Below are 111635 nucleotides of genomic sequence, written 5' to 3' on the forward strand. Positions count from 1 at the left end.
CGTGACCGTCGACCGGCCGTTGACCTGCGCCGCCCGGCCGCCCGGGCACATCCGCGTGTTCGACGCCTTGGAAGTGCTCACAGCGGAGGGCCGGGCTCTCCGGTGAGGGCCCGGTACACCGGCCGGAGCAGCTCGGCCACGTCTTGGCCGCCCGCGGTGATCGTGAAGGGCGGGGCCTGGTTCAGCAGCGCGTCGGACGACGTTTGCGGGCCCTGCAACGGGGTCGTGCCGGCCAGGCCCGGGGCCTGACCGCTGTCGAAGAACGTGTCCATCACTTCGGTCAGCGGCGGAGAACCGTCGTCGGGGTCGAGCGGCTCGGCGGAGATGAGCCGGTTCTTCAGCTCCTCCACCAGGTTCTCGCGATTCCGGCCCCGCAAAGCGAGAACGGTGAACGGGTCCTCGGCGACCCGTGCCACCAGCGCCGAGAACACGGCGTTCAGGTGGCCGCACGGAACTTCGGCGGCCGGGCACGTGCAGTCCAGGGACACCTCCCGCGCCGAGGACGGGAACAACGGCAGCCGGAGCGCTTTGCAGATCTGCTCGACGTCGCGGGGCAGCTCGCCGCTGAGGAGCTGGACCGTGGTCGACGCCTTCGCCGCCAGGGCGTGCGTGATCGCCGCCCAGTCCGATTTTCCGAACGCCGTCAGGCTGATCCGCACCTGGTGAGCACCGCTGTCTTCGACCTCGGCGTCGACTCGCCCGGCGCCGACCGACAAGGACACGACGCGACCCTGGCCGGGTGCGGGCATGAGGACGCCGATCGCTGTCAGCGCCCGGATGAAGCGGGTCGGCCACCACGGGAGCGGGTCAGTCATCCATCGCCTCCTCCCCCAGCGTGAGCACCCCGCGCAGCGCGTCGGTGGACAGCTCGGTGAGCCAGCTTTCGCCTTCGCCCACCACCATTCCCGCGAGCGCGCGCTTCCTCGTGATCAAGATGTCGATGCGGTCCTCGATGGTGCCCGGGCAGACGAACTTCCGGACCTGGACGTTGCGTCCCTGCCCGATCCGGAACGCCCGGTCGGTGGCCTGGTTCTCCACCGCCGGGTTCCACCAGCGGTCCAGGTGCAGGACCTGGCTGGCGGCGGTCAGCGTGAGCCCCGAACCACCCGCTTTGAGCGACAGCAGCAAAATCCGCGGGCCGTCGTCGGACTGGAAGCGGTCGACGATCGCGTCTCGCGCCCCCTTGGCCAGGCAACCGTGCAGGAACTCGACTTCGGTGCCGAGCCGGTCCGACAGGTGGGGCACGAGCAGGTGGCCGAATTCGGTGTACTGCGTGAAGCACAGCGCCCGGTCGCCCGACGCCAGGATTTCGCCCAGGATCTCTTCGAGGCGGCTGACCTTGCCGGAGCGGTGGCCGATCGGGGAACCGTCGTGCAGCAGGTGCGCGGGGTGGTTGCAGACCTGCTTGAGCTTCGTGATCGCGGCGAGGATGTTGCCGCGGCGCTTGATGCCCTGGCTGTTCGCGATCTTCGTCATCATCTCGTCGACGATCGCGCGGTACAGCGTGCCCTGTTCGCGGGTGAGCCGGTATTCCTGCCGGATTTCGAGCTTTTCCGGGAGTTCGGGGACGATCGCGGGGTCCGTCTTCACCCGGCGCAGCAGGTACGGCTGCGTGAGCCGGCGCAGTTCGGCGGCCACGGCGGTGTCCCCGCCGCGCTCGATCGGGGCCGCGAACCGACGGCGGAACTCGAACCTGGTGCCGAGCAGCCCGGGGTTGAGCAGGTCCAGCACCGACCACAGGTCCGCCAGCCGGTTCTCGACCGGGGTGCCGGTCAGCGCGAGCCGGTGCTCCGCGGTGAACCGCCGCACCGCCTTGGCCGTCGCGGTGTCGGCGTTCTTGATGGCGTGCGCTTCGTCGAGCACCAGCCGCCGCCAGGCGAACTGCTCGAGCTCGCCGGCGTCACGGGCGGCCGTTGCGTAGGTCGTGACGACGAGGTCGGCCGCGGCGACCCGCCCGGCGAGGTCGTCCCCGTGCGCGCGGGCGCTGCCGTGGTGGGCGAGGACGCGCAGGCCGGGGGCGAAGTTCTCCGCCTCCCGCTGCCACATGCCGACCAGCGACATCGGGCACAGCACCAGCGTCGGACGGCGCTCGCCGTCCGCCCGCTCGACGGCTTCCAGTGCCAGCGTCTGGACGGTCTTGCCCAGGCCCATGTCGTCGGCCAGGCACGCACCGAGCCCCAGCGCCGCCATGAACGCCAGCCAGGCGACGCCCCGCTGCTGGTAGGGGCGCAGGGTGGCGCGGAACGACGGCGGCAGCCCGACCGGCCGCAGGCGCTGGTCGACCCGCTCGGCCAGGACGTCCCCGACCCAGCCGTCGGCGCTGACGCCGGTGACCGGGAGCGGCGTCTCGGTCCCGAGGTGGACGAGTTCGAGCAGCTCGGCCGCGGTGGGGCGCGCGGCGAGGCGGTGCGGGTCGCGGCGCAGGAACTCGAGCCCGGCGCGGAGCCGGTCGGCGTCGACGCTGATCCACCGGCCCCGCAGCCGCACCAGCTGCGTCTTCGCCGCGACCAGCCGGGCCAGCTCTTCCTCGCCGATTTCGTCGTCGCCCACCGCGATCGTCCAGCGGAACGCGGCCAGCTCGTCGCGGCCCACCCGGCTGCGCGTGACGACCTGCTCGGACGGCGTGCTGCGGACCGACAGCCGCAGCCCGAGCCGGCGCCGTCCGTCCCAGGTGGCCGGGAGCTGCACTTCGAAGCCGGCCTCGATCAGCCGGTTCGCGCCCGAGGTGAGGAACCGCTCGGCTTCCTCGAAGGTCAGGTCGTACTCGGCCGGGCGGGTCCGGCGCAACGCCGGCGCCAGCATCGGTTCCACCAGCGCGGCCCGGCCCAGCTCGGCGGTGAACAGCCCCTTCGGGTCCCGGACCAGCCCGTGCGCCTCGCCCGACCAGATCTGCCCCGCCGACAGCAGCAGGCTCGGATCGGCCATCGCCCGCAGGAGGAACTGCAGCTGCCACTTGGTGCTGTCGCCGGTCTGGTCGTCGGGATCGTCCTCGGCCGGCCGCCGCAGGGTGCCGACTTCGGCCAGCCGGAAGCACGCGCGGCCGTCGACGACGTCGGTGTCGGCGACCTGGTCCCACTTCGCGACGGCGTCGGCCAGGACCCCCAGTTCGCCCAGCGGCAGCTCGACGCGGGCGGCGCCGCCCTGCAGGGCGGCCAGCCACACCCCGGCCGCGTCCCGGCCCCCGCGCAGGTCGACGGGCGGCTCCGCCCGCGCGAGCCGGTCCCGGACCGCCGTGTCGACCAGGGTGTGGAGGGCGTCGGTGACGAGCGCGCGGGGCGAGGCCCCGGTGAGCGGCGCGATCTCCTCGGCGCGCCCGACCGGCGGCATGGCCGCGACGAGCGCGTCGAACGCGACGGAGTCCACGCCCTGGAGCACCGGGCGCCACCGGGCCTCCGCCGCGTCGCCCTGGCGGACCAGCGTCGGCAGCACGCGCCCGCGCCCCACCAGGTCCGCGGCCAGGCGAGCGACCGCTCGCAGGTAGGTGACCGACGTGCCGTACGAGGCCGCGTCGTCGAGGTCGTCCAGCTCGGCGGGGTCCACGACCAGCGCGGGCACCGACCAGGGCCGCAACGAGGGTGCCCGCCGGGGAACCGCTTCGGAGGAGGCCAGGGGCCGGTTCGCCCGCGACGGCAGCAGCAGCGTCACCGAGGTGGGCTTGCCGGGGTGCAGCGCGGTGAGGTTCGCGCTGGAGACGGCGAAGGGGTGGGCCAGGGCGATCCGCGCCGACCGGCTCGACGTGCCGGCGGGGACCCGGTCCCGCTCCGCCCAGAGCAGCAGGCCGCGGCCCGGCGACCACAGAGCGTGCACCGAGGGCAAGGTCAGGGGCTCCTTCGTCCGGTCCGGGTTCCCCGCAGATCCTCGCACGGCGGGCTTGACAACCCTCCCACCAGCCTATAAAAACCATCTGGTTACAAAACCGGAAGGTTATGGAATGCCCCCCAGCGACACGCTCGACCGAACGTTCGCGGCCCTCGCGGACCCGACCCGGCGGGCCATCCTCGCCCGGCTCGCGGCCGGGGACGCCACCGTCACCGAGCTGGCCGTGCCCTTCGCGATGTCGCAGCCCGCCGTGTCGAAACACCTGCGGGTGCTCGAGCGGGCCGGGCTGGTCACGCGGGGCCGCGACGCGCAGCGCCGGCCGTGCCACCTGCTGGCCGCTCCCCTCAAGACGGCCACGGACTGGCTCGCCGCCTACCGGGACCACTGGGAAGCGAGCTACCGGCAGCTCGACGACCTGCTGACCGACCTGCAGCAGCGGGAACCGTGACGTCCCCCGGCTTGGCGGTCGCCCGGTCCGGTGCGACCGGCCTCGTCCTGACCCGGACCTTCGCCGCTCCCCCGGCCCTGGTCTTCGCCGCCCTCACCCGGCCCGACCTGCTGCGCCGCTGGCACGGCGCCCACGGCTGGCGGCTGACCGAGTGCGAAGTGGACCTGCGGGCCGGCGGAACGTGGCGGTTCGTCTCCCTCGGCCCGGACGGCGCGGAGATGGCGATGTCCGGTGTGTTCCGCGAAGTCGTGCCGCCCATGCGCATCGTGCAGACCGAAATCCACCGCGGCTGGACCGACGGTGCCGCGCTCGTCACCACCGAGCTGGCGGAGACCGGCGGCCGCACCGCCATGACCGTCACCGTGGAGTACTCCTCACCGGAAGTCCGCGAGCAGGCCCTGCGCAGCCCGATGCGGCGCGGCGCCGGTGAAGCGTACGACCGCCTCGAAACCCTGCTCGCCCAAGAGAAATGAGAACCCCGATGAACGACCCGGTCAACGAAGTCCCCGCCGACCCGGCCGCGCTCACCCCGGCCGCGTCGAACCCGCCCGTGCCGCCCGGTGCGTTCCTGCTCGAACTCGTCCCGGTACCGGTCCGCGACACCGACCGCGCCATCGCCTTCTACCGCGACCAGCTCGGCTTCACCCTCGACGTCGACGTCCGCCCGGCCGACGGCGTCCGCATCGTCCAGCTCACCCCGCCCGGCTCGGCGTGCTCGATCTCCCTCACCGAAGGCGTGGCGGCCCTCGCCATGGACCCCGGCGCACTGCGCGGGCTGCACCTCGTGGTCGCCGACATCGAGCAGGCCCGTTCCGAGCTCCTCGGGCGGGGGGTCGAGATCGGCCCGGTCGAGGACATGGGCGGCGTTTTCTACGCCTACTTCGCCGACCCGGACGGCAACAGCTGGTGCCTGCAGCACATGCCCTGGCGCTGAGCGGGGCTCAACTGGTCGCCGCCGTCAGCAGGGTCAGGGCGGCCTGGGAGGGCGAGCCCGGCTCGGCGGTGACCACGACGAGGGTTTGTTCGGGGGCGTGGGCGAGCGCGAGGGTCTGCTGGTGCACCGTCAGGTCGCCGACGAGGGGGTGGCGCATCGCGTACTTCGTCGCGGCGCAGGAGACGACCCGGTGGTCGGCCCACATCGAGGCGAAGCCGGCGCTGCCCGTGACCAGCTCGCCGATCAGGGTGCTCAGCAGGCGGTCGTCGGGGTGCCGTCCCGCGGTCAGGCGCAGGTTGCCGACCACCGCGCGGGCCTTGTCGGTCCATTGTGGATAGAGGTCGCGGGTGTGCGCGTCGAGGAAGACCAGGCGGGCCATGTTCGGGCGGTCGGCGGGGCGGCCGGGGGCCGTGAAGTCGAGGTGGCCCGCGAAGAAAGCGTGCCCGAGCCGGTTCCAGGCCAGCACGTCGGTGCGGCGGCCCAGCAGGATCGCCGGCACGTCGCCCAGCCCGGCCAGCAGCTGCGTGGTCACCTCGTCGACGCGTTCGGCCGGCGGCCGCTTCGCCGCACGGCGCCTCGGCGGCCGGGCCAGGACGCGCAGGTGCTCGTGCTCGTCGGTGTCCAGCCGCAGCGCCCGGGCGATCGCGTCGACCACCTCGTCGGACGCGTTCACCGACTGGCCCTGCTCGAGCCGCACGTAGTACGACGCGCTCACCCCGGCGAGGCTCGCGACCTCTTCGCGGCGCAGGCCGGGCACCCGGCGCCGCTCGCCGTAGGTGCGCAGGCCGACGTCCGCCGGGTGCAGCCGCGCCCGGCACGCCTGCAGGTATTCGGCGAGCTGCCCCTGATCGACCATGACCCCGAGTATGCCCGGGGCGGCCGCGTCCCAGCCTGACCCTGCCGGGGGTAGGAAACGGCCGGGCTGGCCGCGGTGGCGCGGCCCGGGACAACCTGGCGCCAAGCTCACCGAGTCCAGGAGGACCCCGCCCATGACCACCGACACCGTTCCCGCCCTCGACCCGGCGACGTTCACCTTCACCAGACGGGCCTGGGTCCCCGCCCCGCCGCCGGTCGTCTACGACCTGGTCAGCGACGTCGCCAAGATCGAGCTGTGGAGCCCGACCGCGTCCCGGGTCCGCTACGACGACGGCGCCGGCCCGGTCCCGGGCGCGTGGTTCGGCGGCCACAACCGCCGCGGCGAGCGCGAATGGGACACCCGCTCCCAGGTCCGCACGGCCGACGCACCGGCCGAGTTCGCGTTCGTCGTGGGCGGCCTCGACGACGGCATCGTCCGCTGGCGCTGGCTCATCGCCGCCGACGGCCCCGGTTCGATCGTGACCCAGGAGTGGCAGCTGCTGCGCCTGGACCCCGTACTCGGCTCGACCGCGGGCGAGCTGGCCGCACTCCGGGACGACATGGCGGCCAGCGCGGAAACCACCCTGATCGCACTCGGCCGCTGGCTGCACGAGCGCGCTACGAAACCCTGACCACGACGCTCAGCTCCCAGGGGCGGGGCGCCCGGGCTGCGAGATGACGTGGTGACGAGCGCACAAGCCACCCTGATCGCACTCACCCGCTGGCTGCACGAGCACGCCACGAAACCCTCACCACGACACTCAACCCCCGAAGCCCGCCACACCCGGCCGGCACCGAGGGCGGGGCGCCCGGGCTGCGAGATGACATGGCGGCCAGCGCGGAAACCACCCTGATCGCACTCACCCGCCGGCTGCACGAGCGCGCCACGAAACCCTGACCTCGACGCTCAGCTCCCAGGGGCGCCCGGGCTGCGAGACGACACGGCGGCCAGCGCACAAGCCACCCTGATCGCGCCCATCCGCTGCCCCACCCTCAGCCCCCGAAAACCTCCACCGCCGGCCGCTCCGGGGTGCGAGGTGCCCAGCCCGGATCCCCGCTGGTGGCGAAGCCGACCCAAGCGGCGTGCATGCGCGTCGCGAGGGCCGGCGGGGCCGGGTCCGGGCCCAGCAGGCCGGTTTCCCCGTGCAGCCACGGTTCGCCGGCCAGGTCGAACACGAACGGCAGCTCCACCGTGTGCGCCGCGCCGAGCCGCCCGTCCAGTGCCGTCGAGCGGTGGGCGAACGAGTACACGTGGGTCCGCCCGGTGCGTGCCGCGATCAGCCGGGCCGAACCCGCGCCGAACAGCGCGTCGCCGAGCAGTGCCGAGCGCAGCTCGCCCGGGCTCGCGTCCGGCCGGGACGCCCGGAGCGCGGCGACCGCGGCCTCGGGATCGGCCCGGGTCGCCGCCGCGACGGCGAGCACGTCGGCGTCCGTGGAGTTCTCGAACTTCCCTTGCGGCACCAGGTAAAGGTTCCCTTCCTCGGTGGTGGTGCCGATGAGCAGATCGACGTCCCCGCCGAGCGGCGCGTCGGCCGGTTGCACCGGCAGCACCAGGCTGAACGGGCTCAGCCCGGCGAGCGGGTCGGTCGCGGTGGCGGTCCGGAGGTCCACACCGGACAGTGCGGGCATCGCCGCCACCAAGCGGGCGTCCGGGATTTCCGCGAACGCCGCTGCCGTCGGCTCGGTCCCGAGCGCGGCGGCCGCCGCCGACGTGACTCGCCGCGCCTGCTCCGGGGTGAACGCGCCCGTCCCGCTGCCGCTCTGCATGATCGCCCGCCGGAACAGCCCCTTCGCGGCCGGTGCTGCCAGCAGCCCCGCGGTGAGCGTCGCCCCCGCCGACTGCCCGAACACCGTGACGTTGCCGGGATCGCCCCCGAACGACCCGATGGCGTCGCGCACCCACCGCAGCGCGGCGAGGACGTCCAGCAGGCCGCGGTTGTCCGGGGCGCCGTCCAGGACGAGGAAGCCGGGGATCCCGAGGCGGTAGTTGACCGTCACCAGGACGACGCCGTCCCGCGCGAACGCCCGGCCGTCGTAGAGCGCCGCCGCCGTGGAGCCGGTGACGAACCCGCCGCCGTGTACGAAGACCATCACCGGCCGCTTGCCGTCGTCGGCGGCCGGGGTGCGGACGTCCACGGTGAGGTACTCGTCGCCGCGCACCCAGCCAGGGCCGAAGTACGGGCTCAGGTCGAGGCGGCCGAAGTCCCGCACCGGCTGGGGCGCGGTCGGCGACGGCCGCGTGCCGTCCCGGACGCCGGACCAGCCCGGGTGCGGCACGGGTTCGGCGAAGCGGAGCCCGCCGGCGGGAGCGGCCGCGTACGGAATGGCCCGGTAGCGCTCGCCGAACCGGTCGCGGGTCCCCCGCACCGCGCCCGGAGGCGGGTGCGCGATCGGGTGCCGGGTGCCGCTCACGCGAAGCCGGCCCAGTCCGTGATGGCGAACCGGGAGCCGTCCCGGCGGACCTGCACGCCGCCGGGCCCGGGCAGGTGCGCCGGGAACACGAGCGCGCCGGTTTCGGCCGCCGAGCCGAGCAGCTGGTGCCGCGTGGCGCGCGCCTGGGCCTCGTCCTCGCAGAAGCACGAGTTGACGTCGGGCGCCACGATCTGCTGCGGGGTGTGCACCAGATCGCCGACGAACAACGCCCGGTCGCTCCCGGATTCCAGGCGCAGCACCGACGATCCCGGCGTGTGGCCGGGCGCGAGCTCGAGCCGGAGGTTGCCGTCGATCCGGTACGAGCCGTCCCACAAATCCACGAGCCCGGCCTCGTGCACCGGCGCGACGCTGTCCTCGAAGACGTTCTGGTTCCCCCGCCCGAACACGGACTCGTTCCCGTTGAGCGGGTTCCAGAACTCGAAGTCGCGCCGGGGCAGGAGGTAGCGGGCGCGGGGGAACGTCGGCACCCAGGCACGGTCCTCGAGCCGGGTGTTCCAGCCGACGTGGTCGGTGTGCAGGTGGGTGTTGACCACGAGGTCGACGTCCTCCGGGCGCACCCCGGCGGCCGCGAGCGTGTCGAGGAAGGGCGTGTCGCGGTGTCCCCAGAACGCGGCGTAGGGCCGTTCCTTGTGGTTGCCGACGCCGGTGTCGACGAGGATGGTTCGGCCTTCGCTGCGCAGCAGCCACGTCTGGACCGCCGCGACGACCTGGCCGGTCCCGGGGTCCCAGAAACCGGGGGCCAGCCAGGACCGGTTCTCGTCCCAGTCCGTTTCGTTGCTGTGCGGGAAGAACTCGGCCGGCGTCAGGCCGACCGGGCCGGAGAACTCGACGACGCGGGTGACGGTGACGTCCCCCAGCGTGATCTCTTCGGGAATCGCGTTCATGACCCCAGGCTGGCGCCCGGCCGCACCGGCGAACCAGCCCCGGCGGTGCCTACCCTTCGCCGGGGGTGGCCGGGCTCCGGCGTCACGACCGTCTCGGGATCCACCGCCACAACGCCGCGGCCGCCGCGAAGCCGACCAGGCCGCTGGTCGCGATGCCCGCGCCGAGGCCGGCCAGTGCGGTGGCCGCCGACAGGAGCAGGGGGCCGACGCCGGTGCCGATGTCGGCCAGTTCGTTCCAGATGCCCAGGTGCGTCGGGCGCCCCACCGGCGGGGAGACGTCGGCGCCGAGGGTCATCACGATGCCCGAGCCGATCCCGTTGCCGAAGCCCATCACCATCGCCGCCACCGTCAGCAGGGCCGCGCCGTCGGTCAGGGGCACCAGGAGGAAGGAGGTGCCGAGCACGAGGGTCGCCGGCACCGCCACCCAGCGGCGGCCGTGGCGGTCCATCACCTTGCCCGCCGGGTAGAACGTCAGCGCGTCGACCGCGCCGGCGATGCCGTAGATGATCGAACCGGTCGTCGGCGACAGGCCGATGTGGGCCGCCCACAGCGGGACGACCGTCTGGCGGGTCTGGCGGATCGCCGACAGCAGCAGGATTCCCGTGCCCAGGGTCGCGTACACCCGCCACCGCTGCTTCAGCATCCCGCGCGTGGTGACCTCGGCCGCCTGGTCGCGGCCGGTGACCGGCAGGTCGGGCACCCGCAGCACCAGCGCGGCCGCCGCGGCGATCGCGGCCAGGCTCACGTAGTACGCGCCCGGCAGGCCGGCGAACCGCATCGCCGCGGCCCCGGCGAACGGCCCGAGGAACACGCCGATCCGCATGCTCCCGCCCAGCGTCGACAACGCCCTGGCCCGCAGGTGCGGCGGCACGACCTCGGTTAGGTACGACTGCCGGGCCAGGCCGTAGACCGCGGCGGCCGCCCCGATCAGCACGACGCCGGCGCCGTAGACCAGCAGCGACCACGGCCCGCGGCCCAGGTCGACCAGGCAGATCAGGACCCCGGCGACCAGCACGGCCGCGGCCAGGAGCATCGACCGGCGCTCACCGACCCGCGTCGCCAGCACCCCGGCGGGGATGTTCGCGACCAGCGACCCGACCCCGAGCATCGCGGCGATCAACGCGGCCGTCGGGGTGCTGGCACCGCGCTCGATGGCGCTCAGCGCGATGACCGGCAGCAACGCGCCTTCGGACAGCCCGAACAGGGCCGCGGGCCCGTACGCCGCCGCGGCGACCGAGCGCAGGCGGAAGTTCTCGACCATGTCCGGTCATCATGCGCGACCGGCGACCGCCGCGGGATCCGGAGTGATCATCGTCGCGCCCGGTTTCGTCCTCAATGGACAGATCCGGCCGGTTCCCGCCGAGCGGTGCCGATCGACGCGCAGGCGTTCCGGTTCCGCATGGTCTCCCCCGTCGGTCGTCCGGTCAGGCTGCTCCGAAAGTAGCCAGCCTCCACCCGCCGGGGCGAGGCACGGACTGCACAGTGAACGGCCCCCACGGTTTCGCGATGACCAGTGACTACCGCTCACAGTGAGCCGAGGGCGCGCAGCGCCAGCCACAGCTCGTGCTTCGCGCTGGGTGCGTGCAGCAGGGAACGGCCGAGGGCCCGTTCGATCCTGGCCAGCCGCTTGCGCGTGGCCGGTGCCGAGATGCCGAGGGCCGACGCGGTCGCGGGCAGCCGGGCATCGGCGCGCAGCCACGCGCGCAGCGTCTCGACGCCGGCCGGGGGTCCGGCGTCGAGGGGCAGCAGCCGGGAGCGGGCCCAGACGACGGCGGCCGGGGTCGCCAGCAGGCTGTCGAGCGGGCCGGCCGGCGAGTCCGGCGACGCCCCGGCGTGCAAGCGCAGGGCGAGCCACGCGGCCGACTGGTCGGCGAGCCGGGTGAGGTCCAGGCCGAGCAGGTCGCCGAGCAGGCGCAGGCGCGCGGCCAGCGTGTTGCGGTGGATCTTGAGGTGGCGGCCGGCGCCGCCGTCGAAGGTGAGCCAGGAGTTCAACGTGGCCAGCAGTTCCTCGGCGCCGGGGTCGGCCCGCCGCGCCGGGACGTAGGTCAGGCACGGCCGCAGGAACCCGGCCGCCCACGCGGGTCCGCGGCCGCCGAGGAACGGCGTCAGGTCGGTGTGCCGGTCGAACCGGGCGTACCGGCCGGGTACGCCGCGGGCCACCGCCAGCGCGTGGAACGCCTGTTCGTAGCCGAGCGCGGTCTCGCGCAGCGGCACCTCCTGGCTCGCGCCGACCCGCGCTTCCGGGACGCCCTCGGCGATCAGCAGGTCCAGGCGGTGCTCCCGCTCCGGCGGGACGAGCGCGATCAGGTGGTGGGGCCGGACGGGACAGGGCACGATCCACGCCCGTCCCCGCGCGAAGCGTTCGATCTGGTCGCCGATCTGGTGGCGCCGCCCGGCCGGGCATTCGACGACGAACACGCGCGCCACACCCGGCAGCCGGGGGCCCAGGGTCGCGGCGATCCGCTGCGCGGCGGCCAGGCTGCCGATCATCAGCAGGTGCAACACGGCTTCGCGGCTCTGCGACATCGCCGACGCCACGCGGTCGCTGGTCCGTTCGGCTTCCGCCACCCGCCAGCACAGGCCGAGGATGCGGGCGGCGTCGGCGAGCACCACGCCGGGCCGGCGCTCCGGCCGGTTCGCGACAACCAGGTACGGCACGCGCGCGGCGGCGTCGCCGGCGCGGACGACGTCGATCGTGTCCGGTTCGCCGTCGAGGACCGCCGACGACGTGCCGCGGCGGTGCAGGCGGGCCACCTCGGTGGCGGCCGCGGCCAGGACCGTCGGCGCGGGAGCGGAGTGCTTCGACGGCGCCGCAAGGGTTTTGCCGTCGACGTCGACCAGGGCCGCCGTTCCGCCCGTGCGCGTCGCCAGCCAGTCGAGGATCGCGCCGACCGCGCCGGAACCGGTGGACAGCCGGGTCAAGGCGACGAGGTCGCCGGCCCGGCCGGCGGGGCCGAGAGCCGCGCTCGTTCCGACGTCGACCACCCCCCGCACCGGCGCGATCCACTTTAGCGCGTCCGGCGTCGGACATCGCCGTACGCGCGGGACTTCGGCGTTATACGGTCCCCGCATGTACGTGACGCCACCGCCGCCGCCTGTCACCCGCCCGATCGCCGAGCCCGCCTGGTGGCAGGTGTGCGGCCCCGCGCTCACCGCGCTGATCGGGTTGTTCATGCTGACCGCGATCTACCGGTTCGACGGCAGGTCGGAGGTCCAGGTCGCCCTCGACCTGTCCGACTCGAGCCTGCTCCTGATCGGGCTGGTCGCCTACCTGGCCGGGGCGGCGCTCGCGGCGGTCGCCGGCCTCCTGCTCGGCGCCCGCTTCCCCATCGCCGTCGCCGTTCCCGCGACCTGCTTCCTGCTCCTCGGCGTCCTGTGCGCCGCCTTCGCCGACGGCTCCGGGCTCCTGGCGGCCGGCCGCGCTCTTTCGGGACTCGGCACCGGCGCGGCCGTCGGCGCGACGGTCGCGCTGATCCTGAAGCTGCGCGAACGGCGCGGGGCTCTCGCCGGGGTGACCGGCGCGCTCGCCGTGCTCGCCCTGGTGCTCGGGCCGGTCATCGGGCGGTTGCTCACCGAATCGCTGGGGTTCCGCGTGGTCCAGCTGACCGCCGTTCCGTTCCTGCTCGTGGCGCTCGTCGTCAACGCGGTTCTCGGCATCGTCCGGCTCACCGCCGCCAAGCGCGCGGCCGCGCCCGCCTCGTACGGCACGCCGTGGCAGCCGGCCAGCAGACAGTGAAAGCGTCTTCTTGCACACTTTGGTGCGAAACTTTCTGAAATCAGTTCCAGTCTTGCCACTTACCGTCCGCGCGCCTACAGTCCGGGCACCGGCAGGTGTACTCGAGCAGCGTGGCGAGAGGAACTGGCATGGCGATCTCGCGCAGGACTTTCCTCGGTTCGGCCGCGGCCGCTTGGGGTGCGCTGTCCCTCGCCGGCGCACCCGGGGCCGCCGCGGCCAGTGCGCCCGGTGACGTCGTCGGCAAGATCACCGTCGGGTACCAGGGCTGGTTCGCCTGCGCCGGCGACGGCGCCCCGATCGGCGGCTGGTGGCACTGGAGCCAGAACTGGGGACAGCCGCCGTCGCCGGGCAACAATGTAATCAAGGCCTGGCCGGACGTGCGCGAGTACACGCGCACGTACCCGACCGCGTACGGCAACCTCGGCAACGGCGCGTCGGCCACGCTCTTCTCGTCCTACGACCAGCAGACCGTCGACACGCACTTCCTCTGGATGCAGCAGAACGGCTGCGACACCGCCGCGTTGCAGCGCTTCAACCCCAACAGCAGCGAAGGCGCCACACGCGACGCGATGGCCGCGAAAGTCCGCGCCGCCGCCGAGGCGCACGGCCGGAAGTTCTACGTCATGTACGACGCCACCGGCTGGGCGAACATGCAGCCGGAGCTGAAAACCGACTGGACCGCCAAGATGTCCGCGCACACGGCGTCACCCGCCTACGCGCGCCAGAACGGGAAGCCGGTCGTCTGCGTCTGGGGTTTCGGCTACGACGACGCCAACCACCCGTGGGACGCGAGCACGTGCCTCGACGTCGTGCGCTGGTTCAAGGCGCAGGGGTGTTACGTCATCGGCGGCGTGCCGCGGGAGTGGCGGACGAGCGACGGCGGGTCGCGGCCCGGCTTCGGCGACGTCTACCGCGCGTTCGACATGCTCTCGCCGTGGATGGTCGGCGCGATCGGCGACGCGGCGGGCTCGGACCGGGCGTATGAGAACCTGACCGTCCCCGACCTGGCCGACTGCGCCGCCCACGGCATCGACTACCAGCCGTGCGTGCTGCCCGGCGACGTTTCGGGGCGGCAGCGCGCCCACGGCGACTTCATGTGGCGCCAGTTCTACAACGTGGTGCGCGCCGGCGCGCAAGGCGTCTACATCTCGATGTTCGACGAGTACGGCGAAGGCAACCAGATCGCGAAGACCGCCGAAAACGCGTCGATGTCCCCCGCCGGCCTGCTCGCCCTGGACGAAGACGGGACGGCGTGCTCGTCGGACTACTACTTGCGGCTGACCGCCGACGGCGGCCGCATGCTCAAGGGCCAGCTCCCGCTCAGCGCCGTCCGCCCGACCCGGCCCACGCTCACCACCGGCGGCCCGGGCGACCTCGCCCGCGGCCGCGCCACGAGCGAAAGCAGCCACACCCAGAGCTACGGCTCGGGCAACGCCGTCGACGGGAACCCGGACAGCTACTGGGAAAGCGCGAACAACGCGTTCCCCCAGTGGCTCCAGGCCGACCTCGGCCCGGCGGTGGCGGTCACGCGGATCGTACTGGCGGTCCCGCCGTCGAGCGCGTGGGGCACGCGGACGCAGACGCTGACCGTGTCCGGCTCCGGCGACGGCACCGCGTTCGAGACGCTCGTCCCCGCGACGGCGTACGTGTTCGACCCGGCGCGGGGCAACAGCGTCACGATCACCGTTCCCGGCGGCGCCCGCCGCTTCCTGCGCGTGACCTGCACCGGCAACACCGGGTGGCCGGCCGCCCAGCTCGCCCGCTTCGAGGCCTACGGCTGAGGATCAGCGGCGGCCGGCGACCAGGATGACGAGGTACTGGCCGCCGCCCGGCTGGACGTCGGCGGTCACCGGCAGCCCGGGCACCAGGCGGGAGAACCGGTCCACCAGCCAGCCGGCCGCCTCCCGGGCGTCCTGCTCGGTCGGGCACCGGGCCACCATCTCGCGGCCGCCCTTGCGTTCCAGCCGCCCGGCCACGGTGATCAGCGGCGCGGGTTCGGCCACGTGCAGGCGATCCGGCCAGGCGATGACCACCTTGACCGCACCCTTGCGCGTGTTGCACCCCCGGTGCGCGAGCCGCTCGGGCACCTTGGCCTTCCGGTCGGCGGTCCGGCTGTCGACGCTGGGCCCCCGCGGATCGTTCACCGACATGCCGGGATCGACCGGCTCGTCGCACACCCAGCAGCGCCAGCCGTCGCGCTCGGCGACGTCATCGAGGAGACTCACCCGAGCAAACTAGCCTGCCGGGCCCCGCCGGGTTCAGGCAGTGCCGCGCGGCGCTAGTTCTTCGGCGCGCGACCCAGCCGCAGGGCGGAGACGAGGAAGAAGACGCCGCCCAGCGTCGCGTAGCCGGCCAGCGTCGTCAGCGAGGCACCGTCCTTTGTGGCCTGCAGGATGAACGAAGTCCCGGCCAGGACGGAGATCCCGCCGCTGAGGATCATCGGCCACTGCCCGCCCAGCGCACGGCGGGCGATGCCGACGGCGAGCTGGACGGCGCCGGCCACGATCGCCCAGCTGCCCCACACGCGCAGGACGCCCGGGATGCCGGACGAGACGGCGAACGCCAGCCCGGCGGCGGCCAGCAGGCTGATCGCGACGTTGACGTACAGCGCCGGCACCGGTTGGCCCGCCCCCGACGTGCGGGCGTCGACCACGGCGGCGACGACGTCGAACAGCGGGTACAGCACCAGCAGCGCGACGCTGACCGGGCCGAGGCTCGACACCGTCGCGAACAGCAGGCCGGCCCAGACGAGGGCGAACGCGAACCGGGCGAAGTAGAGCCGTCGCAGGGACGGCGCGATGCCGGCGGCCGGAACGGTGCGAGTGGTCATGCGGAGCTCCCGAAGTCAGGTAGACAGATCGTTCTATCTCATGACTATGGCAGCAGCTCGCCGCCTCCGTCAAGACCGACCGTTCTATCTGCTAATCTGGGTGCAGTACCCGCGAGGCAGGAGGTCCCGTTGTCCGAAGCCCGAGCCAGGCTGCTTTCCTCGGCGAGCCGGCTGTTCTACACCGAGGGCCTCCACTCGGTCGGCATCGACCGGGTGATCGCCGACGCGGGCGTCACGCGCGCCACGCTGTACCGGCACTTCCCCAGCAAGGACGACCTGCTGGTCGCCTACCTGACCGAGGCCGACCAGGCCATCCGCGCCCAGGTGGCGGCCGCCCGTGAAGCGGGCGGCCCTCCGGCGGCCATCGTCCGCGCGGTGGCGACGTCGATCGCGGACGGCATCCGCTCCCCCGGCTTCCGCGGCTGCGCGTTCCTCAACGCGGCGGCGGAGTACCCCGACCCGGCCCACCCGGTCCACCAGGCGGTCCTGACCCACCGCGAGTGGTTCCTGGAGACGGTGACGGAGTTGCTGGCGGCCACGGGCGAGACGGCCCCGGAGCCGGCGGCCCGCCATTTCGTGCTGCTCCGCGACGGCGCGATGGCGGCCGGCTGCCTGACCGACCCGGCCCCGATCTGCGAGACCTTCCTGCGCGGGGTCGACGGGATCCTGGAGTACCGGACCGCGGGAAAGAACTGACGCTCAGGAACCGGCGATCGAAGCGAGTTCGGCGACGATCGCATCGAGGATGGCGCCGTCGGCTCGGACCAGCTCGTCGGCGCATTTGTACCAGCGGGTGATCTGGAGAGCACGAGCCAGCGCCTGATTTCGCCACGGATGCCGCTCGCACCGCGCGATCGCCAGCAGCACGACGATGAGCTGCGTGCTGTACTCCATGTCGGCCGCGATGGCGACGGCCCGCGGGTGGTCACTCACGAGCAGTGCGGTGTTGAGGACGTCCACCAGCGCCCAGTCCCGCCGAACGACCGGCCTGAGCGCGCGAGCGGCTCGTTCGGCGTCATCGAGCAGGTGTCGAGAACGAGCTGTCAGCCCGATTTCATGAGCGGCCTGAGCGATCGCAGCGAGCATGACGATCTGCGGCCGGTCACCGTCGCGGCGAGCAGCATTCGATTCGGCCTCGTCGAGCAAGTCGTCCACTCGCACGGGCTGATCGGCGCGGTGGGCGAGCCGGGCGAGTGCGAGCAATGCCGACGTCCGGCCCGCGGGCGAGTCGTTTTCCGCCGCTTGCTCTGTTTTTAAGATCAACTGCGCGGCCACGTGGTTCCGCCCGGTGTCGGCGGCAGCCTCCGCGACCGCGGCCAGCACCACGGAGCGACCGTAGCTCCGGGCGAGGCCGGTCGCCTCCCGCGCGGCGACCAGAAGGTGGCGGTCCACCTCCGGTTCGGACTTCCGGCGCATCGCGGCGCGAGCCAGCTCGATGTTGGCTTTGACGGACGTGAGCGAGGCCGGAAGAGCCTCGGTGAGCGAAGCCAACTCGGCGAACACACGGGAGACCGCCCTGCCTTCGTCTCGGTCGAGAGCCGCTCTGAGAACGGCCACGTAGGCGAAGACGGCTTTTCGGTCCCGTGGCAGCCGCCCCGCGACTTCGGCGGCCGCGCCGGTGTCACGAGCATCGACGAGGCCCAAGACCATCGCTCGCACGAAGTCCGGCAAGCGACAGCGAACGCCACCGATCTTCTCGGCGCGGCTGACGGGGGCGACGGCCACAACCACGCGGACCAACGACGTCATGGCCCAGTCCTCGGTGACCTTGGCCGCCATATCCTCTGCGTCGGCCAGCAGCTCGCGTGCGACCTCTGTCCGGCCGATCCGGACAGCGGCCTGCGCCAGTTCAGTGACGACGCGAAGCCGCAGAGTCGGATCGATGATGCTGCGGCTGATCGCTTCGACTTCCGCGAACAGGGACGCGGCTCGGTCGCTCGCCCCGGTTTCCAACCGGGCCTGGGCGGCGGCGACCAGTTCCCGCACGCGCAGCCCCGGGTCGAGCTCTCGATCGGCTTCTTCGATCTTTGCGAGCAGCGACTCGGCTCGTTCCCTCCGGCCGAAATCCACCAGGGCCCGGGCGAAAGCGGTGACCCTCGAGGTCCACAGTGACCAGTCGGAGACTGTGTGCAGTGCTTCTTCGGCTTCGGAGAGCAGCGACCAAACGCGATCTTCGGCACCGAGGGCGAACCAGGCGCGCGCGAGTGCGATCTGTTCCAGAGCCTGCCCCCGCCGGACCAGCGATTCGGCATCGACCAGGAGTGCACCGGCTCGTCGCGGATCACTTCGGCCACATCGGATCACCGCCTTGGTCACCGTCTCGATCGTGCTGAGCACGGTGCGGTTCGCAGAGATCCTCCCCAGACTGATCTCCGGCAACGGGACAGCACCCTCGTAGCCACCGAGCCTCTCACGGACGAGCGGGTCCACCTTCGCGATGTGCGCGAGCGCACCGAGTACAGCACGTTTCTCGCCGACGTCCGTCAGGTTGTCCACAAGTGCATGAACCCGGGTGAAGCTGTGGTCCACAGCAAGGGCGCAGGCGAGGTGGATGACTGCTGTCGCCCAATCCGAGGTCGTGGACGGCAGATGGATCAGCGGTTCAGGAGCCGCGGGCCGGCGGGTCGCGGCCAAAGCCGCTGCGCGCCGCTCCGGGTGCAGGATGTTCACCGCCACTGCCTCCGCGGCGGCGAAGATCTCCGCGGCCCGCATCGTCTCGCCGCGAGCTTCCGCTGTCCGGGCGACGGCGGCCAGGGCGAAAACCCGGTCGGCCGGCTCGACGATCGAAGACGCGATGGACTCCGCTCGGTTGATCTGACCGAGCCTGGCCCACAACTCCGGCAACTTCGGGGGTATGTGGCTGTTGCGATCCGCCAAGTGGTCCCGGTGGATGGCCAGCCGCGTCATGGCCACCAAGTCAGGTGTGGCCTGCGCGACGATGACGTTCTGCGTCGTCGTGATCTCCGCCAGGGCGAGGGCGTCGCCGCCGGATACGTCCAGCATTCGGTCGTGGCGGGCCAGGTCGGTGGCGCACGCGACCATGCGCGGGAGCTCGGCGGCGGCGGTGAGCATGGTGAAGTAGCCGCGCAGCAGGTAGCGCGGGGTCGTTTCCGGCCAGCCGAGCGCCCGGTGCTCGTCCGCCCAGGAGTGCAGGGTGTCCCGGTGGCGGTCGAGCCGGGCCGGGCCCAGCATCATGATCGCCGCCAGCTGCAGCTCCTCGTGCCCCAGGAGGTAGACCGGGGCTTCGGTCCCCTCCCGCTTGGTGAAGCTGCGCCCGGCCACGGTCGCGAGGTGGTCTTCGATCTCCCACTCGGACTCGCCGGTCAGTGCAGCGAGGTCGGCTGCCGTCAGGCCACCGCCGGCCGCGGTGACGAGCCCGAGGAGGCCCTGCTCGACCGGCGTGCCGCGCAACAGCCGCTTCAACTCCCGCTGCATTTCGGCTCGTGCGGAGAGAGCGTGGGGCGAGGGCTCCAACGTCCGCACGATCGCCGGATCGCGCAGCGGGTGGTGCGCGGGTACGTCGGAGGGCACGGGCGGGTTGGGTCGACCGGCGACGATGACCCGCATGCCCGCCGGCGGCTGCGCCGGGAGCAGCGCGGCGATACTGTGCGCATCCGGATCGATCCCGGCGCCGCGGTCCTCGTCCAGCCCGTCGATCAGGAGCACGAACGTGTCACCGCGCCGCCGGCACGCGTCCGCCGCGTCCTGCAACAACCCCAGCAAGTGGGCTTCACGCGTCGTGTCGGTCAAGAACGCCGGCAGGTCTTCGCCGAGCAAAGCCAGCAATTGCTCCATGACGTTGTCGATGAACGCCGACCGGTCGTTCTGACCGGCGAGCCGCGCGGTCACGAAGAACGACACGAGCTCCACGCCGTCCGGTGGGTTCAACGCGAACCACGACATGAGCGCGGACTTGCCGGACCACGCACCCGCTCGCCACCACCGGTACGCGCCCACCGATTCCGGCGACGTGCAGAATTCGGCCAGCTCGGCCAATTCGGTTTCCCGCTCCAGCAACCGGGGCGGGGCGATGCGTTGCAACACCTGCTGGCGGTACCGGGTGCGGACCTGTTTTCCGGCATTCACGTGCAGGTCACCGTGAACGACCCCGACCTGGACCACCGGCCCGCCGACATCCCCGTCCACCTGATTCGCCACCGGGGGCGTTTCCGCACCCTCGGGCGGGTGGTCGGGCGGCGGCGAATCCATGGGTAAACCATCTCACAACCGCACAGCCGACCTCGGTCACGAGCGGCCACCCGTGGAAAACCACCCGCCCGGGAGCCGCGCGCTCCCGGGCGGGTGGTGGTCAGCCCACCTGCAGGTCGATGCAGGAGTAGAACGCGTTCGACGTGTCCGCGATGTTCCACACCGCCAGCACCGTCTGGCGTCCGGTGTGGCCGGACAGGTTCACCTGGTGCGAAAGGGTTGCCGGCGGCTGCTGGTTGTTGCCGCTGATGTCCGCGACCTTTTGCCCGCCGATGTAGTACTCGTAGTTCGTCGTGCGGTGGCGGGCGGTGAACGTCCACGTGAACGTCGCCGTCGTGCCGACCGGGGACGCGCGCCAGCCCTTGCTGTTGTCGTTGAGCTCGGCGAACTGCGCGTTGCCGCCGTTGCAGGACCGCAGGCCCTTCGGGCCCTCCACGCTCTGGGGCTCGTACTTGATTTCGCCGCACGACACCGTGCCCTGGGCGCACTGTGCCTGCCGGCTCGCCGGGGAGTTCACGTAGCCGTGCGCGCTCGCGATGCCGGCGGGGCTCACCACCACCAGGACCGGCGCCAGGAGTGCTCCCGCCGCGGCCGCGGTCAGTTTGCGGTTCATACCAGCTCCTTCGGGGACAGGCTCGCCTCCCGGCCGCCGCGTACGGCGAAGTCGCGGTCCGGGTCCCGTGGGGAACCCGCCCGCGCCGGGAAGGGTTACGAGCGAAGGAAATTGTGGTCTAGACCATACGTCGGTTCGATGCGCGGGTCAACAGATGACAAAGTCCCGGTTAATGTTGGTAAGGCGCCAACTGTCACCCGTTGTTCCGGTCAGCGGGACCCGCCGGGGCGGACCGGTCGGTGACGGAGGGACGCGAACCTCTAGGATCACGCCCGTGACCACCTACGACGACACCTTCGAGCACCTCGACGCCTCGGCCCTGCCGGAACGGCAGCAGAAGATCCTCGTGGCGATCCGGGACTGGGTGGTCCGGTACGGCTACTCCCCCAGCACCCGCGAGATCGGCGAGGCCGTCGGCCTGCTCTCGACGTCGTCGGTGTCGAAGCACCTGGCGAGCCTGGAGGACAAGGGTTTCCTGCGCCGCGGCGCAGGCGTGTCACGCCCGATGGACGTGCGCGCGTTCCTGCAGGGCGGCGAAGCGCGCGAGGACAGCGACTCGGTCCCCGTGCCCGTCGTCGGCGACATCGCCGCCGGTACGCCGATCTCCGCGGTCGAGCACGTCGACGACGTCCTCAAGCTGCCGCGCGACCTCACCGGGCGGGGCACCGTCTTCGGCCTGCGCGTCCGGGGCGACTCGATGATCGACGCCGCCATCTGCGACGGCGACATCGTCGTGGTCAAGCAGCAGAACGAGGCCCACTCGGGGCAGATCGTCGCCGCGATGATCGACGAGGAGGCGACGGTCAAGGTCTACCGCCGCCGCAACGGGCACGTCTTCCTCGAGCCCCGCAACCCCGCCTACGACGTCATCGACGGCGACCGGGCGGCGATCCTGGGCGTGGTCGTGTCGGTGCTGCGGAGCGTCTGACGCGCTTCACCAGGTGACCGGCAGCTCGTACACGCCGTACACGGATCCGTCGTGCTTGAACGGGATCCGCTCGACGCCGGTCGCCAGCGCGAGCGTCGGGATCCGCCGGTACAGCGTGCGGTAGACGACCTGGAGCTCGAGCCGGGCCAGCGGCTGGCCGAGGCACTGGTGCACGCCGAAGCCGAACGCGACGTGCCGGTGCGAGTCGCGGCTCAGGTCGAGACGATCGCCGTCCGGGAACACCGCCGGGTCGCGGTTGGCGATGTCGTTGGCCATGATCAGGCCCTCGCCCGCGCGGACGGTCACCCCGGCGATCTCGATGTCCTCGAGCGCGACGCGGCGGCGGCCGTTGTGCGTGATGTTCAGGTACCGCAACAGTTCTTGGACCGCCGACGCCACCAGCGCCGGGTCGTCACTCTCGCGCAGCAGCGCCAGCTGGTCCGGGTGCTCCAGCAGGGCGAGCGTGCCGAGCGCGATCATGTTCGCCGTCGTCTCGTGGCCGGCGATCAGCAGCAGCACGCCCATCTGCGCCGCTTCGACGCGGGACAGCTCGCCGGCGTGCACGCGGCCCGCGAGCCCGGAGAGCAGGTCGCCGGCGGGCCGTTCGAGCTTCTCCCCCATCAGCCGGTCGAGGTAGCCCACCAGCGCCTGGTGCCCGGCCGCCCGCTCCTCCGGCTCGGCGTCGCGCCGGATGATGACCTTGCTGTTGTCCTGGAAGAAGTCGTGGTCGGCGTAGGGGACGCCGAGCAGCTCGCAGATCACCAGTGACGGCACCGGCAGCGCGAACGCCTCGACGAGGTCGACCGGCTTCGGCCCGGCCAGCAGGGCGTCGATCCGGTCGTCGACGATCTTCTGCACCGCCGGGCGCATGGCGGCGGTGCGGCGGATCGTGAACGGCGCGGTCACCATCTTGCGCAGCCGCGCGTGCTCGGGGTTGTCCATCAGGATGAAGCTGATGCCGGTGCCGCCCTTCGGCAGCGGTGCCGGGCTCGGGTAGCTGGGCCGCGTGACGTCGGCGCTGACGCGGGGATCCGCCAGCAGTGCGCGCTGTTCGGCGTAACGGGTCACCAGCCACGGCGTGCTGCCGTCCCACAGCCGGACGCGCGCGAGCGCCGCTTCCGCCTGCAGCTCCCGGGCCGCCGGCGGCGGGTCGAAGGGGCAGCCCGGGGCGCGGGTCATCGGGAACCCGGGGATTTCGGCGGTGCTCGTCATCGTTCCTCCGCGGTCGCCGTCAGTTCGTGATCAGTCAACCGAAGACTGCTACGCTAAGTCAAGCGACTGATTTAATTCGGACATCCCGACGGAGGACCCGTGCCCGACCCATCCACCCCTGTCGCCGAGGCGCCGTCACGCGCGAACCTCGTCGTCGGGGTCCTCGCCTTCGCGGGCATCGTCGTCTCGCTGATGCAGACGCTGGTCATCCCGCTGATCCCGGCGCTGCCCGGGCTGCTGCACGCGTCCGCCGCCGACGCCACCTGGGCGATCACCGCCACGCTGCTCGCGGGCGCGGTGGCGACGCCGACGGTCGGCAGGCTCGGCGACATGTACGGCAAGCGGCGGATGCTGCTGCTCAGCCTCGGCGCGCTCGTGGCCGGCTCCACGATCGGCGCGCTGTCCGACAGCCTCGCGCCGATGGTCGCCGGGCGGGCGCTGCAGGGCCTCGCGGCCGGCGTGATCCCGCTCGGGATCAGCATCATGCGCGACGAACTGCCCGCCGAGCGGCTCGGCTCCGCCACGGCGCTGATGAGCGCGTCGCTCGGCGTCGGCGGCGCGCTCGGCCTGCCCGCCGCGGCACTGCTGGCCGAAAACGCCGACTGGCACGTGCTGTTCTGGACCTCGGCCGGGCTCGGTCTCGTGGTGGTCGGCCTGGTCGTCGCGCTGGTGCCCGAGTCCCCGGTCCGCACCGGCGGCCGCTTCGACGTGCCGGGCGCGGCCGGGCTCTCGATCGCGCTCATCTCCCTGCTGCTGGCGATTTCGAAGGGCGCCGACTGGGGCTGGGGCAGCCCGGCGACGCTGGGCCTGCTCGCGGTGGCGGTCGTCGTCCTGCTGCTGTGGGGCCGCTGGGAACTGCGGACCGCGCAGCCGCTGGTCGATCTGCGCACGACCGCGCGGCGCCAGGTGCTGCTGACCAACATCGCCTCGGCGGTGTTCGGCTTCGCGATGTTCGCGATGTCCCTGGTCCTGCCCCAGCTGCTGCAGCTGCCCGCGGCGACCGGCTACGGGCTCGGCAAGTCGATGCTGGTGGTGGGCCTGGTGATGGCGCCGTCGGGGCTGGTGATGATGGCGCTGGCTCCGGTGTCGGCGCGCATTTCCCGCACGCGCGGCCCGAAGACGACGCTGATGCTCGGCGCCGTGGTCGTCGCGGCCGGGTACGCGCTGGGCATCGGGCTGATGAGCACGACCTGGCAGCTCGTGGTCGTGTCGAGCACCATCGGCGCGGGCATCGGGCTGGCCTACGGCGCCATGCCGGCGCTGGTGATGGGCGCGGTGCCGGTTTCGGAGACCGCGGCGGCGAACAGCCTCAACACGCTGATGCGCTCGATCGGGACGTCGGTGTCGAGCGCGACGGCCGGGCTGGTGCTCGCGCGGCTGACGATCGACTTCGGGCCGGTGAGCCTGCCGTCGCAGAACGGGTTCCGGCTGGTGCTGGCGATGGGCTCGGCCGCGGCGCTGATCGCGCTGGCCGTCGCCGCGTTCCTGCCCAAGCGCTCCCCCGCCGCCACGGCCCCGGCGAGCCCCGAACCCGCCGCCGCGGTGAGCCGCTGACCGGCCGCCCGCCGTCCGGTTCGCGCGCGGTGCGCGTCCGGTCAGCGGCGGGCGCGAACCTGCCGGTCAGCACCGGGTCACCCACGGCCCGGACCGACCGGAGGAGCCGGACATGACGAAGAACGCTTTGGTGACCGGGGCTTCGCGCGGGATCGGCCGCGCGATCGCCCGGCGGCTGGCCGCGGACGGGGCCGTCGTCGCCGTGCACCACGGCGGCAACGAGGTCGCGGCCGAGGAGACCGTCGCGCTGATCGAGGAGGCCGGCGGCCGCGCCTTCCCCGTGTTCGCCCGGTTCGGCGAGGACGGCGCCGTGGACCGGCTGGCGGACGCGGTCGCCGAGGCGTTCGGCGGGCTGGACATCCTGGTGAACAACGCCGGCATCGGCTCGCACAGCACGCTCGGGGAGCTGACCGAGGCGGAGCTGGACCGGCTCCTCGCGGTCAACGTCAAGACGCCGATGCTGCTGATCCGGCGGCTGCTGCCGCTGCTCAACGACGGCGGGCGGGTCGTCACCGTCGGCTCGATGGCGTCGCGGATCGCGGTGCGGAGCCAGATCGCCTACACCGTCACGAAAGCCGCCGTCGAGGCGCTCGCCCCGACGCTGGCGAACGAGCTCGGCCACCGCGGGATCACGGTCAACACGGTCGCGCCCGGGCCGATCCGGACCGACCTGACCGAGCCGCTGCTGGCGATCCCGGAGGCGGCGGCCGATCTCACCGCGATGACCGCGCTCGGCCGGATCGGCGAGCCCGAAGACGTCGCCGGCGTGGTCGGGTTCCTGACCGGGCCGGACGGCCGCTGGGTCACCGGCCGCACAGTCGACGTCTCCGGCGGCACCTACCTCGGCCCGATCGGGTGAACGGCGGCGGCCGCCCGGGGATCACGCCCGGGCGGCCAAGCCGTCGAGGTGGAGCACGCCGTCGGTGTGGTGCGCGGCCACGAACTCCGGCCCCTTGGTGACGAGCCGGGCGATCGCCGTCGCGTGGCCGTGGCCCAGGCCGTGGTCCGCCTTCAGCCAGGCGATGACTTCGGCGTGCTTCGTGAGGTTCTTGGCCGCCGCCAGGCCGAGGAAGGCGCGCGGGCTGATGCCGGTCTGCTTCTCGGCGTTGTCGAGGTAGGCCTGGAAGGACATGGGGACTCCGTGGGTCGGTGGCGGGTCGTCGTGCTCTCCACCAAGTTCTCACCGACAACTTTTTTTGTCACGGCTTCGCCGCGAACACCGCCAGCGTCGTGTACGGCAGCACGAAGGGGCGGTCGATGGCTGCGCCGACGATGCCCAGCACCTCCGCGAGCGCGGCCGGCTCCAGCCGCGTCAGGCCACCGGTCGTCGGGAGGAAATCGAGCCATTCCTCGCGCGTGTAGCGCTTTTCCCAGGTGAACCGCCGAAGCTCCGGAGCATCGAACGCACCCAAGGCGCGGATGCCGTCGGCGAACCCGGCGAACATGACTTCGTACAGCTGCGCGGCGCTGCGCGACTCCCCCGCGAACGGCGCGTCCGGCAGCACCCGCCGGTACGCCTCGGCGAGCGCGTCCGCGACCGCGGCGGGCGGCTGGAAGACGTGGGCGAACACGGCGAGCAGCCCGCCGGGACGCAGCACGCGCGCCGCCTTGGCCGGGCCGGTAACCGGGTCGACCCAGTGCCAGGCCTGTCCCGCGACGACGGCGTCGAAGGTGCGGCCGGCCGGGTCCCAGTCCTCGAATGTCGCGACTTCGACGTCGGTCCCCTTGCTTCGCGCGAAGGCGGCCATCCGGGCGTCGGGGTCGACGCCGAGCACCCGGCACCCGGCGGCGGCGAACTGCCGGGCCTCGATGCCGGTGCCGCAGCCGACGTCGAGGAGGTCCGGCCCCGGACCGGCGGCACGGACCGCCGTCACGAGTTCTTCGGGGTAGGGCGGGCGGGCGCGGTCGTAGCGTTCGGCGTCGGTCCCGAAGGACTCGGCCATCCGGCGTTCGCGATGGGGTTGAGTGGGCATGCGCCCACTCTAATGGGCGACCGCCCACTCGCGCCACGAGCGTTCGCCGGCGGCGTACCGGAGAATGGGGTCATGCCGACCGGGGTCCACCTGCGCGACGTTCGACAGCAGCTGTTCGCCGCCGCCGAACGGGTGCTGCTGCGCGCCGGCGCGAACGCGCTGACCAGCCGCGCGGTGACGGCCGAGGCCGATGTCGCCAAAGGGGTGCTGCACCGCTACTTCGCCGATTTCGACGACTTCCTGGCGGAGCTGGTGCGCGAACGCATCGCCCGGCTCCGGGACCAGGCGGTGCTGCTGCGCGCCGCCGCGGGGACGCGGACGGTCGCGGAAAACGTCGCGGCCGCGCTGACGGAACTGTTCGACCCGGTTTCGGTGGCGCTCGTCAGCCTGGTCTTCTTCCGTGACGAGCTGCGGGCGCGGTTACGCCGTCCGGGTGACGGCCTGCCGATCCTGGCGGAGGCGCGCACGATGCTCGCGGACTACCTGACCGGCGAGCGCGAACTGGGCCGCGTCGCGGCGAACGCCGACGTGGATTCGCTGTCGTTGTCGTTGATCGGCGGCAGTCACCTGCTGTTCGCGGGCCGCCGCGGAGTGCTGTCCGACGAGCACGAACTGGCGAAGATGGCCGAGACGGTGCTCGCGGACGTGCTGCAGCGCAAGCTGTTGTGACCGTCCGAAATGGACAGCGCACCAACCTCGCCGTCGACCTCGCCAACTCGACCACACGGGGGTCCGGGGGCCCGCCCCCGGCGGGGGCGTGGGGGCTCGGCCCCCACAGGACACAGAACGAGAAAGCCCCCGTTCGCGCATTCCGCGAACAGGGGCTCCCGCTTTCGAGTGGGCGATACTGGGATCGAACCAGTGACCTCTTCGGTGTGAACGAAGCGCTCTCCCCCTGAGCTAATCGCCCGGTGGTACCAACTTCCACGAGTTCCGGGGGACGGACTCGTGGTGCGCGATACTGGGATTGAACCAGTGACCTCTTCCGTGTCAGGGAAGCGCTCTCCCGCTGAGCTAATCGCGCGCTGGCGGAACTTGGTACTGACGGAAGCATATCGGATGCCCTCGAGTGCCTTCGCGGGGGCCTCCTCCATCGTGCGGTGTGACCCGCTGCACTGCGCAAATCGCCGTGACACGGGGGTGCCGAAACGGGCAGACTGCACTGGACAGCCCGCCTTCGCACCCGACCGTCGCCGGCCTCGAAGGCAAGACGTTCCGCCGGCCCGGCCGACCCAGGAGAGCTCCCACCCCGATGACCGACACCGATTCCCGTCCGCCCGCCGACCTGAACCGCGCTCCGGCGCGGGCGGGGCTCCTCATCGGGGTCCTCGTGCTGTCCGCGTTCGTGATGATCCTCAACGAGACGATCCTGAGCGTCGCGCTGCGCGACCTGACCGTCGACCTCCGTGTCCCGACGACGACGGTGCAGTGGCTGACCAGCGGGTTCCTGCTGACGATGGCCGTCGTCATCCCCACGACCGGGTTCCTGCTGGAGCGCTTTTCGCCGCGGCAGGTCTTCCTCTTCTCGCTTTCCGCGTTCAGCCTCGGCACGCTGCTGTGCGCGCTCGCGTCCGGCTTCGCGATGCTGATGGCCGGGCGCGTGGTGCAGGCGTGCGGCACGGCGGTGATGCTGCCGCTGCTGATGACGTCGGTGATGCGGCTCGTGCCGCCGGAGCGCCGCGGCGCGACGATGGGCACCATCACGATCGTCATCGCGGTCGCGCCCGCGATCGGCCCGACCATCGGCGGCGCGGTGCTGTCGTCGCTGGGCTGGCGCTGGATGTTCTGGATCGTGCTGCCGCTGTCGATCGCCGCACTGGTGGCGGGGGCGCTGCAGCTGAAGCTGGACAGCGAACGCCGCCGCGTGCCGCTGGACGTGCCGTCGGTGCTGCTGTCGGCGATCGGCTTCGGCGGCGTGCTGTACGGCCTGTCCGCCGGTGGCGAACAGGCCGGGGTCGAGCCGCTGGTGCCGGCCTGGGTGCCGATCGTCGTCGGCGTCGTCTCGCTGGTCGTGTTCACCTGGCGCCAGCTGCGGCTGCAACGCCGCGACCGGGCGCTGCTCGACCTGCGGCCGTTCACGCACCGCAGCTTCGTCGTCTCGCTGGTGCTGACCGCGCTGCTGTTCGTCTGCCTGATCGGCGCGGCGGCGATCATGCTGCCGCTCTACCTGCAGACGGTGCTGCACACGACGACGTTCGTCAGCGGCCTGGCGGTCCTGCCCGGCGGCCTGGTGCTGGGCCTGCTCGGCCGCCCGGTCGGCGCCCTGTACGACAAGGTCGGCCCGCGCCCGCTGGTCATCCCGGGCGCCGGGGCGATGGCGGTGTCGCTGTGGCTGTTCACGATCCTGGGCCCGACCTCGCCGCTGATCGCGGTGATCGGCATCCACGTGCTGCTGATGGCCGGGCTCGGCCTGATGATGACACCGCTGTTCACCGAATCGCTCGGCGTGTTGCCCGAAAACCTGTATTCCCACGGCAGCGCGATCCTTTCGACGCTGCAGCAGGTGGCGGGCGCGCTGGGCACCGCGGTGTTCGTCAGCGTGGCGACGCTGGGCAGCGACGACAAGACGGCGGGCAGCCCGGACGCATCGGGTTTGCACGCGGCGTTCGTGGTGGCGGGGTGCGTCGGGCTGGTCGCCTTCGCGGGGACCTGGCTGATCCGCCGCTCGACGCCGGGTACGACTCCGGCGGCGGGCGCGCACCACTGAGGTTTCGTGGGCCGGCTCCGGACGCCGGCGCGGACACTGACGTCATGAACGACCTTTTCACCGCGCCGGACGTGGTGAAAAGGTCGTTCATGACATCCGGCGGCGGGCACGAACCGGCGGGGGCGAGTCCACTTCGGGCAAAAGAAAGTCCCGCTCCCGCTCGGCGAAGGCTGGGGGGAACCTGCGAGCGGAAGCGGGAGTTCGAGGCCGGTACGGGGGTCGCCTCGCGGCGAAAGGCACGACACGGCTCCAGCCGGACTGGTGTTCCGTGAAGGCAAGGGGTGAGGCCCGGGGACCCCTCCGTACCGACACCCGTTACAACGCCTCGCGCGCCGGGGTGTTCCCCGACGTGACCTGGCTCATTCCTTCACCTTCGGGGTCGCCCGGACGCCGCTGTGCAGGTACCGCTCGCCCGTCGGCAGCGTGTAGAACGTCACCGAAACCCAGCCCCTCATCCCCGCCGGGCTGTGGGCGAAGTGGCCCGGGCCGATCGGGACCAGGTCGTCCTCCGTCGTCGGGTCCGGTACCAGCGAGGCCAGCGAGCCCGTCACCGTCTGGCGGATCCGGAGCCGGCCCTCCTCGGTGAGGATCTCGATGCGCATCGACTCGCGCTCGTACACGCCCAGGAACTCCGAGACGTCCACCGCGGGCGGCTCGGCGGCCGGCTCTAGCGGGCGCGGCATCGAGACGCCCGCCAGCTCCGCGAAGATCTCCGCGTACAGCTCCTCGTACAGGTCGTGGGCGCTTCCGCCGTTCGTCAGCAGCGTGACCGCCAGGTCGTGGTCCGGCAGCACCCGCAGGAACGCCGACTGGCCGATCGTGTTGCCGTCGTGGCCGATCAGGCGGTGGCCGTCCCAGCCGAAGCGGATCCAGCCGAGGCCCCACGAGTCGCCGAGGGTGTGCTTGTCCGGCATCTCGAACTGCGCTTCGGTCATCGCCGCGGCCGACTCCGCCGACAGCACCCGGGAGCCGTCCGGGGCGAGGCCGCCCGCCAGGTGCATGCGGGCGAACGCCAGGACGTCCGACGCCGATGCCGTGATCAGGCCGGCCGGGCCCGCCGAGCGCGGGAGGCCCCACACCGGGGCCGGCTGCGGGTCGCCGTCGCCGCTGGCCACGTGGCCCGTCGCCGCGCGGAACAGCAGTGCTTCCTCCGGCAGGGTGCCCGTGCGGGTCAGGCCCAGCGGCGTGAACAGCCGCTCGCGCAGAGCCGCGTCCCACGTCTTGCCGGTGAGCTTCTCGATCACGCGCCCGATGAGGATGAACCCCGAGTTGCAGTAGGACAGCGTCGCCCCGAGCGGGTGGGTCTGCGCGGCCTGGTCCAGCACCTCGACGTACTTCTCGACGCAGTCGTCGCCGCGGCCGGTGTCGGTGAAGACGTCGCCGTCGATGCCGCTGGTGTGCGTCAGCAGGTGCCGCAGCGTCACCTTCTTCGTGACGTCGGGGTCGGCCAGCCGCAGCTCCGGCAGCACGTCGGCGATCGGGGCGTCGAGGCTCAGCAGGCCCTCGTCGACCAGCTGCATGGCCACGGTGGCCGTCCACACCTTGCTGATCGAGCCGATCTGGAACACCGAGTCGTCGGTGACCTCGACGCCGGTGGTCTTGTTGAGCACCCCGAAGCCCGCGACGACCTCGTCGTCGCCGCGCAGGATGCCGAGCGTCGCCCCGGGCACGCGGTGCTTGCGGGCGAGCTCGGCCAGGCGCCGCCGCCAGTGGGCGGTGTCGAGCGGGACGCGCGCCGGCTTGCCCGGCTCCCCCGCGTGCTGCTCCACCCAGTCCACGATCCGCCGGTTGAAGTCCACGCGGTGCGACGGCCGGCCGTCGAGGATGAACAGGTGGGACGAGCCCGGGTAGAGCACCAGCCGGGCCGGCACGCCCTGCTCGCGCAGCGCGGTGAACCACTGCTCGGCCTGCCCGGCCGGGCACCGGTCGTCGTCCGCGCCGTGCACGACCAGCGTCGGCGTGCGCACCTTTTCCACCTGCGCCAGCGGGGAAAGCGCCGCGTAGTGCGCCCGGTTCTCCGAGGGGAGCGCGCCGAGTTCGGCGACGCCGAGGAAGTGCCCGGCGTCGGAAGTGCCCGCCATGCTCACCGGGTCGCTGACGACGCCGCCCGCGACCGCCGCGGCGAACCGGTCGTCGCGGCTGGTCAGGTAGCAGGTCATGTAGCCGCCGTAGCTGTAGCCGGACACGGCGAGCCGCCGCCCGTCCGCCACCCCCTCGGCGACCAGGTCGTCCAGCGGCTCGAGGAAGTCCTTGGCGTCGGCCAGGCCCCACGCGCCGACCGCGCCGGTGAAGAACGCTTCGCCGTAGCCGTCGCTGCCGCGCGGGTTCAGCAGCAGCACCGCCCAGCCACGGGCGGCGAGCTGCTGGTGGTAGACGTGCACGGCGTCGGCGGTGCCGTTCCACGCGTTGTGCGGGCCGCCGTGGATGTCCAGCAGCAGCGGCAGCGGGCCGGTGCGGGCCGGGTCGCGCAGCAGCCAGCCGTGCACGACCGTGCCGTCGGAGATGGTGAACTCCCGCTCCTCGTGGGTGAACAGCTCGAGTTCGCCGTCACCGTGCGAAGTGCCAACCGCCACCGCTCCCCCGCCGACGCCGACGGTCGCGATCTCGCCGTACGACGTCGTCGTGGTCAGCACGACCGCCGCGGTGTCCCCGGCGACGCTGAGACCCGCCACGGCGTTCCCGGCTTCGCCCAGGACCAGCCGCGGTTCGCCGCCGGTGACGTCGACGGCGTAGAGGTGCGTGTACCCGCGGTCGCGGACGCAGAACAGGACCTCGGAACCGGCGAGCTGCGGCAGCGCGCCCGGGTAGCCGGCGCCGCCCGGCATGACGTTGCGGTCGAGCGACGCGGCGAGGTCGACGGTTTCGCCGCCGTCGAGGGGAACCCGCAGCAGCCCGGCGTGGCCCGTCGCGGTGTCGCGGCGGCCGACGACGAGCAGCGCGCCGCCGTCGGCGGTCCAGGTGACCGTCCCGCACATGCCCTCGCCCGAGCCCACCAGCTCCGGTTCGGCCGAGCGGTCGCCGGCGTCGAGGACGTAGGCGCCCGACCGGAAGGTCAGGTCGCCGTCGGCGTCCCGGCCCGCGGGGAAGGCCAGCTTCGCGCCGTCCGGCGACCAGGCCGGGTCGCCCGCGTGCCAGTCACCCGACGTCACCCGGCGGACCTCGCCGGTGGCGACGTCGAGGACGTGGACGTGCTTGCGCAAGGAGCGCAGGAGCCCGGCGCCGTCGGCCTTGAAGTCGATGCGGTCGGCGACCACCGGGGCGTGCGCGCGCCGGCCTTGGGCGCCCGGGTCCTCACCCTCTTCGGCGTGGAGGTCGATCGGGGCGCTGAAGGCGATCTCGGCGCCGTCGGGGCGCCACACCGGCGTGCCCGCGCCGAGCGGGAGCGTGGTGACCTGCTCGGGTTCGCCGCCGCCGGCGGGCAGCAGCCACAGCTGCGCCGGGCCGTCCTGGGCGCGCAGGAACGCGAGCCGAGTGCCGTCCGGGGAGAACGCCGGGGCGACGTCGGCCTTGCCGCGGGTGAGCCGCCGGGCCGGGCCGCCGCCGGTGGCGACCTGCCACAGCGAGCGGGTGTCTTCGTCGGAGTCGCGGTCGGCGGTGCGCACCACGTACGCGATCCGGCCGCCGTCGGGCGAAATCGCCGGCTGCTCGGGGAACTCGAGGGCGTACAGGTCGTCGGTGCCCAGACGTCGGGTCATGCGGGATCTCCTTGGGGGAAACGGGTTCACGCGGCGAAGTGGCAGGCCGCCCGGTGCGGGCGGTCCTCGGTGCCCGCGGCCGGGTCGGTGCGGACGCAGACGGTGCGGTCGGTGTGCACGAGCGGGCCGACCGGGCACCGCGGGTGGTAGCGGCAGCCGGGCGGCGGGTGGTGCGGGTCGGCGGGTTCGGTGTCGGCGAGGGCGTCGTCGCCGTCGAGCAGGTTCCGGTGCGCGGACGGCGCCGCGGCCAGCAGCTCCTTCGTGTACGGGTGCCGCGGGTCGGTGAGCACCTGCTCGGCCGGCCCGGCTTCGACGATCCGGCCGAGGTACATCACGGCGACGACGTCGCTGACGTACCGCACCACGGCGAGGTTGTGGGAGATGAACAGCATCGACAGGGAAAGCCGCCGCTGCACGTCCCGGACGAGGTTGAGCACCGCGCCCTGCACCGAGACGTCGAGCGCGGAGGTGATCTCGTCGGCGATCAGGACTTCCGGCTGCCCGGCCAGCGCCCGGGCGAGCGCGACACGTTGCCGCTGCCCGCCGGACAGCTGACCGGGCAGCATCCCCGCCCGATCGGGGTCCAGGTGCACCAGTTCGAGCAGCCGGGCCACTTCGGCCTTCCGCCCGGGGCCGCGGGGCATCGCCTCGGCGATCGACTCGCCGATCGCCATCCGCGGGTCCAGCGACGAATACGGGTCCTGGAACACCATCTGCAGCGGGCGCCGCCGGGGCAGCCGCCGCACGTCGGTGCCGTCGAGCCGGACCCGGCCCGCGCTGACCGGGGCGAGCCCGGCCGCCGCCCTGGCGAGGGTCGACTTGCCCGAGCCGGACTCGCCGACCAGGCCGACGACCTGTCCGGAAGGGACGGTCAGGGTGACGCCGTCGACCGCGGTCAGCTTGCCGTAGCGGACACTCACCGCGTCGAACTCCAAAGTGCTCACGCCGCACCCTCCTCATGGGACTGTCCGGAAAGGACACCGGCCGGCGGGTGCCAGCACGCGACGCGGTGCCCGGCCGCGGCCGGTTCGAGCACCGGGTCCTCGGTCCGGCAGCGCTGGGAGACCAGCGGGCACCGGTCGGCGAACGCGCAGCCGGCCGGCACCTGGTCCGGGGCCGGCGGGCGGCCGGGGATCACGGCCAGCGGCTCGTCGCGGTCGGTGTCGAGGTCCACCGTCGTGGCCAGCAGCGCCCGCGTGTACGGGTGCCGGGCCTCGCCGCCGGCCGGCAGGTCCTCGACCACGCGCCCGGCGTACATCACCAGCATCCGTTCGCACGTCTGGGAAACGACGGCGATGTCGTGGCTGATGAGCAGGATCGCCGCGCCCTCGGCTTCACGCGTGCGGGCGAGCAGGCGCAGCACCTGCCGCTGCACGGTGACGTCGAGCGCGGTCGTCGGCTCGTCGGCGATGATCAGCCGGGGCTCGCCCATCAGGCCCATGCCGATCATCGCGCGCTGCCGCATGCCGCCGGAGAACTCGTGCGGGTACTGCCGCGCCCGCCGGGCCGCGGCCGGGACGCGCACCGCGGTCAGCTTTCCGACCGCGCGGGCGAACGCCTCGCGCCGCGACAGGCCGTGGTGCTGCTCGGACACCTCGGCGAGCTGGCCGCCGACCCGGCGGGCCGGGTTGAACGACGTCATGGGGTCCTGGAACACCATGGCCAGCGACGTGCCGAGCTCGCGGTCCGAGGCCGACGCCAGGGGCTTCCCGGCGAACTCGAGCCGGTCGGCGGTGACCACGCCGGGTGCTTCGATCAGCCGGGACACGGCCAGCGCGGTCAGGCTCTTGCCCGAACCGGACTCGCCGACGACGCCGATCGCTTCGCCCGCGCGGACGGTGAAGCTGACCCCGCGCACCGGGACGGTCCAGCCGTCCGGTCCGGGGAACGCCACCTGGAGGTTTTCCACGACGAGCACCGCGTCGCCGCCGGCTTCGGCGGCGGGCGCGGGCCGGGCCGCCGGGAGCGGGCCCGCCGCGCGCCGGGCCGGGCGCGTCCGGACCCCGACCACCGCGGCGACCGTCTCCCCGACCAGGTTGAACGCCAGCCCGGCGAGCACCACCGCCGCGGCGGGCGCGAGTGCGGCCACCGGGCTGACGTAGATGCCGTCCAGGCCTTCGCGCAGCAGCCGGCCCCAGTCGTAGTCCGGCGCCTGCACGCCGATCCCGAGGAACGACAGCCCGGCGAAGGCGAGCAGCGACGAACCGGCCCCGATGGTCGCGTTGACGACGAGGGGTTCCCCGATGTTGGGCAGCACGTGCCGGGCCAGCAGCCGGATCCGGCCGACGCCGGCGAGCCGGGCCGCGTCGATGAAGTCGCGCCCGCTCACCGACGCCGAGAGCGTCTGCACGAGCCGGGCGAACGCCGGCGCCATCGCGAACGCGATCGCCAGCACCGCGCCCTGCGTGCCGACGCCGAAGATCACCGCGAAGAACAGCGCCAGCAGCAGGCCGGGGAACGCCACCGCGATGTCGACGGCCGCGACGAGCAGCCGCCCCGCCCACCGCGGCAGCACCGACGGCAGCGTCCCGAGCACGACCCCGGTGCCGACGCCGATCGCGGTCGCGAGGACCGCGAGCCCGATCGAAAGCCGGGTCGCCACCAGGGTGCGGAGCAGCAGGTCCCGGCCGAGGGAGTCGGTGCCGAACGGGTGCGCACCCGAGGGGCCCTGGCCGATCGCGTCGGTGTCGATCGCCGCGGCGCCGTCGCCCCACACGAGCGGGGCCACCAGCGCCAGCACGATCACCACCGCCAGCAGCACCGCCGAACACGCGCCCACCGGGGTGCGCACGGCCGCGACCCACACCGAACCACGTCGTCGCACCATCTCAGGCCTCCCGAATCGCCGAGCGGGGGTCGAGCACCCCGAGCACGACGTCGACCAGCAGGTTGACCAGCAGCACGCCGACGCCGTAGACCAGCACGATCCCCTGCACCAGCGGGTAGTCCTTCGTCACGATCGACTGCACGATCGTCGAGCCGAGGCCGGGCCAGGCGAACACGTTCTCCACCAGGACCGTGCCCGCCACCATCGAGGTCAGCATCAGCCCGCCGAGGGTGAGCGTCGCGGTCAGCGCGTTCGGCAGCGCGTGCCGGACGTAGACCAGCCGCGCGGGCAGCCGCTTCGCCCGCGCGGTGCGAACGAAGTCGGCGCCCAGCACGGAAAGCAGCTCGACCCGGATGATCCGCGCCAGCACCGCCGCCGGTCCGATCGCCAGTGCCGCCACCGGCAGCACGTACCCGCTCACGTCGTCGGCGCCCGCGACGGGGAACCAGCCGAGGCCGACGGCGAGCAGCGCCACCAGCCCGACCCCGATCAGGAATTCGGGGATGGCGGCGACGAGCACGCTCACCGACGTGAAGCCCAGTTCCGCGCCCCGGCGGCGGCCGCCGCGCGTGAGCACCGCGAAGCCGACGCCCGCCGGGACCGCGACGGCGACCACGACCGCGAAGGCCAGCACGGCCAGCTGCAGCGTCGACGGCAGCCGGTCGCCGATCACCTGCGCCACCGGCTGCCCGCTCGCCATCGACGTCCCGAAGTCCCCGGACAGCAGGTTGCGCACGTAGTGCCCGTACTGCACCCACAGCGGGTCGTCCAGGCCGAGCTCGGCCCGTTTCGCCGCCACCAGCGCGGCGGGCGCGGTCATCCCGAGCGACGCGCGCACCGGGTCGCCGGGGACCAGGTGGATCATCAGGAACGCCGCGGTGAGCAGCGCCCACAGCGAGACGGCGAAGCGGGCCAGCCGCCGCGCGGCGAACGCCGGCCACGGGCCGCCGCGCAGCCGGGGTGGTGCCGCCGCCGTGGTCACTTCGCCAGCATCCGGATCGACGACGGCGTCAGGCTGCCCTGGCTGAAGGCGAACTTCGCGCCGCTGCCGTAGGTCGGCACCACGGAGTCGAAGTAGGGCACCGCGTCGACCCGCTTGATCAGCGCGGTCTCCGCCGCGTTCCAGTCCGCGCAGCTCGCGTCGCCGGGCTTGCCGGCCGCCTGCTGCGCACCCTGGTCGTACCCGGGGTTGGCGATGTGGGCGAAGTTCGTCCCGTCGGGCGCGGCCGGGCCGGAGACGAACGGCACCAGCTGGCTCGGCAGCGAGAACCCGACCGGGCCGAGGGAGACCTCCCACTCTCCGGTGCCGAACAGCACCTGGCTGAGCCCGGGGCTGTCGACCGCCTTGAGCGTCACGTCGGCGCCGAGCGACTTCCACGTCTGCTGGACCAGCTCCGCGGTCGGTGCCATCGTCGGGCCGAGCTGGGTGCCGTAGAGGACGGTGAGCGAAAGCTTCTTGCCGTCCTTCGCGCGCACGCCGTCCGCGCCCTTCTTCCAGCCCGCGGCGTCCAGCGCGGACGCCGCCGCGGCCGGGTCGTGGGCCGGCAGGTTGCCGGTGACGGTGTCGCCCGGGCACACCTCCGGCTCGTTCGTGATCATGCCCTGCGACGGCCGGCCGGCGCCGCTGGTCAGCACCTTGCCGAGCTGGGGCAGGTCGAGCGCCTGGGTCAGCGCCCGGCGGACGGCTTCGTCCTGCCCGGGCCGCCCGGCCGCCTGGTTGTAGAACACCTCGCCCATCGGGGCCGTGAAGTCGGCGTGGAAGAGCTTGCGCCCCTCCAGCCGCTGCCGGTCCGGCCCGTTGATCTGGGCCGCGTTCAGCTCGCCGGAGAGCAGCAGGTTGGTGGCGGTCGTGGTGTTCGGGATGACCCGCACGACGACCTTGTCCGGCAGGCCCGGCTCCGCCTTCCAGTCGCCGGGGCCCCACGCGTAGTCCTTGCGGCGGGTGAACGTGTAGTGGTCGTTGGGCACGGACTCGGCGACGGTGAACATCCCGGTGCCGGCCTCGCCCTTGGCGAGCAGCTTCCGGTCCGCGAGGCCCTTGGCGCAGGCGATCGGCACCCCGCCGACGTTGCGGGCCAGGAAGGCGTCCGGCTTGCCGCTGGTGACGGAGATCGTGCGGGCCGCCTCGTCCGCGGCCGCCTTGGTCCCCGGCGCGATGTAGAGGCCGGCGATGGGCGACTTGTTCGCCGGGTCGCCGATGAAGTTGATGTTGGCCGCGACGTCGGCGGCGGTCAGCGGGGTGCCGTCCGCGCACGTGAGGCCCTGGCGGAGGGTGAAGGACGCGGTCGTCGTCGACGCTTCCCACTTCGCGGCCAGCCCGGCGACCGGCTTGCCGGCGTCGTCGAGGTTCAGGAGCGTGTCGTAGAGGAACCGGTTGACCTGGAGGGCCACCGACAGCACGGTCATGTGCGGGTCGAGGCTGCCGGGGTCGGAGCCGACGCCGAGGCTGAAGGTCTTGCCGTCGACCGGCGTCCCGTCCCCGCTGCCGGCGCTGCCCGATCCCCCGCAGGCGGTCGCGGTGAGCGCGAGCACCCCGAGCACGACCCCCGCCGTCCGAGTCCTGGTCATGGTGTGTCCTTCCGGAGGTGGTCCACGGCGAGGCGGGCGGCCTTGCCGATGGCGGCGTCGACGGCGGGCTGCCGCTCGGCCAGGGAGTCCGCGCGGGTGAAGACCGCGACGGCGAACCGGCGGCCGTCCGGGAAGGACACGACGCCGGCTTCGTTGCGGACGGCGGGCAGGGTGCCGGTCTTGGCCGCGACCGCGACGTCCGAGCCGAACCCGGAGGAGATCCGGTGCGGCCAGATCTGCTGCGCCATGATCGTGCGCACCCGCTCGCACGCGGCCGGTTCGGCGGCCCGGCCGGTCCAGATCGCTTCGAGCAGCGTCGTGGTCTCCCGGGGCGTCGACGACGACGTCCGCTCGGGGTCGAGCGCCGCGAGCTTCCAGATCTGTTCGGGGCTCGCGCCGGCGAACACCGCTTCGAGGTCGGAGTCGTCGGACGCGCCCAGGTCCGCGAGCACCGAGGCGAAGAGGTCTTCGCAGCAGCCGATCAGGCGGGTGCGCTCCAGGCCGAGGCCGGCGAGGACGCGGTCGACGGCGGCCTGGCCGACGCGGTGGAAGATGACGTCGGTGGCCGCGTTGTCGCTCATGGTCAGCATGAACAGCGCGAGGTCGCGCCAGCTCAGCTCGACGTCGTCGGCGCAGCCGGCGGTGCCGATCCCGCCGATGCGGTACCGCTTCCCGACGCGGGTCCGCTCGGTTTCGTCCAGCCGCCCGGCCACGACCTCCCGCGCGTAGGCGACGGCGACCGGGATCTTGAACACCGACGCGAGCACCACCGGGTCGTCCGCGCCGACGGCCACCTCGGCCTCGCCGCCGAGCTCCCGCGCGTGCACGAACCCGCGGGCGCCGGCCGCGGTGAAGACGTCCGCGATCTTCGCTTCGACCGGGCTCACGCGCGCACCCGCCGATCGGCGCGGCCGGTGTGCAGGTACAGCGCGCGCCCGGTGCCGTCGTCGCCGACGAACGCGTGCGGCAGGTACATGCCCTGCATCGGCTCGGCCAGGATCAGCGTGTCGCCGTTCATCGCGACCAGCTCGGTCTTCTCCGGCTTGGCCAGCTCCGCGAAGATCCCCTTCGGAACGCGCTCGACCCAGATGCGGCCGTCGTCGTCCTGGCTGACCACGATGTCCGCGACCGAGGACGAGTACTCGCCGACGTACCGCGCGGCGTCGATGCGCGGCGCCTCCGGGTTCGGCACCGGCGGTACCGCGAGCTCGATGCCGGTCAGTTCCTTGAGCAGGTGGCCGACGATCTCGGTGTAGAGGGCGATCGGGTTGCCGCCGTTGGTCAGCAGCGCCACCGCGACGCCGTGCTCCGGGGCCAGGCGCAGGAAGGACGACTGGCCGATCGTGCCGCCGTCGTGGCCGACGACCGCGCCGCCGTCCCAGTCGAACAGCGACCAGCCGAGGCCCCACGCGTCGCCCATCAGGCCGAGGTCGGGCAGTTCTACGGTGCGTTCCCGCATCGCGCGGGCGCTTTCCGCGCTGAGCACCTGGGTGCCGTCGGCGCCTTCGCCGTCACGCAGGTGCATCGCGGCGAACGTCACCAGGTCCCGCGGGCGCATGGCGAGCATCGCGCCGGCCGGGGCGTTGGACGGCGCCAGCGCCCAGACGCCGGCGGGTTCCGGGTCGGCGCCGGGCTCCGGCGTCAGGTGCCCGAGCGCGGCCCGGAACCGGATGGCCTCGTAGGGGCTCGCGGCGGCGTGCGTCAGTCCCAAGGGGACGAACAGGTGCTCGGCCAGGCAGTCGTTGTAGGACTTGCCCCGCAGCACTTCCACGACCCGGCCGAGGACGCAGAACGCGGCGTTGTTGTAGGAGAACATCTCGCCGGGCGGGAACAGCTGCGGGACGTCGTGCAGGGTGGCCAGGTACTTCTCGACGCAGTCGTCGCCGCGGCCGGTGTCGGTGAAGATGTCGCCTTCGAAGCCGGAGGTGTGGCACATGAGCTGCCGGACGGTGATCCGCGCGGCTGCGTCTTCGTCGGCGATCTTGAACTCGGGCAGGTACGTCCGGACCGGCTGGTCGAGGTCGAGACGGCCTTCGTCGACCAGCTGCAGGGCCAGGGTGGTCGTCCAGATCTTGGTGATGGACCCGATCTGGAACAGCGAATCGACGTCGGCCTCGACGCCGGTGCCCTTGTTGAGCACCCCGGCCGCGTGGTCGATGATCTCGCCACCGGCGTACACGGCGACGGACGCGCCGGGCACTCCGTGTTCGGCCAGCAGGGCGGGGAGCCGGCTGTCCAGCCAGGCGGAGAGTTCGGTGAGCTTCGACATGGTTGCCTCTCGTGGCGACGGTGGGGAACCGGCGATTCGGGGATGCTAGGACGGGTCCCGGGGCGGCCGGTTCGTCGAAACCGACGAGACCCGGGGAAACTTTCATCGCGGGCGACGAACCGCCCGCAGCCGGTGGCCCACCTCGGCCCGCACCGCCGCGTACCGCACCACGACCAGGACCTTGACCCGGGACGCGGTGACGGCGGCCCCGGTCGCGAGCGAGCGGGCTCGCACCCCGGCCTCGGCCGCCCAGCGGCCGAGCACCTGTTCGGCTGACTCCATGGAACCCTCCGTCCGTTGTGGACTGTCCGGTCGCGCGGCCCGCGGTCAGGCCGCGAGCCACGCCTTCGCGGTCGTCACCTCGGCCAGCCGCTCCGGGATCGGCGTCACGCCGAGGCCGGGACCGGACGGCACGGGCAGCCGGCCCGCTTCGAGGACGAACGGCTCGGTGATGTCGGTGCGGTAGAAGCGGTCCGACGCCGAGGTGTCGCCCGGCAGGGTGAACCCGGGCAGCGACGCCAGCGCGACGTTGGCCGCCCGGCCGAGCCCGGTCTCGATCATGCCGCCGCACCAGACGGGGATGCCGTGCGCGGCGCAGACGTCGTGCACCCGCCGCGCTTCGAGGTAGCCCCCGACCCGGCTCGGCTTGATGTTGACGATCCGGCAGGCGCCGAGCTCGATCGCGTCGGCGGCCGAGCGCGCCGAGACGACGGACTCGTCCAGGCAGATCGGTGTCCGGATGTGCTTGGCCAGTTCGGCGTGGCCGAGCACGTCTTCCTCTTCCAGGGGCTGTTCGATCAGCAGCAGCTCGAACGGGTCCAGCCGCTGCAGCTGCGGCACGTCCGAGAGCGTGTACGCGGTGTTCGCGTCGACCTGCAGCAGGATGTCCCCGAAGCGTTCGCGGACCGCGCGGACCGGCTCGACGTCCCAGCCGGGTTCGATCTTCAGCTTGATCCGGACGTACCCGTCGTCGAGGTACCCGGCGACGACGTCGAGCAGCTTCGGGATCGTGTCCATGATGCCGACGGACACCCCGCACGGCACGGAGTCCTTCGTGGACCCGAGCGCGGTGCCGAAGGAGACGCCGTGGGCGCGCAGTTCGGCGTCGAGGACCGCCATCTCCAGTGCGCCCTTGGCCATCCGGTGGCCCTTGAACTTCGCCAGCAGCGGCGCGACCTTGTTCGCGGTCAGGTCGCCGGCGGCCAGCAGCGCGGGCACGAGGAAGGTGCGCAGCACGTGCTCGACGCCGTCGACGTACTCCGAGGAGTAGAGCGGGTCGACCATCGCGCCGCACTCGCCCCAGCCCTCGCCTTCGGACGTCACCGCTCGCAGGAGCAGGAGTTCGCGTTCGGCCTGCGTGCCGAACGACGTCCGGAACGGTGCCACCAGCGGCATCCGGACGCGCAGCAGTTCCACCCCGGTCAGTTTCACGACGTGTGCTCCTTCGCGACCACGTACCAGCCGGCACGATCGAATCCGGTGACCGACGCCCCGCCGGTCATCAAGCCGCCCAGGACGTCCCGCAGCGCGACCCGCCACGCGCGGCCCAGGCCCGGGTCGGTGCGCCGGAGCGCCTCGATGTCCGCCGGGACGGCGACGAGCACGACGGGCCCGTCGGCCGGGCCGGTGACCGGCTCGCCGCCGGCACCGGCGGCGAGCGCGACCGCGGCCCCCTGCTTGCGCAGCGCGGTGGCGTCCGCGCCGGCCGGGACACCGCCCGCGGCCGCCCGCACCGGCGGGCTCGCCAGGTCCCAGACGGCCATCAGCCGGTCGGTGTCGCCGGCGCCGTTGATGCCGTCGCGCATCGGGCCGTAGAAGTCGGGCAGGTAGTGCGCCGGGCGGGCGGCGAGCTTGGTCAGGTTGAAGTGGGCGTTGCGGCGCACCAGCGGGTCGAACGTCCAGGAGATCTCGTCGACGCCCTGGCGCAGCGCCCACGCGCGCTGGTGCAGCTTGAGCGCGAAGCCGATGCCGCGGCCGTGCCCGCTCGTGGCGACGCCGGCGATGTGGCTGTGCAGTCCTCCCTTCGCCGGGCCGCCGAAGAACCCGAAGCAGGCGCCGAGCAGCTCGGGCCCGTCGAAGGCGCCCCCGACGTAGTTGCCCGCCGAGACCATGGCGCGCAGCAGTTCGGCCGTCACCGGCTGGTTTCCCGGTTCGGGGCGCCAGATCGACTCGAAGAGCCGGGTCACGGCGGCCAGGTCGGCGACCTCGGCCAGGGTCCGCACGGCGACCCCCGAGGCCGTGGCGGCGGTGGCCGCGGCGGCGGCCGCCTCGTCCCGCAGCGGCGGGGCTGTGTTCGTCACGACTTCAGTCACGCTGACGATCCTCTCCGGACCCGGCCCGCCGGTCACCGTTGTGCCGCACCGGATTCGCCCCGCGCGTTCGTCGGCGCGGACGAACTTCCCCGCGCCAGCACGGTTTCGGCGAGCTTGCGGACCAGTTCGGTGCGGCGGGGCAGTTCCGCGACGAGGACGTGCTCGTCGTCGGCGTGGGCTCCCCCGCCGACGGCACCGAGGCCGTCGAGCGTCGGAATGCCCAGTCCCGCCGTGAAATTGCCGTCGGACGCCCCGCCGACGGCCGCTTCGGTGAGCGGCCCGAGACCGAGGTCGGCGGCGAGTTCGGTGGCCAGCGCGAAGAGCTGCTCCGACGCGGGTCCGTCGAGCGGGGCCCGGTTGATGCCGCCGCCGATGCGGATCCGCGTGCCGTCGACGACCGGCGTCAGGCTCCGCACGGCCCGGTCGACGCGGTCCTGCTCCCCGGTGTCCCACACGCGGGCGTCGACCGCGACGCTCGCCGCGGCGGGCACGGTGTTCGTGGTCGTCCCGGCGGTGAGCGCGGTCGGGACGACGGTGGTGCCCCGCGCCGGGTCGGCGAGCGCGGCCACCGCGAGGATCTGGTGGGCCACCTCGATCCCGGCGTTGACGCCCTTTTCCGGTTCGAGCCCGGCGTGCGCGGCACGGCCTTCGACCTCGATCCAGTACCGGGAAACGCCTTTGCGGCGGGTCTTCAGCGCCCCGCCGTCGGCCGACGCTTCGAGCACGAACACCGCGTCGCAGCTCCTGGCCTCGTCCTCGATCAGCGGCCGGGACCGCGGCGAGCCGATCTCTTCGTCGCCGGTGATGAGGATCGAGAGGCCGTCCCGGTCGGGCAGCGCGGCGGCGGCGTGCAGGGCCATCACGACGCCGGCCTTCATGTCGAAGCAGCCGGGCCCGCGCAGGACGCCGTCGCGGACCTCGAACGGGTGGGTGCGCAGGGAACCCAGTGGCCACACGGTGTCGTGGTGGCCGAGCAGCAGGACCCTCGGCTCGCCGAAGCGCCACCGCAGGTGCGTGCAGCCGTCGGTGACGATCCGTTCCGGCTCGGTCCCGAGCAGCCGCCGCCCGATCGCGGCGACGACCTCGGCGCTGCGCGCGACGGCTTCGTGGTCCTCCGACGGGGATTCGCAGCGGACGAGCGCCTCGATGTCGTCGATCACTTCGGCTCACCCCGCAGCGGCTTGCCGGGCAGCGCTGTCACGTCGAGTTCTCCTTCGCTGACCACGGGAACGCCGGCGACGTAGAGGTGCTGCACGCCCTGCGAGGGCCGGGTCGGGTCGGTGTAGGTCGCGGTGTCGGTGACCCGGGCGGGGTCGAGGACGACGAGGTCGGCGTCCGCGCCCGGCGCGAGGTGGCCCTTGCCGCGGGCGGCGGGCGCGACGTCGTCGAGGAGCCGCGAAGGCAGGTAGGCGCAGCGGCGGAACGCTTCGAGCCAGCTCCAGGTGCCGGTTTCGCGGACCATCAGCCGCAGGGTCTTGGCGAAGGTCCCGGCGGTGCGCGGGTGCGTCGTCCCGCCCGGCGGCAGCGGCCAGCCGGTGCTTTCGGTACGGCCGTCCGGCCAGTACACCGGCATCGCGTCGCTGGCGACGATCGCGTCGGGGAAGGCGAGGGCCTGATGCAGCAGGCCGCGGTCGCGGGGATCGGTCTCGTCGAGGAACTCCAGCAGGCAGGGCGCACCCGGGTCGGTTTCCCGGATCTGCCGGAGACGGGCTTCGTCGCGGACGCGCTCCCCCGTTTCCAGGATCACCACGCTCGACGGGCGGAGTCCCTTCATCCGCAGGCGGTCCGGCTCGATGAACGCGGCCCCGACGGCGGTGCTGCCGGCGCCGTAGGGGTAGGCCTCGACGGTGACGCGGGACCCCTCGCGGCGGGCGTTGTCCAGGGTGGCGAGGACGCGGTCGACGTGGTGGCCGGAGGTGCTGTTGACGTGGCAGTGGTGCATCGCGGCCCCGGTTTCCCCGGCGGCGACGGCGATTTCCACCGAGCCGTCGACCGGGATCGCGGGGTCGACCTCGACCAGCTCGCGGACGTGCGTGTAGGTCGGCACGCCGGCCTTCGCGGCGAGGTGCGCGACGGCGAGGAACTCCCCGGGCTCGGTGGCGGGCGCGTACCCCATCAGGACACCGATGCCCAGCGCGCCCTTCGCCAGTTCACCGTCCAAAAGGGACAGCCAGGCCCGGAGTTCCACCGCGGAGGAACTCCGCTGCCACCGCGGGTTCCCGAGCACGGCCAGGCCGCTGCCGATACTCGCGTCGGGCACGATCCCGGCGAGCACCTGCGCGCGGGCCGCGCCCCAGGAGGCGGAGAACCCGTAGTGCAGCGGCCGCCCGGCCGCGGCGGCCTCGGCGTACGCCCGCTCGACGGGCATCAGGCCGGCTTCGAGGTCGAGCGCGGTGGTGACGCCGTCCATGGCCTGCAGCCGCTGCCCGGCGACCGAGTGCACGTGGCTGTGCAGGTCGACGAACCCGGGCCCGACGACGAGCCCGGTCACGTCGACCTCGGTGGCGTCCGGCGCGCTCAGGTTCGCGCCCACGGCTTCGATCGCGCCGCCGTCGACGAGCACGTCGGCGACGCCGTCGAACCCGCTACCCGGGTCGACGACCCGGCCGCCCCGCAAGAGTGTCCGCACCCGCTGCCTCCTCGTCGTCGCCGATCTCGGTGACGTTAGGAGGATTCCGGGCCCGGGCGTTGGTGCGGGACGACGAAGCCGGGCGGCGTGGTCCGTCCGGGCGGACGAACCACGCCGCGCGCGGTCAGGCGTTCGGGCCGGTCCAGCCTTCGGGCACGTGGCCGATGCGCACCCGCTGCGGGTGGTCGCCGACCGGGACCGAGACGCGCTTCCGGCCCGTCGCGAAGTCGATCGCGGTGACCTGGTCGGCGCCGGCCTCCGAGATCACGCAGGCGGTGCCGTCGCCGCTGACCGTGGCCCAGTACGGCTTGACCGCCGGGACCAGCGTGCCCTGCTGCAGCGTCGCGCGGTCGACGACGGTGGCGTAGTCGTCCATGGTGCCCGCGATGCAGAGCTTGTCGCCCGCCGGGCTCATCGACATGCCGTGGTGGCGGGAGTCGTTGACGAAGGTCTTGCGGTCGTCGCTGGTCGCCGGGTTCTTCGGCAGTTCCTTGAGCCGCGTGATCTTGTCGGTCGCGACGTCGTACTCCAGGAAGCCGTTGAAGAACGAGACCTGGAAGTACAGCTTCGACCCGTCCGGGGTGAACGCCACCGGCCGCACGGCGTCGGACAGGTCCCGCCGCCCGAAGGCGTCGAGGCGCTGGCGCATGTCGATCACCTTGACCTGGGCGAAGGTGGCGGCGTCGACGACGGTGATGCGCCGGTCCCCCTTGGTGAAGTCCCAGGCCGGGTCGTCGAGATCGGTGTTCACCTCGCCGATCGACATGTTCCAGAGGGACCGGCCGCCGTCGGTGAAGACGTTCTCGTGCGGCTTGTCGCCGGTGGCGAAGGAGCCGACCTGCTGCCCGGTGACGATGTCCAGCACGTGCACGGTGTTGGACGTCGAGGCGGACACCGCGACGCGGCGCCCGTCCGGCGACACCGCCATGTGGTCGGAGCGGAAGCCCGAGACCGGGAAGCGCCAGTTGACCCGGCCGGTGGTGAGGCTGATCGACACGACGTCGGCGAAGCTGGGCCGTGACGCCACCACCGAACCGCCGTCCGGGGTGGTGTACATGTCGTCGACGAACTGGTCGTGGCCTTCGCCGGGCCCGTTGCGGATGCCGAGGAAGAACGCCAGCTTGATCGGGTTGAGGTAGATCTCCCGCAGCCGGTCGTCCTTGTCCGGGATGATGTTCACGCGCCCGATGCGGGCGAAGGAGCCCCGCGACTGGATGACGTCGGCCGTCCCTTCCCAGTTGTTGCCGACGAACATCACCTCCCGCAGGGCCGCGGGGGCGCCGGTCGCGGGCACCGCGGCGCCGGTCGCCAGCAGGGCGGCGGCGGAGAGCGCGTACGCCACGCGCGAGAGGTACGACCGCCGTCGGATCGGGGAAGTGCGCACGGGGAACACCTTTCGACGCTGAAGAGGTGCGGCGGGGACTTCGATGGCTTTGGCGCGGTTGAGGGGTTACTGTCCGGTATCGCCACGATAACCGGCCCCCGGAGCCACTCCGGTAGGGCCGCTCGGCCAACATCGCGGGCGCGGTGTTGTGGCCGTGCCACAACGGGCCCGGGAGGTGCCGTGCCGGCGTTGCCGCTGCTCCGGCAGGTGCTCGACGCGATGGCCGCGGACGAGACCGTGCTGGACGAGCTGGTGCGGGCCGCGCGCACCGAGTCGCCCGGGGTCGCGCGGCTGCCGGAAGCCGAGAACCGCCGCCACGTCCGGTTCCTGCTTTCGGCGGCGCTGCGGGCCACGACCAACCCCGCCACCGCCGACTACACGACGGCGGAGAAGCTGGGCGCCGACCGCGCCGAGCAGGGTGTCCCGCTCACCGACCTGCTGCGCGGGGTCCAGGCGGGCCGGACGCTCGCCGCGCGCGTCGCCGTCGAACGCTGCCGCGCGGCGGGCCTGCCCGACGACGTCATCCTCGAGACGGTCCTGGCCGCCGAGCGCTACACCGGCGCGCTGGAACGCCACATCGTCAAGGGCTACCACGCGGCCGAGCTCCAGCTGTCGCGCACCGTCCGCGACGCGCGCACCCAGCTGCTTCGCACCCTGCTGCTCGCCGGGCACCCGCCGACACCGGAGGAGCTCCGGCAGGCGGGACTGCGTCCCGAAGGCCGGTACCACTGCGTGGTTTCCGACGTCAGCGATCCCGTGCGGGCCCGCGCGCTGGAGCAGGCGCTGCTGGAGTTCGGCGGCGTCTACGGCTTGGTGGAGGGCAGGCTCACCGGGCTGGCGGCCCGGGCGCCCGTCGTCGAGCCGGCCGCCGGCGTCGTGCTGGTCGTCGCGCCCGCGGTGGCGCTGCCCGCCCTGCGCCCGGTCCACGACCTCTGCACGGCGGCGGCGCGGCTGGCGGGCCCAGGCCACCACGACCTGACGACGTTGGCGGGCGGCCTCGCACTGGCCGCGCAGCCACTGCTCGCCGACCTGCTCACGACGTCGGTGCTCGGAGCTTTGGACCCGGCGAACCCGTTCCACCGCGAACTGGCGGCGACGGCACTGGCGTACCTCGACCACGGCCAGCGCCTGCGCACGACGGCGGAGGCGCTGCACCTGCACCCGAACACGGTCCGCTACCGCCTGGACCGGCTGGCGGAGCTGACACCGCTGGCACTGGCGGAGAACAGCGGCGGCGGAGTCCTGGACGCGGTGCGGTCGTGGTGGGCGCTGCACCACTGGCTGGGCGAAGCGGGCTGAGCGTCGGACAGGAGCTGCCACTCGTGCCGGGTCGCTCCCCGCACTTCTCGCGGACACTGAGTGGCAGGCCCCACGGCTCAGCCGACCGGGCTGATCCCCCGCACCGCCAGCGCCAGCAAGCGATGCGCCTCGCCCACCGGGTCGCGGGCGAGCAACGCGCTCCCCTGCGCTTCCTCCGGCTGGCTGAGTGGCAGGCCCCGCGGCTCAGCCGGCCGGGCTGATCCCCCGCACCGCCAACGCCAACGCGCGATGCGCCCCGCCCACCGAACCGCGGACGAGCAACGCACTCCCTGCACTTCCTCCGGAGCGCGAGCAGCAAACCCCGCCACTCAACCGACCGGGCTGATGCCCCGCACACCAACGCCAGCAAGCATTGCGCCTCGCCCACCGGGTCGCGGGCGAGCAACGCACTCCCCGCACTTCCCCCCAGACCACGAGTGGCAGGCCCCGCCGCTCAACCGACCGGGCTGATCCCCCGCACCGCCAACGCCAGCAAGCGATGCGCCTCACCCACCGAATCACGGTGGTTCTCCGTGGCCAGCACGATTCCGGTGACCAGTGCGATCAGGTCCGCGATCGTCACCTCCGGTCCGACCACCCCCGCCTCGGCCGCGCGCCGGACCAGGGGGGCGCCGGCCGCGGTCATCGTCGCCGAGCAGGCGTGGGCGTGCTCCGCCGCGGTGTCGTCGCGGACCAGCGCGGTCGCCAAGCCGCGGGCGGTCGCCGCGTAGGTCGTCAAGGCGGCGAGCCAGTCGAGCAGGGCGGCACGGGGATCGGCCGCTCCGGCCAGCTCGCGGGCCTGCGCGGCCAGTGCGTCGACCTGGCCGTGGAAGACCGCTTCCAGCAGCGCCCGCCGGCTCGGGAAGTGGCGGCGCACGGTCGCCGAGCCGACGCCGGCGGTGCGGGCGATCTGCTCCAGCGACGCGTCCGCGCCGTGCGCGGCGACCTCGGCCTCGGCGACTTCGAGGATGCGCGCGTAGTTGCGGCGGGCGTCGGACCGCGGCACGGACCACCTCCTGGACGTAAGTGGCGGGGGCCGCCACTTCACGGCTAGTGTAGCGACCAGGAAGTGGCGGGCCCCGCCACTTATCGCCGAAGGAGTCCCATGTCCCCCGTTCTGGTCGCCGGCGCCACCGGCAAGCAAGGCGGCGCCACCGCCCGCGCCCTCCTGAAGGCCGGGATCCCCGTGCGGGCACTGGTCCGCGACCCGGCCCGCGCCCAGGCGATCCGCGAGCTCGGTGCCGAGCTCGTCGTCGGCGACCTCCACGACCCCGATTCCCTTCGCTCGGCCGTGAAAGGCGTGCGGGGCGTGTTTTCCGTGCAGATGCCGGACCTGGCCGACCTCGACGGCGATGCCGAGTGGGTCCAGGGCCGCAACCTCGTCGACGCCGCGCGCGAAGCGGGCGTGCCGCAGTTCGTGCACACGTCGGTGTCCGGGGCCGGGCAGCACCGGTCCGTGCCCGGCTGGGCCGAGGGCCGCTGGACCTCGATGGAGCACTACCTCGAAACGAAGTCCGCGCTGCAGGACCGCGTCCGCGACGCCGGGTTCGAGCACTGGGCGCTGCTCAAGCCGGGGTTCTTCATGGAGAACTTCCTGCCGCCGTCGTTCCTGCTGCCCCGCGGGCGGCTCGTCACGACCATCAAGCCCGGCACGGAACTCGCGCTGGTCGCGGTGGCCGACATCGGCGCCGCGGCCGCCGCGGCGTTCGCCGATCCGGCGCGCTTCCACCGCGTCGAGCTGGAACTCGCGAGCGAACTCATGACCATGACCGACGTCGCCGCGATCCTGTCCCGCGCGCTGGGCGTCGAACTGACCGCGCCGGACATGACCGCCGAGGAAGCCGTGGCCGCCGGGGCGCCCGCGTTCGCCGTGCGGCACGAATGGCAGAACGAGGTCGGCCACCCCGCGCGGCCCGAGTTCGCCCGCGCCCTCGGCATCCCGCTGACGCGGTTCGCCGACTGGGCGGGGAAGCACCTGACAGCGCGATGATCACCCGGCTAGGGTCACCCCCATGGGTGAACTCAAGCGGATGCCGGCGACCACCGACGGCGGCAAGTGCATCTTCTGCGCCATCGCCACCGGCGGCGCCCCGGCGGCGTTCGTGCACGAGGACGACGACTTCGTCGCCATCGTCGACCTGCGGCCGGTCACCACCGGGCACCTGCTCGTCCTGCCCCGCGCGCACCACGCGGACCTGGCCTCGCTGCCCGCCGAGACGGGCGGCCGCCTGTTCGCCGTCGCGCACACGCTGGCCGCGGCGCTGCGCCGGACCGATCTGCCGTGCGAGGGCATCAACCTCTTCCTGGCCGACGGCAAGGCCGCGGGCCAGGAAATCCCCCACGTCCACCTGCACGTGATCCCCCGCCACGCCGGCGACGGGTTCGTCATGGACGCCGACTGGCGGGTGCGGACCCGCGAGGAGCTGACCGAGGTCGCGGCCAAGGTCAAGGCCGCGCTTTAGGCCTTGTGCAGCTTGTCCGGGTGGTGCACGGCGGTCTTCCCGGTCTTTTCGCTCTTCACCAGGTACTGCGGCTCGTCCGGCGACGCCTTCACGTCCCGCTTGCCGGCGTGCGTGTCCTCGGTGATCTTCTCCTCGACCGTCCCGACCGAACTCTGGTTGCCCGCGTCCCACCGCACGCGGTCGCCCTTCTTGAAGTCCTCGCTCATCGGACACCTCCTGCCCCGGCGAGTACCCGCGATCTTGCCGGGTACCCGTCCGGAAGGGCGGAAGATCATCGCGATCCTCGAAACCAGGGAAGACGACCTCGACGGGGACGACCTCACCGGGACGCGCAAGGTCGTCGGTTGCGTGCACCGGCACCTGGCGGCATTCGCTCATGAACTGGGGGCACGATCCGCTGAAGCGCTGAACTCCTTCAGCACCAAGGCGTTCGCCGCCTCGCGGATCGGGCGGGCCATCTGCTCCAGCACCCGGTTGCGGCCCGGCAGATAGGGCATCAGCTTGATCATCCGGGTGTTGATCCACGCGAACGCCCGCGACTGCGGGATGATCCCCCGCAGCGCCGCCTTCGCCAGTGCCTGGTTCTTCTCGATGAACGGCCGCATTTCCGCCTCGTAGCGGGACAACGCCGAAGTGAAGTCGTCCGAGGCAGCCAGCTCGCCCGCCAAGACGTACGCGCCGGCCAGCGCCAAGCTCGTGCCCTGGCCCGAAGCCGGGGACGCGCAGTAGCCCGCGTCGCCGAGCAGTGTCACCCGGCCGGTGGACAGGCGGTCCATGACGATCTGGCACACCGGGTCGAAGTAGAAGTCTCCCGCCTCGCGCATCGCTTCGAGCAGCGGCGAAACCTCCCAGCCCAGACCCTCGAACTGGCCGGCCACCAGGTCCTTCTGGGCCTCGACGTCGCGCCGGTCGTAGGTCAGCGGCGGGGCGCTGAACCAGAACGCCGCCTTGGCGTCGTCGGCGCGGGCCGTGCTGTAGACGTTGACCATCTTGCCCGGGGCCGCCGAGTGCAGCAGCTCCCAGCGGTCCAGTTCGAACGTGTTGGGCACCGTCGAGATCGAGATGTAGGCGTCGAACCGGCGCAGGAAGTCCTCCTCCGGGCCGAACGCGAGCGCGCGGACGCCGGAGTGCAGGCCGTCGGCGCCGACCACCAGGTCGAACTTCCGCGGGGCGCCGTGGGCGAACGTCACCTCGACGCCGTCGGGGCGCTGGTCGAGCCCGGTGATCCAGTCGCCGAAGACGTACTCGGTGTGCTCGCGGGTCGCGTCGTAGAGGATCTTCGCCAGGTCGCCGCGGAGGATCTCCGTGTCGTCGCCGTGGCGGAAGCCGAACGTGTCGGCGTCGAGGGTGGCGATCTGCTTGCCGCGCTTGTCCACGAACGCCGCGCCCCGCATGTCGGTGCTCGCCGCGTGCACCTCGTCCAGCAGCCCCATCCGGCGGACGACGTCGACGGCGACGCCGCGGATGTCGACCTTGTAGCCACCTTCGCGCAGGCTCGGGGCCCGCTCGACGACCGTGGCGCGGAAGCCGTGGCGGTGCAGCCAGAAGGCGAGGGCGGGGCCGGCGACGCTGGCGCCGGAGATCAGGATGTTCTTCGTCATGCCTCGCAGCTTGGGCGCGGCCGCTCACCGTTCACGAACCGAGCGCGAACCGCCGCTGACCGAGCTCGTGGATGGCCTGGTCAGGGGGCATTTCCCGGCCGCGGCCGAAGGCCTTGGCGTAGGCATCGCCGCCGATCCGCGCCCGGACGCGGGCCGCGACACCCTCGACGTCGGCGTCCCCGGCGACCGGCGCGCCGCGCAGCCCGACCGCCACGCCGAGAAGGAACGCCGCACGCTCGTCCTGTTCGCGCCCGGCGAGCACCCCGGCCAGCCCTTCGATCGCCTGGGCCGCGCCGGGCAGGTTCGCGTGCTCGAGCGCGGTCGCGAGCGCCTCCTGGTGCAGTTCGGTCGCCAGGTCGAGGTCGCCGTCGGCCGCCGCGGTCCAGCCGAAGCCGGTGTGGAGCCGGATGCGCGTCTCGCCGCCGGTCACCGGGCCGGTCGTCAGGCCGAGCGCCGCGGTGTACCAGCGGCGGGCCGCGGCCAGGTCACCCGCGCGGCGCGCGACTTCGCCCAGCCCGCCGCGCGCCCGGGCGAGGGTCAGGGGTGTGCCGCGCGCCTGCTCGGCGGCGGCTTCGTAGTCGGCCTTGGCGGCTTCGGCGTCGCCCGCGCGCAGCACGCCGTCGGCGCGGCGGCAGAGCAGGTCGGCCGCGTCTTCGAAGGCACCGAGCTCGCCGGCCAGCCGGACGGACTCGTCCATCAGCTCGCGGAACCGGGCGTGGTCGCCGCGCCAGTCCGCGAACTCGGCGAGCTTCTCCAGCGCGCTCGCCGCGCCCCAGCGGTCGCCGAGCGCCCGGAACCCGGTCAGCGACGCGGAAAAGTGCGCCTCGGCGTCGGCGACCCGGCCACCGTACTGCGCGCCGAGGCCGTCGCCGATCCGCGCGAACGCCCGCGACCAGGGGTCCGGGCCGATCAGCGCGGCGAGCCGTTCGCCCTCCTTCGCCTTGGGGCGCGCGGAAAAGGCCCACAACAGGAAGAGGTACGGGTGCCGCAGCGGCCCGTCCAGCTGTTGCACGATCGGCTCGATCCCGGTGTCGGTGCCGGAGGCGTGGATGAGGCAGAGGACGTACTCCTCGGCGAGCCCCGGCGGCGGTTCGGGACCGACGGCGGCGAGCACGGCGTCCGCGAACGGCGCCGCCTCGCTGCGCAGGCCGCGCAGCCACCAGTACCAGGACAGCGCCGCGATCAGCCGCAGGGCGAGTTCCGGGGCCGCGGCCGCACTCCAGCGCAGGGCCGCGTGCAGCTCGGCGTGCTCGGCGGTCAGCCGCTCCAACGCGGCCAGCTGGTCCGCGCCGCGCAGCTGCGGTTCGGCCGCGCGGGCGAGGTCGAGGAAGTAGGCGGCGTGCGCGGCCCGCACGTCTTCCCCCTGCTCGGCGCAGAAGGCGCGGATGGTCTCCAGCATCCGGTAGCGGCCGCCGCCGAACTCGACGAAGGACTTCTCGACGAGGCCGGCGAGCACGTCGTCGGCGTCCGGGACGGCGCAGACCCGTTCCACGGCGTCCCGCCGCGCACCACCGGCGAACACCGAGAACCGGCCGGCGAGCCGCTGTTCGCCCGGGTCGAGCAGGTCCCAGCTCCACTCGACGACACCTCGCAGAGTCCGGTGCCGCGGCTCGGCGGTCCGTTCGCCGCGCGAGAGCAGGCCGAACCGGTCACCGAGCCGGGCCGCGACGTCGGCGGCGGTCAACGTCCGGAGCCGGGCGGCGGCGAGTTCGATCGCCAGCGGCAGGCCGTCGAGGGCGGCGCAGATCCGCGTCACGGCGTCGCTGTCGGGGGCTTCGCCGGGAGCGACGGCCGCGGCTCGCTCGGTGAACAGCCGCGCGGCGGCGACGGCGGGCAGGGCGCCGACCGGGACCAGCGTCTCGCCGGTCAGGCCCAGCGCTTCGCGGCTGGTGGCCAGCACGCGCACGCCGGGAGCGGCCCCGAGCAGCCGCCGGACCAGCCGCGCGGCATCGGCGACGACGTGTTCGCAGTTGTCGAGGACGAGCAGCAGCGACCGGTCGGCGAGCCCGGCGGTCAGGCGGTCGGCGGGATCCGCGGGCGCACCCGGCGCCAGGACACCCTGTTCACGCAGCCCCAGCGCGACGAGGACAGCGGGTGCGACCTCGGTCGTCGTGGCCAATTCGACGAAGCAGACATCGCCGGCTTCGCGGGTCGCGGCTTCGACGGCGAGCCGCGTCTTGCCCGCCCCGCCGGGCCCGGTGAGCGTGACGAGCCGTGCCGAACCGAGCGCCGCGCGGAGCCGGTCGAGCTCGCCGCGGCCGACGAACCCGGTGAGCGGCACCGGAACCCGGCGCGCGGGCGTCCCGCGCAGGACGGCCGTGTGCGCGTCGGCGAGCTCGGGTGACGGGTCGGCGCCCAGTTCGTCGGCGAGGCGCTCGCGGACTTCGGCGAACGCGGAGAGCGCTTCGGCGGACCGGCCGCTGCCGTGCAGGGCACGCACGAGCTGGGCGGCGAGCCGTTCACGCAGCGGGTGTTCGCGGGCGAGTTCCCGGAGTTCGGCGACGAGCCCGTCGTGTTGCCCGAGCGCGAGCGCCGCGTCGACGCGGTCCTCGGTCGCGGCCAGCCGCAGCTCGGCGAGCCGGGCCGCGCGCGGCGCGTCGGCGAGCCCGTCGAGCGCGGGACCCCGCCAGAGCGCCAGCGCCTCGGTGAAGAGCGCGAGTTTCGCTTCCGGCCCGGCGGTTTCCCGCGCCTGCGCGGTGAGCCGCTCGAAGCGGTGCAGGTCGACGTCCTGCGGGTCGACGGCGAGCCGGTACCCGGCGGGGGTGAACTCGACGAGCCCGTCCGGCGCGCCGCCGTCCTTGAGGCGCTTGCGCAGCCGCGAGACCTGGGACTGCAGCGCCTCGGCGGCCCCCTCGGGCGGGTGGTCGCCGTGCAGGCCGTCGATCAGCCGTTCGGCACCGACGATCCGCCCGGCGTCGAGCGCGAGCAGGGCGAGCAGGCCGCGCAACTGCGGCCCGCCGAGCGCGACGGGTGTCCCATCGGGACGGTGGGCTTCGACCGGCCCGAGGATGGCGAACTGCACACCGCCGATTCTGGCCCACGCACGACCCGCGCGGCGAGGGGCGCGCGGACGTTCACCACAGGCCGCAGAAGAACGCGCGGATGTCGGCCACCAGCAGCTCCGGCTCCTCCAGCGCGGCGAAGTGGCCACCCGTGGCGAACTCCGACCAGTGCGCGATCTTCTCCTCCGGGTCCATGATCCGCCGGACCACCGGCGAGGCGTCGAACACCGCCCAGCCCGCCGGGACGGCCGACGGCGTCAGCCAGCCGTGCCCGGAATGCGCGGCCTCGTAGAGGAACCGGGCCGCGGTCGCGCCGCTGCGGGTGAACCAGTAGAGGCTCACGTTCGTCAGGAGCCGGTCGCGGTCGACGCCGTCGCCGGTCCACGCCTGGAACTTCTCCGCGATCCAGGCCAGCTGCCCGACCGGGGAGTCGGTGAGTGCGGCGGCGATCGTCTCCGGTTTGTGCGACTGCAGGTCCAGGTAACCGCGGCCGGCTTTCCACGCCTCGCGGGCGGTGTCCAATTCGGACTGTTCGGCCGCGGACAGGTTTTCCGGCACCGGAAGCTGCTCCCCCGCCAGCGCGATCGTCCCGCGGTCGCTGTTGACGTGGGTGCCGATGACGCGCTCCGGGTACAGCGAGGCGAGCCGCCCGGTGACGCCCGCGCCGATGTCGCCGCCCTGCGCGGCGAAGCGGTCGTAGCCGAGCCGCGTCATCAGCTCCGCGAACGCGTCCGTCGTGCGGGCCAGCTCCCAGCCGGGTCCGCTCAGCGGCGTCGAAAACCCGAACCCGGGCAACGACGGGACGACGACGTGGAAGGCGTCCGGGCCCGCCTCGGCCAGCGGGCCGACGACGTCGAGGAACTCGGCGACCGAGCTGGGGTAGCCGTGGGTGAGCAGCAGCGGGGCGGCGTCGGCGCGCGGCGACCGGACGTGCAGGAAGTGGATGGTCTGCCCGTCGATCCCGGTCGTGAACTGCGGGAACGCGTTCAGCGCCGCCTCCTGCGCGCGCCAGTCGAAGCCGTCCCGCCAGTACTCGGCCAGCTCCCGGACGACCGCGGTGGGGATGCCGCGGGACCAGTCCGGCTCGTCGCCGGGCACCGGGTCGGCGAACCGCGCGTCGGTGAGGCGCCGGTGCAGGCCCGCCAGCTCGGCCTGCGGGATCTCGATGCGGAAGGAGCGGATTTCGTTCGTCATGCCCAGGACGCTACGAACCATTGCGGAAGACTTCCTTCCGCGATTCGTGGGAGGCTCGGGACATGTTGCAGACCTCTGCCCGCCTGCTCCGGCTGCTCTCGCTGCTCGAAACGCGGCGTGACTGGACCGGCGCGGACCTCGCCGAGCGGCTCGGCGTCACCGCGCGCACCGTCCGCACCGACGTGGGCAAGCTGCGCGAGCTCGGCTACCCGGTCGAGGCCGCTCCCGGCGTCCAGGGCGGGTACCGGCTCGGCGCCGGCGCGCAACTCCCGCCGCTGCTGCTGGACGACGACGAAGCGGTCGCCGTCGCGGTCGGCCTCCGCACCGCGACCGGCGTGGCCGGCATCGCCGAGACGTCGGTGCGCGCCCTCGCCAAGCTGGAGCAGGTCCTGCCGTCCCGGCTGCGGCACCGCGTCCAGGCCTTGCAGGCGGCGACGGTCTCGGTGCCCGGCGTGGGCCCGGCCGTCGACGCCGACGTGCTGACCGCGATCTCGGCGGCCATCCGGGCGAGCGAGCGGCTGCGCTTCGACTACACGAGCCACCTGCGCGAGCCGAGCCGTCGCGACGTCGAGCCGCACCGGCTGGTCAGCTGGGGACGGCGCTGGTACCTGGTCGCCTGGGACACCACTCGCGACGACTGGCGCACGTTCCGCGTCGACCGCATGACGACGAAGGTGCCGAACGGGCCGCGCTTCACCCCGCGCGAGCCGCCCGAGGGCGACGTGGCGCGGTTCGTCCAGCACAGCGTGGGCGCGGCGACGTGGCGCTTCCACGCCCGGGTCCGGCTGCACGCGCCGGCCGGCCACGTGCGCGCCCGGCTGCCGATCGCGGTCGACGTGACGCCGGAGGGCCCGGACCGCTGCGTGGCCGAGGTCGGCTCCGACAACGCGCAGATGCTCGGGCTGTACCTGGGCCTGCTCGAAGTGGACTTCGAAGTGCTGGACGCCCCGGAACTCGCCGCGGAACTGGCGAAGACGGGCGAGCGGTTCCTGCGGGCCGCTAACGCAGGGAGTCCGCCAGCTCCTGGATGAGCACGAACTGCTCCCGGACGCCGACCTCCATGCCCGACTGGTGGATCAAGTCCCGCAGTTCCTTGCTGCCGGTCACGGTCAGCAGGCTCAGCAGCGTGCGGTCGCCCTCGAGCGCGGTGAAGGTGACGGTGTTGAGCGGCCCGTCCACCGCGTCGAGGGGCACGCCCGGCAGCTCGAACACCTCGGTGTAGACGAGCCGCTCGTCGGGCACGATCTCGCGGTATTCGCCGTGGAAGCCGACTTCAGTGCCCTCGTCGGTCTTCAGGACGTACCGCCAGCGGCCGCCGGGGCGCAGGTCCAGCTCGACTTCGGCGGTGGTCCCCCGCTGCCCGCTCCACCACCGCCGCACCAGCTCGGGCGTGGTCCACACGCGGTAGACGAGGTGCTTGGGCGCGTCGAACTCGCGCGTGATGAGGATCTGGTCGTCGGCCGGGAGGGTGATCTCCACGTCAGTGCTCCTGTTCCTTGAGTTCTTCGAGGACGTCGTCGATCAGGTCGAACCGCTCGGACCAGGTCCGCTCGTACTGCCGGACCCAGTCGTGGATCGGCTTGAGCGCGGGCCCGTTGAGCCGGTAGAGCCGCTGGCGGCCGTCGCCGCGCACGTCCACCGCGCCCACCTCCCGCAGCACCCGGAGGTGCTTCGACACCTGCGGCTGGGCCAGGCCCAGCAGGTCCACGAGGTCGCCGACCGACCGCTCCCCGCCCCGCAGGACGTCGAGGATCTGCCGCCGCCGGGGTTCGGCGACCGCGTTGAAGGTGTCGGTCGTCGTCGCTGCTCGGGCCACGCGAGTCATCATATGCCGATATGGGTATGCGTCAAGCCCGCCGGAACGGGGCTCCACAGAGGACGGAGCCGGCCGGCGCGCTCAGCGTCCGTTGCGCGCCAGGGCGCGGAAGCAGTCCCACGCCCGGCTGACCAAGGCCGGGTGGGTACGCAGGTCGATCGCCGTACGGGCCAGCGCCGCCGCCGAGGCGAGCATCGCCGCCCGGCCGCGGGGGCTCGCCGCCGCGGCCGCGAACTCCGGGGTGTGGTCCGAGTTCTCCTCCGCCGTGATCGCGACGAACGGGTGGATCGCCGGGACGCGCACGCTCACGTTGCCGACGTCCGACGAGCCCAGGTACACGCCAGGGGCCGGCGGGGTCGCGTGGATCCCGCACGCCGCCAGGTGCTCGGTGAACCGCTCCGACAGCACCGGGTTGTCGCGGAAGTGCGCGTAGCCGCGGCCGGCGCGTTCGACGTCCACCTTCGCGCCCGTCGCCAGCGCCGCGCCCTGCGCGCCCGCCGTCACGTCGTCGACCAGGCGGTCCAGCGCGTCGGTCGTCAGCGCGCGGAGGCCGAAGCGCCCCTCGGCCCGGTCCGGGACGATGTTCGTCGCCTCGCCGCCGTGCGTGATGATGCCCTGGATGTGCGAGCCCGCGGGCAGGCGCTGGCGCAACGCGGACATCGCGCCGAACGCCTGGATCAGCGCGGCCAGGGCGTCGACGCCCGCCTCCGGGTCGCCGGTCGGGTGCGCGGCGCGGCCGTGGAAGGTCACCTTCAGCTCCACCTGCGCGGTCAGCGGGGCCCACGACCACGAGTGGACGCCGGGGTGGACCATCAGCGCCGCGTCGACGTCGTCGAAGACACCGGCTTCGGCCAGCGCGACCTTGCCACCGCCGCGTTCTTCGGCGGGGCAGCCCACCACGAGCAGCGAACCCGGGCTGTCCGCGAGGACGTCCTTCGCCGCCAGCGCGGCGCCGAGCCCGGCCGCGGCGATGAGGTTGTGCCCGCAGGCGTGCCCCAGGCCGGGCAGCGCGTCGTACTCGAGCAGCAGCGCGACGCACGGCCGCCCGCTGCCGGCCCGCGCGGTGAACGCCGTCGGCAGCCCCGCGGTCCCCGTCTCCACCGCGAAGCCGTCGCCGGCCAGCTCCCGCGTCAGGCGTTCTGCGGCGGCGTGCTCCTCATAGGACAGTTCGGGGTGCTCGTGCAGCGCGGTGGCGACCGCCCACAGCCGTTCCCCCAGCCCCTCGACCCGCTCGTCCGACCGCTCGTGCAGCTCCTCGTGCCACTCCATGCCCACCGGAATACCCTTACCACGCCCGGTCGACACCGGAGGGTGTTTCGCCCGGCGGATCGCGGCTACCCGTGCGCGATGGACCACAGCCGAGCTCCGGTGCTCGACGCGCTGCGCGCCTACCACCACGCGGGGTACGTCCCGTTCAACGCCCCCGGCCACAAGCAGGGACGGGGCATCGACCCGCGGGTGCTGGCCGTCGTCGGCGCCGACGTGTTCAAGTCCGACGTCATCGCGCTCAACGGCCTCGACGACCGGCTGATGCGCCAGGGCGTCCTGGCCGACGCGCAGGCGCTGATGGCCGACGCGGTCGGCGCCGAGCACGTTCTTCTCGACGTGCGGCAGCTCCTTTCGGTGAAGAGCGCGATGCTCGCCGTCGCCGGACCACAGGGCTGGGGCTGAGCCACCCGCCGGGCGTGCGGGAGTTCGCCGAAGCGTACGAGCGCGACCCCGAGGTCAAGGGTGCGCTGATGGTGACCCCGACCGACTACGGCACCTGCGGCGACATCCGCGCGGTCGCCGGTTTCTGCCACGAGCGCGGGATCCCGCTCGTGGTGGACGAGGCGTGGGGCGCGCACCTGCCCTTCCACGACGACCTGCCGCCGTGGGGGATGTTCGCGGGCGCCGACGTGTGCGTGACGAGCGTGCACAAGATGGGTGCCGCGGTCGAGCAGAGCTCGGTGTTCCACCTCCGCGGCGACCGCGTCGACCCGGCCGTGCTCAAGGCGCGTGAGGATCTCCTCGGCACGACCAGCGCCAGTTCCCTGGTGTACGCGGGCCTCGACGGCTGGCGGCGGCAGATGGCCGAGCAGGGCGAGCAGCTGCTCGCCGGGGCCCTCCGCCCGGTGACGTCGGTGCGCCGCCGGCTGGCCGAGCTGGGCCTCACCGTGCTGCACGACGAATTCCTCGGCCCGGACCTCGCCGACTCGGTCGACCCGCTGAAGGTCGTCCTCGACCTCGCCCCGCTCGGCATCAGCGGCTACCAGGCGGCGGACTGGCTCCGCGAGGAGCAGCGCGTGACCGTCGGCCTGTCCGACCATCGCCGGATCGTGGCCCAGTTCACCCACGCGGATGACGAGGAGACGGCGAGCACGCTCATCGAGGCGATCGGGGCGCTGCTCGAGTCTGCGCCCTCGTTCGAGAAGCCGCCGAAGGTGGACATCCCGTCACCTGAGGAGCTGGAGCTGGAAACGGCGATGCTGCCGCGCGACGCGTTCTTCGGGCCGGCCGAGCAGGTGCCCGTGGCCGAGGCGCCGGGCCGTGTCGCGGCGGAGATGATCACGCCGTACCCGCCTGGTGCGCCTGGGGTTCTGCCGGGCGAGGTGCTCACCAAGCCGGTCGTGGACTACCTCCGGAGCGGGTTGGGCGCGGGCATGGAGCTGCCCGACCCGGCCGACTCGACACTGGAGTCGGTCCGGGTCGTGGCTCGGAGCTAGGCCTTCGCGCTCTTCAGCTCCAACGGGTTCTTGGGCGCGGCGGACCGGGCGTCGATCATCCGCTGCCCCAGTTCCTGCAACCGCTTGCGCCCCATGGCCGAGCGGACCTCCGGGAACCACTCGTCCTCTTCCTCTTCGACGTGGTGGCGGACGTTCTCGGTCAGCACCGTGACCTTCGCGTCGAACGTCTCGTCCTTCGGGTCCATGCCGCGCAGCTCCGACAGCATCCACACCACGACGTGGTGCTCCTCCACGCTTTCCAGGACGTGGTCCTTCGTCTCCGGCACGGCTTCGCGCGCGGCCGGGTAGAAGATCTCCTCCTCGATGTACGCGTGGACCGTCAGCTCTTCGATGATCGAGTCGGCGATGCGGCGCTTCTCGCGGTACGCGTCCTCCCCCGCTTTTTCGAACTCCTTGAACAGCTTCTCCACGGTCTTGTGGTCGTTCTTGAGCAGCACGATCGCGTCGGTCGACATCGGTGTCCTCACGGTGTGGCCAGGTCGCGCAGGGCGACCTGGGAGTTTTCCAGTTCCTTCGTCATGAGCAGCGCGACGGTCCCGGCGTGCGCCAGCGCCCGCCCGACCTCGCCCACCGAGTCCCACGCCGCTTCGGTGTCGCCGCCGCCGTGGCGGACCACCTGGCCGGAGAGCAGACCGTCCTCCAGCCGTCCTTGCAGGGCGGGCAGGAGGTGGGTGAGGTCGTCGGCCAGCAGCCGCAGGGCGCCGAGGACGCGGTACAGCTCGGCCGGCGGGACGAGGTGGCCGTCGCCGACGCGGTGGGATAGCCGGCGCACGGTCGCGCCGGCGTCGGCGGCCAGCAGCGACGGCGGCACAGCGGCGCTGGAGTTCATGACCACCCGGATACCCTCCGTGCCGCCCGGAAAACGCCGTTTGCGCGATCGGCGCCACGGGTACTCGCCGGAACTCCCGACCCCCAGGAGAACACCGGTGAACGAACCGACCGGCGAGGTGCTGACGTTCGGCGTCGAAGAAGAGTTCTTCGTCGTCGATCGCCGAGGTCAGCTGTCCCAGGCCGGCGACGACGTCGTCGACGCCGCCGAAGCGACCGCCGACGACCAAGGCGACCTGCAGCACGAATTGACGCGGTCGCAGGCCGAGGCCGCGACCGGCGTCTGCCGCACTCACGCCGAAGCCCTGCGCCAGCTGCGCGGCCTGCGCGCCGACCTCTCCGGCGCCGCACGACGGCGCGGCGTCCGGCTGCTGCCCGCCGGAGCGCCCCCACTGTCCGAAGCGGACTTGCCGACCATCACGCCGAACGCGCGCTACGAGCGGATGGCCGAGCACTTCGGTGCCACCGCGCGGACTTCGCTCACGTGCGGCTGCCACGTGCACGTCGCCATCCCGGACAAGGAAACCGGCGTCCAGGTGCTGAACGGGGTGCGCCCGTGGCTGCCGGCGCTGCTCACCATCACCGCGAACTCGGCGATCGCCGACGGCTACGACACCGGCTACAGCAGCTGGCGCTACCAGCAGTGGAGCCGCTGGCCCTCGGCCGGGCCGCCACCGCGGTTCGCCTCGCTCGACGAGTACGAAAGCATCGTGGACGCGTGGCTGCGCGCGGGTTCGATCCTCGACCGCGGGATGATCTACTGGGACGTCCGGCTGTCGGAGAAGCAGCCGACACTCGAATTCCGCATCGCCGACGTCGCCGCGACGCCCGAAGAAGCGGTGCTGCTGGCGGTGCTGGCCCGCGGCCTGGTCGCGACCGCGCTGGCCGGCGGCGTTCCCCCGGCGCCGTTGCCGAACGAGGTGCTGCGCGCCCAGCTCTGGCGGGCGTCGCGGGAGGGCGTGACCGGCTGCTGCCCGCACCCGGACAACGGAGATCTGGCTCCGGCGAAGAGCGTGCTCGACGACTTGGTGGCGCGAACGGCCCCGGCCTTGGAAGCGGCCGGCGACCTCGACTTCGCACGGGACGGCATCGCGCGCCTGGTCGCGGAAGGCGGCGGCGCCGATCGGCAGCGGCGCCGCTTCGCGGACCGGGAACGCGGAGAAGACGTGGTGGACCTGCTGGCCGAGGGCGGCCGCTAGACACGCGGCCGCTCACCCGCCGGCGCGGCCGGACCGGGTCGGCGGCCGCTCACTCAGGTCGGCTGCACCGGGTCGGCGGCGGCCGACGTGCGGCCGCCCATCCGGGGTCGGCTGCACCAGGCCGGCTCGGCCAGACCCCGCGACCGCTCCCTCGGGTCGGCTGCACCAGGCCGGCTTGGCCAGACCCCGCGGCCGCTCACTCAGTCCGGCCACACCAGGCCGGCTCGGCCAGACCCCGTGACCGCTCACTCAGGTCGGCTGCACCAGGTTGGCGGGTCCCAGACCCGCAGCCGCTCAATTGGGTCGGCGAGGCCGTGCCGGGTCGGCGGCCGCTCACTCAGGTTGGCTGCACCAGGTCGGCGGCGCCTGACGTGCGGCCGCTAATTCAGGTCGGCCGCACCGGGTCGGCGACACCCGCTCCCGCAGCCGCTCACCCGGTTCGGCGCGGCCGGACCGGGTCGGCGGCCGCTAGCTCAAGATCGGCGGCACCGGGTCGGCCAGACCCGCGGCCGCTCACTCCGGTCGGCTGCACCAAGTCGGCGGCGCCCAGACCCGCAGCCACCCACTCAAGGCGAGCCGCCGGAACCGGTCGTGGCTAACCCTGCAGGCGGTCGAGCAGTTCGAGCGCGCGGATCGCCGCGTGGGAGCGGCCGGGGTCGAAGACGAGGTGCACGCCGGCTTCGGCGGCTTGCTCCGCCGCCCGCACCAACGCGCGAAGCCCGGCGGCGCCGAGGAAGTGCACCTCACCCAGGTCGACGCGCAGCACCCCGGGGCACGCGCGGAGGTGCTCCTCCAGCGTGGCTTCCAGGCGGGACACAGTGCAGAGGTCGATGTCGCCCGCCACCTCCACGACGATCGCGTCGGGGGTGCGCCACCGGGTGCGGCCGGTGAGTCCGTCGGCGGGAGCGCGCGGCGATGGCAGCCGGTGCGCCGGCAGTTCGGTTCCCGCCGCGCGGTGCTGCTCGTCAATGGTCATTGTCCTGGATTACCCGTTGCCGGTTCGCGGCGAAACAAACCCCGGGTCCGGAGGCGTTTCCGCGCCCGGATCGGGTATCCGGGCCAGGCGTCGCCCGGAAGGAGCCCGCCATGGCCGACGGCCCGCCCACGATGGGCGTCGAAGAAGAGTTCCTGCTCGTCAACCCGCGCACCGGACACGCGTCACCGTGCGCGGAACAGGTGCTGGCCCGCCACCGCCACCACGGCCCGCTGCCCGACGGGGCCCGGGTGCACCGCGAGCTGCGGCTCACCCAGATCGAGGCCGCCACCGGCGTCTGCACCACCGCGGACGAGCTGCGGTACCAGCTGACGGCCGCCCGGCGGGTGCTGGCCGGGGCTGCCGCGGCCGAAGACTGCGCGCTCCTGGCCACCGGAACCCCGATCGGACCCGGCCCCGCCACGCCGCCGCCCGCGAGCGAAGGCCGCTACGCCGACATCGACGACGCCTACGGTGCGGTGGTCGCCGACTACGAAGCCTGCGGGTGCCACGTCCACGTCGGGGTGCCCGATCCCGACACCGCGGTCGCGGTCGTCAACCACGTCGGCCGGTGGCTGCCCACGCTGCTCGCGCTCTCCGCCAACTCGCCGTTCGACCACGGGCGCGACACGGGTTACCACAGCTGGCGGGTGGTCCTGCAGTCCCGCTTCCCCGGCTTCGGCGTCGCGCCGCACGCGCGTGACCACGCCGAGTACCGCCGGACCGTCGGCACGCTCGTCGAGTGCGGGGCGCTCGTCGACCCGGACCAGACGTTCTGGCTGGCCCGCCCGTCCGGCCGGTTCCCGACCGTGGAGTTCCGGGTCGCCGACACCGCGCTGACCGTCGACCACGCCGTGCTGCAGGCCCTGCTGAGCCGCGCGCTGGTGCAGCGCGCGCTGGCCGACCTCGGCCGCGGGCGCGAAGCGGAACCGCTGTCGCCGCAGGTGGCCGCGGCCGCGGTGTGGGCCGCGGCGCGCCACGGTCTCACCGGGCAGCTCGTCGACGTCGCCGGGCGGACGCGCCGGCCCGCGTGGGCGCTGGTCGAGCAGCTGCTGGCGCACGTCCGGGAGCCTCTGGCGGAGAGCGGCGACCTGGCCGAGGTCCAGGCGCTCGTCGCGGTGCTGCGCGCCGACGGCACCGGGTCCGTGCGGCAACGCGCGGTGGCCGGACGCGGCGGCCCGGAGGTCGCGGTCGGGTGGCTCACCGCGCTGACCGTCCCGCCGGCGCTTGGAACGCTGCGCACGGGGTAGCCGGGAGCCATGACGACCACCACCACCGCGGCGGCCACCCTGCCCTCCGCCCGCGGCCCGCTCTCGGAGTCGGTGCTGGGGACCCTGCTGCGCGAACAGCCGCGCGCGGACCTCGGCTTCGACGCGCTCGTGGCCGCCGACCCGCTCGGCGACGACGTCCAGCTGGCCCTGCACCTGTGCTACGAACTGCACTACCAGGGCCTGCCCGGGGTGTCGGCCGACTGGGAGTGGGACCCCGAGCTGCTGCGCCTGCGCGGCGCGCTGGAGGCCCGCTTCCTCGCCGCCCTGCGCGAAAACGTGCCGGGCGGCGACGACGTCGCCGCCGAACTCGACGCCCTGCTGGTCGAGCCGGTCGACGCGGAAGGCGTTTCGCACTTCCTCCGCGACCACGGTGATTGGACGCAGATGAAGGAGTACTTCATCCACCGTTCGGTCTACCACCACAAGGAAGCCGACCCGCACGCGTGGGTGATCCCGCGCCTGCGCGGCCGGGCCAAGGCCGCCCTGGTGGCGGTGGAGTTCGACGAGTTCGGCGGCGGCCGCGCGGAACTGATGCACGCGCGGCTGTACACGGACCTGCTGCGCGCGGCCGGCCTCCCGGACGGCTACCTGGAGCTCATCGACCACGCCCCCGCCGCGATGCTGGCCGTGGTCAACATGATGTCGCTGTTCGGCTTGCACCGCTCGTTGCGCGGCGCGCTGTGCGGGCACTTCGCCGCGGCCGAGATCACCACCGGGCCGTCCGCGCACCGGATGGACCAGGCGCTGCGCCGCCTCGGCGCCCCGGAAGCGTGCCGCTTCTTCTACACCGAGCACATCGAAGCCGACGCGGTCCACGAACAGGTGATGCGCCACGACGTCCTCGGCGACCTGCTCACCCAGGAACCCGAACTGGCCGCCGACGTCGTGTTCGGCATCCAGGCCACGGAGCTCCTCGAGGGCCGATTCGGGGCGCACGTCCTGGAGTCCTGGCGGGCGGGGAAGTCTTCCCTGCGGGTCCCGCTGGCCTGACCGGCTTCAGTCCTTGCCGCGCACCCGTTTGCGGTGGCTGGTGTCGCAGAACGGGAACCGCTTGCTCCGGCGGCACGCGCACACCGCCACCACGAACCGGTCGGAGCGCACGGCTTCGCCGTCCGGGGTGGTCAGTTCGACCGGACCCTCCACGAGCACCGGGCCGCCGGGGACCACCGTCACCCGGCGCGGGCGGTCAGCGGACGGCACGCAGCACCACCAGTTCCTCCGTCCGCTGGCCGGGTGCGATCAGGCCGGCCGCTTCGAGGAACTCCGTCCGTCCGGAAAGGACCGGTCCGAACGGGATCCGCGCACGCCGGTCCACCGACGTCCGCAAGCCCTGCGCCGCCAGCAGTTCCCGCGACTTGTCCACATCGGACAGTGCGGATTGGACGAGGAGCAACGTGCCACCGGGACGCAGGAGCGTGCCCGCCGCCGCGCACAGCGGGTCCAGGACCGCGCGCCCGTCCGGCCCGGCGTCCCAGCCGCGGGTGGCGCGGACCGTCGCGGCCGGGGCCGGGACGTACGGCGGGTTCGCGACCACGACGTCGAACGGGCCCCGGCTCAGCGCCGTCGCCAGGTCTCCCCGGCACGGGCGCACCGCGGCTTGGCGGACCAGCGCGTTGAGCCGGGCCGAAGCCAGCGCGCGGCGCGAAAGGTCCACGGCCAGCACGGTTCTCGCGCCGCGACGGGCCAGCGCGATCGCCTGCGCGCCGGTGCCGGTGCACAGGTCGAGGGCCCGTGCGCCGGGCGTGATGGCCAGGTCGGCGATCGCGGCGGCGAGCAGGGCGGTGTCCTCCTGCGGGCGGTAGACGCCGGGCAGGCGCAGCAATCGCGGCGCGGTGAGGACGGTCCGGGCGGCCAAGGGGCCCGGGCGGACGGGTTCCGCCGACGTGGTCATCTCGGTCTCCTTCACTCGCCGCGGGCCCGGCGCGCTCGCCGGCGGACAACCGCGTCGCCCCCGGCTACCCGGCGAAGATCGCCGCAAACCGATCGGTCCCAGGCGGTTGGGGCGGTCCCGCGGGGGTATCCGGTCCGCAAAGGACCACGAAGGAGGACCCACGATGACGTCCGAGAACCGCACGCAGCACCCCACCGAGCCCGCCGGCGGACCCCGCGGCGACGACCCGCACGGGGACACGCCGGAAGCGCAGCGCGAAACCCTCCGAGGTGAGCAGGGAACTTCGGGCGGTGACGAGCACGACGACACCGACCCCCAGTCGGGCTGACCCGTGAACCGAGGGGGACTTCCCGCGCGCTGTGCGGGAAGTCCCCTTCTTCGCGCTTACTCGAACTCGAACGGCAGCGCGTCCACGCAGGCCTGGTACTTGTCGGCCATCTCGTGCTCGGTGTGCGCCGCGATGAACAGCTGCGCCAGTTCGAAGCTGTAGCTGTCCTGCTCCGGCAGGTCCGAAAGCCGCTGCCCCGCCTCGGGCACGATCGTGATCTGCGTGCCGTCGATGCGCTCCTCGACCGCCGCGACCTCCGCCGGCGTCGGCACGCGCGTCACGACGCCGTCGGAGAACCGGCGCAGGTACCACTTGCCGGCGATCTGGTACCTGCCCTTGGTGGCCCGGCGGCCCGGGTCCTGGCCGAGGCCGAGCCGCACCATGATCTCGTGGTTGGCGACGCCGTCGACGAACTCGAACAGCTCGGCGTGCGACTGGGAGTGCCGCGGGTTGATCTCGAGCAGCGCCACCTGGCCCGACTCGGGGTCGCAGAAGAATTCGATGCTGAAGGTGCCGTTGTCGAAGCCGAGCTGTCTCATCACGCGCTCGGCGACGTCCCGCATCCGCCGCACCGGCTCCTCGCCCAGCTGGGACGGGTACTGGTGGCGCAGGAACGACGAGCTGTCCGGGTAGTTGACCGAGTCGAGGGCGCCGTAGACGGTGACCTCGCCGCGGTACACGTACCCTTCGACGGCCGCCTGGACGCCGTGCAGCGCCTCTTCGGCCAGGCACGCCGCGCCGCCGACATCGGCGATCTCCGGCGGCAGCTGCACCTGGTCGAGCACGTAGCCGAACGGCTCCCCCACCCGCCCGACGCCGTCCCGGATCTCGGCGACCGCGTCGGCGAATTCGGCTTCGTTCTCCGCCTTGAAGGCCAGCTCCGAGGAGAACGACTTGACCGGCTTGAGCCACATCGGGAACCCGACACCTGCCGGCGGCGACGGGCGTTCGCCGTCGAGGTCGACGATGCCGAAGCCGGGCAGCTCGTCGATCACCTTCCGCTGTTCCAGGCGGCTCCAGTACTTGTGCTCGCACTTGAGCACCGCCTCCAGCGACACGCTGGGCAGGCCGTACCGGGCGCACAGGATCGGCACGAGGGTCGCCGCCGGGAAGTCCCAGTAGCTGACGATGGCGCCGACGTCGCCGTCGAAGGCGTCCAGTTCGTGTTGCGCGGTCTTCAGCAGCGCTTCGAAGTCGATGTCCCCGTGCTGCAGTTCCTCGGGGGTCAGCAGGCCGTGGAACTCGTAGCTCCCCGCCCACGGCAGGCGCTCCAGCACCCGCTGGTTCTCTTCGTCCAGGCCGATCACGAAGATGTTGATACCCATGCCTTTTGAACTACCCGGCCCCGATTCCCCGAAACGGGGCCGGATGGCCGGTTTGACCGCCGCGCCAGCGGGCACCCGCACGCATGACTGTCCTGCCCGAACCGCTTTCGCTGTGGGTCGAGACCGCGCCCGCCCCCGACCGCACCGGCGTCCCGGTGCCGGAATCCGCCGACGTGGCGGTGCTCGGCGCGGGCATCGCCGGCCTCACGACGGCGCTGCTGCTCGCGCGGGCGGGCCGCTCGGTCGTCGTGCTGGAAGCCGACCGCGTCGCCGCCGGGGTTTCCGGCCACACCACGGCGAAGGTGAGCGCGCAGCACGGCGCGAAGTACGCGGACCTCAAGTCCCGCCACGGCGCCGGAGCCGCGCGGACCTACGCCGCGGCCCAGACGGCGGCCACCGAGTGGATCGCCGCCACGTCGGCCGAACTCGGGATCGACTGCGGGTTCACCCGCGCCGACAGCTACGTCTACACCACGCGCGGGAAGACCGTGGACTCGCTGAAGCGGGAAGCCGACGCGGCCGCCGCGGCCGGGCTGCCGGCGTCGTTCACCGAGGACGTCGCGCTCGACGTGCCCGCGCTCGGCGCCGTCCGCACCACCGGGCAGGCGCACTTCCACCCGCGCCGCTGGCTGCTCGGGCTGGCCGCCGAGGTCGAGCGGGCCGGCGGCACCGTCGTCGAGAACGCCCGCGCGACCGCGGTGCACGGGCAGACCGTCCGGACCTCGCGCGGCGACGTCGCGGCGGGCGAAGTCGTCGTCGCCACCCACTACCCGGTGCTCGACCGCGGCCTCTACTTCGCCCGGCTCGAACCGGTGCGCGACCTCGTCGTCGCGGGCCCGGCGGCCGGGAACGCCCCGCCGGCGGGCATGTTCCTCGACGCCGACACGCACCACTCCGTGCGCGGCCACACCGAGCAGGGCACGCCGATGGTGATCGCGGGCGGCGAGCACTACCGCGTCGGCGCGCACGTCCACGTCGAACGCAGGTACCAGCGGCTGGCGGCCTGGGCGGACGAGCACGCGGGCCTGCACCGCGTGACCCACCGGTGGTCCGCGCACGATCTGTCCACTGTGGACCTGCTGCCGTACGTCGGGCGCTACCTGCCGGGGACGAAGAACCTGTGGGTGGCCACCGGGTTCGGCCAGTGGGGCATGACCGGCGGCACGGCGGCCGGGCACGTGCTGGCCGCGCGGATCCGCGGCGAGGAGCACCCCGCCGCGGACCTGTTCGACCCCAACCGCTTCGACCCGCGTTCGGCGCTCAGCCTCGCCCAGGACAACCTCACGGTGGCGAAGTACCTGGTCGGCGACCACGTGGCGGCGCTGTGGCGGTCGGAGAAGCTCGACGACCTCCGGCCCGGCGAGGCCGAAGTCGTGCGCGTGGGCGGCGAGCTCGTCGCCGCCCACCGCGACGAAGCCGGCCGGCTGCACACCGTCGGCGCGCACTGCACCCACCTCGGCTGCCTGGTTTCCTTCAACGACGCGGAACGGACGTGGGACTGCCCCTGCCACGGCTCCCGCTTCGGCGTCGACGGCGAAGTCGTGCAAGGCCCCGCGGTCCGTCCGCTGCGGCGCGGGCCCGGCTGAGCGGGACCCCGGCTAACCGGAAGCGAGCTTCTTGCCCGCGTCGTACAGCAGGTGCAGGGCATCGGCGACGCCGACAGCGGTCAGCACCGTCGCCACCAGCCGGGTCGGCCGCGGCGCCACGACCAGGCCGGCGGCCAAGCCGGTGCCGATCCACACGTCCAGGCAGAACGGGCACGAGACGAGCTCGCCCACGGCGTGTCCGGCGTGGCCCTTCGCCGGCACGGACTCGTTCAGCTCGTCTTCGCCCGCCGGCTCTTCGTACTTCGTGAACGGCGCGCGCAGCGGGCTGGTGATCGCCGCCTTGGCGAGGATGCGGCTGGCCTTGAACGTCGCCGTGCCCAGCAGGACCGTGTCACCGGCGCCGAAGCGGCGGGGCAGGCGCGCACCGGTGACGCGGCCGAGCGCGGCCAGGGTGCCGGCGAAGACACCGAAGACACCCATCGCACCGAGGTAGCCGGCCAGCGGCCGGTCGGCCTCCCCGGCGTAATCGCGCTGAACCTGCTTCGCCTTCGCCACCGCGGCGTCTTTCACGGCACTCATCCCTCCGCCGATCCGGGCCGCATCATCTTGCCCTGCTGCTTGGCTTCGACTTCGTCCGGCAGCACCCGGGAGGCCGCGGACTGAAGCTTGTTCTTCGCCGCACCGGGCACGACCTTGCCCTCGCCTGCCCTCAGGGCTTCGAACCCCGCTTCGGCGATCTCGTGGCCGCGGCCGACGCCCGCGTTGACGGCCGGTGCCTCGACCGGGCGGCCGGCCACGTGCCGGACGAGTTCTCCGACCCCGGCCGCGTCGGCGAGGTCGGTCCGGACCGCCTCGAACCGGGCGCCGCAGGCGCGGACCTCGTCAGCGGCCGCGGACGGCTCGGCGTCCTCGGCGGCGAGCAGGAGGTCGGAATCGTGCCGGGCCGACTGCTTCGCCGGCTCGAGCCCGATCCCGCTGGACGCGCCGGTGACGACGGCCCATGGCTTGGTTGCGGTGGTCATCCCCGCTCCTTCCGGTGCTTTCGCGGTGCGTACCCACCCCACCGGCCGGCAATCGTGGTTTCGCGGTACACCGGGCGGGTACTTCGCGGCGATGGGACGTACCCGACTCCGGCGCAGCGATCTGCGCGGCCCCGGCATCCGGCGGATCCGCCGCGGCCGGGGGTTCTCCTACGCGCACCCCGACGGTTCACCGGTCACCGACGGGGAGCTGCTGGCGCGGATCAAAGACCTCGTCATCCCGCCGGCCTGGCGGGACGTGTGGATCTGCCCGCACCCGAACGGGCACGTCCAGGCGGTCGGCACCGACGACGCCGGGCGGCGCCAGTACCTCTACCACGAGCAGTGGCGGCGTGACCGGGACGAGGAGAAGCACGACCGCGTCCTGGCGATGGCCCGGCGGCTGCCCGGGTGGCGGGAGTCGGTGGAGGCCGACCTGGCCGGGCGCGGCCTGACCAGGAAGCGGGTCCTGGCGGCGGCGCTGCGCATGCTCGACCGGGGGATCTTCCGCACCGGCGGCGAGGAGTACGCGGAGGAGAACGGTACCCACGGCGTCGCGACGCTGCTGCGGGCGCACGCGGCCGTCCGCGGCGACGAATGCCGCTTCTGCTACGTCGCCAAGGGCGGTCTCGACCGCGAGGTGGCGATCCGCGACGCGGCGCTGGCCTCGGTGGTGAAGTCGCTTCTCCGCAGCCGGTCCGGGAGCGACCGGCTGCTCGCCTACCGCGAGGGCGGCACCTGGCACGAGGTGCACGCGGCCGACATCAACGAGCGGTTCAAGGAGCTGGCCGGCCACGACTGCTCGGCCAAGGACCTGCGCACGTGGACGGCGACGGTCCTGGCGGCGGCCGCGTTCGCCGCGGCCGACCCGCCGACGTCCGAGACCGCCCGCAAACGCGCGGAGGCCGGGGTGATGCGGGAGGTCTCCCAGGCTCTCGGCAACACGCCGGCGGTCTGCCGGGCGTCCTATGTGGACCCCCGGCTGGTGGCGGCGTACCGCGACGAGCGCACCATCGCACCGGCGTTGAAGCGGGCGGCCCGGCTGGAGGGTGACGACGCGCGCGCGGTGCTGGAGAAGGCGTGCGCGCGGCTGCTCAAAGCATCGTGAGATTGGAAGTCACTCTTACGGGGAAAACGATCAGGGTGCGGACGTCCGGTGAGCGCCAGGAGGCACGGTGAGTGAACGGCAATCCATCCGAACGTGTACTGGCCCGCGGACACGCCCGTCCGGGACCCTGAGGACGATGACTTCCGACTCCTCACCTGTGCGCTGGCGCGCCTCGATCGGCCTCGCCGTCGGCGGCGACGGCCCGGTGTCGAGCATCGTCGAATCCGAGCACGGCAGCGAGGGTTCGGCGCGGGAGTGGATCGAACGAAAGCTCCCCGGCACCCGCTTCCCGGCGTGGATCCCGGCGGCCCGCCGGGTGGACGGCGTGGAGCTGTTCGGCCGGGTGGCCCGAGGACACGTCGTGACCGGGCGGCTGGTGCCGACCTGGGAATCCGACTCGGGTGCGGCGGTGTGGCACGCGGACCGCGCGGGCGACCACGTGCAGTGGCGCCGCTGCGCGGCCGAGGACCGCTGACCGGGCGGTTAGAAGCGCCGCGGCCGCAGCCTCATCGAGCACTTGGTCGAGGGTGGCCGCAACGCCTGCCTCGCCGACGACGGGGTGCACCCCGCGTCGAACCGGCCCCGCCTGGACCGCCGACGTCATGAACGAGTCGTTCACCTCGCCGGACGTCAGGAACGACTCGTTCATGACGTCCGCTCAAGCCGTACCCAGCTCCTTGCGCAGCAAGCAGAATTCGTTGCCCTCCGGGTCCTGCAGCACCACCCACGACTCCGTGCCGTCCTGCCCGACGTCCGCCGGGCGCGCGCCCAGCGCCAGCAGCCGCTCCAGCTCCGCTTCCTGGTCGCCGCCCACCGGGTTCACGTCCACGTGCAGCGGCAGCTTGCCGCGGCGGGGGTCGTCCGTGCGGGCCAGCACCAGCGTCGGGGGTCCGTCGCCCAGTGCGGCACCGGGCAGGCCCAGCTCGAGGCCGTCCGGCTCGTGCCCGATCACCTCGTAGCCGAGCACCGCGCACCAGAACTCCGCCAGCCGGTCGGGGTCGTGGCAGTCGAGCACCAGTCCGGTGATCCGGGCGGCCATCCGGTCAGCTCCGTTCCGTTTCGCGCGCGACGTCCGCGGCTTCGTCCTCGTCCATCGCCTTGGTGTCCCGCGGCGGCAGGAAGGGCTCCTCCTGGTCTTCCTCGCGCCCCGCTTCGATGCTGCGGCCGCGGGCCAGTTCGGCGTCGAGCTCGGCGCCCAGCAGCACGGCCAGGTTCGAGATCCACAACCATACAAGGAACACGATCACGCCCGCCAGCGAACCGTAAGTCTTGTTGTACGAACCGAAGTTGGCGACGTACAGCGCGAACCCGGCCGACGCCAGCACCCACAGCAGCACCGCCAGCAGGCCGCCCGGGGTCAGCCACTTGAAGCCCGGCTGCCGCACGTTCGGGCCCACCCAGTACAGCAGCGCGAACGCCACGCTGACCAGCAGCGCGATCACCGGCCACTTCGCGATCTCCCACACCAGCACCCCGGTCGAGCCGAGCCCGATCAGGTCGCCCAGCCGGCGCGCCACCGACCCGGTGGCCACCACGCCCAGCGCGCACAGCGCCAGCAGCACGACGATCCCGATCGTCAGCAGCACCCGGATCGGGACGACCTTCCACACCGGCCGGCCTTCCGGCATGCCGTAGATCGCGTTCGACGCCCGCATGAACGCGCCCACGTACCCGGACGCCGACCACAGCGCGCCGAGCAGGCCGATGATCGCCAGCGGCCCGGCCAGGCCGCGCGAGCCCGCCAGCTCCTTGATCGCGCCGATCAGGACGTCCTTGCCCTGGCCCGGGACGACCTGGCCGACGTTGTCGATCACGGTCTGGATCTTGTCCGGGCCGAGCAGGCCGAGCAGCGCCGTGAGCACGATGACGCCGGGGAACAGCGACAGCACGCCGTAGTAGGTCAGCGCGGCGGCCCAGTCGGTCAGGTTGTCGCGCCCGAACTGCTTGACCGTGCGCTTGAGGACCGCGCCCCACGAGCGCTTGGACAGCTCCCCCGGTCCTTCGGGTTCTCTCTCACGCCTGGCCACCATCGCCACCTCCTGCTCGGTCGGCGGTGGCATACCCCGTCCGGCACTGGGTATTCCCCTTTCGTCCCGACGACCAGGAGGAACCGTGACCGAGGTCAGCCGCGTGATCGACGTACCGCCCGATGCCGTGTTCGACGTCCTCGCCGACGGCTGGCTCTACGCCGGCTGGGTGGTCGGCAGCTCGCACATCCGCGACGTCGACCCCGGGTGGCCCGCGGTGGGCTCCCGGATCCACCACAGCGTGGGCCCGTGGCCGGTGCACATCCAGGACGTCACGGTGGTGCGGGCGGTCGAGCCGGGCCTGTCGCTGTCGCTGGAGGCGCACGGCTGGCCGCTCGGCGCGGCGGCGGTCGGGCTGACGCTCGTCCCGCACGGCGAGGGAGCGACGCTGGTCCGGATGACCGAGCACATCGTCCGCGGTATCGGGAAGGTGCTGCCGGCGGCGGTGCAGGCGCTCGTCGTCAAGCCGCGCAACACCGAGTCCCTGGCCCGCCTCGCGGACCTGGCCACCGGCAAGCACGCCCGCGCGCGGGAGGGCCACCCGCGCCCGTAGTGCGCGGGTTCAGCTGTAGATGGCTCGGTGGGCGGCCCGGATCACCGCCGCGTAGCCGCCGCCGAGGCGGCCGGCGCGGGCCAGCGCCGCGCGGGCCGCGTTGGCGCCCGGGCCGCCGTGGACCGCGCCGCCCGGGTGGGCCGACGCGCCCGCCAGGAACAGCCGGTCCACCGGGGTGTCCGCCCGGCCCGTGCCCGGCACCGGCCGGAAGAACAGCTGCTGGTGGATCGCCGTCGTGCCGGCGTTGATCGCGCCGCCGACCAGCCCCGGGTTGCGCCCGGCCAGCTCGACCGGCCCCTGCAGGTACCGCGCCTTGATCAGTCCGGTGAACCCCGGGGCGTTGGCTTCGATCGTCTCTTCGATCCGCTTCGCCCGCCGCTCCAGCGCCGAGCGGTTCTCCATCGTGCCGCGCGGCACGTGCGTGTACGCCCACGCCGACTCGGTGCCCGCCGGCGAGCGCGTAGGGTCGGTCGTGGTCATCTGGCCCAGCAGCAGGAACGGGCGGCGCGGGGTCCGGCCGCGGGCCAGTTCGCCGCCGAACGCCGCGAGCCCGTCGAGGTCCGTGCCGAGGTGGATCGTGCCCGCGCCGCGCGCGGCTTCGTTCGTCCACGGGATCGGGCCCGACAGCGCCCAGTCCACTTTGACCGTCCCGCTGTCCCATTCGAACTTGCGGAGGTCCTCGACCAGCCGCGGGGGCAGCCACCGCTCGCCCACCAGCTCGCGGTACAGCACCGGCGCCGGTATGTCGGCGAGCACGGCCTTGCGCGCCCGGACCGGGTCGCCGGCGGCGTCGCGCACGCCCAGCGCGCGCCCGTCACCGACGAGGACCTCCCGCACCGGACGTCCACAGTGGACTTGACCGCCGCGGGACTCCAGCCGCCGGACCAGCGCCGCGACCAGTTCGCCCGCCCCGCCTTCGGGGACCGGGTAGCCCTCGTCCTGCCCGATCATCGCGAGCAGCCAGCCGAACACCGCGCTGCCCGCGTTGTCGACGGAAAGGTCGCTGTGCGCGGAGTTCCCCGCCACGAGCAGCTTCGCGCCCTCCCCGGTGAACAGCTCGTCGCCGAACCGGCGGGCCGGCAGCGTCAGCATGCGCGCCAGGCGCAGCGCGTCCCCGGTCCCGGTGCGGCGCAGCAGTTTCAGCGCCGGGCGCACCGGCGGGAACGGCGTGAACAGCGCGTTCAGCAGCGGCTCGCGGATCTCCCGCCACTGCTCGAACAGGCCCCGCCACGCGTCGCCGTCGCCCGGGGCGAACTCGTCGACCGAGGCGGCCGTGCGGTCGAGGTCGCGCGAGAGCACAACGCACCGGTCGTCGGGCAGCACGTGCGCCAGGACGTCGGGGGCGTGCCGCCAGCGCAGGCCGTGCTCGGCCAGCCGCAGGCCCCTGATCACCGGTGACACCGCCGAGAGCGGGTAGAACGCGCTGAAGAGGTCGTTGCGGAAGCCCGGCTCGGTGACCTCGGCGGTGCGGACCGAGCCGCCCGGGTGGTCGGTCGCCTCCAGCACCAGGACCGACCAGCCGGCGTCGGCCAGGACGTTCGCCGCCACCAGCCCGTTGTGCCCGGCGCCGAGCACCACCGCGTCGAAGGCTTCCGTACTCACTGGCCCTCCTGGAGTTCAGGCTTGCGACTGGTGACTCGGCCCGACCCGGGTGAGCGAGCGGAGCCGGGCCAGTACCCCGGAGCCGCGCGGCGGGGCCAGGGGCGGGCTCGCCGCCCCCGCCCCCGAGCGCAGCCCGGCGACCAGTTCGGCGATCGCGGACGCGGCATCGTACCGAGGTTGCCAGCCCAGGACGGTCTCCGCCACCGTGGTGCCGGCGAGCGCGGCGCGGTCGGCGAGTTCCAGCCAGCCGGGGTGCACCGGGAGCACGCCGCCGGCCCAGGCCGCGAGGACGGCCGCGCTGGCGAGTGGTTTCGGCACCGGGAGACGGGGACCACCGAGGACGGCGGCCAGCTCATCGGCGTCGAGCACCCCGGGCGCGGCCAGGTTGACCGGGCCGGTGAACCCCTGGCCGAGAATCAACCGGATCGCCTCGGCGACGTCGTCGGTGTGCACGGCCTGGGCGCGCAGGTCGTGCCACAGCGGAACCGGCAGCCGCCGTCCGCCGACGAGCCGCGCGGGCACCACCGGGTCGAGCAGCCAGCGGGCGAACTCGCCGGCCGCGCGCCGCTGCAGGATCGCGCACGGCCGGAGCCGGGCCACGCCGACCTCCGGGTGCTGCGCCTCGAACCGGTCCAGCCGCGACTCGAGCGCGGCCTTGCCGCGGCTGTAGGCACTGCGGGCGATCCCCGTGCACGGGTGGTCCTCGCCGACCTTCTCCCAGCGCGGCGCGGGCCCGTAGGCGGCCACCGAGGACGCGACGACCAGGTGCGGCACCCCGGCGGCCGCCACCGCGGCGAGCACGTGCCGGGTGCCGTCGTCGTTGGTGCGCGACATCGGCGGTTCGCCGCGCCGCGGCGAGATGGCCCACGCCAGGTGCACGACGGCGTCCGCGCCCTCGAACAGCGTGGTCAGCTCTTCCTCGGCGCCGGGGCCGCCGACGTCGAGCGCGTGCCAGCTCGCCGAGCGGTACGGCTCGGCCGCCGGGTCGGGCAGGCGCCGCGCGAGCCCGGCCACGTCGTGGCCGGGCTCGAGGGCGGCCAGCAAGGCCGTTCCGACGTTCCCGGTGGCTCCGGTGATCACGATCCGCACGCAGGTGGCGTACCCCGTGTGGCCCCCGCGAAACTCAGACCAGGTCGCGGGGGATCCGCCGGTGCCAGTTGCGCGAGACGACCCGGCGGGCCCCTTCGTAGCCGTCGAGCCGCGCATCGATGACGAATTCGGTGTCCGTGCAGGACACGCGGGTGTGCGTCTCGCTGCGCGCCACCCACTCGCCGCGGGCGAAGGTCACGTCCCACGCGGTCTCCGCCACCGGCGAGCAGAAGTCGTCGGCGACCCACGTGTAGCGCTCCCGGACGTCCCGGGTGACTTCCAGGTCGAGGTCGTCGAAGCGGACGGTCCCGGCGTCCTTCACGATGTCGAGCGCGGAGTGGTAGTCCACCAGATCGCGCGAGACGGTCCAGCGCTGCTCCCCCGGTGTCAGCGCGGTCACCGGCATCGGCGGCGCGCCCTCCGGCGGCCCGAACGGCCGGGCGGGCAGCTCGTCCGGCTCGGCGACCGGCCGGACCGGCAGCTCCAGCGCGCTGTGTCCGGTGTGGACGGACAGCAGCACGGGCGTCGGCGGCGGCCACGCCAGCGGCCAGTACGAAGTGGACAGTGAGAGCCGGATCCGGTGCCCGGCCGGGAAAGCCTGCGCGACGGCGTTCAGCTCGATCTCGACCGCGCACCGCTCCCCCGGCTCCAGCGGCGCCGGCTCGTCGTGGCCGTCGCGGTGGGTCAGGTTGAGCAGCCCGTAGGTGACGCGGGTGGCGCGCCCGTCCGGTGCGACGTCGGAGAGCCGCGCCGCGACCATCGCGACCGGCTGATCGGCCGACACCTCCAGCCGCACGACCGGCGAGCCGAGGATTTCGCACCGCTCGGTGAGCACGTCGGTGTCGAAGACGAGCGACCCGCCGTCCTCTTCGCGCTGGTCGTAGGGCAGGTCCGGCGGTGCGCTGTAGGACGCCCACTTCCCGGAGAACTGCCCGACCGACAGCGGCGAAGACACCGTCAAGGGCTCGTCCTCGACGCTCTCCCCCGGCCGCGCGAGGCGGTGCGGGGCGAGCGGCAGCCGCTGGGGCTGGACGTGCGGCGACGGCCAGGTGGCCTCGCCGACCCAGCGGCCGGGCCGGTCCTCGTAGGACGTCGAGGGCGGGACGCTCTCCTGCAGCCACGTCCGCAGCATCGGCCCGTCCATGGCATCGTTCTCCTCGCCGCGGAGCCAGTGGTCCCACCACTTCACGACTTCCTGGAGGTACCCGATCGCCGGCCCGGGCTCGCCGAGGTGCGGGTACTTGTGCGACCACGGCCCGATCAGCCCCCGCCGCGGGACGTCGAGGTGCGCCAGCAGCCGGATGACGGCGTTGGAATAGCCGTCGGCCCAGCCGCTCGAGGCCAGCACCGGCACCTGGACGTCGGTGTAGTTCTCCGACACCGAGGCGTGCCGCCAGTAGTCGTCGCGGCGCTGGTGGCCGAGCCAGTTCTCGATCCACAGGCTGCAGTTTTCCAGGCGCTCCAACCACATTTCGCGCCACCGGTCACCGACGACGGCCGGATCGGGCGGCAGCGTGGCGTAGGCGAACATCGTGCCGGACTCGGCGACGTTGTCCGAAAGCAGGCAGCCGCCCATGTAGTGCATGTCGTCGGCGAACCGGTCGTCGGTGAACGACGAGATCACGATGGCGCGCAGGCTCGGCGGCTTCCGCGCGGCGACCTGGAGCGCGGCGAACGCGCCCCAGGAAATCCCCATCATCCCCGTGTCGCCGGTGCACCACGGCTGCGCGGCGATCCACGCCAGGACGTCCTCGGCGTCGAGCTGCTCGCGTTCGAGGTACTCGTCGGCCAGGATCCCTTCGGACTCGCCGGTGCCGCGGATGTCCACCCGCACGCACGCGTACCCGTGCCCGGCGAGGTAGGGGTGGTGGATCGAGTCCCGCGGCGCGGTGAGGTCCCGCTTGCGGTAGGGGATGTACTCGAGGATCGCCGGCACCGGTTCGGCGTCCGACGAGACCGGCCGCCAGATGCGGGCGGACAGGACGGTCCCGTCGGACGCGGGGATCCGGACGTGGTCCTCGACGGTGATTTCGTGCGGCAGCGAGGTGACGGCTCGCAAAGGTCGATTCCCTCCCGGGGTTACGCGTTGGGCTGCAACAGGATCTTCTGGGCGCCGTCGAGCTTCTTCTGGAAGATGTCGTACGCGCGCGGGGCTTCGGCCAGCGGCAGCTTGTGGGTGGCGAAGCCTTCGACGCCGAGCGGGTCGCCGTCGCCGGTGAGCACCGGCATGATGTCGTCGAGCCAGTGCCGGACGTTGGCCTGCCCCATCCGCAGCTGCACCTGCTTGTCGAACAGCTCCATCATCGGCATCGGGTCGACCATCCCGCCGTAGACGCCCGACAGCGAAATCGTGCCGCCGCGCCGGACGCTGTCGATGGCGGCGTAGAGCACGCTCAGCCGGTCGATGCTGGCCTTCTCGGTGACCTTGGCGCCGATCGCCTGCGGGAGCAGGTTGACCAGGTTGTGCGCGAGCTTCCCGACCGGGGCGCCGTGCGCTTCCATGCCGACGGCGTCGATCACGGAGTCGGCCCCGCGGCCGTTCGTCAGCTGGCGGATGCTGTCGCCGATGTCCTTGTGGTCACGGGTGTCGAGCGCGGTGGCCCCGTGTTCGCGAGCACGCGCGAGCCGCTCCGGCACGAGGTCGACGCCGATCACCTGGGCCGCCCCGCGGTGCCGGGCGATCCGGGCGCACATCTGCCCGATCGGCCCGAGCCCGAAGACGACCACGGTCCCGTCGGCGGGGACGTTCGCGTACTCGACGGCCTGCCAGGCGGTCGGGACGACGTCGGAGAGGTAGACGAACCGCTCGTCCGGCGGGCCGTCCGGCACCTTGATCGGACCGTACTGGGCCTGCGGCACGCGCAGATAATCGGCCTGGCCACCGGGGACCTGGCCGTAGAGCCGGGTGTAGCCGAGCAGCGCGGCGCCCTTGCCCTGCTCCGTGACCTGCGTGGTTTCGCACTGCGACTGCAGGCCGCGGTCGCACATCCAGCAGTGCCCGCAGGAGATGTTGAACGGGATCACCACGCGGTCGCCGGGCTTGATGTGCTTGACGTCGGCCCCGACCTCCTCGACGACGCCCATGGGCTCGTGGCCGAGGATGTCGCCTTCGGTCATGAACGCGCCCAGGACTTCGTAGAGGTGCAGGTCGGAACCGCAGATGCCGGTCGACGTCACCCGGATGACGGCGTCGGTCGACTCCTCGATCTTCGGGTCCGGCACCTCTTCGACGCGGACGTCGCGTTTGCCGTGCCAGGTCACTGCCTTCATGGCTCTCCCTTTCCGCGTGCGGGTGTCGGCCCCCGGTTTCCCGCACGCGGAGCGGGCAAACGCCCGCTCAGGTGAGCGCGTCCGCCACCAGGTACACCGCGGCCGCCACCGCCGCCGCGGCCGGGAACGTCAGGACCCAGCCCAGGACGATGTCCCGCGCGATCCCCCACCGCACCGCCGAGAGCCGCCGGGTCGCGCCGACCCCCATGATGGCCGCCGTGATCACGTGCGTCGTCGAGATCGGGGCCTTCACCGCGAACGCCGTCACGTACAGCACCGACGACGCCACCGACTCCGCCACGAAGCCGTGCGGCGGGTCCAGCGGGAAGACCCGGCGGCCCAGCGTCCGCATGATCCGCAGGCCACCCGAATAGGTGCCCAGCGACAAGGCCGCGGCACACACCAGGGTCACCCACAGCGGGACCGCGAACGTCGTCTGCTGCCCGGCCGCCACCAGGGCCAGCACGATCACGCCCATGCCCTTCTGGGCGTCCTGCAGGCCGTGGCCGAGCGCGAGCGCCGAGGCCGAGACGATCTGGAAGCGGCGGAACACCCGGCCGCTGCGGTGCGGGTTCGCCCGGCGCAGCAGCCACAGCGCCGCGACCATCGCCGCGTACCCCAGGATCAGCCCGAGCAGCGGCGAAGCCACCATCGGGATCAGCACCTTCTCCGCGATCCCCGCCCAGTGCACGGTGCTCGCCGCCGCCAGCGCCGCGCCGACCATGCCGCCGATCAGCGAGTGCGAGGACGACGACGGGAGGCCGAAGTACCAGGTGACCAGGTTCCAGGTGATCGCGCCGAGCAGCGCGGCGAAGACCACGGTGAGCGCGTCCGGGCCGGCCGGGACGTCGATGATGCCCTTGGCGACCGTCGCGGCGATCCCGGTCGACAGCAGCGCGCCGGCCAGGTTCATCACCGCCGCCAGCACCAGCGCGGCCCGCAGGGTCAGCGCCCGGGTCGACACCGCGCTGGCGATCGCGTTCGCGGCGTCGTGGAAGCCGTTGGTGTAGTCGAAGACGAGCGTCAGCACGATCACCGTGACCAGGGCGGCGGTCCCCGTCACTCAGGACTCCTTGACCGCGATGGTCTGCACCACGTCGGCTACGTGCTCGAAGGCGTCGGCGGCCAGCTCGAACTGCTCGACGACCTCCTTGGTCTTCAGCACCTCGAGGGCGTCCCCGCCCGGCTCGAACAGGTGGGCCAGGATCCGCCGGTAGATGCGGTCGGCCTCGTTCTCGAGCTCGTTGACCTCGATCCAGTACGGCTCGAGGTCGCCGACCTTCGCCAGCCCCGGCATCGACGACGCGGTCAGCTCCGCGCACCGGCACAGCACGCGGACCAGCACGTCCGTGCCCGGCGGGAACGCGTCCACCCGGTACAGCACCGCCAGGTCGGCCGCGGTGTCCAGGAAGTCGAGGACGTCGTCGAGCTTGCCGGCGAGCGCCTGGATGTCCTCGCGGTCGAACGGCGTCACGAACGAGCTGTTCAGCTCCACCATGATCGTGTGCGTCAGCTCGTCACCCTGGTGCTCGACCTCGTGCAGGCGCTTGGCGAGCGCTTCGCGGTCCTCGGGACGGGCCGCCACCAGGTCCCGCAGCAACGCACTCCCGGTCACCAGATTTCTCGCGGCCTCGGTGAGCAGGTCGAAGAACCGGGTGCCCCGTGGGGTGAACCGCATGGGTGGAGATCCCTTCGTCGGCGTCCGGCCGGGTACCGCGGTGGCCTGACGTTTAACCGGTCGTGTCCGGGAAACCAGGAGGACATGACCGATCCCGGCTCCCGGCGCCTGAGGGTACTGCTCTGGCACGTCCACGGCTCGTGGACCGACGCTTTCGTCCGCGGCCGCCACGAGTACCTCCTGCCGGTGGCCCCCGGCGGTGCGCCGTGGGGCCTGGGCAAGGCGGGCCGGGACTGGCCGTCGGTGACCGAGGTCCCGCTGGACCGGCTGGCCGGGGCCGAGCCCGACGTCGTCGTGCTGCAGCGCCCGGAGGAGCTGGACTTCGCCGCCCGGCTGGGCGTGCCGTCCGTCTACGTGGAACACAACGCGCCCCGGCCGTACGCCGCGTCCAGCGAGCACCCCCTGGCCGGGCGCTCGGACATCACGGTCGCGCACGTGACCCACTTCAACGCGGCGATGTGGGACTGCGGCCGCGCGCCGGTCACCGTCGTGCCGCACGGCATCCCCGACCCCGGCGCGCGCTACACCGGCGAGCTCGCCGCGGGCGTGTCGATGATCAACGAGCCGGTGCGCCGCCGTCGCGTCACGGGCGCGGACCTGCTCGGGACGCTCGCCGAGGCCGGCCCGGTCGACGTGTTCGGCATGGGCACCGAGGAGCTCGCCCCGCCCCTGCACGGGCGGGGCGACGTCCCGGCCCCGGCGCTGCACGACGAGATCGCGCGCCGCCGCGTCTTCCTGCACACCGCCCGCTGGACGTCGCTGGGACTGTCCCTTCTGGAGGCGATGCACCTGGCGATGCCGGTCGTCGTCTTCGCCGCCACGGAGGCACCGGCCGCGGTGCCCGCCGACGCGGGGGTGCTCTCCACCGACGTCTCGGTGCTGGCCCGGGGTTTCCGCGAGCTGCTGCACGAACCCGACTTCGCCGTACTGGCCGGCAAGAACGCTCGCGAGCACGCGCTGAAGCACCACGGGCTCGGCGCCTTCCTCACCACTTGGGACCACCTCCTCGCCGAGACGGCCCGCTGAACCCCGAAGGGAACGCCGCACCGATGAAGATCGCGATGGTGTCCGAACACGCCAATCCCCTGGCCGCGCTGGGGGAAGCCGACGCCGGTGGCCAGAACGTGCACGTGGCGGAGCTGTCGGCCGCGCTGACCCGCGCCGGCCACGACGTCACCGTCTACACGCGCCGGGAGAGCCTCGACGAGCCGCCCGAGGTCGGGACCGCGCAGGGCTTCCGGGTCGTGCACGTGCCCGCCGGGCCGCCGCGCAAGGAGCCGAAGGACCGGCTGCTGCCCTACATGGGCGAATTCGGCAGTTTCCTGCGTGACCGGTGGTCGGCCGACCGGCCGGACCTGGCGCACGCGCACTTCTGGATGTCGGGCGTCGCCACCGCGCTCGCGGCGAGCGCGACCGGCACCCCGGTCGCGCAGACGTTCCACGCGCTGGGCGTGGTCAAGAAGCGCTACCAGGGCGACCGGGACACCAGCCCCGCGGACCGGATCCGGCTGGAGCGGATCATCGGCCGCCAGGCCGGGCGCGTGGTCGCGACCTGCTCGGACGAGGTGTTCGAGCTGTCCCGGATCGGTGTGCCGCGGGCCCGGATCTCGATCGTCCCCTGCGGCGTCGACCTCGACCGGTTCACCGTGGACGGCCCGATCGCGCGCCGCCGCGCGCAGCACCGGCTGGTCACCGTCGGGCGGCTGGTCCCGCGCAAGGGGTTCGACACGGCGATCACCGCGCTCGCGCAGCTGCCGGACACCGAGCTCGTCATCGCCGGCGGCCCCGAGCGCGGCCGGCTGTCCCAGGACCCGGAGGCGCGGCGGCTGCGCGAACTCGCCGACCGGCTCGGTGTCGGCGAGCGCGTCCGATGGGCGGGGCAGGTGTCCCGGGAGAACATGCCCGCGCTGCTGCGCTCGGCCGACGCCGTCGTCTGCGCGCCGTGGTACGAGCCGTTCGGGATCGTCCCGCTGGAAGCGATGGCGTGCGGCATTCCGGTGGTGGCGACCGCGGTCGGCGGGCTGACCGACACCGTGGTCGACGGCGTCACGGGGTTGCTGGTCCGCCCGCACTCGCCGAAGGAGCTCGCGTCCCGCGTCCGCCGGCTGCTCGACGACCCGGCGCTGTGCCACGCGTACGGGACCGCGGGCCACGACCGCGCGGTGGCCCGTTATTCGTGGGACCGCGTCGCCGCCGACACGCTGCGGGCCTACCACAAGCTCGTCCCCCAAACCGCCGTCACCGCCGGGGCCCGCTGACCCCAAGCCGTGAGTGCCCCATCGAGAGAACTGAAGGCCCTCGATGGGGCACTCACGGCGTTCAGCCCACGTAGCGGCGGGCCTTCGAGGCGCGTTGGGGTGCTTCCAGCAGGCGCAGGCCGTGCTCGACGTGGGCCGGGACCACCTGCCGTTGCGCGAGCACCCACGGCAGGCCGCGGAGCACGTCCAGGAGCGCCGCCGCCGTAGCGCGGTCGCGGGGTGCCGTGCGCAGGACGTCCCGGCCGCGGCGGAAGACGGCGGGCCAGGGACGGCGGAGCAGGAGCGTCCACAGCGTGTTGCGGATGCCGAGCCGGCGGCGGTGCCTCGGGTCGCGCAGCTTCGACGGCGCGTGGTGGATCACGACGTCCTCCGCCCAGCACATCCACCAGCCGCGCGCGGCGAGGTCCAGCGCGAACAGCTCCTCCTCGCCGCCGAGCCACATCCGCGGCGAGAAGCCGCCGACCTCGCGGAACGCGCTGACGCGGACCGCCGTCAGCCCGGCCATGACGCCGAGCAGCGCCGGGCCGGGCAGCCAGTCCGGGCCGGGCACCGGCGACTCGCGCAGCTCCGGTGTGATCGGGTCCTCGGCCAGGCCCGGCTCGACCAGGCACCGCCCGGTCACCGAGCCGAGGCCCGGGTGGGCGTCCAGGAGGTCCGCCGCGCGGGTGAGCGCGCCCGGCTGCCAGGTGGTGTCGTCGTCGCAGAACGCGACGTACGGCGTCGTGACTTCTTCGACGGCGACGTTCCTGGCCACCGCGCCGAGGTTCTCCGCCAGCCGGAACAGCCGGACACCGGGGAACTCGCGGGCGACCATGTCGGCCGTACCGTCCGCGGACCCGTTGTCCGCGACGAAGATCGGCGCGCCGTCCGGCAGGGAAGTCATGTGCGCCAGGGTTTCCCGCAGCTGCGAGCACCGGTTGCACGTGATGATCACGACCGAGATCCGCGCCATTCGGCAGTCCTTTCCAAGGTCCGGGCCTGGTGTTCGACGTGGGCGGGCAGCACGCGCCGGTAGCTCAGCGCCCGCGGCAGCCGGGCCACCGCGCCGAGCACGGCGCGGGGTGCCGTGACCAGCGTCCGCGCGACCTCCCGGCGGCAGACGCGCGGCGGCCGGCGCAGCACGGCGATGAGCAGCCGGTTGCGCAGTTCGGCGCGGCGGCGCCACGACGACGGCGGCCGCGACCGCGACGGGTGGTGGTGGGCGCGCAGGCGCCCGACGTAGCAGACTTCCCAGCCGTGCGCGGCCAGGTCGTAGGCCAGCAGCTGCTCTTCCGCGCCGAAGTGCAGCAGCCGGCTGAAGCCGCCGGCCTGCAGGTACGCCGTGCGGCGCACGATCGCCGAGCAGGCGAGGAACCCGAGGACCAGCGGCCCGGGCGCGCCCTCGGGGTGCCCCAGCGGGCTGCGTTCCATCTCCGGCGTCACCGGGTCGTCCCGGTCTTCCGGACCGACCAGGGTGCGGGCGGCCAGCAGGCCGGTCCGCGGGTGCTCGTCGAAGATCCGTTCCGCTTCGGACAACGCGTCCGGTGCCCACCACGAATCGTCGTCGCTGAAGGCCACGTAGGGTGTTTCGGCCACGAGGACGCCGAGCGTGCGGGCGGCGGCTCCGAGGTTGCGCGGCAGCCGGATCACCCGCACGTCCGGGTACCGCCCGGCGACCTCGGCCGTGTCGTCCGCGGACGCGTTGTCCAGCACGACGACCGGCGGCGCCGGGTCCAGTGCGGACAGCCGGTCCAGGGTGCGGGCCAGTTCGGCGGCACGGTCGCGGGTGGCGATGACGACGGTCGTGCGCGCGCTCACCGCTGCCCCACCAGCGCGTCGACGAAGCCCGTCAGCGACGGGACGGGGGGCTCGACCGAAGCCCGGCCCGACAGGCACCACGCCAGCCGGGCGTCGAGCAGATCGGTGTCGCCGGCGTCCTCGGCCGCGACCACCGGCCAGTCCAGCGCCGCGGCCTGCGCGCTCACCTTCCCGCCGCCGGCCACCGGGTCGACGGCGACCACCGGCACCCCCGCCTTCAGCCCGAGCACCAGCCCGTGCAGCCGCGTGGACACCACCGCGTCCATGGTGGACAACGCCGAGACGAACTGGTCCGGGGTGGCGCACCGCTCCCAGTCGTCGTGCGCCAGGCGGGTGTCCAGGGGCACGCGGGCGCAGTCGAGGCCGGCGAGCCAGCCGGTCAGCGCCGCGTGGACCTCGTCGTGGCGGCCCGCGCTCCCGTACTCCGGCTGGTGCGGCGCCAGGACCACGCCGAGCACCGGGGTCTTGGCGACGGACGCGGCCAGCGAGAGGTCCGCGGTTTCGCCGTCGTCGCGCGGGAGGACCCGGTCGAACCCGGTCACCGCCGGGTCGTCCGGGTCGGGCACGGACACGCCGACGGCGATCCGGCGGCAGTTCGCGTACCGCTCGTGCAGCGAGCGCACCTGCGGCCCGTGCACCGGGCCGCAGGCGAACACGACGTGCGTGTAGTCCGACGGCGGCGCGTCCGGCAGGTGCCGGGCCCCGGGGCGGAAGCCGGGGCTCCACGCGACGTCGTAGTCGATGCCCGCCTCCGCCAGCGCGGTGCCGGCCGCGCGCAGGCTCAAGACGTCCCCCGCGGTCGCTTCGCCGTGCAGGAAACTGGCCCATCCGGTGAGCAGAACTCGCATGGTCCCCGGCGTACCCGCTCGGGGTGGCCTTACACGGGTTTGCCGCCCTCGCCGCCGGGTAGCCGCCCCGGCATGACGAATCCGGGAGTGACCAGGCGGTTCGAGCGCGCGGTGGTGACCGGGGGTGCCGGCTTCGTCGGCGCGCACCTGTGCGAGCTGCTGCTCGCCGAGGGCCTCGAAGTGCTCGCCGTGGACAACCTCGCGACGTCCTCGGCGGACACCCTGACCGGGCTGCGCCGCCACGAGCGGTTCCGGTTCCTGCGCCACGACGTCACCCACCCGATGCCGCTGCCCGGCCGGGCGGACGTCGTCTTCCACCTGGCTTCGGCCGCGTCGCCGCGCGACTACCTGGCCCTGCCGATCGAGACGCTGCGCGCGGGTTCGCACGGCACCGAGAACGCCCTCGAACTGGCCCGCCGCGACGAAGCCCGGTTCGTGCTCGCCTCCACCAGCGAGGTCTACGGCGATCCCCTCGAACACCCGCAGCGCGAGCGGTACTGGGGCAACGTCAACCCGATCGGGCCGCGCAGCGTCTACGACGAAGCCAAGCGGTACGCCGAAGCACTGACCGCCGCCTACCGCCGGGTGCACGGCGTCGACACCGGCATCGCGCGGATCTTCAACACCTACGGCCCCGGCATGCGCGCCCACGACGGCCGGATGATCCCGGCGTTCATCGGCCAGGCGCTCGCGGGCGAACCGATCACGGTCACCGGAACGGGCGAGCAGACCCGGTCCATCTGCTATGTCGAGGACACCGTCCGCGGCCTGCTGGAGCTCGCGCGCTCCGGGCACCCCGGGCCGGTCAACCTCGGCAACCCGCACGAGCTGACCGTGCGCCAGGTCGCCGAGCGGATCAAGGAGATCACCGGGTCCGGCTCCCCCGTCGAGGAGGTCGACGCGGTCGTCGACGACCCGCAGCGCCGGTGCCCCGACATCTCGCTCGCGCGGGACGTCCTCGGCTGGGAACCGAAGGTCGACGCGGACGACGGTCTGCGCCGCACGACGGCGTGGTTCCGGCGGGCACCGCTGCGCTGAGTAGCGACGCCCAGGGCTTTTGCCCGCGATCGTTTATGGGTGACTTCGCCGGGTAGCGCTATAGGCGAACGCGGACGGGAGAGTCCGCACCGGAATGCCAGAGGCAGGTCGATGCGCATCCTCGGGATCAACGCCGTCTTCCACGACCCGGCCGCCGCACTGGTGGTGGACGGCGAGATCGTCGCCGCGGCCGAAGAAGAACGCTTCAGCCGCCGCAAGCACGGCAAGCAGGCGGTCCCCTTCTCCACCTGGGAGCAGCCCGCCGAAGCCGCGGCCTGGTGCCTCGCCCGTGCGGGACTGTCCGCGAAGGACCTCGACGCGGTCGGCTACTCCTACGACCCCGCCCTGGTCGAACCGGGCCTGCCCGGGCACGACCCGAGCGGCGAGGAACTGCGGACGGAGTTCGCCCGGCGGGCGCCGCTGTTCCTGAAGTCCGCGTTGCCCGGGCTCGACCCCGGGATCGTCCGGTTCGTCCGGCACCACGTGGCGCACGCCGCCTCGGCCGCGCTCGCCGCGCCGTTTGGCGACTGCGCCGTGCTCGTCGCCGACGGCCGCGGCGAAAGCACCTCCCACCTGGCCGGCGAGTACCGCGACGGGCGGTTCAAAGAGCTTGCGGCGCAACGGCTCCCGCACTCGCTCGGCCTGCTCTACGAAGACCTCACCGAGCACCTCGGCTTCGCCCGGTCCAGTGACGAGTACAAGGTCATGGCCCTGGCTTCCTACGGCAAGCCCCAGTTCGCCGACGCGCTGCGCGAGCACGTCCACGTCACCGGCGACGGCGGGTTCCACGCCCACGGCGTGGACCTGGCGGCGCTGGCCCCGCGCCGCGAGGCCGGCCAAGAACCGGGGCCCCGGCACGCCGACCTCGCCGCGAGCGTCCAAAAGGTCCTCGAGGACGTCCTGCTGGAGCTGGCGGACTGGCTGCACGAGCGCACCGGGCAGCGCGACTTGGCGCTGGCGGGCGGGATCGCGCTCAACTGCGTCGCCAACACCCGCCTGCACGCCGAAGGCCCGTTCGACCGGATCTGGGTGCAGCCCGCGGCCGGCGACTCGGGCACCGCGCTCGGCGCGGCCCTGCAGCTGGCCGCCGACGCCGGCGAACGCGGTGCGCCCATGGGCGACGCCGGGCTCGGTCGCGAGTGGACGGACGAGGAGCTCGAGGAAATCCTCGTCACCGCGAAACTGCCCTACGAACGGCCGGACGACGTCGCCGAGACGGTGGCCGAGGCGCTGGCGAACGACGAGGTGATCGCCTGGTTCCAGGGCCGCGCCGAGTTCGGGCCGCGGGCGCTCGGGCACCGGTCGCTGCTGGCCCACCCGGGCCGCGAGGCGAACCTGGAGCGCCTCAACGACGTCAAGGGGCGCGAACAGTTCCGCCCGGTGGCGCCGATGGTGCGGGCCGAGCGGGCGGGCGAGATCTTCCGCCGGGGACCGCTGCCCAGCCCGTACATGCTGTTCGTGCACGACGTCGCGGCGGACTGGCGGGACCGCATCCCGGCCGTCACGCACGTCGACGGCACGGCCCGCGTGCAGACCGTCGAAGACCGCGAAAACCCCGTGCTGGCGAGGATGCTGGCCGGGTTCGAGCGGCGGACCGGCCTGCCGGTCGTCATCAACACCAGTCTCAACACCGCGGGCCGGCCGATGGTCGACTCGCCCCGCGACGCGCTCGAGTGCTTCGGCTCGGCGCCGATCGACCTGCTGGCGCTGGGGCCGTTCGTGCTCCGCCGCCCGACCCGGACCGGCGCGGCGTCGCCGGCGAAGAAGGAGGTGCTGTGATGGAAGACCACCTCGCCGCGCTGGCCGAGGCCGCCCGGCGGACCCGCGGATCCGCGCCCAAGATCACCGCGTGGGGCCGGCACCTCGCCGGTGTGTTCGCCGCGGGCGGGCGGTTGCTCGCCTGCGGCAACGGCGGCAGTGCCGCCGAAGCCCAGCACCTGACCGGCGAGCTGGTCGGCCGGTTCCGCGGCGAGCGGCGGCCGCTGTCGGCCATCGCTCTGCACGCGGACACCTCCGCGACCACGGCCATCGTCAACGACTACGGCGACCACGAGGTCTTCGCCCGCCAGGTGCACGCGCACGGGCGGCCGGGTGACGTGCTGGTCTGCCTCTCGACCAGCGGCACCAGCCAGAACGTCGTCGCCGCCGCGAAGGCCGCGCACGAGCTGGGCGTGACGGCCTGGGCGCTGACCGGGCCCGCCCCGAACCCGCTCGCCGCGTTGTGCGACGACGCCGTGACGGTCGAGGCGCCCACCGTGGCCACCGTCCAGGAGATGCACCTCGTGCTGGTGCACGGCCTGTGCGCGGCGCTCGACGACGCGCTCGGGGTGACCGCGTGAAGCCACTGGTCGTCCTCGGCGACACCCTGCTGGACGTCGACGCCGAGGGGACTGCCGAGCGGCTGTGCCCGGAGGCGCCGGTGCCGGTGGTCGACCTGACCGCGCGGCGCCGCCGCCCCGGTGGCGCCGGGCTGGCCGCGCTGCTGGCGGCCCGTTCGGCGGCCGAGGTCGTGCTGGTCACGCCGGTCGGCGACGACGAAGGCGGGCACGCCCTCACCGGGCTGCTGGAACCGGACGTCACCGTGCTGCCGCTGCCGCTGCGCGGCACGACGGTGTGCAAGACCCGGGTCCGCGCGGGCGGGCAGTCGTTGCTGCGCCTGGATTCCGGCGACGGCACCGCGACCACCGGCCCGCTGCCCGGCCCGGTCCGCGAAGCGCTCGACGAAGCGGGGGCGATCCTCGTCGCCGACTACGGGCGCGGCTTGACGCGCAACCCGCACGTCCGGCGGATCCTGCGCGACCGGGCCGAGCACGTCCCGGTGGTCTGGGACCCGCACCCGCGCGGCGCCCAGCCGGTGCCGGGCAGCGCCCTGGTCACGCCGAACCTCGCCGAGGCGCGCGCGGTGCTCGCCGGGCACGAGGACCCGGCCGAGCTCGCCAAGCTGCTGCGCGGGCACTGGCACGCGGCCGCCGTGGCGGTCACCGTCGGGGCCCGCGGCGCCGTGCTCGCCGACGGGCTCGGGGAGACCGCCGTCCCGATCCCCGCCGCGGCACGGCCCCCGGGCCATCCCGCTCCGGACACGTGCGGCGCGGGCGACCGCTTCGCCGCCGCGGCCACCGCGGCCCTGCTCGGCGGCGCGGACGTCACCGCAGCCGTGAAGACGGCGGTTGAAGCGGCCGCGCGGTTCGTCGCGGCGGGCGGTGCGACGGCACTGTCCACGAACGACGGTCCGGTCGCCGAACCGCAGCCGTCGAGCGACGCTTTCGGCTTGGCTTCCCGGGTGCGCGAGAACGGCGGCCGCCTGATCGCCACCGGCGGCTGCTTCGACCTGCTGCACCCCGGGCACGTCAGCCTGCTGCGGCAGGCCCGCGCCCTCGGCGACGCCCTGGTCGTCTGCCTCAATTCCGACGCGTCGGTCCGGGCCCTCAAGGGTCCCGGCCGGCCGCTGGTGCGGGACCGCGACCGGGCCCGCCTGCTCACCGCCCTGTCCTTTGTGGACGCGGTGGCCGTGTTCGACGAAGACTCCCCCGCCGCCGTGCTCGACCGGCTGCGCCCGCACGTGTGGGTCAAGGGCGGCGACTACGCGGCCGCCGACCTGCCCGAACGCGCGGTCGTCGAACGGCACGGCGGCGAGGTCGTCCTCGTCCCGACCGTGCCCGGCTACTCGACGTCCCGGCTGGTCGCCGCCGCGGCCACCGCCTGAAATCCCCGATCCCCGAAGGAGTGCGATGCGACCCCTCGGCAACGTCCTGATCACCGGTGGCGCCTCCGGCCTCGGCGCCGCCACCGTCGACGCCGTCCGCAAGGCGGGCGGCACCCCTTACGTCCTCGACCGCGTCCGCCCCGAGGACCCGGCCGAATACGTCGAAGCCGACCTGACCGACACCGCCGCGACCGAAGCGGCCGTGCGGGAAATCGCCGAGCGCGCGGGTGGTCTCGACGGCGTCTTCACCGCCGCCGGCACCGACGCCTGCGGCCCGCTCGGCTCGGTGTCCACAGCGGACTGGGAGCGGGTGGTGAAGGTGAACCTGCTCGGCACCGCCGCCGTCGTCCGCGCGGCGCTCCCCCACCTGGAACGGTCGCACGGCACGGTCGTCACCGTGGCGTCCACACTGGGCATCAAGGCGGTGAGCGACGCGACCGCCTACTGCGCCTCGAAGTTCGGCGTGGTCGGCTTCACCCGCGCGCTGGCCGCGGAACTGGCCGGGCGGGTCGGCGTCACGCTGCTGATCCCCGGCGGGATGTGGACGCACTTCTTCGACGACCGCACCGACCAGTACAAGCCGCCGCCGGACGCGAAGCTCAACCAGCCCGAGCACGTCGCCGACACCGTCGTCTTCGCGCTCCGGCAGCCACCCGGTTCGGAAGTCCGCGAGCTGGTCGTCTGCGGGTCCGAGGAGGGATCGTGGCCGTGAGCCCCGCGGTCCTCGTGCTGCGCGCGCTCGGCCTCGGCGACCTGCTGACGGCGGTGCCCGCGCTGCGGGCGCTGCGGGCGGCGCACCCGGACGACCGGCTGGTGCTGGCCGCGCCCGAGGCCCTGCGCGATCTGGTGGCGCTGATCGACGCGGTCGACGAGCTGCTGCCGACGCCGGGTCTCGGGGAGCTCGCGTGGCCGGGACCGCCGCCGAAGCTCGCGGTGAACCTGCACGGCAGCGGCCCGGAGAGCGTCCACGACCTGCTGCAGGCCGACCCGGCCGAGCTGCTGACCCACCACCACCCCGACTTCCCCGACGTGCCCGGCCTCGAGTGGCGCGACGACGTGCACGAGGTCGACCGCTGGTGCCGGCTCGTCGAGTACGCCCACCTCCCGGCGGACCGCTCGGCCCTGCGCCTGCCGGTGCCGCCCGGGCCCGGCCCCGCCCCGGACGCCGTCGTGGTGCACCCCGGCGCGGCGTTCCCCGCCCGGCGCTGGCCGCCGGAGCGGTTCGCCGTCGTCGTCCGGGCGCTCGCCGCGGCGGGACACCGCGTCGTGCTGACCGGAAGCGCGGGGGAACGGGACCTGTGCCGGTCGATCGCCGGGCGGGCCGGGCTCGGCGACGACGTCGTGCTGGCCGGGCGGACCGGCCTGGCGGACCTGGCCGCGCTGGTGGCCGGGGCCGCGCTGGTCGTCTGCGGCGACACCGGCGTCGGGCACCTCGCGACCGCGTTCGGCACGCCTTCGGTGCTGCTGTTCGGGCCGACCCCGCCGCGGCTGTGGGGGCCACCGCCGGACGCGCGCCAGCACGTCGTGCTCTGGGCCGGGAACGTCGGCGACCCGCACGGCGAGGAGCCCGACGGCGGGCTGCTCCTGCTCGGCGAGGAACGCGTGCTCGCCGCCACGCGCGCGGCGCTCGAAGCGCGAGTGGCGCATGGCTGAGCACATCGGGATCGTCGGCGCGGGCTACGTCGGCCTGACGAGCGCCGCGTGCTTCGCGCGGCTGGGGCACCGGGTGACCTGCGTGGACACCGACGAGTCCAAAGTGGACGAGCTGCGCCGCGGCGTCGTGTCGATCGCGGAACCCGGGCTCGCCGAGCTGGTCGCCCAGGGCCTCGGCGACGGGACGCTGACCTTCACCACCGCCCAGGCCGAGCTCCACGGCGCCGGCCTGGTGTTCCTGTGCCTGCCCACGCCGCCGGGCGAAGGCGGGCGCCCCGACCTCGGCGTCCTCGAACGGGTCGTCCCGCAGCTCGGGCGCCTGCTGCGGCCCGGCTGCGTGGTGGTCACCAAGTCGACGGTGCCGGTCGGGACCGCGGCGCGGCTGCCCGGCCTGCTGGGCCGCGGCGACCTGCCGGTGGCCGCCAACCCCGAGTTCCTCCGCGAAGGCCACGCCGTCGAGGACTTCCTGCACCCGGACCGGGTGGTGGTCGGCGCCGACCCGCCGGGTTCGGCGGCGGCCGTGCGCGTGGCGCGGCTGTACGAGCCGGCCGGCGCCCCGGTCGTCACCACCGACTCGGCCAGCGCGGAACTGGCGAAGTACGCGAGCAACGCGTTCCTCGCGGTGAAGCTGTCCTACGTGAACGTCCTCGCCGAGCTGTGCGAGCTCTTCGGCGCCGACGTCCGCGAGGTCGCCCGCACGATGGGCCTGGACGCGCGGATCGGCCCGGAGTTCCTCGCCCCCGGCCCCGGCTGGGGCGGCTCGTGCCTGCCGAAGGACACCTCGGCGCTGCTGCACGCGGCCGAGGCGGCGGGCGTCGACTTCGGCATCCTGCGCGACGCGGTCCGCGTCAACGCCCGCCAGCGCGCCCGGGTCGTCCGGGCGGTCCGGCAGGCGGTGACCGGCTCGGCGGCGGGTTCGCTCGCCGGCGCCCGCATCGGCCTGCTGGGCCTGGCGTTCAAGGCGGGCACCGGCGACCTGCGCGACTCCCCCGCGCTGGCGGTGGCCGAGGACCTGGCCCGCGCGGGCGCCGAACTCACCGCGCACGACCCCGCCGTCGCCCGTGTGCCCGGGACGGGCGCGGTCCAGGTGGTCGACGACCCGTACCTGGTGGCCAAGGACGCCGCGGCGCTGGTCGTGCTCACCGAATGGCCAGAGTTCCGCGACCTCGACTGGGCGCGGCTGGCGGCGTCGGCCGCGCGGCCGGTCGTCGTGGACACCCGCAACCTGCTCGACCCGGTCGCCCTCGCCGCCGCCGGGGTCACCCACATCGGTGTCGGTACCCGGCGGAGCCTTACTCCGTTCGAGTGACGTCGTTGCTCCTGACGAGTGTGGCCGCCGTCACGGGGTAACCGCCTGGCACCATCGATCCCGTCAGGGGGCCCCATGCCGAACCGAGTCCTGATCAGCCGCGACAGCAAGCCGATCCCGTGCGAGGAGTGCGGCCTGCCCAGCCTGCACGTGGCCCGGCTGGTGTCCGGCGATGGGGCGCTGCTGGGCCAGACGATGGTGTGCACGGCGTGCCGTCGTCACCGTGCGGAGGCGGAGGCCGTCGCGGTGCACTGACCGCCGTCAGCGGTCTTCCAGCTTCTCCACCAGCAGGCGCGCGGGCAGGATCAGCGCCCCGAGCCCCAGCCGGGCCGGGACCCCGTCGTCCTCGGCGGTGACCAGGCGCTGTTCCAGCTTGTGCAGCAGCGCCCGGCATTCGTCGAGTGCGACAGGCTCCCCGACCGCGGCGACGGCCTGGACGGCCCCGGCGAGGGTGTGCATGAGGTCCGCGAGGTCATCCCGCGCGTCCGGCCACGGGTAGGCGAACGGGTGCTCCCGCCGCGCCGAGGTCGTCCGCACGGCGGCGATGAGCTGCGCGAGCGGTGGCCACAGGGCGATGAGCGTCCGCAACGGACGTTCGTGGTGCGCCCCGGCGGTCGGCCGGCCCCGGCGCAGGTTGAGCCGCCGCCCTTCCCGCGTCCACCCGGCCGCGTCTTCGGCGGCGAGGACCTGGCTCTTGGCGTCGTCCGTCCGGGAGAGCAGGGAATCGACGCCTTCGGGCTCGTCGCGGCGGATGAGGTCGGACGTCGCTTCCAGGAGTTCGGCCAGCGCTGCCGCGAGCCGCCGGGCGGCACTGGCCAGGCGTTCGCCGTAGAGCGGCGGGAAGATCAGCGTGTTGACGGCCACCCCGATGGCGGCCCCCAGCGCGGTTTCCAGCAGCCGGTCGCCGAGCAGCACCGGCTCGGTGGCGGTGCCGTAGGACACGACGAGCATGCCGGTGACCCCGACCCACACCCCGGAGTCCCCGAACCGCCGCCAGCTCCCGGCGAGCAACCCGGCGAAGACGACCACCGCGAGCGCCACGGCCTGCCACGGGATGAGCTGTCCCACGACGGCGGCGAGCAGCACACCGGTGGCCACGGAACCGACCTGCTGAACCCAGCCGCGCAGGGACCGGTAGACGGTCGCCTCGACGAGGAAGACGGCGGCGTAGGGAGCGAGAAAGGGTTGCGGCAGTTCGAGAACCAGGGTGGCGAGCAGCCAGGCGCCGGTGGCGGCGAGGGTGGCTTTGGCGCTCTGCACGAGAACCCGCCGTTCCCGCCCGGGGACGCGAACGGCACGGGCGAGCCAGCCGAGCGGGGTGCGGTCGCGCCGTTCGTCGTCGGGCGTGGGCCCGGTGGTCCCGAGCGCGACGGTGAGGTGGCGTTTGAACCTGAGCCGCCGGCCGGGAGGTGCGGCCGCGGAACCACCCCGGTCCGGGATCGCCGCCCCGCGCCGCTGGTCCCGCCGACCGGGATCCGCTGCCTCCGCACCGCGCCGCTGGTCCCGCCGACCGGGATCCGCCGAGCTGCCACCGTTCGCCGACACGCCCGAGCCCGGCCGCCCATCGCCGTCCACAGACCCACGCGACACCGCTGACCCCCGCCGACCGGGAGGCGCGGCCGCGGAACCACCCCGATCCGGGGCCACCGCACCGCGCCGCTGGTCCCGCCCGCCGGGATCCGCCGAGCCCTCACCGTCCGCGGACACGCCCGAGCCCGGCCGCCCATCGCCGTCCACGGACCCGCGCGACACCGCTGACCCCCCGCCGACCGGGAGGCGCGGCCGCGGAACCACCCCGATCCGGGGCCACCGCACCGCGCCGCTGGTCCCCCGCCGAGCTACCACCGTTCGCCGACACGCCCGAGCCCGACTGCCCATCGCCGTCCGCGGACCCGCGCGACGCCGCTGATCCGCCGCCGCTCGCCGACCCGGCGTGAGCCGTGCGGGCGTCGCCGTTCGCCGCGGACCGGCGAGCCTCCTCCACCGATACCTCGTCTTCGCGCCGGTCGGTCATCCCGGCGGCGCCACGTGCACCAGCTTCGTCTGGGTCATCTCGTCGAGCAGCTCCGGGCCGTACCCGTACCCGTTGCCGCTCCGCCCCCGCGGATGCGCCGCCCCACCAGGTGCACCGCCGAAGACGTTGTTGACCTTCACCGTCCCGGCCGGCAGCTCGCGCCACGCGCGCTGGGCGTGCGCCATCGACGCCGTCAGCACCGTCGCCGCCAGGCCGTACTCGCCCTTTGCCGCTTCGGCCAGGCCGTGCTCGAAGCTCGGCACCACCTGGACCGGCGCCACCGGCCCGAACGTCTCCTCCGTCATCACCCGCAGCTCCGAGCCACACCCGTTGAGCACCGTGGCCGGGTAGTGCGCGCCCGGGCCGTCGGGGACCACGCCCCCGGTCAGCACCCGTGCGCCCCGCGCGGTCGCGTCCGCGACGTGCGAGTGGACGTGGTCGCGGTGCCGCCGGTCCACCAGCGGCGCGAGCGTCCGCGACTCCGCCTCCTTCACCAGCGCGTCCAGGAACGCCGGAGCCACCGCTTCGTGGACGTAGATCCGTTCCACCGCAACGCAGATCTGCCCCGAGTTGGCGAACGCCCCCAGCGCCGCCTGGCCCGCCGCCCACGCGGGGTCGACGTCCGCGTCGATCAGCAGCGGGTCGTTGCCGCCGTTCTCCAGCAGTGTCTTCGCGCCCGTCGCGGCCGCGCTCGCGGCGATCGAGCGGCCGGTCGCCGTGCTGCCGACGTGCGCCACCACGTCGACGTCGTCGCGCATCGCCAGGATCGCGCCGACTCCGCCGTCGCCCTGGACGGTCTGCAGCACGCCGCCCGGGAGCACGCCGATGAGCAGCTCGCCGAGCAGCTGCCCGGTGTGCGGCGCGCGCTCGCTCGGCTTGTGCACCACCGTGTTCCCGGTGACCAGCGCCGCGCCGAGCAGCCCGCACGCGACCGCCACCGGGTCGTTCCACGGCGTCAACGCGACGACGACCCCGCGCGGCTCCGGCACCATCAGGTCCGTCGCGCCCGGGTCGCCGTGCAGGCTGCGGCCGCGGTGGACCGGCCCGAGCTCGGCGTACTGGTCGAGGGTGCCGGCTCCGGCCAGCACGCCTTCGCGCGCTTCGTCGCGCGGCCGCCCGGTTTCCGCTTCGTTCGCCTTCGCCAGCTCGTCGGCCTGGGCCCGCAAGCGCTCCGCCGCCGTGTGCAGCAGCGCGCCGCGCTCGGCGGCCGGCGTCCGCGCCCACGCGGCCCGGGTCTCGTTCGCCAGTGCCAGCGCGGCGTCGATCTCGTCTTCGCCCGCGACCGGCACGCTGCCGACCACGCTGCCATCGGCCGGGTTCCGGATCTCGATCATCCGCACCTCCTCCGTGTCCCCGCCCGGATACCCGCGGGCGCGCGATCGACACGCCGTTTGACCGCCCGGCCGCCGGGTAGCCCGCTGCGGTGACCGCATCGCTCGACTACACCGTGGTGATCCCCACGACCGGCCGGGAAAGCCTCAAACCGCTGCTGGAAACCCTGCTCGGCGGCGAAGGTCCGCACCCGGCGGAGGTCCTCGTCGTCGACGACCGCCCCGCCGGGCCCGAGCTGGACGTCCCCGGCGGCGTCCGCGTGCTCCGCTCCGGCGGGCGCGGCCCCGCGGCGGCCCGCAACCTCGGCTGGCGCACCGCCGGGAGCGAGTGGATCGCCTTCGTCGACGACGACGTCGTGCTCGCCCCGGACTGGCCCCGGCAGCTGGCCGAAGACCTGCTGCCGCTGCCGTCCGGAGTGGCCGCGTCCCAGGGCCGGATCACGGTGCCGTTGCCGGCGGACCGCCGTCCGGCCGACGACGAACGCGGCACCGCCGGCCTCGAGCACGCGTGGTGGATCACCGCCGACATGGCCTACCGCCGCGCTGCTCTGGCCGAGGTCGGCGGCTTCGACGAACGCTTCCCCCGCGCCTTCCGCGAGGACTCCGATCTCGCGCTGCGCGTCGCCGAGGCCGGGTACCGGATCGGCCGGGGCGAGCGGCTGACCACGCACCCGGCTCGCCGCGCGGGGTTCTTCTACAGCCTGAAAGCCCAGCGCGGCAACGCCGACAACGCGTTGATGCGCCACAAGCACGGCGTGCACTGGCGTCAGCGCACCGGCGCGGGACCCGGCCGGCTGGGGCGGCACGCACTGTCCACAGTGGCCGGCCTGGCCGCGCTCGCGCTGCCTTTCGCGCACCGGCGCGGGAAAGCCGTCCTCGCCGCCGGGATCTGGGCGGGGCTGACGGCCGAGTTCGCCGCCCGCCGGATCCGGCCGGGCCCGCGCACGCCCGGCGAAGTCGCGCGCATGGTCGTCACCAGCGCCCTGATCCCGCCCGCCGCGTGCTACCACCGGCTGCGCGGGGAGATCGCGGCGCGGCGCCCGAGGCCACCGGCCGCCGTCCTGTTCGACCGCGACGACACGCTGATCGTCGACGTCCCGTACCTCGCCGACCCGGACGGCGTCCGCCCGGTGCCCGGCGCCGTCGAGCTGGTGCGGAAACTGCGGGAAAGCGGGATCCCGGTGGGGATCGTGAGCAACCAATCGGGTGTCGCGAAAGGACTGATCACCCCCGACCGGCTCGCCGCCGTGAACGCCCGCGTCGAGGAGCTCTTCGGGCCATTCGGCACCTGGCAGGTCTGCGTCCACGACGACGGCGACGGCTGCGACTGCCGCAAGCCCCGCCCCGGCATGGTGCTGCGCGCCGCCGGCGAGCTCGGCGTCGACCCGGCGGCCTGCGTGGTCATCGGCGACACCGGCGCCGATGTCGACGCCGCCCTCGCCGCCGGTGCCCGCGCGGTGCTGGTGCCCACCGCCCGCACGCTCGAACCGGAGATCGCCCGGGCCCGCCGGCACGCCGCCGTCGCCCGCGACCTCGCCGAAGCGCTGCGAGTGGCCGGGATCGCCCGATGACCCGGGTGCTCGTCGCCCGCCAGGACAACCTGGGGGACGTCCTGCTCGCCGGGCCTTGCGTCCGCGCGGTGGCCGCGCACGCGTCGCACGTGACGCTGCTGACCGGCCCGCACGGCCGCGCGGCGGGCGAACTCCTGCCCGGGGTCGACGAGGTGCTCACGTGGCGGGCGCCGTGGATCGACCCCGACCCGCCCCCGGTGACCGCGGCGGACACCGGCGCGTTCGTGGAGCTGGCCAGGTCCCGGCGGTTCGACCGGGCGCTGGTCCTGACGTCGTTCCACCAGTCGCCGCTGCCGCTGGCGCTGCTGCTGCGGCAGGCGGGCGTGCCGTGGATCGGCGCGATTTCCGAGGACTACCCGGGCAGCCTCCTCGACCTGCGCCACCACGTCGACGGCGATCCCCCGGAGCCCGAGCGCATGCTGTCGCTGGCGGAGGCGGCGGGCTGCACGCTGCCACCGGGCGACGACGGCGCCCTGGCGTTGCGCCGCCCCTTGCCGGAGGTGACCGAGCTGACCGGCGGCGGCCCGTACGTGGTGGTGCACCCGGCCGCGTCCGTGCCGGCCCGGCAGCCGTCGTCGGCGTGGAGCCACCGGCTGGTGCGCGCGCTGGTCGCCGACGGGCACCGCGTACTGGTGACGGGCGCGCCCGCGGAACGCCACCTGACGCGCGCCGTGGCCGGCACGTCGGCGGTCGACCTCGGCGGCCGGACGTCGCTGCCCGAGCTGGCCGCGGTGCTGTCCGGAGCGCGGGCCGTGGTGGCACCCAACACGGGCCCCGCCCACCTCGCCGCCGCGGCGGGCACACCGGTGGTGTCGTTGTTCGCACCGGTGGTCCCGTCGGCCCGCTGGGCCCCCTACGGCGTCCCGGCGGTGGTGCTCGGCGACCAGCACGCCCCGTGCCGCGACAGCCGTGCCCGCGTCTGCCCGGTCCCGGGCCACCCGTGCCTCGAGGAGATCGACCCGGCCGACGTCTGCCGCGCGGTGACCGCCCTCATCCAGCCGGCGGCGATTTCTCAGCGGTAGCGGGGAAAGCGGTGACCGCCGGCGGCATCCGGCGGTCACCTGTCCGGGGGTGCGTCAGCCGCCGATCTCCTCGCTGACGCCGCTCGGTCCCTCGTACGTGCGGTCCGGCAGCCCGCGCACGACGCCCGACGTGTCCTCGTCCGCACCGTCTCCTCACGTCCGGGAACCGCGCGATTACCCGGCCCGGCCCCGGACACACGCGCCGGACAGCACGATGATTTTTCGTCTCGGACACCGCGGCCGGTCGTCGTGACGACGCGGTTTAGGGCCCCGACGACGTGGTAGCCGCCCGGCAACGCGTCGAAAGGAGAAACCCGTGCCCACTCCGGCGCCCTTGCCCGCCGAAGCCGCCTCGCCGCGGCGGGCCGTTGTCACCGGGGCCGACTCCGGGATCGGCCGTGCCGTCGCGGTGGCCCTCGCCCTCGGCGGCCTCGACGTGGGCATCACCTACCGCGAGGACGCCGAAGGTGCCGAAAAGACCGCCGCCGAGGTCCGGTCGCACGGCGTCGCCGCCCACGTCCGGCACCTCGACCTCACCCGGCTCCCCGAAGCCGCCGACGTCATCGACGCCATGGCAGCCGACCTCGGCGGGATCGACGTCCTCGTCAACTGCGCCGGCACCGGGAGCAGCCAGCGCGCGCTGGAGCTGGACTACCGGAAATGGCGCGAGGTCCTGGACGTCGACCTGGACGGGGTCTTCCTCCTCTCCCAGCGCGCGGCGCGCCACATGGCCGACGCCGGCCGCGGAGGCCGGATCATCACCATCACCAGCGTCCACGAACACGTACCCCGCGTCGGTGCCGCGCCCTACTGCGCCGCCAAGGCCGGGGCCGGGGCGCTCACCCAGGTGCTCGCGCTGGAGCTGGCCGAGCACGGCATCACCGTCAACTCCGTCGCCCCCGGCGAAATCTCCACGCCGATGACCGGGCAGACCGATGCCGACCCGCGCGAGCAGGAGCGGCCCGGTATCCCGCTCGGTCGCACCGGGCACGCCCGCGAAGTCGCCGCCGCGGTCGCGTTCCTGGCCAGTCCCGCCGCCGGTTACGTCACCGGGACCTCGCTGGTCGTCGACGGCGGGCTGCTGCTGATGGGTGCGCAACACGGCACCGCGTACCGCGAGCACGACTGGCGTTCCCCCTAGACCAGGGGCTCGCGTCCGGGCTGCAGGGACCGGCGCGGGTTCCGGCCGCGGGCCGGACGGCGGCTTCCGGGCCTGCCGTCCGGCCCGTTCCACTGCCCCGTTTCCCGTCCCTTTCGCCGGGTATCCGCCCGCCGAGGGAAGGAGAGCCCATGTCGTCCACCGAAATCCGCTCCCGGACGGGAGCGTCCTGGCTCCGTCCGGTCGTGGCCGTGGTCGGGCTGCTCTACCTGGCACTGGGCGTCGCCGGGTTCCTGACGCCGGAGACGGCGGCCGTCGGGCACGAGACGAGCCGGGCCTTCTGGATCTTCAGCCTGACGCCGCTGCTCAACCTGGTCCACAGTGCGGTCGGCGTGCTCGGCCTGCTCGCCGCGACCCGGCGCACCGGGGCGATCATCTACTGCTGGGTCCTGTTCGTCGGCTTCGCCGGCATGACCGCATACGGCGTCCTGGCGACCTCGTTCAGCACGCCCGAGGACCCGATCAACCTCAACTGGGCGGACAACGGGCTGCACGGCCTGACCGCGCTCGCCGCGCTCGTGCTCGGCATCTTCGCCGCCCGCGCCGCCAACCGGAACCACCCCGCGTGAAGGAGGGCTCCATGCACCGCGAAAGCGACCGGCACCCACCGGGCGAGAGCGAGTTCCCGTCGGGCATCGGCGGCGGCGCATGACGTCCGGCAGCGCGGCACCGGGAGGTGAGCCCGCCGTCGTCGTGCGGCACCGGCTGCACGCCGACTTCGCCGTCCCGCTCCCCTGGCTGCACCGCCTGCTCGGCCCGCACAGCGGCCTGGACCTGGACACCGGCGGCCTGCGCGTCCGGTTCGGGCCGTGGCTGGTCGAAACACCGCTGAACAACCTCGCCGGCGCCAAAGCGACCGGCCCGTTCAGCCCGCTGCGCGCGCTCGGCGTCCGGCTGTCCCTGGCCGACCGCGGCCTGACGTTCGGCACCACCACCCGCGGCGGCGTGTGCCTCCGCTTCCGGGAACCGGTGCCCGGCATCGAACCGTGGGGGCTGCTCCGCCACCCGGGCCTGACGGTGACAGTCGCCGAACCGGAGCTGGTCGCCGCGGCCGTCAACCGGATCGTGGGGGCGGCGTGACGACCGCCCGGATCCTCGCCGTCGCGGTCGACTGCCGCCGGCCCGACCTGCTCGCCGCGTTCTGGGCGGAGGCGCTCGGCCACGGCGAGACCCGGACGTGGACCGACTCGCACGGCCTGACCTACCGGCAGCTGGACCTCGGCGACGGTCCCGCGCTGCTCTTCCAGCCGGTACCGGAAGGCAAGACCGGGAAGAACCGGCTGCACCTCGATCTCGCCCCGGAGGGCCGCGACCAGCGGGCGGAGGTGGAACGGCTGGTGCTGCTCGGGGCGAAGGTCCTCGACGACCCGCCCGACGACCCGTGGATCGTGCTCGCCGACCCGGAGGGCAACGAGTTCTGCGTGCTGCCGCCGCGGTGAGGCCGAGGTAGCCCGGCTGAACTCAAGCACCAAGAAATTCGAAAGTCGGTTCGTGGCGGATCGCTGATCCACATCGCTCGTCAAGGACGCTTCCCTCAGGCGAGTGCCTCGCGGGGTTCTGCGTGCTCCCGCCGCGGTGACTCAGGCCTGGCCGACGGGGTCCGCGGCGTAGGCGGCCAGCCGCTCGTCGAAACCGTCCGGGGCGCCCGGGGTCCGGAAGCCCGGTGGGTCGGGGCGGCCGGGGTAGCTCTCGCCGTACAGGTCCCGCACGAACGCCACGACCTCGTCCGGGGCCGGCAGGACGTCCGCGCCCAGGTAGGCGAGTGCGATGACTTCGTCGCCCGTCGCGGATTCGACCACCGCCGACCAGCCGTCGCGCTCGTCCCACAGCAGCGCCGTCTCGTGGTCCGGGAAGCGGTCGAGGCGGCGGTCGAGGGCCAGGTACCCGCCGGCGGGCACGGTGACCTCGCAGAACCACGCGGGTACGTCCAGCTTGCCCGCGACGGCCAGCAGGTACTGCCGCAGCCCGCGGGCCGCCGCGCCGAGCGCGTCCCGTTCGATCACCACACGCCTGCCCATCCGGTCGGTGCCCCCGCCGGGTGATACCCCGTCACCCACTCGGTCAACCCGGCCTGCCCCGGGCGGAGCAGTGCGTCACCGGTCGAGCAGGTCCAGCACTTCGTCGTCCCCGAGCTGCGGGAAATCCGCGTACCACTGGCCGACCGCGCGGAAGTCCGGCGGTTCGGTGACGCAGACGACGTCGTCGGCTTCGGCCAGCAACCGCGAGGCCGCGCCGGGAGCGGCCAGCGGGGTGGCGAACACGACCGTCCGCGGGTGCCCCGCGCGCAGTTCGCGCAGTGCCGCCGTCGCGGTGACGCCGGTCGCGAGCCCGTCGTCGACGAGGATGACGTCGCGGCCGGCCACGCGCACCGGGGCCCGGCCGGCGCGGTAACGCTCGAGCCGGCGCCGCGCTTCCCGCCGTTCCCGGTGTTCCACCCGCGCCAGCCGGGGGGGGGGGAGTCAGCTCGAGCGAGCGCAAGATCGCGTCGTCGTAGCGCGCGGGACCGTCCGGGGTCACCGCGCCGACACCGTGTTCACGCCGCCCCGGCGCGCCGATCTTGCGCGCCACCGAGACGTCCGGCTCGGCGCCGAGCCGGCGGGCGACCACCGCGGCCACCGGGACCCCGCCGCGGGCGAGGCCCAGCACGAGCGGGTTCACCCAGCTCCGGCGGCGCAGTTCGACGGCGAGCCACCGCCCGCCGTCGCCGCGGTCGGCGAACACCCGCGCGACCTCGGCCATCGGCGCTCCCTCCGCGTCACTCCCCGCCGGGGTGAGTGTGCACCTCCGGCTCCCACTGGTGCAGCGGCGTGCTCGCGGTCGTCTCGTCGCAGTGCACGAAGGCGTCGTACCGGGCCGACGGCACGGTCGGCACGTACCCGCCGCCGTGGTGGACGACGCCGATCGCGCGGTGCTCGCGCAGTTCCTCCGCCCACGCCGTGCCTTCGCCGAAGACGTGCAGGCTGGTCTCCCCCGGCACGGCGTCGTGCAGGAGGCCTTCGAGGCTGTCCGGGCGGGCCGGCTCGACGCGCATCCGGCGGACGGACCCGCCCCAGTGGTCGGCGGCGAGCACGGACCCGTGGAAGGTGCCGAAGCCGACGGCGACCACACCCTCGGCCGCGTGCCGTTCCCGGACCAGCTGGCCGAGGTTGACCATCCCGGCCGCGGCCATGTCGGTGGCGCGCGCGTCGCCGACGTGCGCGTTGTGCGCCCACACCACGGCTTTCGAGCGCGGGCCGTAGGCGTGCAGCAGCCGGTCGAGGGTGTCGCTCAGGTGCGTGTCGCGCGTGTTCCAGGACCGCGAGCCGCCGTGGAGCATTTCGCGGTAGTGGCGTTCCGCGCCGGCTTCGGCGTGCGGGCCGGTCAGCAGCCGCACCACGTCCTCGCGGCACTCCGCCGGCACCAGTCCGGCGGAAACCCCGTCGTCGCCTTGATCTTCACCGTACGGCTCGAAGCAGCCGAAGGCCCGCAGCGCCGTCTCGACGTGGTCGGGCGCGTGCGCGCGGACGTAGTCGAGGACACCGCGCAACGACTCCCCCAGGCGGTAGACGTCGAGACCGTGGAACCCGCACGGCGGCCCGTCGCCGGTGGCGTTGAACGACCGCAGCCAGGTGGCGAACTCGGCGACTTCTTCGTTGGCCCACAACCAGGTCGGCCACTCGCGGAAGCCCCAGAGCACCTGCCCGGGATCGTTGGGCGCACCCGGCGCCCCGGCGGCGCAGCAGTGCACCCGGTGGCACTCCGGCCAGTCCCCTTCGACGGCGACGAACGAGAAATCCCGTTCGGCGAGCAGCCGCCGGGTGAGTTCGGCGCGCCAGCGGTGGAACTCGGCGGTGCCGTGGGTCGCCTCGCCCAGCAGCACGATCCGGGCGGTGCCGATCCGCCGCACGAGCGGGTCGAGGTCCTGCGGGCTTCTCAGCGGCGTGGCCGCTTCGCGGATCGCCGTCACTTCGTCGAGCACGGTTCCGGACATGCCTGGCACGTGCCCGTTCCGCCGCGGCGCGAAACCCTCAGGTGCGCCGGCCGGCCCGCCGGTCGGGGTGCGTTTCGCAGACCGAAGCGATCAGCTTCACCGACGTGTCGTCGTGCCCGTCACAAACCTCGCGGCGCAGGAATTCGACCTTTTCGGCGACCGGCGCGGGGAGCCTGTCCTCCCGTGCCTCGACCGGGCCGCCGGCGAGCAGCAGACCGGCGGCGTCGTCGGCGTACATGATCCGCAGCCTGCCCCGGCGTTCGGCCTCTTCGAGCTGCGGCAGTTCCCCGGCCCGGAAGCGTTCTTCGTCCTCCGCGAGCCGGGCGAGCACGAATTCGCCGAGATTCGTCATGACCCGGGGTCACCGCGAGAATTCCTGTCCGAAACCTGTCTTGCAAAGGACTGGACCATTGCGCGCGGCTCCCGAAAATGAAGGCATCGCCCCTTCAGCGCGGAAGGTGACCGATGAACTTCCTGGTTCCCCTGCTCTCCCTCGTCATGGCCGCCACCCCGGCGCCCACCCCGTCCCCGGCGCCGGCCACCACCCTGGCGGCGATCTGCGACAAGTACTGCGACGCCCGGGATCCCGCCCTCTCCCCCGGTGACCGCGAAGGCGCTTCGGCGAGCATCGCCGGACGCCGGCTCTCGCTGCACCTCGACGACGCCGACGACATGGGCTGGGCGGCGATCACCGGCGGTGCGGCCGGCGACCACGTCTGGCTGGACCGCTCGTTCGACGCCGGGCGCACGTGGGCGGCCGGCAGCAAGCTCGGCGACACCGCGACGCCGTCGGGCTCGACCGGCTGGCGGACCCTGATGCACAACGCCGACGACTGGGCGAACAAGGGCGTCGGCCTGCTGCGCGCCTGCGGGCAGCCCGCCGGTTCGGGCAGCATCGCCTGCACCGGCTGGGCACGCCCGACGTGGAACGCCTGGGACCGCCGCACCGCGGCCGCCACCGCGTTGATGGAGCGGTACAACCTCGGCACCGGCCTGTTCGACACGACCGGCTGGTGGAACTCGGCCAACGCGTTGACCGCGATCATCGACAACGCCCGGATCAGCGGCATGGGCAGCTACCGGTACGCGATCGACACGACGTACACGAAGAACCTCGCGGCGCAGGGCGGCCAGTTCCGCAACGACTACCTCGACGACACCGGGTGGTGGGGCCTCGCGTGGGTCGACGCCTACGACCTGACCGGCGACAGCAAGTACCTGAACACCGCCCGCGCGGACGCGGACCACATGTACGCCTACTGGGACGGCGTCTGCGGGGGCGGGGTCTGGTGGAGCACGAGCCGCACCTACAAGAACGCGATCCCGAACTCGCTGTACATCCAGCTCAACGCGGCCCTGCACAACCGGATCCCGGGCGACACGGTGTACCTGGCGCGCGCCCGCGCGGGGTGGACGTGGTTCTCGGGCAGCGGGATGATCAACGGCTCGAACCTGGTCAACGACGGCCTGACGTCGGGCTGCGCGAACAACGGGCAGGCGGTCTGGTCGTACAACCAGGGCGTGCCGCTGGCGGCGTTGCGGGAGCTGAACCGGGCGACCGGCGACGCGGCGCTGCTCACGAAGGCCCGCGCGATGGCGAACGCGTCGACGACGAACGGGTCGCTGAACCCCGGCGGCCTCCTCCGCGACCCCGGCGAGAGCGCGGGTGGCGGCGGCGGGGACGGCCCGACGTTCAAGGGCGTCTACGTCCGCGATCTGGCGGTGCTGAACGCGGCCCTGTCCGACCGTCCGTACACGGGTTACCTGCAGCGCCAGGCGAACTCGGCGTACGCGAACGACCGGACCAGCGCGGAGGCGTACGGCCTGCTGTGGGCGGGGCCGTTCGACCAGGCCGACGCGGCCCGGCAGCAGAGCGCCCTGGACCTGATGAACGCGGCCCCCTGACGGTCGTGAGTGTTCAGGGCGGTTCCAACCGCCCTGAACACTCACGACCAGCTGCGGCAGTCCGGGGTCAGAGCGTCTTCTCCAGGCGGCCGGCCAGCAGCTTGATGAACCGCGACGGGTCGGCCAGCTCACCGCCCTCGGCGAGCAGCGCCATCCCGTAGAGCAGCTCCGCCGTCTCGGCCAGCCCCTCGTCCTCCGGACGCGCCGCGTGCGCCTCCCGCAGGCCGGTGACCAGGCCGTGCTCCGGGTTCAGCTCGAGGATGCGCTTGATCGGCGGCAGCTCCTGGCCCATCGCGCGGTACATCTTCTCCAGCGTCGGCGTCAGGTCGTGGGTGTCCCCGACGATGCACGCCGGCGACGTCGTCAGCCGCGAGGAGAGCCGGACCTCCTTGACGTCCTCGCCCAGCGCGGTGCCCATCCACGACAGCAGGCCCTCGAAGTCCTTGCTCTGCTGCTCGCGGGCGACCTCGGTGGCCTTCTTGTCCTCGTCGGACTCCAGGTCGACCTGGCCCTTGGCGATGGACTGGAACTGCTTACCGTCGAAGCCCGGCACCGAGTCGACCCACATCTCGTCGATCGGGTCGGTCAGCACCAGCACCTCGAAGCCCTTGGCCCGGAAGGCCTCCATGTGCGGGGAGTTCTCGATGGCCGAGCGGGACTCGCCGGTCATGAAGTAGATGTGCTCCTGGCCGTCCTTCATCCGCTCGACGTACTCGCGCAGCGACGTCGGCTTCTCCGCGTCGTGCGTCGAGGCGAACGACGAGATCTCGAGGATGGCTTCGCGGTTCTCGAAGTCGTCGAGCAGGCCCTCCTTGACCGCCCGGCCGAACTCGCGCCAGAACGTCGCGTACTTCTCGGCGTCGGCGGTCATCATCGTCTTGACCGTCGAGAGGACCTTCTTCACCAGCCGGCGGCGGATCAGCTGGATCTGCCGGTCCTGCTGCAGGATCTCCCGCGACACGTTGAGCGAGAGGTCCTGAGCGTCGACGACGCCCTTGACGAACCGCAGGTACTCGGGGACGAGGGACTCGCAGTCGTCCATGATGAAGACGCGCTTGACGTAGAGCTGGACGCCGCGCTTGCGCTCGCGCAGGAACAGGTCCATCGGCGCGTGCGAGGGCAGGAACAGCAGCGCCTGGTACTCGAAGGTGCCCTCCGCCTGCAGCCGGATCGTCTCGAGGGGGTCCTGCCAGTCGTGGCTGACGTGCTTGTAGAACTCGTGGTACTCGTCCTCGGTGACCTCGCTCGAGGAGCGCGCCCACAGCGCCTTCATCGAGTTGACGGTCTCGGCCTTGGGCTCTTCGCCTTCGGCGGCCTCGGTGGCTTCGGCGGTCATCCGGATGGGCCAGGTGATGAAGTCGGAGTACTTCTTCACGATCTCCCGGATCTTCGCCGGGGACGCGTAGTCGTAGAGGTGGTCCTCGGCGTCCTCGGGCTTGAGGTGCAGCGTGACCGCGGTGCCCTGGGGCGCGTCCTCGACGGGGCCGATCGTGTAGGTGCCCTCGCCGGTGGACTCCCAGCGGACGCCCTCGGTCTCGCCCGCCTTGCGGGTCACGAGGGTGACCTTGTCCGCGACCATGAAGCTGGAGTAGAAGCCGACGCCGAACTGGCCGATGAGGTCTTGGGACGCCGCGGCGTCCTTGGCCTCCTTCAGCTTGGTCAGGAAGTCGGCGGTGCCCGACTTGGCGATGGTGCCGATGAGGGCGACGACGTCTTCGCGGCTCATGCCGATGCCGTTGTCGCGCACCGTGAGCGTCCGCGCGGCCGGGTCCGTCTCGAGCGCGATGTGGAGGTCGGTGGTGTCGGCCTCGAGGTCCTTGTCGCGGTAGGACTCCAGCCGCAGCTTGTCGAGTGCGTCGGAGGCGTTGGAGACGAGTTCGCGGAGGAAGGTGTCCTTGTTCGAGTAGATCGAATGGATCATCAGCTGGAGCAGCTGACGCGCTTCCGACTGGAACTCGAGCGTCTCGATCGGGGTGGTCACTTCCGGTCCTTTCCGGTTTCTCGGCCTCGGGGTCGGTCGATCCTACCGAGGGGGTCCGACGATCCCCGCCGCGCACTTTATGAACGCAATGTAGGAGGGCCCGCGACCCGGTGTGATGCTGGCCACGCCCCGCTGCCGATCAAGGAGGATCGAGTGCCCGGACGCCTTCCCCGGTGGGCCGCCGCGTTCGCCGCGGCCTGTGCCCTGACCACCGCTTTCGCCGCCCCCGCCGCCGCGGCGGGCGTCGCCGACCACCCCGTCCGCACCACCGGCTGCGGGCGCGCCCCCGGCATCCCGGCCGGGGCGACGACGACCCGGCACGTCGTCTCGGGCGGCCTGGACCGCGAGTACACCGTCCACCTGCCGGCCCGCTACGACCCGCACCGGCCGTACCCGCTCGTGCTGTCGTTCCACGGGCACAAGCGGACGTCGCAGTACCAGGAGGAGCTGTCCGGCTTCTCGGCGCTGGACGCGATCTCGGTCTACCCCCAGGGCCTGATCGGCACGGACGGCGAGTCGGCCTGGACCGGCGCGCCCTACTCGGCCGCCGCCGACGACGTCCTCTTCACCAGCGACCTGCTGAACTCGCTGCAGCGCACGCTGTGCGTCGACCCGGGCCGCATCTACGCGGCGGGCAAGTCCAACGGCGGCGGCTTCGTCGGGGTCCTGGCGTGCCGCCTGGCGGGCCGGATCGCGGCGTTCGCGCCGGTCTCGGGGGCGTTCTACCCGCAGGGCGGTGCCTGCGACCCGAGCCGCCCGGTGCCGGTGCTGGACTTCCACGGCACCGCCGACACGACCATCCCGTACACCGGCAACCCGGCGAAGGGCCTGCCCGCCATCCCGGACTGGCTGACCGCGTGGTCCACAAGGGACGGTTGCCGGCCGGCGCCGGTGTCGTGGACGCCGGTTCCCGGGGTCGTGGCGCAGAAGTGGCTCGGCTGCGACCGCCGCGGCGCGCTCGAGCACTACCGCATTGAAGGCGCCGGGCACGTCTGGCCGAGCACGCAGCCGAACAACGATTCGGCGACGCCGTCGGTCATCGACGCGACCCCGGTCATCTGGCGCTTCTTCCGCGCGCATCCCCTGTGGTGAAACGCGATTGACGCACCTCTTTCCCCTCGGCGACGATTTCCGCCGAGAGGAAAGAGGTGCGTTGTGAAGGTTCTCGTCCTGAACGCCGGTTACGAGCCGCTGCAGACGGTTTCGGTGCCGCACGCGATCCGCATGCTGGTGCGGCACGTCGCCGAGATCCACGAGGCCGAAGACGGTCTCGCGTACGGGTTGTTCCCGCGCCCGAAGACCGTGCGGTTGCTGAGGTACGTGGTCATGAAGTGGCGATATACGCAGCCACCGAGGTGGTCCCGCCGCGGCGTCCTGACCCGCGACGGCCACCGCTGCGCGTACTGCGGCGCCCGCGCGACGACGATCGACCACGTGCTGCCGCTGAGC

General features: G+C 73.4%; 105 protein-coding genes, 2 tRNA genes and 2 pseudogenes (2 of these 109 running past the window's edge). 46 read left to right on the forward strand and 63 right to left on the reverse strand.

The window, feature by feature from the left end:
* Positions 1-106, forward strand: partial view of a sucrase ferredoxin gene (locus ACLJQM_RS24990; protein WP_410632953.1) — the 3' portion only. Its footprint begins 797 nt before the window's first position; only the last 106 of its 903 coding nucleotides appear in the window; its start codon lies beyond the left edge, outside the window; its stop codon occupies positions 104-106.
* On the opposite strand, the gene ACLJQM_RS24995 is transcribed toward ACLJQM_RS24990, so the two are convergent.
* Complete coding sequence (locus ACLJQM_RS24995; RefSeq protein WP_410632954.1) at positions 78-815, reverse strand: hypothetical protein; 738 nt, start codon at positions 813-815, stop codon at positions 78-80. The genes ACLJQM_RS24990 and ACLJQM_RS24995 overlap by 29 nt on opposite strands.
* Entirely contained in the window at positions 808-3816 is a 3009-nt protein-coding gene (locus ACLJQM_RS25000; protein WP_410632955.1) for a DEAD/DEAH box helicase, read from the reverse strand. Before ACLJQM_RS25000 ends, ACLJQM_RS24995 begins: the two co-directional genes overlap by 8 nt.
* 115 nt (positions 3817-3931) lie before the next feature.
* Here ACLJQM_RS25000 and ACLJQM_RS25005 point away from each other — a divergent pair, with 115 nt between their 5' ends.
* Genes ACLJQM_RS25005 through ACLJQM_RS25015 form a run of 3 tightly spaced genes read left to right on the forward strand, consistent with a single transcriptional unit; the run spans position 3932 to position 5201 of the window.
* The gene (locus ACLJQM_RS25005) at positions 3932-4267 is read left to right on the forward strand and encodes an ArsR/SmtB family transcription factor (protein ID WP_410632956.1); all 336 of its coding nucleotides are present in this window, start codon (positions 3932-3934) and stop codon (positions 4265-4267) included.
* Entirely contained in the window at positions 4264-4740 is a 477-nt protein-coding gene (locus ACLJQM_RS25010; RefSeq protein WP_410632957.1) for an SRPBCC family protein, read from the forward strand. Before ACLJQM_RS25005 ends, ACLJQM_RS25010 begins: the two co-directional genes overlap by 4 nt.
* Before the next feature lie 8 nt (positions 4741-4748).
* Positions 4749-5201 (forward strand): VOC family protein, encoded by a 453-nt coding sequence (locus tag ACLJQM_RS25015; protein ID WP_410632958.1) that lies wholly within the window; start codon positions 4749-4751, stop codon positions 5199-5201.
* A 7-nt stretch (positions 5202-5208) separates the two neighbouring features.
* Here ACLJQM_RS25015 and ACLJQM_RS25020 read toward each other — a convergent pair whose 3' ends face one another.
* On the reverse strand, positions 5209-6057 hold the full coding sequence (locus ACLJQM_RS25020; protein WP_410632959.1) for a helix-turn-helix domain-containing protein: 849 nt from the start codon (positions 6055-6057) through the stop codon (positions 5209-5211).
* Between the two features lie 133 nt (positions 6058-6190).
* On the opposite strand from ACLJQM_RS25020, the gene ACLJQM_RS25025 reads away from it, so the two are divergent.
* Positions 6191-6688 (forward strand): SRPBCC family protein, encoded by a 498-nt coding sequence (locus tag ACLJQM_RS25025; protein WP_410632960.1) that lies wholly within the window; start codon positions 6191-6193, stop codon positions 6686-6688.
* A 361-nt stretch (positions 6689-7049) separates the two neighbouring features.
* Here the strand turns inward: ACLJQM_RS25025 and ACLJQM_RS25030 are convergent, their stop codons facing one another.
* The 4 genes from ACLJQM_RS25030 to ACLJQM_RS25045 form a co-directional block, all read right to left on the reverse strand.
* A complete protein-coding gene (locus ACLJQM_RS25030) occupies positions 7050-8468 on the reverse strand; it encodes a carboxylesterase/lipase family protein (protein ID WP_410632961.1) in 1419 nt (472 codons plus the stop codon).
* Entirely contained in the window at positions 8465-9373 is a 909-nt protein-coding gene (locus tag ACLJQM_RS25035) for an MBL fold metallo-hydrolase (RefSeq protein ID WP_410632962.1), read from the reverse strand. The genes ACLJQM_RS25030 and ACLJQM_RS25035 overlap by 4 nt, the downstream gene beginning before the upstream one ends.
* An 82-nt stretch (positions 9374-9455) precedes the next feature.
* The gene (locus ACLJQM_RS25040; RefSeq protein WP_410632963.1) at positions 9456-10634 is read right to left on the reverse strand and encodes an MFS transporter; all 1179 of its coding nucleotides are present in this window, start codon (positions 10632-10634) and stop codon (positions 9456-9458) included.
* Positions 10635-10897: 263 nt separating this feature from the next.
* Entirely contained in the window at positions 10898-12358 is a 1461-nt protein-coding gene (locus ACLJQM_RS25045; RefSeq protein WP_410632964.1) for a helix-turn-helix domain-containing protein, read from the reverse strand.
* Positions 12359-12443: 85 nt separating this feature from the next.
* Here ACLJQM_RS25045 and ACLJQM_RS25050 point away from each other — a divergent pair, with 85 nt between their 5' ends.
* Both ACLJQM_RS25050 and ACLJQM_RS25055 read left to right on the forward strand, forming a co-directional pair.
* Positions 12444-13109 carry an MFS transporter gene (locus ACLJQM_RS25050; RefSeq protein WP_410632965.1) on the forward strand — a complete coding sequence of 222 codons (666 nt, stop codon included), beginning with the start codon at positions 12444-12446 and terminating at the stop codon, positions 13107-13109.
* Between the two features lie 128 nt (positions 13110-13237).
* Positions 13238-14890 carry a discoidin domain-containing protein gene (locus ACLJQM_RS25055; protein WP_410632966.1) on the forward strand — a complete coding sequence of 551 codons (1653 nt, stop codon included), beginning with the start codon at positions 13238-13240 and terminating at the stop codon, positions 14888-14890.
* A 3-nt stretch (positions 14891-14893) separates the two neighbouring features.
* On the opposite strand, the gene ACLJQM_RS25060 is transcribed toward ACLJQM_RS25055, so the two are convergent.
* Together ACLJQM_RS25060 and ACLJQM_RS25065 are read right to left on the reverse strand one after the other, a co-directional pair.
* Positions 14894-15334 carry a hypothetical protein gene (locus ACLJQM_RS25060; RefSeq protein ID WP_247023997.1) on the reverse strand — a complete coding sequence of 147 codons (441 nt, stop codon included), beginning with the start codon at positions 15332-15334 and terminating at the stop codon, positions 14894-14896.
* A 53-nt stretch (positions 15335-15387) separates the two neighbouring features.
* Positions 15388-15939: a hypothetical protein gene (locus tag ACLJQM_RS25065; protein ID WP_410632967.1), complete on the reverse strand. Its 552-nt coding sequence runs from the start codon at positions 15937-15939 to the stop codon at positions 15388-15390.
* 129 nt (positions 15940-16068) lie between these two features.
* Between ACLJQM_RS25065 and ACLJQM_RS25070 the strand changes: the two genes are divergently transcribed.
* The gene (locus ACLJQM_RS25070) at positions 16069-16635 is read left to right on the forward strand and encodes a TetR/AcrR family transcriptional regulator (protein WP_410632968.1); all 567 of its coding nucleotides are present in this window, start codon (positions 16069-16071) and stop codon (positions 16633-16635) included.
* Positions 16636-16638: 3 nt separating this feature from the next.
* On the opposite strand, the gene ACLJQM_RS25075 is transcribed toward ACLJQM_RS25070, so the two are convergent.
* Positions 16639-20148 (reverse strand): hypothetical protein, encoded by a 3510-nt coding sequence (locus tag ACLJQM_RS25075; RefSeq protein WP_410632969.1) that lies wholly within the window; start codon positions 20146-20148, stop codon positions 16639-16641.
* A gap of 100 nt (positions 20149-20248) precedes the next feature.
* Positions 20249-20761 (reverse strand): lytic polysaccharide monooxygenase auxiliary activity family 9 protein, encoded by a 513-nt coding sequence (locus tag ACLJQM_RS25080; RefSeq protein WP_247024000.1) that lies wholly within the window; start codon positions 20759-20761, stop codon positions 20249-20251.
* Positions 20762-21035: 274 nt separating this feature from the next.
* Between ACLJQM_RS25080 and lexA the strand changes: the two genes are divergently transcribed.
* A complete protein-coding gene (lexA, locus tag ACLJQM_RS25085) occupies positions 21036-21689 on the forward strand; it encodes a transcriptional repressor LexA (RefSeq protein ID WP_247024001.1) in 654 nt (217 codons plus the stop codon).
* A gap of 6 nt (positions 21690-21695) precedes the next feature.
* Here the strand turns inward: lexA and ACLJQM_RS25090 are convergent, their stop codons facing one another.
* Entirely contained in the window at positions 21696-22901 is a 1206-nt protein-coding gene (locus ACLJQM_RS25090; RefSeq protein WP_410632970.1) for a cytochrome P450, read from the reverse strand.
* A 99-nt stretch (positions 22902-23000) separates the two neighbouring features.
* On the opposite strand from ACLJQM_RS25090, the gene ACLJQM_RS25095 reads away from it, so the two are divergent.
* Both ACLJQM_RS25095 and ACLJQM_RS25100 read left to right on the forward strand, forming a co-directional pair.
* Positions 23001-24455 carry an MFS transporter gene (locus ACLJQM_RS25095; RefSeq protein ID WP_410632971.1) on the forward strand — a complete coding sequence of 485 codons (1455 nt, stop codon included), beginning with the start codon at positions 23001-23003 and terminating at the stop codon, positions 24453-24455.
* Positions 24456-24567: 112 nt separating this feature from the next.
* Positions 24568-25314, forward strand: coding sequence for an SDR family oxidoreductase (locus ACLJQM_RS25100; protein ID WP_410632972.1), 747 nt, complete (start codon positions 24568-24570; stop codon positions 25312-25314).
* A 21-nt stretch (positions 25315-25335) separates the two neighbouring features.
* Here the strand turns inward: ACLJQM_RS25100 and ACLJQM_RS25105 are convergent, their stop codons facing one another.
* Together ACLJQM_RS25105 and ACLJQM_RS25110 are read right to left on the reverse strand one after the other, a co-directional pair.
* On the reverse strand, positions 25336-25587 hold the full coding sequence (locus ACLJQM_RS25105) for a DUF4287 domain-containing protein (RefSeq protein WP_410632973.1): 252 nt from the start codon (positions 25585-25587) through the stop codon (positions 25336-25338).
* A 67-nt stretch (positions 25588-25654) separates the two neighbouring features.
* The gene (locus ACLJQM_RS25110) at positions 25655-26398 is read right to left on the reverse strand and encodes a class I SAM-dependent methyltransferase (protein WP_410633253.1); all 744 of its coding nucleotides are present in this window, start codon (positions 26396-26398) and stop codon (positions 25655-25657) included.
* Between the two features lie 102 nt (positions 26399-26500).
* Here ACLJQM_RS25110 and ACLJQM_RS25115 point away from each other — a divergent pair, with 102 nt between their 5' ends.
* Positions 26501-27097, forward strand: a complete 597-nt coding sequence (locus ACLJQM_RS25115; protein ID WP_410632974.1) for a TetR/AcrR family transcriptional regulator — start codon at positions 26501-26503, stop codon at positions 27095-27097.
* A 169-nt stretch (positions 27098-27266) separates the two neighbouring features.
* On the opposite strand, the gene ACLJQM_RS25120 is transcribed toward ACLJQM_RS25115, so the two are convergent.
* A tRNA-Val gene (locus ACLJQM_RS25120) sits at positions 27267-27338 on the reverse strand.
* A 39-nt stretch (positions 27339-27377) separates the two neighbouring features.
* Positions 27378-27452 (reverse strand) — tRNA-Val (locus ACLJQM_RS25125).
* A gap of 228 nt (positions 27453-27680) precedes the next feature.
* Between ACLJQM_RS25125 and ACLJQM_RS25130 the strand changes: the two genes are divergently transcribed.
* A complete protein-coding gene (locus ACLJQM_RS25130) occupies positions 27681-29135 on the forward strand; it encodes a DHA2 family efflux MFS transporter permease subunit (protein WP_410632975.1) in 1455 nt (484 codons plus the stop codon).
* Between the two features lie 359 nt (positions 29136-29494).
* On the opposite strand, the gene ACLJQM_RS25135 is transcribed toward ACLJQM_RS25130, so the two are convergent.
* From ACLJQM_RS25135 to ACLJQM_RS25195, 13 genes are all read right to left on the reverse strand, one after another.
* Positions 29495-32830 (reverse strand): serine hydrolase, encoded by a 3336-nt coding sequence (locus ACLJQM_RS25135; RefSeq protein WP_410632976.1) that lies wholly within the window; start codon positions 32828-32830, stop codon positions 29495-29497.
* 26 nt (positions 32831-32856) lie between these two features.
* Positions 32857-33774, reverse strand: a complete 918-nt coding sequence (locus tag ACLJQM_RS25140; RefSeq protein WP_360782845.1) for an ABC transporter ATP-binding protein — start codon at positions 33772-33774, stop codon at positions 32857-32859.
* Entirely contained in the window at positions 33771-35657 is a 1887-nt protein-coding gene (locus ACLJQM_RS25145) for a dipeptide/oligopeptide/nickel ABC transporter permease/ATP-binding protein (protein ID WP_410632977.1), read from the reverse strand. Before ACLJQM_RS25145 ends, ACLJQM_RS25140 begins: the two co-directional genes overlap by 4 nt.
* Position 35658: 1 nt before the next feature.
* A complete protein-coding gene (locus tag ACLJQM_RS25150; protein ID WP_410632978.1) occupies positions 35659-36639 on the reverse strand; it encodes an ABC transporter permease in 981 nt (326 codons plus the stop codon).
* Positions 36636-38225 (reverse strand): ABC transporter substrate-binding protein, encoded by a 1590-nt coding sequence (locus ACLJQM_RS25155; RefSeq protein WP_410632979.1) that lies wholly within the window; start codon positions 38223-38225, stop codon positions 36636-36638. The genes ACLJQM_RS25150 and ACLJQM_RS25155 overlap by 4 nt, the downstream gene beginning before the upstream one ends.
* The gene (locus tag ACLJQM_RS25160; RefSeq protein WP_410632980.1) at positions 38222-39112 is read right to left on the reverse strand and encodes a serine hydrolase; all 891 of its coding nucleotides are present in this window, start codon (positions 39110-39112) and stop codon (positions 38222-38224) included. Before ACLJQM_RS25160 ends, ACLJQM_RS25155 begins: the two co-directional genes overlap by 4 nt.
* A complete protein-coding gene (locus tag ACLJQM_RS25165; RefSeq protein WP_410632981.1) occupies positions 39109-40494 on the reverse strand; it encodes a serine hydrolase domain-containing protein in 1386 nt (461 codons plus the stop codon). The genes ACLJQM_RS25160 and ACLJQM_RS25165 overlap by 4 nt, the downstream gene beginning before the upstream one ends.
* Before the next feature lie 102 nt (positions 40495-40596).
* On the reverse strand, positions 40597-40776 hold the full coding sequence (locus ACLJQM_RS25170; protein WP_247024014.1) for a hypothetical protein: 180 nt from the start codon (positions 40774-40776) through the stop codon (positions 40597-40599).
* 45 nt (positions 40777-40821) lie between these two features.
* Positions 40822-41925 carry an o-succinylbenzoate synthase gene (menC, locus tag ACLJQM_RS25175; RefSeq protein WP_410632982.1) on the reverse strand — a complete coding sequence of 368 codons (1104 nt, stop codon included), beginning with the start codon at positions 41923-41925 and terminating at the stop codon, positions 40822-40824.
* The gene (locus tag ACLJQM_RS25180) at positions 41922-42806 is read right to left on the reverse strand and encodes a GNAT family N-acetyltransferase (protein WP_410632983.1); all 885 of its coding nucleotides are present in this window, start codon (positions 42804-42806) and stop codon (positions 41922-41924) included. Before ACLJQM_RS25180 ends, menC begins: the two co-directional genes overlap by 4 nt.
* A gap of 32 nt (positions 42807-42838) precedes the next feature.
* Positions 42839-43966 carry a M20 family metallopeptidase gene (locus ACLJQM_RS25185; RefSeq protein WP_410632984.1) on the reverse strand — a complete coding sequence of 376 codons (1128 nt, stop codon included), beginning with the start codon at positions 43964-43966 and terminating at the stop codon, positions 42839-42841.
* Positions 43963-45435, reverse strand: coding sequence for an amidohydrolase family protein (locus tag ACLJQM_RS25190; protein WP_410632985.1), 1473 nt, complete (start codon positions 45433-45435; stop codon positions 43963-43965). The genes ACLJQM_RS25185 and ACLJQM_RS25190 overlap by 4 nt, the downstream gene beginning before the upstream one ends.
* A gap of 124 nt (positions 45436-45559) precedes the next feature.
* The gene (locus ACLJQM_RS25195) at positions 45560-46819 is read right to left on the reverse strand and encodes a YncE family protein (protein ID WP_410632986.1); all 1260 of its coding nucleotides are present in this window, start codon (positions 46817-46819) and stop codon (positions 45560-45562) included.
* A gap of 180 nt (positions 46820-46999) precedes the next feature.
* Between ACLJQM_RS25195 and ACLJQM_RS25200 the strand changes: the two genes are divergently transcribed.
* A complete protein-coding gene (locus tag ACLJQM_RS25200) occupies positions 47000-48118 on the forward strand; it encodes a helix-turn-helix domain-containing protein (protein ID WP_410632987.1) in 1119 nt (372 codons plus the stop codon).
* Between the two features lie 454 nt (positions 48119-48572).
* Here ACLJQM_RS25200 and ACLJQM_RS25205 read toward each other — a convergent pair whose 3' ends face one another.
* On the reverse strand, positions 48573-49124 hold the full coding sequence (locus ACLJQM_RS25205; protein WP_410632988.1) for a TetR/AcrR family transcriptional regulator: 552 nt from the start codon (positions 49122-49124) through the stop codon (positions 48573-48575).
* Positions 49125-49223: 99 nt separating this feature from the next.
* Between ACLJQM_RS25205 and ACLJQM_RS25210 the strand changes: the two genes are divergently transcribed.
* Positions 49224-50108 (forward strand): NmrA family NAD(P)-binding protein, encoded by an 885-nt coding sequence (locus ACLJQM_RS25210; RefSeq protein WP_410632989.1) that lies wholly within the window; start codon positions 49224-49226, stop codon positions 50106-50108.
* 22 nt (positions 50109-50130) lie between these two features.
* Entirely contained in the window at positions 50131-50580 is a 450-nt protein-coding gene (locus tag ACLJQM_RS25215; RefSeq protein WP_410632990.1) for an HIT family protein, read from the forward strand.
* Here ACLJQM_RS25215 and ACLJQM_RS25220 read toward each other — a convergent pair.
* Positions 50577-50786, reverse strand: a complete 210-nt coding sequence (locus tag ACLJQM_RS25220; protein ID WP_247024022.1) for a DUF2945 domain-containing protein — start codon at positions 50784-50786, stop codon at positions 50577-50579. The genes ACLJQM_RS25215 and ACLJQM_RS25220 overlap by 4 nt on opposite strands.
* Here ACLJQM_RS25220 and ACLJQM_RS25225 point away from each other — a divergent pair.
* Positions 50701-51072: a DUF3140 domain-containing protein gene (locus ACLJQM_RS25225; protein WP_410632991.1), complete on the forward strand. Its 372-nt coding sequence runs from the start codon at positions 50701-50703 to the stop codon at positions 51070-51072. The genes ACLJQM_RS25220 and ACLJQM_RS25225 overlap by 86 nt on opposite strands.
* Here the strand turns inward: ACLJQM_RS25225 and ACLJQM_RS25230 are convergent.
* The 3 genes from ACLJQM_RS25230 to ACLJQM_RS25240 are packed head-to-tail and all read right to left on the reverse strand — an operon-like array spanning position 50955 to position 56377.
* Positions 50955-52181, reverse strand: a complete 1227-nt coding sequence (locus ACLJQM_RS25230; protein ID WP_410632992.1) for an FAD-dependent monooxygenase — start codon at positions 52179-52181, stop codon at positions 50955-50957. The genes ACLJQM_RS25225 and ACLJQM_RS25230 overlap by 118 nt on opposite strands.
* A 31-nt stretch (positions 52182-52212) precedes the next feature.
* On the reverse strand, positions 52213-55203 hold the full coding sequence (locus tag ACLJQM_RS25235; protein ID WP_410632993.1) for an ATP-binding protein: 2991 nt from the start codon (positions 55201-55203) through the stop codon (positions 52213-52215).
* A gap of 52 nt (positions 55204-55255) precedes the next feature.
* Complete coding sequence (locus tag ACLJQM_RS25240; RefSeq protein ID WP_410632994.1) at positions 55256-56377, reverse strand: epoxide hydrolase family protein; 1122 nt, start codon at positions 56375-56377, stop codon at positions 55256-55258.
* A 62-nt stretch (positions 56378-56439) separates the two neighbouring features.
* Between ACLJQM_RS25240 and ACLJQM_RS25245 the strand changes: the two genes are divergently transcribed.
* Entirely contained in the window at positions 56440-57408 is a 969-nt protein-coding gene (locus ACLJQM_RS25245) for a helix-turn-helix transcriptional regulator (RefSeq protein WP_410632995.1), read from the forward strand.
* On the opposite strand, the gene ACLJQM_RS25250 is transcribed toward ACLJQM_RS25245, so the two are convergent.
* The 3 genes from ACLJQM_RS25250 to ACLJQM_RS25260 all read right to left on the reverse strand — a co-directional run bounded on the left by ACLJQM_RS25250 (position 57377) and on the right by ACLJQM_RS25260 (position 59462).
* Positions 57377-57856: an SRPBCC family protein gene (locus ACLJQM_RS25250; RefSeq protein ID WP_410632996.1), complete on the reverse strand. Its 480-nt coding sequence runs from the start codon at positions 57854-57856 to the stop codon at positions 57377-57379. The two genes, ACLJQM_RS25245 and ACLJQM_RS25250, sit on opposite strands and share 32 nt — an antisense overlap.
* Before the next feature lies 1 nt (position 57857).
* Positions 57858-58193 (reverse strand): ArsR/SmtB family transcription factor, encoded by a 336-nt coding sequence (locus tag ACLJQM_RS25255; protein WP_247024028.1) that lies wholly within the window; start codon positions 58191-58193, stop codon positions 57858-57860.
* Between the two features lie 81 nt (positions 58194-58274).
* On the reverse strand, positions 58275-59462 hold the full coding sequence (locus ACLJQM_RS25260; RefSeq protein ID WP_410632997.1) for an amidohydrolase: 1188 nt from the start codon (positions 59460-59462) through the stop codon (positions 58275-58277).
* 78 nt (positions 59463-59540) lie between these two features.
* On the opposite strand from ACLJQM_RS25260, the pseudogene ACLJQM_RS25265 reads away from it, so the two are divergent.
* A pseudogene (locus tag ACLJQM_RS25265) lies at positions 59541-60898 on the forward strand (aminotransferase class I/II-fold pyridoxal phosphate-dependent enzyme).
* Here ACLJQM_RS25265 and ACLJQM_RS25270 read toward each other — a convergent pair.
* Both ACLJQM_RS25270 and ACLJQM_RS25275 read right to left on the reverse strand, forming a co-directional pair.
* Entirely contained in the window at positions 60895-61374 is a 480-nt protein-coding gene (locus tag ACLJQM_RS25270; RefSeq protein WP_360782914.1) for a hemerythrin domain-containing protein, read from the reverse strand. The pseudogene ACLJQM_RS25265 and the gene ACLJQM_RS25270 sit on opposite strands and share 4 nt — an antisense overlap.
* A gap of 8 nt (positions 61375-61382) precedes the next feature.
* Positions 61383-61748 carry a hypothetical protein gene (locus tag ACLJQM_RS25275; protein WP_360782917.1) on the reverse strand — a complete coding sequence of 122 codons (366 nt, stop codon included), beginning with the start codon at positions 61746-61748 and terminating at the stop codon, positions 61383-61385.
* Between the two features lie 97 nt (positions 61749-61845).
* Here ACLJQM_RS25275 and ACLJQM_RS25280 point away from each other — a divergent pair, with 97 nt between their 5' ends.
* Positions 61846-62946, forward strand: a complete 1101-nt coding sequence (locus ACLJQM_RS25280) for a glutamate--cysteine ligase (RefSeq protein WP_360782920.1) — start codon at positions 61846-61848, stop codon at positions 62944-62946.
* 595 nt (positions 62947-63541) lie between these two features.
* Here ACLJQM_RS25280 and ACLJQM_RS25285 read toward each other — a convergent pair.
* Positions 63542-63922, reverse strand: coding sequence for an STAS domain-containing protein (locus ACLJQM_RS25285; protein ID WP_410632998.1), 381 nt, complete (start codon positions 63920-63922; stop codon positions 63542-63544).
* A 110-nt stretch (positions 63923-64032) separates the two neighbouring features.
* On the opposite strand from ACLJQM_RS25285, the gene ACLJQM_RS25290 reads away from it, so the two are divergent.
* A complete protein-coding gene (locus ACLJQM_RS25290; RefSeq protein WP_410632999.1) occupies positions 64033-65169 on the forward strand; it encodes a glutamate--cysteine ligase in 1137 nt (378 codons plus the stop codon).
* Between the two features lie 9 nt (positions 65170-65178).
* Positions 65179-66180 carry an iron-containing redox enzyme family protein gene (locus ACLJQM_RS25295; RefSeq protein ID WP_410633000.1) on the forward strand — a complete coding sequence of 334 codons (1002 nt, stop codon included), beginning with the start codon at positions 65179-65181 and terminating at the stop codon, positions 66178-66180.
* A gap of 6 nt (positions 66181-66186) precedes the next feature.
* On the opposite strand, the gene ACLJQM_RS25300 is transcribed toward ACLJQM_RS25295, so the two are convergent.
* Both ACLJQM_RS25300 and ACLJQM_RS25305 read right to left on the reverse strand, forming a co-directional pair.
* Entirely contained in the window at positions 66187-66390 is a 204-nt protein-coding gene (locus ACLJQM_RS25300; protein ID WP_360782931.1) for a CDGSH iron-sulfur domain-containing protein, read from the reverse strand.
* Positions 66377-67081, reverse strand: a complete 705-nt coding sequence (locus ACLJQM_RS25305; protein WP_410633001.1) for a HemK2/MTQ2 family protein methyltransferase — start codon at positions 67079-67081, stop codon at positions 66377-66379. The genes ACLJQM_RS25300 and ACLJQM_RS25305 overlap by 14 nt, the downstream gene beginning before the upstream one ends.
* Positions 67082-67244: 163 nt before the next feature.
* Between ACLJQM_RS25305 and ACLJQM_RS25310 the strand changes: the two genes are divergently transcribed.
* A complete protein-coding gene (locus ACLJQM_RS25310; protein WP_247024038.1) occupies positions 67245-67409 on the forward strand; it encodes a hypothetical protein in 165 nt (54 codons plus the stop codon).
* Positions 67410-67465: 56 nt separating this feature from the next.
* Here the strand turns inward: ACLJQM_RS25310 and ACLJQM_RS25315 are convergent, their stop codons facing one another.
* Complete coding sequence (locus tag ACLJQM_RS25315; RefSeq protein WP_410633002.1) at positions 67466-68734, reverse strand: acetyl-CoA carboxylase biotin carboxylase subunit family protein; 1269 nt, start codon at positions 68732-68734, stop codon at positions 67466-67468.
* Between the two features lie 83 nt (positions 68735-68817).
* Between ACLJQM_RS25315 and ACLJQM_RS25320 the strand changes: the two genes are divergently transcribed.
* A complete protein-coding gene (locus ACLJQM_RS25320; RefSeq protein WP_410633003.1) occupies positions 68818-70320 on the forward strand; it encodes an FAD-dependent oxidoreductase in 1503 nt (500 codons plus the stop codon).
* Between the two features lie 12 nt (positions 70321-70332).
* Here ACLJQM_RS25320 and ACLJQM_RS25325 read toward each other — a convergent pair whose 3' ends face one another.
* Both ACLJQM_RS25325 and ACLJQM_RS25330 read right to left on the reverse strand, forming a co-directional pair.
* Entirely contained in the window at positions 70333-70860 is a 528-nt protein-coding gene (locus ACLJQM_RS25325) for a DUF1360 domain-containing protein (RefSeq protein ID WP_410633004.1), read from the reverse strand.
* Complete coding sequence (locus tag ACLJQM_RS25330; protein ID WP_410633005.1) at positions 70857-71303, reverse strand: SDR family NAD(P)-dependent oxidoreductase; 447 nt, start codon at positions 71301-71303, stop codon at positions 70857-70859. Before ACLJQM_RS25330 ends, ACLJQM_RS25325 begins: the two co-directional genes overlap by 4 nt.
* A 91-nt stretch (positions 71304-71394) precedes the next feature.
* On the opposite strand from ACLJQM_RS25330, the gene ACLJQM_RS25335 reads away from it, so the two are divergent.
* A complete protein-coding gene (locus ACLJQM_RS25335; RefSeq protein ID WP_410633006.1) occupies positions 71395-72408 on the forward strand; it encodes a DNA topoisomerase IB in 1014 nt (337 codons plus the stop codon).
* 136 nt (positions 72409-72544) lie between these two features.
* Positions 72545-72883 (forward strand): hypothetical protein, encoded by a 339-nt coding sequence (locus ACLJQM_RS25340; protein ID WP_410633007.1) that lies wholly within the window; start codon positions 72545-72547, stop codon positions 72881-72883.
* Positions 72884-73066: 183 nt separating this feature from the next.
* Here ACLJQM_RS25340 and ACLJQM_RS25345 read toward each other — a convergent pair whose 3' ends face one another.
* Positions 73067-73447, reverse strand: a complete 381-nt coding sequence (locus ACLJQM_RS25345) for a VOC family protein (protein WP_360782952.1) — start codon at positions 73445-73447, stop codon at positions 73067-73069.
* A 4-nt stretch (positions 73448-73451) separates the two neighbouring features.
* The gene (locus tag ACLJQM_RS25350) at positions 73452-74468 is read right to left on the reverse strand and encodes a YihY/virulence factor BrkB family protein (RefSeq protein WP_410633008.1); all 1017 of its coding nucleotides are present in this window, start codon (positions 74466-74468) and stop codon (positions 73452-73454) included.
* Between the two features lie 52 nt (positions 74469-74520).
* Between ACLJQM_RS25350 and ACLJQM_RS25355 the strand changes: the two genes are divergently transcribed.
* Complete coding sequence (locus ACLJQM_RS25355; RefSeq protein ID WP_410633009.1) at positions 74521-74988, forward strand: SRPBCC family protein; 468 nt, start codon at positions 74521-74523, stop codon at positions 74986-74988.
* A 9-nt stretch (positions 74989-74997) separates the two neighbouring features.
* Here ACLJQM_RS25355 and ACLJQM_RS25360 read toward each other — a convergent pair whose 3' ends face one another.
* The 6 genes from ACLJQM_RS25360 to ACLJQM_RS25385 all read right to left on the reverse strand — a co-directional run bounded on the left by ACLJQM_RS25360 (position 74998) and on the right by ACLJQM_RS25385 (position 82627).
* Positions 74998-76590: a phytoene desaturase family protein gene (locus ACLJQM_RS25360; protein WP_410633010.1), complete on the reverse strand. Its 1593-nt coding sequence runs from the start codon at positions 76588-76590 to the stop codon at positions 74998-75000.
* A 15-nt stretch (positions 76591-76605) separates the two neighbouring features.
* Positions 76606-77679, reverse strand: a complete 1074-nt coding sequence (locus ACLJQM_RS25365) for an NAD-dependent epimerase/dehydratase family protein (protein WP_360782962.1) — start codon at positions 77677-77679, stop codon at positions 76606-76608.
* Between the two features lie 34 nt (positions 77680-77713).
* Positions 77714-79738, reverse strand: coding sequence for a CocE/NonD family hydrolase (locus ACLJQM_RS25370; RefSeq protein ID WP_410633011.1), 2025 nt, complete (start codon positions 79736-79738; stop codon positions 77714-77716).
* Positions 79739-79758: 20 nt separating this feature from the next.
* Positions 79759-80949 (reverse strand): zinc-dependent alcohol dehydrogenase, encoded by a 1191-nt coding sequence (locus ACLJQM_RS25375; protein ID WP_410633012.1) that lies wholly within the window; start codon positions 80947-80949, stop codon positions 79759-79761.
* 67 nt (positions 80950-81016) lie between these two features.
* Complete coding sequence (locus ACLJQM_RS25380; RefSeq protein WP_247024051.1) at positions 81017-82012, reverse strand: inorganic phosphate transporter; 996 nt, start codon at positions 82010-82012, stop codon at positions 81017-81019.
* The gene (locus tag ACLJQM_RS25385) at positions 82013-82627 is read right to left on the reverse strand and encodes a DUF47 domain-containing protein (RefSeq protein ID WP_247024052.1); all 615 of its coding nucleotides are present in this window, start codon (positions 82625-82627) and stop codon (positions 82013-82015) included.
* Positions 82628-82711: 84 nt separating this feature from the next.
* On the opposite strand from ACLJQM_RS25385, the gene ACLJQM_RS25390 reads away from it, so the two are divergent.
* Positions 82712-83653, forward strand: coding sequence for a glycosyltransferase (locus tag ACLJQM_RS25390; protein WP_410633013.1), 942 nt, complete (start codon positions 82712-82714; stop codon positions 83651-83653).
* Between the two features lie 23 nt (positions 83654-83676).
* The gene (locus tag ACLJQM_RS25395) at positions 83677-84885 is read left to right on the forward strand and encodes a glycosyltransferase family 4 protein (protein WP_360782975.1); all 1209 of its coding nucleotides are present in this window, start codon (positions 83677-83679) and stop codon (positions 84883-84885) included.
* Positions 84886-84946: 61 nt separating this feature from the next.
* Here the strand turns inward: ACLJQM_RS25395 and ACLJQM_RS25400 are convergent, their stop codons facing one another.
* From ACLJQM_RS25400 to ACLJQM_RS25410, 3 genes are read right to left on the reverse strand one after another with little or no spacing between them, the layout of a single operon-like run.
* Positions 84947-85837: a glycosyltransferase family 2 protein gene (locus ACLJQM_RS25400; protein WP_360782978.1), complete on the reverse strand. Its 891-nt coding sequence runs from the start codon at positions 85835-85837 to the stop codon at positions 84947-84949.
* Positions 85816-86682: a glycosyltransferase family 2 protein gene (locus ACLJQM_RS25405; protein ID WP_410633014.1), complete on the reverse strand. Its 867-nt coding sequence runs from the start codon at positions 86680-86682 to the stop codon at positions 85816-85818. Before ACLJQM_RS25405 ends, ACLJQM_RS25400 begins: the two co-directional genes overlap by 22 nt.
* A complete protein-coding gene (locus ACLJQM_RS25410; protein ID WP_360782984.1) occupies positions 86679-87530 on the reverse strand; it encodes a polysaccharide pyruvyl transferase family protein in 852 nt (283 codons plus the stop codon). The genes ACLJQM_RS25405 and ACLJQM_RS25410 overlap by 4 nt, the downstream gene beginning before the upstream one ends.
* A gap of 72 nt (positions 87531-87602) precedes the next feature.
* Here ACLJQM_RS25410 and ACLJQM_RS25415 point away from each other — a divergent pair, with 72 nt between their 5' ends.
* From ACLJQM_RS25415 to ACLJQM_RS25450, 8 genes are all read left to right on the forward strand, one after another.
* A complete protein-coding gene (locus ACLJQM_RS25415) occupies positions 87603-88568 on the forward strand; it encodes a UDP-glucuronic acid decarboxylase family protein (RefSeq protein WP_360782987.1) in 966 nt (321 codons plus the stop codon).
* A gap of 111 nt (positions 88569-88679) precedes the next feature.
* The gene (locus tag ACLJQM_RS25420; RefSeq protein WP_410633015.1) at positions 88680-90347 is read left to right on the forward strand and encodes a carbamoyltransferase; all 1668 of its coding nucleotides are present in this window, start codon (positions 88680-88682) and stop codon (positions 90345-90347) included.
* A complete protein-coding gene (locus tag ACLJQM_RS25425; RefSeq protein ID WP_360782993.1) occupies positions 90347-90907 on the forward strand; it encodes an SIS domain-containing protein in 561 nt (186 codons plus the stop codon). Before ACLJQM_RS25420 ends, ACLJQM_RS25425 begins: the two co-directional genes overlap by 1 nt.
* Positions 90904-92271, forward strand: a complete 1368-nt coding sequence (locus tag ACLJQM_RS25430) for a PfkB family carbohydrate kinase (RefSeq protein ID WP_410633016.1) — start codon at positions 90904-90906, stop codon at positions 92269-92271. Before ACLJQM_RS25425 ends, ACLJQM_RS25430 begins: the two co-directional genes overlap by 4 nt.
* A gap of 25 nt (positions 92272-92296) precedes the next feature.
* Positions 92297-92983 (forward strand): SDR family oxidoreductase, encoded by a 687-nt coding sequence (locus tag ACLJQM_RS25435; protein WP_360782999.1) that lies wholly within the window; start codon positions 92297-92299, stop codon positions 92981-92983.
* On the forward strand, positions 92974-93924 hold the full coding sequence (locus ACLJQM_RS25440) for a glycosyltransferase family 9 protein (protein ID WP_410633017.1): 951 nt from the start codon (positions 92974-92976) through the stop codon (positions 93922-93924). Before ACLJQM_RS25435 ends, ACLJQM_RS25440 begins: the two co-directional genes overlap by 10 nt.
* The gene (locus ACLJQM_RS25445; protein WP_410633018.1) at positions 93917-95233 is read left to right on the forward strand and encodes a UDP-glucose dehydrogenase family protein; all 1317 of its coding nucleotides are present in this window, start codon (positions 93917-93919) and stop codon (positions 95231-95233) included. Before ACLJQM_RS25440 ends, ACLJQM_RS25445 begins: the two co-directional genes overlap by 8 nt.
* Positions 95234-95308: 75 nt before the next feature.
* A complete protein-coding gene (locus tag ACLJQM_RS25450; protein ID WP_360783007.1) occupies positions 95309-95488 on the forward strand; it encodes a hypothetical protein in 180 nt (59 codons plus the stop codon).
* A 6-nt stretch (positions 95489-95494) separates the two neighbouring features.
* On the opposite strand, the gene ACLJQM_RS25455 is transcribed toward ACLJQM_RS25450, so the two are convergent.
* Both ACLJQM_RS25455 and ACLJQM_RS25460 read right to left on the reverse strand, forming a co-directional pair.
* A complete protein-coding gene (locus ACLJQM_RS25455; protein WP_410633019.1) occupies positions 95495-96808 on the reverse strand; it encodes an FUSC family protein in 1314 nt (437 codons plus the stop codon).
* Positions 96809-97243: 435 nt separating this feature from the next.
* The gene (locus ACLJQM_RS25460; RefSeq protein ID WP_410633020.1) at positions 97244-98581 is read right to left on the reverse strand and encodes an aldehyde dehydrogenase family protein; all 1338 of its coding nucleotides are present in this window, start codon (positions 98579-98581) and stop codon (positions 97244-97246) included.
* A gap of 89 nt (positions 98582-98670) precedes the next feature.
* Between ACLJQM_RS25460 and ACLJQM_RS25465 the strand changes: the two genes are divergently transcribed.
* The 6 genes from ACLJQM_RS25465 (at position 98671) to ACLJQM_RS25490 (ending at position 103769) form a co-directional block, all read left to right on the forward strand.
* Complete coding sequence (locus tag ACLJQM_RS25465) at positions 98671-100149, forward strand: HAD-IIIA family hydrolase (protein WP_410633021.1); 1479 nt, start codon at positions 98671-98673, stop codon at positions 100147-100149.
* Positions 100146-101171 carry a glycosyltransferase family 9 protein gene (locus tag ACLJQM_RS25470; protein WP_410633022.1) on the forward strand — a complete coding sequence of 342 codons (1026 nt, stop codon included), beginning with the start codon at positions 100146-100148 and terminating at the stop codon, positions 101169-101171. The genes ACLJQM_RS25465 and ACLJQM_RS25470 overlap by 4 nt, the downstream gene beginning before the upstream one ends.
* Positions 101172-101487: 316 nt before the next feature.
* Complete coding sequence (locus tag ACLJQM_RS25475) at positions 101488-102312, forward strand: SDR family oxidoreductase (RefSeq protein WP_360783022.1); 825 nt, start codon at positions 101488-101490, stop codon at positions 102310-102312.
* 149 nt (positions 102313-102461) lie between these two features.
* Positions 102462-102899 (forward strand): DUF4383 domain-containing protein, encoded by a 438-nt coding sequence (locus ACLJQM_RS25480; protein ID WP_410633023.1) that lies wholly within the window; start codon positions 102462-102464, stop codon positions 102897-102899.
* Positions 102900-102978: 79 nt separating this feature from the next.
* On the forward strand, positions 102979-103410 hold the full coding sequence (locus ACLJQM_RS25485) for a hypothetical protein (RefSeq protein WP_410633024.1): 432 nt from the start codon (positions 102979-102981) through the stop codon (positions 103408-103410).
* Positions 103407-103769 carry a VOC family protein gene (locus tag ACLJQM_RS25490; RefSeq protein WP_247024059.1) on the forward strand — a complete coding sequence of 121 codons (363 nt, stop codon included), beginning with the start codon at positions 103407-103409 and terminating at the stop codon, positions 103767-103769. Before ACLJQM_RS25485 ends, ACLJQM_RS25490 begins: the two co-directional genes overlap by 4 nt.
* A gap of 141 nt (positions 103770-103910) precedes the next feature.
* On the opposite strand, the gene ACLJQM_RS25495 is transcribed toward ACLJQM_RS25490, so the two are convergent.
* The 4 genes and pseudogenes from ACLJQM_RS25495 to ACLJQM_RS25510 form a co-directional block, all read right to left on the reverse strand.
* On the reverse strand, positions 103911-104333 hold the full coding sequence (locus ACLJQM_RS25495) for a DUF6292 family protein (protein WP_360783033.1): 423 nt from the start codon (positions 104331-104333) through the stop codon (positions 103911-103913).
* 90 nt (positions 104334-104423) lie between these two features.
* Positions 104424-105069, reverse strand: a pseudogene (locus ACLJQM_RS25500) (phosphoribosyltransferase).
* Positions 105070-105085: 16 nt separating this feature from the next.
* Positions 105086-106300 (reverse strand): erythromycin esterase family protein, encoded by a 1215-nt coding sequence (locus tag ACLJQM_RS25505; RefSeq protein ID WP_410633025.1) that lies wholly within the window; start codon positions 106298-106300, stop codon positions 105086-105088.
* A gap of 37 nt (positions 106301-106337) precedes the next feature.
* Positions 106338-106652 carry a hypothetical protein gene (locus ACLJQM_RS25510; protein ID WP_410633026.1) on the reverse strand — a complete coding sequence of 105 codons (315 nt, stop codon included), beginning with the start codon at positions 106650-106652 and terminating at the stop codon, positions 106338-106340.
* 113 nt (positions 106653-106765) lie between these two features.
* On the opposite strand from ACLJQM_RS25510, the gene ACLJQM_RS25515 reads away from it, so the two are divergent.
* Entirely contained in the window at positions 106766-108205 is a 1440-nt protein-coding gene (locus ACLJQM_RS25515) for a glycoside hydrolase family 76 protein (protein ID WP_410633027.1), read from the forward strand.
* A 67-nt stretch (positions 108206-108272) separates the two neighbouring features.
* Here ACLJQM_RS25515 and htpG read toward each other — a convergent pair whose 3' ends face one another.
* Positions 108273-110186 carry a molecular chaperone HtpG gene (gene htpG, locus ACLJQM_RS25520; RefSeq protein WP_410633028.1) on the reverse strand — a complete coding sequence of 638 codons (1914 nt, stop codon included), beginning with the start codon at positions 110184-110186 and terminating at the stop codon, positions 108273-108275.
* Between the two features lie 153 nt (positions 110187-110339).
* On the opposite strand from htpG, the gene ACLJQM_RS25525 reads away from it, so the two are divergent.
* Together ACLJQM_RS25525 and ACLJQM_RS25530 are read left to right on the forward strand one after the other, a co-directional pair.
* Complete coding sequence (locus tag ACLJQM_RS25525; protein WP_410633029.1) at positions 110340-111278, forward strand: alpha/beta hydrolase family esterase; 939 nt, start codon at positions 110340-110342, stop codon at positions 111276-111278.
* 63 nt (positions 111279-111341) lie between these two features.
* A protein-coding gene (locus tag ACLJQM_RS25530; RefSeq protein WP_360775494.1) for an HNH endonuclease crosses the window boundary here: on the forward strand, positions 111342-111635 show its 5' portion. 165 nt of this gene lie beyond the right edge of the window; only the first 294 of its 459 coding nucleotides appear in the window; its start codon is at positions 111342-111344; its stop codon lies off the right edge, out of view.

It is taken from the genome of Amycolatopsis sp. cmx-4-83 (genome assembly GCF_046548815.1).
In the GTDB taxonomy this organism is placed as follows: domain Bacteria; phylum Actinomycetota; class Actinomycetes; order Mycobacteriales; family Pseudonocardiaceae; genus Amycolatopsis; species Amycolatopsis pretoriensis_A.

Excerpts from the sequence above, each read along its gene's own strand:
- ACLJQM_RS25100 (WP_410632972.1), top strand. The coding sequence starts at position 24,568 with ATGACGAAGAACGCTTTGGTGACCGGGGCTTCGCGCGGGATCGGCCGC.
- ACLJQM_RS25510 (WP_410633026.1), bottom strand. The coding sequence starts at position 106,652 with ATGACGAATCTCGGCGAATTCGTGCTCGCCCGGCTCGCGGAGGACGAA.
- ACLJQM_RS25305 (WP_410633001.1), bottom strand. The coding sequence starts at position 67,081 with ATGACCACGTCGGCGGAACCCGTCCGCCCGGGCCCCTTGGCCGCCCGG.
- ACLJQM_RS25270 (WP_360782914.1), bottom strand. The coding sequence starts at position 61,374 with ATGTCGACCGACGCGATCGTGCTGCTCAAGAACGACCACAAGACCGTG.
- ACLJQM_RS25335 (WP_410633006.1), top strand. The coding sequence starts at position 71,395 with ATGGGACGTACCCGACTCCGGCGCAGCGATCTGCGCGGCCCCGGCATC.
- ACLJQM_RS25260 (WP_410632997.1), bottom strand. The coding sequence starts at position 59,462 with ATGGAGTGGCACGAGGAGCTGCACGAGCGGTCGGACGAGCGGGTCGAG.
- ACLJQM_RS25445 (WP_410633018.1), top strand. The coding sequence starts at position 93,917 with ATGGCTGAGCACATCGGGATCGTCGGCGCGGGCTACGTCGGCCTGACG.
- ACLJQM_RS25105 (WP_410632973.1), bottom strand. The coding sequence starts at position 25,587 with ATGTCCTTCCAGGCCTACCTCGACAACGCCGAGAAGCAGACCGGCATC.
- ACLJQM_RS25275 (WP_360782917.1), bottom strand. The coding sequence starts at position 61,748 with ATGAACTCCAGCGCCGCTGTGCCGCCGTCGCTGCTGGCCGCCGACGCC.
- ACLJQM_RS25215 (WP_410632990.1), top strand. The coding sequence starts at position 50,131 with ATGGGTGAACTCAAGCGGATGCCGGCGACCACCGACGGCGGCAAGTGC.
- ACLJQM_RS25470 (WP_410633022.1), top strand. The coding sequence starts at position 100,146 with ATGACCCGGGTGCTCGTCGCCCGCCAGGACAACCTGGGGGACGTCCTG.
- ACLJQM_RS25080 (WP_247024000.1), bottom strand. The coding sequence starts at position 20,761 with ATGAACCGCAAACTGACCGCGGCCGCGGCGGGAGCACTCCTGGCGCCG.
- ACLJQM_RS25065 (WP_410632967.1), bottom strand. The coding sequence starts at position 15,939 with ATGACCACTCGCACCGTTCCGGCCGCCGGCATCGCGCCGTCCCTGCGA.
- ACLJQM_RS25350 (WP_410633008.1), bottom strand. The coding sequence starts at position 74,468 with ATGCCACCGCCGACCGAGCAGGAGGTGGCGATGGTGGCCAGGCGTGAG.
- ACLJQM_RS25020 (WP_410632959.1), bottom strand. The coding sequence starts at position 6,057 with ATGGTCGATCAGGGGCAGCTCGCCGAATACCTGCAGGCGTGCCGGGCG.
- ACLJQM_RS25515 (WP_410633027.1), top strand. The coding sequence starts at position 106,766 with ATGAACTTCCTGGTTCCCCTGCTCTCCCTCGTCATGGCCGCCACCCCG.
- ACLJQM_RS25425 (WP_360782993.1), top strand. The coding sequence starts at position 90,347 with ATGGAAGACCACCTCGCCGCGCTGGCCGAGGCCGCCCGGCGGACCCGC.
- ACLJQM_RS25075 (WP_410632969.1), bottom strand. The coding sequence starts at position 20,148 with ATGGATTCGCCGCCGCCCGACCACCCGCCCGAGGGTGCGGAAACGCCC.
- ACLJQM_RS25290 (WP_410632999.1), top strand. The coding sequence starts at position 64,033 with ATGGCCGACGGCCCGCCCACGATGGGCGTCGAAGAAGAGTTCCTGCTC.
- ACLJQM_RS25385 (WP_247024052.1), bottom strand. The coding sequence starts at position 82,627 with ATGCGGTTCACCCCACGGGGCACCCGGTTCTTCGACCTGCTCACCGAG.
- ACLJQM_RS25450 (WP_360783007.1), top strand. The coding sequence starts at position 95,309 with ATGCCGAACCGAGTCCTGATCAGCCGCGACAGCAAGCCGATCCCGTGC.
- ACLJQM_RS25435 (WP_360782999.1), top strand. The coding sequence starts at position 92,297 with ATGCGACCCCTCGGCAACGTCCTGATCACCGGTGGCGCCTCCGGCCTC.
- ACLJQM_RS25295 (WP_410633000.1), top strand. The coding sequence starts at position 65,179 with ATGACGACCACCACCACCGCGGCGGCCACCCTGCCCTCCGCCCGCGGC.
- ACLJQM_RS25410 (WP_360782984.1), bottom strand. The coding sequence starts at position 87,530 with ATGCGAGTTCTGCTCACCGGATGGGCCAGTTTCCTGCACGGCGAAGCG.
- ACLJQM_RS25050 (WP_410632965.1), top strand. The coding sequence starts at position 12,444 with ATGTACGTGACGCCACCGCCGCCGCCTGTCACCCGCCCGATCGCCGAG.
- ACLJQM_RS25285 (WP_410632998.1), bottom strand. The coding sequence starts at position 63,922 with ATGACCATTGACGAGCAGCACCGCGCGGCGGGAACCGAACTGCCGGCG.
- ACLJQM_RS25325 (WP_410633004.1), bottom strand. The coding sequence starts at position 70,860 with ATGAGTGCCGTGAAAGACGCCGCGGTGGCGAAGGCGAAGCAGGTTCAG.
- ACLJQM_RS25015 (WP_410632958.1), top strand. The coding sequence starts at position 4,749 with ATGAACGACCCGGTCAACGAAGTCCCCGCCGACCCGGCCGCGCTCACC.
- ACLJQM_RS25400 (WP_360782978.1), bottom strand. The coding sequence starts at position 85,837 with ATGGCGCGGATCTCGGTCGTGATCATCACGTGCAACCGGTGCTCGCAG.
- ACLJQM_RS25005 (WP_410632956.1), top strand. The coding sequence starts at position 3,932 with ATGCCCCCCAGCGACACGCTCGACCGAACGTTCGCGGCCCTCGCGGAC.
- ACLJQM_RS25315 (WP_410633002.1), bottom strand. The coding sequence starts at position 68,734 with ATGGGTATCAACATCTTCGTGATCGGCCTGGACGAAGAGAACCAGCGG.
- ACLJQM_RS25055 (WP_410632966.1), top strand. The coding sequence starts at position 13,238 with ATGGCGATCTCGCGCAGGACTTTCCTCGGTTCGGCCGCGGCCGCTTGG.
- ACLJQM_RS25330 (WP_410633005.1), bottom strand. The coding sequence starts at position 71,303 with ATGACCACCGCAACCAAGCCATGGGCCGTCGTCACCGGCGCGTCCAGC.
- ACLJQM_RS25320 (WP_410633003.1), top strand. The coding sequence starts at position 68,818 with ATGACTGTCCTGCCCGAACCGCTTTCGCTGTGGGTCGAGACCGCGCCC.
- ACLJQM_RS25145 (WP_410632977.1), bottom strand. The coding sequence starts at position 35,657 with ATGGTGCGACGACGTGGTTCGGTGTGGGTCGCGGCCGTGCGCACCCCG.
- ACLJQM_RS25220 (WP_247024022.1), bottom strand. The coding sequence starts at position 50,786 with ATGAGCGAGGACTTCAAGAAGGGCGACCGCGTGCGGTGGGACGCGGGC.
- ACLJQM_RS25170 (WP_247024014.1), bottom strand. The coding sequence starts at position 40,776 with ATGGAGTCAGCCGAACAGGTGCTCGGCCGCTGGGCGGCCGAGGCCGGG.
- ACLJQM_RS25155 (WP_410632979.1), bottom strand. The coding sequence starts at position 38,225 with ATGACCAGGACTCGGACGGCGGGGGTCGTGCTCGGGGTGCTCGCGCTC.
- ACLJQM_RS24995 (WP_410632954.1), bottom strand. The coding sequence starts at position 815 with ATGACTGACCCGCTCCCGTGGTGGCCGACCCGCTTCATCCGGGCGCTG.
- ACLJQM_RS25415 (WP_360782987.1), top strand. The coding sequence starts at position 87,603 with ATGACGAATCCGGGAGTGACCAGGCGGTTCGAGCGCGCGGTGGTGACC.
- ACLJQM_RS25420 (WP_410633015.1), top strand. The coding sequence starts at position 88,680 with ATGCGCATCCTCGGGATCAACGCCGTCTTCCACGACCCGGCCGCCGCA.
- ACLJQM_RS25210 (WP_410632989.1), top strand. The coding sequence starts at position 49,224 with ATGTCCCCCGTTCTGGTCGCCGGCGCCACCGGCAAGCAAGGCGGCGCC.
- ACLJQM_RS25485 (WP_410633024.1), top strand. The coding sequence starts at position 102,979 with ATGACGTCCGGCAGCGCGGCACCGGGAGGTGAGCCCGCCGTCGTCGTG.
- ACLJQM_RS25310 (WP_247024038.1), top strand. The coding sequence starts at position 67,245 with ATGACGTCCGAGAACCGCACGCAGCACCCCACCGAGCCCGCCGGCGGA.
- ACLJQM_RS25040 (WP_410632963.1), bottom strand. The coding sequence starts at position 10,634 with ATGGTCGAGAACTTCCGCCTGCGCTCGGTCGCCGCGGCGGCGTACGGG.
- ACLJQM_RS25090 (WP_410632970.1), bottom strand. The coding sequence starts at position 22,901 with ATGACGAGCACCGCCGAAATCCCCGGGTTCCCGATGACCCGCGCCCCG.
- ACLJQM_RS25395 (WP_360782975.1), top strand. The coding sequence starts at position 83,677 with ATGAAGATCGCGATGGTGTCCGAACACGCCAATCCCCTGGCCGCGCTG.
- ACLJQM_RS25345 (WP_360782952.1), bottom strand. The coding sequence starts at position 73,447 with ATGGCCGCCCGGATCACCGGACTGGTGCTCGACTGCCACGACCCCGAC.
- ACLJQM_RS25240 (WP_410632994.1), bottom strand. The coding sequence starts at position 56,377 with ATGACGAACGAAATCCGCTCCTTCCGCATCGAGATCCCGCAGGCCGAG.
- ACLJQM_RS25340 (WP_410633007.1), top strand. The coding sequence starts at position 72,545 with ATGACTTCCGACTCCTCACCTGTGCGCTGGCGCGCCTCGATCGGCCTC.
- ACLJQM_RS25230 (WP_410632992.1), bottom strand. The coding sequence starts at position 52,181 with ATGACGAAGAACATCCTGATCTCCGGCGCCAGCGTCGCCGGCCCCGCC.
- ACLJQM_RS25135 (WP_410632976.1), bottom strand. The coding sequence starts at position 32,830 with ATGACCCGACGTCTGGGCACCGACGACCTGTACGCCCTCGAGTTCCCC.
- ACLJQM_RS25130 (WP_410632975.1), top strand. The coding sequence starts at position 27,681 with ATGACCGACACCGATTCCCGTCCGCCCGCCGACCTGAACCGCGCTCCG.
- ACLJQM_RS25480 (WP_410633023.1), top strand. The coding sequence starts at position 102,462 with ATGTCGTCCACCGAAATCCGCTCCCGGACGGGAGCGTCCTGGCTCCGT.
- ACLJQM_RS25245 (WP_410632995.1), top strand. The coding sequence starts at position 56,440 with ATGTTGCAGACCTCTGCCCGCCTGCTCCGGCTGCTCTCGCTGCTCGAA.
- ACLJQM_RS25375 (WP_410633012.1), bottom strand. The coding sequence starts at position 80,949 with ATGAAGGCAGTGACCTGGCACGGCAAACGCGACGTCCGCGTCGAAGAG.
- ACLJQM_RS25025 (WP_410632960.1), top strand. The coding sequence starts at position 6,191 with ATGACCACCGACACCGTTCCCGCCCTCGACCCGGCGACGTTCACCTTC.
- ACLJQM_RS25460 (WP_410633020.1), bottom strand. The coding sequence starts at position 98,581 with ATGATCGAGATCCGGAACCCGGCCGATGGCAGCGTGGTCGGCAGCGTG.
- ACLJQM_RS25390 (WP_410633013.1), top strand. The coding sequence starts at position 82,712 with ATGACCGATCCCGGCTCCCGGCGCCTGAGGGTACTGCTCTGGCACGTC.
- ACLJQM_RS25505 (WP_410633025.1), bottom strand. The coding sequence starts at position 106,300 with ATGTCCGGAACCGTGCTCGACGAAGTGACGGCGATCCGCGAAGCGGCC.
- ACLJQM_RS25110 (WP_410633253.1), bottom strand. The coding sequence starts at position 26,398 with ATGGCCGAGTCCTTCGGGACCGACGCCGAACGCTACGACCGCGCCCGC.
- ACLJQM_RS25165 (WP_410632981.1), bottom strand. The coding sequence starts at position 40,494 with ATGTCGAAGCTCACCGAACTCTCCGCCTGGCTGGACAGCCGGCTCCCC.
- ACLJQM_RS25035 (WP_410632962.1), bottom strand. The coding sequence starts at position 9,373 with ATGAACGCGATTCCCGAAGAGATCACGCTGGGGGACGTCACCGTCACC.
- ACLJQM_RS25115 (WP_410632974.1), top strand. The coding sequence starts at position 26,501 with ATGCCGACCGGGGTCCACCTGCGCGACGTTCGACAGCAGCTGTTCGCC.